Annotated in this window: 111 protein-coding genes and 1 other RNA gene (2 of these 112 cut by a window edge); 50 read left to right on the plus strand and 62 right to left on the minus strand. The window is 62.8% G+C overall.

Features of this window, described 5'->3' with window-relative positions; translation table 11 throughout:
* From HAD_RS08000 to HAD_RS08025, 6 genes are all read right to left on the minus strand, one after another.
* Positions 1-70, minus strand: the start of a protein-coding gene (locus HAD_RS08000) for a class I SAM-dependent methyltransferase (RefSeq protein WP_035570401.1). 758 nt of this gene lie to the left of the window's left edge; 70 of the gene's 828 nt are visible here — the first part of the coding sequence; it begins with the start codon at positions 68-70; its stop codon lies off the left edge, out of view.
* A gap of 5 nt (positions 71-75) precedes the next feature.
* Complete coding sequence (locus tag HAD_RS08005; protein ID WP_035570403.1) at positions 76-1305, minus strand: cytochrome P450; 1230 nt, start codon at positions 1303-1305, stop codon at positions 76-78.
* A 74-nt stretch (positions 1306-1379) separates the two neighbouring features.
* Positions 1380-1811 carry a PaaI family thioesterase gene (locus HAD_RS08010; protein ID WP_035570404.1) on the minus strand — a complete coding sequence of 144 codons (432 nt, stop codon included), beginning with the start codon at positions 1809-1811 and terminating at the stop codon, positions 1380-1382.
* Positions 1808-2266 (minus strand): PaaI family thioesterase, encoded by a 459-nt coding sequence (locus HAD_RS08015; RefSeq protein ID WP_035570406.1) that lies wholly within the window; start codon positions 2264-2266, stop codon positions 1808-1810. Before HAD_RS08015 ends, HAD_RS08010 begins: the two co-directional genes overlap by 4 nt.
* A gap of 9 nt (positions 2267-2275) precedes the next feature.
* Positions 2276-2806 (minus strand): SspB family protein, encoded by a 531-nt coding sequence (locus HAD_RS08020; RefSeq protein WP_241765323.1) that lies wholly within the window; start codon positions 2804-2806, stop codon positions 2276-2278.
* A 129-nt stretch (positions 2807-2935) separates the two neighbouring features.
* Entirely contained in the window at positions 2936-3166 is a 231-nt protein-coding gene (locus HAD_RS08025; RefSeq protein ID WP_035570410.1) for a hypothetical protein, read from the minus strand.
* A gap of 157 nt (positions 3167-3323) precedes the next feature.
* On the opposite strand from HAD_RS08025, the gene HAD_RS08030 reads away from it, so the two are divergent.
* A complete protein-coding gene (locus HAD_RS08030; protein WP_241765324.1) occupies positions 3324-4556 on the plus strand; it encodes a pyridoxal phosphate-dependent decarboxylase family protein in 1233 nt (410 codons plus the stop codon).
* A gap of 23 nt (positions 4557-4579) precedes the next feature.
* Here HAD_RS08030 and cls read toward each other — a convergent pair whose 3' ends face one another.
* A complete protein-coding gene (gene cls, locus HAD_RS08035) occupies positions 4580-6043 on the minus strand; it encodes a cardiolipin synthase (RefSeq protein ID WP_035570413.1) in 1464 nt (487 codons plus the stop codon).
* 62 nt (positions 6044-6105) lie between these two features.
* On the opposite strand from cls, the gene HAD_RS08040 reads away from it, so the two are divergent.
* Both HAD_RS08040 and HAD_RS08045 read left to right on the plus strand, forming a co-directional pair.
* Positions 6106-6837 (plus strand): endonuclease/exonuclease/phosphatase family protein, encoded by a 732-nt coding sequence (locus tag HAD_RS08040; protein ID WP_162177482.1) that lies wholly within the window; start codon positions 6106-6108, stop codon positions 6835-6837.
* 389 nt (positions 6838-7226) lie between these two features.
* A complete protein-coding gene (locus tag HAD_RS08045) occupies positions 7227-7655 on the plus strand; it encodes a hypothetical protein (protein WP_035570414.1) in 429 nt (142 codons plus the stop codon).
* Here HAD_RS08045 and HAD_RS08050 read toward each other — a convergent pair.
* On the minus strand, positions 7652-8662 hold the full coding sequence (locus tag HAD_RS08050) for an LLM class flavin-dependent oxidoreductase (protein WP_035570415.1): 1011 nt from the start codon (positions 8660-8662) through the stop codon (positions 7652-7654). The two genes, HAD_RS08045 and HAD_RS08050, sit on opposite strands and share 4 nt — an antisense overlap.
* Positions 8663-8812: 150 nt before the next feature.
* Here HAD_RS08050 and HAD_RS08055 point away from each other — a divergent pair, with 150 nt between their 5' ends.
* Positions 8813-9484, plus strand: coding sequence for a glutathione S-transferase family protein (locus tag HAD_RS08055; protein ID WP_035570416.1), 672 nt, complete (start codon positions 8813-8815; stop codon positions 9482-9484).
* A gap of 5 nt (positions 9485-9489) precedes the next feature.
* Here HAD_RS08055 and HAD_RS08060 read toward each other — a convergent pair whose 3' ends face one another.
* From HAD_RS08060 to dapB, 7 genes are all read right to left on the minus strand, one after another.
* Positions 9490-9987, minus strand: coding sequence for a hypothetical protein (locus HAD_RS08060; RefSeq protein ID WP_035570417.1), 498 nt, complete (start codon positions 9985-9987; stop codon positions 9490-9492).
* Entirely contained in the window at positions 9977-10621 is a 645-nt protein-coding gene (locus HAD_RS08065; protein ID WP_035570418.1) for a DUF5671 domain-containing protein, read from the minus strand. The genes HAD_RS08060 and HAD_RS08065 overlap by 11 nt, the downstream gene beginning before the upstream one ends.
* Positions 10622-10714: 93 nt before the next feature.
* Positions 10715-11076, minus strand: a transfer-messenger RNA (tmRNA) gene (gene ssrA / locus HAD_RS18370).
* A 34-nt stretch (positions 11077-11110) separates the two neighbouring features.
* Positions 11111-12829, minus strand: a complete 1719-nt coding sequence (locus HAD_RS08070; RefSeq protein WP_084331828.1) for a M20/M25/M40 family metallo-hydrolase — start codon at positions 12827-12829, stop codon at positions 11111-11113.
* A gap of 55 nt (positions 12830-12884) precedes the next feature.
* The gene (locus tag HAD_RS08075; RefSeq protein ID WP_035571886.1) at positions 12885-13178 is read right to left on the minus strand and encodes an HPr family phosphocarrier protein; all 294 of its coding nucleotides are present in this window, start codon (positions 13176-13178) and stop codon (positions 12885-12887) included.
* A gap of 23 nt (positions 13179-13201) precedes the next feature.
* Positions 13202-13606, minus strand: coding sequence for a PTS sugar transporter subunit IIA (locus HAD_RS08080; RefSeq protein WP_035570419.1), 405 nt, complete (start codon positions 13604-13606; stop codon positions 13202-13204).
* A 92-nt stretch (positions 13607-13698) separates the two neighbouring features.
* On the minus strand, positions 13699-14535 hold the full coding sequence (gene dapB / locus HAD_RS08085; RefSeq protein WP_035570420.1) for a 4-hydroxy-tetrahydrodipicolinate reductase: 837 nt from the start codon (positions 14533-14535) through the stop codon (positions 13699-13701).
* A 180-nt stretch (positions 14536-14715) separates the two neighbouring features.
* On the opposite strand from dapB, the gene HAD_RS08090 reads away from it, so the two are divergent.
* The 6 genes from HAD_RS08090 (at position 14716) to HAD_RS08115 (ending at position 18206) form a co-directional block, all read left to right on the plus strand.
* Complete coding sequence (locus HAD_RS08090) at positions 14716-15825, plus strand: S-(hydroxymethyl)glutathione dehydrogenase/class III alcohol dehydrogenase (RefSeq protein WP_035570421.1); 1110 nt, start codon at positions 14716-14718, stop codon at positions 15823-15825.
* A 38-nt stretch (positions 15826-15863) separates the two neighbouring features.
* Positions 15864-16394, plus strand: a complete 531-nt coding sequence (locus HAD_RS08095) for a DUF1993 domain-containing protein (protein ID WP_035570422.1) — start codon at positions 15864-15866, stop codon at positions 16392-16394.
* A gap of 115 nt (positions 16395-16509) precedes the next feature.
* Positions 16510-16887 (plus strand): VOC family protein, encoded by a 378-nt coding sequence (locus HAD_RS08100; RefSeq protein ID WP_035570423.1) that lies wholly within the window; start codon positions 16510-16512, stop codon positions 16885-16887.
* Positions 16888-17028: 141 nt separating this feature from the next.
* Positions 17029-17346, plus strand: a complete 318-nt coding sequence (locus HAD_RS17905) for a hypothetical protein (RefSeq protein ID WP_156942203.1) — start codon at positions 17029-17031, stop codon at positions 17344-17346.
* A gap of 16 nt (positions 17347-17362) precedes the next feature.
* A complete protein-coding gene (locus tag HAD_RS08110) occupies positions 17363-17854 on the plus strand; it encodes a RidA family protein (RefSeq protein WP_051596032.1) in 492 nt (163 codons plus the stop codon).
* Positions 17855-17882: 28 nt separating this feature from the next.
* Entirely contained in the window at positions 17883-18206 is a 324-nt protein-coding gene (locus HAD_RS08115) for a hypothetical protein (protein ID WP_035570424.1), read from the plus strand.
* Here HAD_RS08115 and HAD_RS08120 read toward each other — a convergent pair whose 3' ends face one another.
* The 3 genes from HAD_RS08120 to HAD_RS08130 form a co-directional block, all read right to left on the minus strand.
* A complete protein-coding gene (locus tag HAD_RS08120; RefSeq protein ID WP_051596033.1) occupies positions 18207-18581 on the minus strand; it encodes a rhodanese-like domain-containing protein in 375 nt (124 codons plus the stop codon).
* A 122-nt stretch (positions 18582-18703) separates the two neighbouring features.
* The gene (locus HAD_RS08125; RefSeq protein ID WP_035570425.1) at positions 18704-19795 is read right to left on the minus strand and encodes a glutathione S-transferase family protein; all 1092 of its coding nucleotides are present in this window, start codon (positions 19793-19795) and stop codon (positions 18704-18706) included.
* A 61-nt stretch (positions 19796-19856) separates the two neighbouring features.
* Positions 19857-21476 carry a hypothetical protein gene (locus HAD_RS08130; RefSeq protein WP_035570427.1) on the minus strand — a complete coding sequence of 540 codons (1620 nt, stop codon included), beginning with the start codon at positions 21474-21476 and terminating at the stop codon, positions 19857-19859.
* Positions 21477-21771: 295 nt separating this feature from the next.
* On the opposite strand from HAD_RS08130, the gene fghA reads away from it, so the two are divergent.
* The gene (fghA, locus tag HAD_RS08135) at positions 21772-22614 is read left to right on the plus strand and encodes an S-formylglutathione hydrolase (RefSeq protein ID WP_035570428.1); all 843 of its coding nucleotides are present in this window, start codon (positions 21772-21774) and stop codon (positions 22612-22614) included.
* Between the two features lie 137 nt (positions 22615-22751).
* Here fghA and hemN read toward each other — a convergent pair whose 3' ends face one another.
* Positions 22752-24101, minus strand: a complete 1350-nt coding sequence (hemN, locus tag HAD_RS08140; protein ID WP_035570429.1) for an oxygen-independent coproporphyrinogen III oxidase — start codon at positions 24099-24101, stop codon at positions 22752-22754.
* A gap of 118 nt (positions 24102-24219) precedes the next feature.
* Between hemN and HAD_RS08145 the strand changes: the two genes are divergently transcribed.
* Positions 24220-24744: a DsrE family protein gene (locus HAD_RS08145; RefSeq protein ID WP_035570430.1), complete on the plus strand. Its 525-nt coding sequence runs from the start codon at positions 24220-24222 to the stop codon at positions 24742-24744.
* Between the two features lie 3 nt (positions 24745-24747).
* On the opposite strand, the gene HAD_RS08150 is transcribed toward HAD_RS08145, so the two are convergent.
* Together HAD_RS08150 and HAD_RS18780 are read right to left on the minus strand one after the other, a co-directional pair.
* On the minus strand, positions 24748-25107 hold the full coding sequence (locus HAD_RS08150; protein ID WP_035570434.1) for a RusA family crossover junction endodeoxyribonuclease: 360 nt from the start codon (positions 25105-25107) through the stop codon (positions 24748-24750).
* On the minus strand, positions 25104-25448 hold the full coding sequence (locus HAD_RS18780) for a ribosomal protein L7/L12 (RefSeq protein ID WP_035570435.1): 345 nt from the start codon (positions 25446-25448) through the stop codon (positions 25104-25106). The genes HAD_RS08150 and HAD_RS18780 overlap by 4 nt, the downstream gene beginning before the upstream one ends.
* 159 nt (positions 25449-25607) lie before the next feature.
* On the opposite strand from HAD_RS18780, the gene fumC reads away from it, so the two are divergent.
* The 8 genes from fumC to HAD_RS18825 all read left to right on the plus strand — a co-directional run bounded on the left by fumC (position 25608) and on the right by HAD_RS18825 (position 31789).
* A complete protein-coding gene (gene fumC / locus HAD_RS08160) occupies positions 25608-27002 on the plus strand; it encodes a class II fumarate hydratase (protein ID WP_035570436.1) in 1395 nt (464 codons plus the stop codon).
* 10 nt (positions 27003-27012) lie between these two features.
* The gene (locus tag HAD_RS08165; RefSeq protein ID WP_035570437.1) at positions 27013-27759 is read left to right on the plus strand and encodes a hypothetical protein; all 747 of its coding nucleotides are present in this window, start codon (positions 27013-27015) and stop codon (positions 27757-27759) included.
* 76 nt (positions 27760-27835) lie between these two features.
* Complete coding sequence (locus HAD_RS08170) at positions 27836-28645, plus strand: SDR family oxidoreductase (protein ID WP_199285845.1); 810 nt, start codon at positions 27836-27838, stop codon at positions 28643-28645.
* 115 nt (positions 28646-28760) lie between these two features.
* Complete coding sequence (locus HAD_RS08175) at positions 28761-30398, plus strand: SulP family inorganic anion transporter (protein ID WP_035570438.1); 1638 nt, start codon at positions 28761-28763, stop codon at positions 30396-30398.
* A gap of 99 nt (positions 30399-30497) precedes the next feature.
* Positions 30498-30794: a hypothetical protein gene (locus tag HAD_RS08180; RefSeq protein ID WP_035571894.1), complete on the plus strand. Its 297-nt coding sequence runs from the start codon at positions 30498-30500 to the stop codon at positions 30792-30794.
* 3 nt (positions 30795-30797) lie between these two features.
* Positions 30798-31388: a GNAT family N-acetyltransferase gene (locus tag HAD_RS08185; RefSeq protein WP_035570439.1), complete on the plus strand. Its 591-nt coding sequence runs from the start codon at positions 30798-30800 to the stop codon at positions 31386-31388.
* A 10-nt stretch (positions 31389-31398) separates the two neighbouring features.
* Positions 31399-31593: a DUF4169 family protein gene (locus HAD_RS08190; RefSeq protein ID WP_035570441.1), complete on the plus strand. Its 195-nt coding sequence runs from the start codon at positions 31399-31401 to the stop codon at positions 31591-31593.
* Positions 31594-31663: 70 nt separating this feature from the next.
* Positions 31664-31789, plus strand: a complete 126-nt coding sequence (locus HAD_RS18825) for a hypothetical protein (protein ID WP_272987743.1) — start codon at positions 31664-31666, stop codon at positions 31787-31789.
* Between the two features lie 3 nt (positions 31790-31792).
* Here the strand turns inward: HAD_RS18825 and HAD_RS08195 are convergent, their stop codons facing one another.
* Positions 31793-32839 carry a hypothetical protein gene (locus tag HAD_RS08195; RefSeq protein WP_035570442.1) on the minus strand — a complete coding sequence of 349 codons (1047 nt, stop codon included), beginning with the start codon at positions 32837-32839 and terminating at the stop codon, positions 31793-31795.
* A 161-nt stretch (positions 32840-33000) separates the two neighbouring features.
* On the opposite strand from HAD_RS08195, the gene HAD_RS08200 reads away from it, so the two are divergent.
* From HAD_RS08200 to HAD_RS08210, 3 genes are all read left to right on the plus strand, one after another.
* Positions 33001-33489, plus strand: coding sequence for a DUF3291 domain-containing protein (locus tag HAD_RS08200; protein WP_035570443.1), 489 nt, complete (start codon positions 33001-33003; stop codon positions 33487-33489).
* 127 nt (positions 33490-33616) lie between these two features.
* Positions 33617-34723 (plus strand): NADH:flavin oxidoreductase, encoded by a 1107-nt coding sequence (locus HAD_RS08205; protein ID WP_035570444.1) that lies wholly within the window; start codon positions 33617-33619, stop codon positions 34721-34723.
* Positions 34724-35106: 383 nt separating this feature from the next.
* Positions 35107-37449, plus strand: coding sequence for a UvrD-helicase domain-containing protein (locus HAD_RS08210; protein ID WP_035571896.1), 2343 nt, complete (start codon positions 35107-35109; stop codon positions 37447-37449).
* Positions 37450-37626: 177 nt separating this feature from the next.
* Here HAD_RS08210 and HAD_RS08215 read toward each other — a convergent pair whose 3' ends face one another.
* The 4 genes from HAD_RS08215 to HAD_RS08230 form a co-directional block, all read right to left on the minus strand.
* Positions 37627-40944, minus strand: a complete 3318-nt coding sequence (locus HAD_RS08215) for an efflux RND transporter permease subunit (protein ID WP_084331831.1) — start codon at positions 40942-40944, stop codon at positions 37627-37629.
* Entirely contained in the window at positions 40941-42017 is a 1077-nt protein-coding gene (locus tag HAD_RS08220; protein ID WP_035570446.1) for an efflux RND transporter periplasmic adaptor subunit, read from the minus strand. The genes HAD_RS08215 and HAD_RS08220 overlap by 4 nt, the downstream gene beginning before the upstream one ends.
* 185 nt (positions 42018-42202) lie before the next feature.
* On the minus strand, positions 42203-43192 hold the full coding sequence (locus HAD_RS08225) for a zinc transporter ZntB (protein WP_162177483.1): 990 nt from the start codon (positions 43190-43192) through the stop codon (positions 42203-42205).
* Between the two features lie 12 nt (positions 43193-43204).
* On the minus strand, positions 43205-44743 hold the full coding sequence (locus HAD_RS08230) for an amidase family protein (RefSeq protein ID WP_035570447.1): 1539 nt from the start codon (positions 44741-44743) through the stop codon (positions 43205-43207).
* 82 nt (positions 44744-44825) lie between these two features.
* On the opposite strand from HAD_RS08230, the gene HAD_RS08235 reads away from it, so the two are divergent.
* Complete coding sequence (locus tag HAD_RS08235) at positions 44826-45713, plus strand: aminoglycoside phosphotransferase family protein (protein ID WP_035570448.1); 888 nt, start codon at positions 44826-44828, stop codon at positions 45711-45713.
* Here HAD_RS08235 and HAD_RS08240 read toward each other — a convergent pair.
* Positions 45706-46353: a superoxide dismutase family protein gene (locus tag HAD_RS08240; protein ID WP_156942204.1), complete on the minus strand. Its 648-nt coding sequence runs from the start codon at positions 46351-46353 to the stop codon at positions 45706-45708. The two genes, HAD_RS08235 and HAD_RS08240, sit on opposite strands and share 8 nt — an antisense overlap.
* A 67-nt stretch (positions 46354-46420) precedes the next feature.
* On the opposite strand from HAD_RS08240, the gene HAD_RS08245 reads away from it, so the two are divergent.
* Entirely contained in the window at positions 46421-47149 is a 729-nt protein-coding gene (locus HAD_RS08245; protein ID WP_035570449.1) for a TlyA family RNA methyltransferase, read from the plus strand.
* On the opposite strand, the gene HAD_RS08250 is transcribed toward HAD_RS08245, so the two are convergent.
* Complete coding sequence (locus HAD_RS08250) at positions 47146-47913, minus strand: glycine zipper domain-containing protein (protein ID WP_035570451.1); 768 nt, start codon at positions 47911-47913, stop codon at positions 47146-47148. The genes HAD_RS08245 and HAD_RS08250 overlap by 4 nt on opposite strands.
* A gap of 130 nt (positions 47914-48043) precedes the next feature.
* Here HAD_RS08250 and HAD_RS08255 point away from each other — a divergent pair, with 130 nt between their 5' ends.
* Both HAD_RS08255 and HAD_RS08260 read left to right on the plus strand, forming a co-directional pair.
* On the plus strand, positions 48044-49117 hold the full coding sequence (locus HAD_RS08255) for a class I SAM-dependent methyltransferase (RefSeq protein WP_035570452.1): 1074 nt from the start codon (positions 48044-48046) through the stop codon (positions 49115-49117).
* A 240-nt stretch (positions 49118-49357) separates the two neighbouring features.
* A complete protein-coding gene (locus HAD_RS08260; protein ID WP_035570454.1) occupies positions 49358-49855 on the plus strand; it encodes a porin family protein in 498 nt (165 codons plus the stop codon).
* A gap of 72 nt (positions 49856-49927) precedes the next feature.
* Here the strand turns inward: HAD_RS08260 and aroC are convergent, their stop codons facing one another.
* Together aroC and HAD_RS08270 are read right to left on the minus strand one after the other, a co-directional pair.
* Positions 49928-51019, minus strand: coding sequence for a chorismate synthase (gene aroC / locus HAD_RS08265; protein WP_035570456.1), 1092 nt, complete (start codon positions 51017-51019; stop codon positions 49928-49930).
* Positions 51020-51052: 33 nt separating this feature from the next.
* A complete protein-coding gene (locus HAD_RS08270) occupies positions 51053-52033 on the minus strand; it encodes a malate dehydrogenase (protein WP_035570458.1) in 981 nt (326 codons plus the stop codon).
* A 210-nt stretch (positions 52034-52243) separates the two neighbouring features.
* Between HAD_RS08270 and pdxH the strand changes: the two genes are divergently transcribed.
* Positions 52244-52915 carry a pyridoxamine 5'-phosphate oxidase gene (gene pdxH, locus HAD_RS08275; RefSeq protein ID WP_035570460.1) on the plus strand — a complete coding sequence of 224 codons (672 nt, stop codon included), beginning with the start codon at positions 52244-52246 and terminating at the stop codon, positions 52913-52915.
* A 122-nt stretch (positions 52916-53037) separates the two neighbouring features.
* Here pdxH and HAD_RS08280 read toward each other — a convergent pair whose 3' ends face one another.
* Positions 53038-53487 (minus strand): glyoxalase superfamily protein, encoded by a 450-nt coding sequence (locus HAD_RS08280; protein ID WP_035571901.1) that lies wholly within the window; start codon positions 53485-53487, stop codon positions 53038-53040.
* A 287-nt stretch (positions 53488-53774) separates the two neighbouring features.
* Here HAD_RS08280 and HAD_RS08285 point away from each other — a divergent pair, with 287 nt between their 5' ends.
* Entirely contained in the window at positions 53775-54152 is a 378-nt protein-coding gene (locus tag HAD_RS08285) for a DUF4345 domain-containing protein (RefSeq protein WP_035570461.1), read from the plus strand.
* On the opposite strand, the gene HAD_RS08290 is transcribed toward HAD_RS08285, so the two are convergent.
* Positions 54149-55090 (minus strand): glycerophosphodiester phosphodiesterase family protein, encoded by a 942-nt coding sequence (locus tag HAD_RS08290; RefSeq protein WP_241765326.1) that lies wholly within the window; start codon positions 55088-55090, stop codon positions 54149-54151. The genes HAD_RS08285 and HAD_RS08290 overlap by 4 nt on opposite strands.
* A gap of 101 nt (positions 55091-55191) precedes the next feature.
* On the opposite strand from HAD_RS08290, the gene HAD_RS08295 reads away from it, so the two are divergent.
* Positions 55192-56817 carry a long-chain-fatty-acid--CoA ligase gene (locus HAD_RS08295; RefSeq protein ID WP_035570463.1) on the plus strand — a complete coding sequence of 542 codons (1626 nt, stop codon included), beginning with the start codon at positions 55192-55194 and terminating at the stop codon, positions 56815-56817.
* Between the two features lie 5 nt (positions 56818-56822).
* Positions 56823-57596, plus strand: a complete 774-nt coding sequence (locus HAD_RS08300; RefSeq protein ID WP_035570465.1) for an SDR family NAD(P)-dependent oxidoreductase — start codon at positions 56823-56825, stop codon at positions 57594-57596.
* Positions 57597-57615: 19 nt separating this feature from the next.
* On the opposite strand, the gene HAD_RS17910 is transcribed toward HAD_RS08300, so the two are convergent.
* Both HAD_RS17910 and HAD_RS17915 read right to left on the minus strand, forming a co-directional pair.
* Positions 57616-58038, minus strand: coding sequence for a c-type cytochrome (locus HAD_RS17910; RefSeq protein ID WP_051596035.1), 423 nt, complete (start codon positions 58036-58038; stop codon positions 57616-57618).
* Positions 58039-58148: 110 nt separating this feature from the next.
* Positions 58149-58505 carry a c-type cytochrome gene (locus tag HAD_RS17915; protein ID WP_051596036.1) on the minus strand — a complete coding sequence of 119 codons (357 nt, stop codon included), beginning with the start codon at positions 58503-58505 and terminating at the stop codon, positions 58149-58151.
* Positions 58506-58859: 354 nt separating this feature from the next.
* Between HAD_RS17915 and HAD_RS08315 the strand changes: the two genes are divergently transcribed.
* The 3 genes from HAD_RS08315 (at position 58860) to HAD_RS08325 (ending at position 61017) form a co-directional block, all read left to right on the plus strand.
* Entirely contained in the window at positions 58860-59255 is a 396-nt protein-coding gene (locus HAD_RS08315; protein WP_084331832.1) for an Imm39 family immunity protein, read from the plus strand.
* Between the two features lie 137 nt (positions 59256-59392).
* Positions 59393-59989, plus strand: a complete 597-nt coding sequence (locus HAD_RS18670; protein ID WP_035570467.1) for a hypothetical protein — start codon at positions 59393-59395, stop codon at positions 59987-59989.
* A 161-nt stretch (positions 59990-60150) separates the two neighbouring features.
* A complete protein-coding gene (locus HAD_RS08325) occupies positions 60151-61017 on the plus strand; it encodes a DUF1499 domain-containing protein (RefSeq protein WP_051596037.1) in 867 nt (288 codons plus the stop codon).
* 12 nt (positions 61018-61029) lie between these two features.
* Here HAD_RS08325 and HAD_RS08330 read toward each other — a convergent pair whose 3' ends face one another.
* From HAD_RS08330 to HAD_RS08340, 3 genes are read right to left on the minus strand one after another with little or no spacing between them, the layout of a single operon-like run.
* Positions 61030-61887, minus strand: coding sequence for an alpha/beta fold hydrolase (locus tag HAD_RS08330; RefSeq protein ID WP_051596038.1), 858 nt, complete (start codon positions 61885-61887; stop codon positions 61030-61032).
* Positions 61888-61943: 56 nt separating this feature from the next.
* Positions 61944-62855, minus strand: a complete 912-nt coding sequence (locus HAD_RS08335; RefSeq protein WP_035570468.1) for an ABC transporter permease subunit — start codon at positions 62853-62855, stop codon at positions 61944-61946.
* Positions 62855-63826 (minus strand): ABC transporter permease, encoded by a 972-nt coding sequence (locus tag HAD_RS08340; RefSeq protein ID WP_241765327.1) that lies wholly within the window; start codon positions 63824-63826, stop codon positions 62855-62857. Before HAD_RS08340 ends, HAD_RS08335 begins: the two co-directional genes overlap by 1 nt.
* 132 nt (positions 63827-63958) lie before the next feature.
* On the opposite strand from HAD_RS08340, the gene HAD_RS08345 reads away from it, so the two are divergent.
* The 3 genes from HAD_RS08345 to HAD_RS08355 all read left to right on the plus strand — a co-directional run bounded on the left by HAD_RS08345 (position 63959) and on the right by HAD_RS08355 (position 66390).
* Positions 63959-64369, plus strand: coding sequence for a protein tyrosine phosphatase family protein (locus tag HAD_RS08345; protein WP_035570469.1), 411 nt, complete (start codon positions 63959-63961; stop codon positions 64367-64369).
* Positions 64370-64503: 134 nt separating this feature from the next.
* Positions 64504-65442 carry an ATP-grasp domain-containing protein gene (locus HAD_RS08350; RefSeq protein WP_035570470.1) on the plus strand — a complete coding sequence of 313 codons (939 nt, stop codon included), beginning with the start codon at positions 64504-64506 and terminating at the stop codon, positions 65440-65442.
* A 36-nt stretch (positions 65443-65478) separates the two neighbouring features.
* Positions 65479-66390 (plus strand): MBL fold metallo-hydrolase, encoded by a 912-nt coding sequence (locus tag HAD_RS08355; RefSeq protein ID WP_035570471.1) that lies wholly within the window; start codon positions 65479-65481, stop codon positions 66388-66390.
* Positions 66391-66396: 6 nt separating this feature from the next.
* Here HAD_RS08355 and HAD_RS08360 read toward each other — a convergent pair whose 3' ends face one another.
* The gene (locus HAD_RS08360; RefSeq protein WP_035570472.1) at positions 66397-68784 is read right to left on the minus strand and encodes a hypothetical protein; all 2388 of its coding nucleotides are present in this window, start codon (positions 68782-68784) and stop codon (positions 66397-66399) included.
* 164 nt (positions 68785-68948) lie between these two features.
* On the opposite strand from HAD_RS08360, the gene HAD_RS08365 reads away from it, so the two are divergent.
* The gene (locus HAD_RS08365) at positions 68949-69455 is read left to right on the plus strand and encodes an Lrp/AsnC family transcriptional regulator (RefSeq protein WP_051596039.1); all 507 of its coding nucleotides are present in this window, start codon (positions 68949-68951) and stop codon (positions 69453-69455) included.
* Positions 69456-69466: 11 nt separating this feature from the next.
* Here the strand turns inward: HAD_RS08365 and HAD_RS08370 are convergent, their stop codons facing one another.
* The 7 genes from HAD_RS08370 to cysD form a co-directional block, all read right to left on the minus strand.
* Complete coding sequence (locus HAD_RS08370) at positions 69467-70303, minus strand: enoyl-CoA hydratase-related protein (RefSeq protein WP_035570473.1); 837 nt, start codon at positions 70301-70303, stop codon at positions 69467-69469.
* 79 nt (positions 70304-70382) lie between these two features.
* On the minus strand, positions 70383-71393 hold the full coding sequence (locus tag HAD_RS08375; protein ID WP_035570474.1) for an NAD(P)H-dependent glycerol-3-phosphate dehydrogenase: 1011 nt from the start codon (positions 71391-71393) through the stop codon (positions 70383-70385).
* Between the two features lie 57 nt (positions 71394-71450).
* A complete protein-coding gene (locus tag HAD_RS08380) occupies positions 71451-72965 on the minus strand; it encodes an acetyl-CoA acetyltransferase (protein WP_035570475.1) in 1515 nt (504 codons plus the stop codon).
* Between the two features lie 107 nt (positions 72966-73072).
* A complete protein-coding gene (locus tag HAD_RS08385) occupies positions 73073-74728 on the minus strand; it encodes a flavin-containing monooxygenase (RefSeq protein ID WP_035570476.1) in 1656 nt (551 codons plus the stop codon).
* 84 nt (positions 74729-74812) lie between these two features.
* Positions 74813-75871, minus strand: a complete 1059-nt coding sequence (locus tag HAD_RS08390; protein WP_051596040.1) for a mannose-1-phosphate guanylyltransferase — start codon at positions 75869-75871, stop codon at positions 74813-74815.
* A gap of 53 nt (positions 75872-75924) precedes the next feature.
* Positions 75925-77832 carry a sulfate adenylyltransferase subunit CysN gene (gene cysN / locus HAD_RS08395; protein ID WP_035570477.1) on the minus strand — a complete coding sequence of 636 codons (1908 nt, stop codon included), beginning with the start codon at positions 77830-77832 and terminating at the stop codon, positions 75925-75927.
* A complete protein-coding gene (cysD, locus tag HAD_RS08400) occupies positions 77832-78734 on the minus strand; it encodes a sulfate adenylyltransferase subunit CysD (RefSeq protein WP_241765328.1) in 903 nt (300 codons plus the stop codon). Before cysD ends, cysN begins: the two co-directional genes overlap by 1 nt.
* Positions 78735-79045: 311 nt before the next feature.
* Here cysD and glmS point away from each other — a divergent pair, with 311 nt between their 5' ends.
* The 4 genes from glmS to HAD_RS08420 all read left to right on the plus strand — a co-directional run bounded on the left by glmS (position 79046) and on the right by HAD_RS08420 (position 84914).
* Complete coding sequence (gene glmS, locus HAD_RS08405) at positions 79046-80872, plus strand: glutamine--fructose-6-phosphate transaminase (isomerizing) (RefSeq protein WP_035570478.1); 1827 nt, start codon at positions 79046-79048, stop codon at positions 80870-80872.
* A 99-nt stretch (positions 80873-80971) separates the two neighbouring features.
* The gene (locus HAD_RS08410; protein WP_035570479.1) at positions 80972-81898 is read left to right on the plus strand and encodes a hypothetical protein; all 927 of its coding nucleotides are present in this window, start codon (positions 80972-80974) and stop codon (positions 81896-81898) included.
* A 110-nt stretch (positions 81899-82008) separates the two neighbouring features.
* Positions 82009-84495 carry a S8 family peptidase gene (locus HAD_RS08415; RefSeq protein WP_156942205.1) on the plus strand — a complete coding sequence of 829 codons (2487 nt, stop codon included), beginning with the start codon at positions 82009-82011 and terminating at the stop codon, positions 84493-84495.
* Positions 84468-84914, plus strand: coding sequence for a hypothetical protein (locus tag HAD_RS08420; protein WP_156942206.1), 447 nt, complete (start codon positions 84468-84470; stop codon positions 84912-84914). The genes HAD_RS08415 and HAD_RS08420 overlap by 28 nt, the downstream gene beginning before the upstream one ends.
* Positions 84915-84920: 6 nt before the next feature.
* Here HAD_RS08420 and metK read toward each other — a convergent pair whose 3' ends face one another.
* The 8 genes from metK to HAD_RS08460 all read right to left on the minus strand — a co-directional run bounded on the left by metK (position 84921) and on the right by HAD_RS08460 (position 93506).
* Complete coding sequence (gene metK, locus HAD_RS08425; protein ID WP_035570482.1) at positions 84921-86102, minus strand: methionine adenosyltransferase; 1182 nt, start codon at positions 86100-86102, stop codon at positions 84921-84923.
* A gap of 19 nt (positions 86103-86121) precedes the next feature.
* Entirely contained in the window at positions 86122-86982 is an 861-nt protein-coding gene (locus HAD_RS08430) for a formyltetrahydrofolate deformylase (protein ID WP_035570483.1), read from the minus strand.
* Positions 86983-87003: 21 nt separating this feature from the next.
* Entirely contained in the window at positions 87004-88398 is a 1395-nt protein-coding gene (ahcY, locus tag HAD_RS08435; RefSeq protein WP_035570484.1) for an adenosylhomocysteinase, read from the minus strand.
* A 223-nt stretch (positions 88399-88621) separates the two neighbouring features.
* Positions 88622-89026 carry a GtrA family protein gene (locus HAD_RS08440; protein WP_084331939.1) on the minus strand — a complete coding sequence of 135 codons (405 nt, stop codon included), beginning with the start codon at positions 89024-89026 and terminating at the stop codon, positions 88622-88624.
* A gap of 19 nt (positions 89027-89045) precedes the next feature.
* A complete protein-coding gene (locus HAD_RS08445; RefSeq protein ID WP_035570487.1) occupies positions 89046-89810 on the minus strand; it encodes an SDR family NAD(P)-dependent oxidoreductase in 765 nt (254 codons plus the stop codon).
* Positions 89811-89824: 14 nt separating this feature from the next.
* Positions 89825-91129 (minus strand): FAD-binding oxidoreductase, encoded by a 1305-nt coding sequence (locus HAD_RS08450; protein ID WP_035570488.1) that lies wholly within the window; start codon positions 91127-91129, stop codon positions 89825-89827.
* A complete protein-coding gene (locus HAD_RS08455) occupies positions 91111-92559 on the minus strand; it encodes a UbiA family prenyltransferase (RefSeq protein ID WP_051596041.1) in 1449 nt (482 codons plus the stop codon). The genes HAD_RS08450 and HAD_RS08455 overlap by 19 nt, the downstream gene beginning before the upstream one ends.
* Before the next feature lie 203 nt (positions 92560-92762).
* On the minus strand, positions 92763-93506 hold the full coding sequence (locus tag HAD_RS08460) for a DUF4386 domain-containing protein (protein ID WP_084331836.1): 744 nt from the start codon (positions 93504-93506) through the stop codon (positions 92763-92765).
* Positions 93507-93618: 112 nt separating this feature from the next.
* Here HAD_RS08460 and HAD_RS08465 point away from each other — a divergent pair, with 112 nt between their 5' ends.
* Positions 93619-94509: a LysR family transcriptional regulator gene (locus HAD_RS08465; RefSeq protein ID WP_035570492.1), complete on the plus strand. Its 891-nt coding sequence runs from the start codon at positions 93619-93621 to the stop codon at positions 94507-94509.
* Positions 94510-94512: 3 nt separating this feature from the next.
* Here the strand turns inward: HAD_RS08465 and HAD_RS08470 are convergent, their stop codons facing one another.
* The 3 genes from HAD_RS08470 to HAD_RS17920 form a co-directional block, all read right to left on the minus strand.
* Entirely contained in the window at positions 94513-95673 is a 1161-nt protein-coding gene (locus HAD_RS08470; RefSeq protein WP_035570493.1) for a DegT/DnrJ/EryC1/StrS family aminotransferase, read from the minus strand.
* A 103-nt stretch (positions 95674-95776) separates the two neighbouring features.
* Positions 95777-96763: a glycosyltransferase family 2 protein gene (locus HAD_RS08475; protein ID WP_035570494.1), complete on the minus strand. Its 987-nt coding sequence runs from the start codon at positions 96761-96763 to the stop codon at positions 95777-95779.
* 26 nt (positions 96764-96789) lie between these two features.
* Positions 96790-98007, minus strand: coding sequence for a glycosyltransferase (locus tag HAD_RS17920; RefSeq protein ID WP_051596042.1), 1218 nt, complete (start codon positions 98005-98007; stop codon positions 96790-96792).
* A gap of 162 nt (positions 98008-98169) precedes the next feature.
* Here HAD_RS17920 and rfbC point away from each other — a divergent pair, with 162 nt between their 5' ends.
* From rfbC to HAD_RS08510, 6 genes are all read left to right on the plus strand, one after another.
* Positions 98170-98736, plus strand: a complete 567-nt coding sequence (rfbC, locus tag HAD_RS08485; protein WP_422119984.1) for a dTDP-4-dehydrorhamnose 3,5-epimerase — start codon at positions 98170-98172, stop codon at positions 98734-98736.
* 153 nt (positions 98737-98889) lie between these two features.
* Positions 98890-99948, plus strand: coding sequence for a dTDP-glucose 4,6-dehydratase (gene rfbB, locus HAD_RS08490; RefSeq protein WP_035570495.1), 1059 nt, complete (start codon positions 98890-98892; stop codon positions 99946-99948).
* Positions 99949-99953: 5 nt separating this feature from the next.
* Entirely contained in the window at positions 99954-100826 is an 873-nt protein-coding gene (rfbD, locus tag HAD_RS08495; RefSeq protein ID WP_035570496.1) for a dTDP-4-dehydrorhamnose reductase, read from the plus strand.
* 11 nt (positions 100827-100837) lie between these two features.
* Positions 100838-101710 (plus strand): glucose-1-phosphate thymidylyltransferase RfbA, encoded by an 873-nt coding sequence (rfbA, locus tag HAD_RS08500; RefSeq protein WP_035570498.1) that lies wholly within the window; start codon positions 100838-100840, stop codon positions 101708-101710.
* Positions 101711-101820: 110 nt separating this feature from the next.
* Positions 101821-103077, plus strand: a complete 1257-nt coding sequence (locus HAD_RS17925; protein ID WP_051596043.1) for a DUF2793 domain-containing protein — start codon at positions 101821-101823, stop codon at positions 103075-103077.
* A gap of 80 nt (positions 103078-103157) precedes the next feature.
* Positions 103158-103781 carry a class I SAM-dependent methyltransferase gene (locus tag HAD_RS08510; protein WP_035570500.1) on the plus strand — a complete coding sequence of 208 codons (624 nt, stop codon included), beginning with the start codon at positions 103158-103160 and terminating at the stop codon, positions 103779-103781.
* A gap of 44 nt (positions 103782-103825) precedes the next feature.
* Here the strand turns inward: HAD_RS08510 and HAD_RS08515 are convergent, their stop codons facing one another.
* From HAD_RS08515 to HAD_RS08540, 6 genes are all read right to left on the minus strand, one after another.
* The gene (locus HAD_RS08515) at positions 103826-104506 is read right to left on the minus strand and encodes a hypothetical protein (protein WP_035570503.1); all 681 of its coding nucleotides are present in this window, start codon (positions 104504-104506) and stop codon (positions 103826-103828) included.
* Positions 104503-105207, minus strand: coding sequence for a hypothetical protein (locus HAD_RS08520; protein WP_035570505.1), 705 nt, complete (start codon positions 105205-105207; stop codon positions 104503-104505). The genes HAD_RS08515 and HAD_RS08520 overlap by 4 nt, the downstream gene beginning before the upstream one ends.
* The gene (locus HAD_RS08525) at positions 105204-106607 is read right to left on the minus strand and encodes an ABC transporter ATP-binding protein (protein ID WP_035570506.1); all 1404 of its coding nucleotides are present in this window, start codon (positions 106605-106607) and stop codon (positions 105204-105206) included. Before HAD_RS08525 ends, HAD_RS08520 begins: the two co-directional genes overlap by 4 nt.
* Entirely contained in the window at positions 106597-107427 is an 831-nt protein-coding gene (locus HAD_RS08530) for an ABC transporter permease (protein ID WP_035570508.1), read from the minus strand. Before HAD_RS08530 ends, HAD_RS08525 begins: the two co-directional genes overlap by 11 nt.
* 135 nt (positions 107428-107562) lie before the next feature.
* Entirely contained in the window at positions 107563-108807 is a 1245-nt protein-coding gene (locus tag HAD_RS17930; RefSeq protein WP_051596044.1) for a hypothetical protein, read from the minus strand.
* A gap of 55 nt (positions 108808-108862) precedes the next feature.
* Positions 108863-109330 carry a hypothetical protein gene (locus HAD_RS08540; RefSeq protein WP_156942207.1) on the minus strand — a complete coding sequence of 156 codons (468 nt, stop codon included), beginning with the start codon at positions 109328-109330 and terminating at the stop codon, positions 108863-108865.
* A gap of 265 nt (positions 109331-109595) precedes the next feature.
* Between HAD_RS08540 and HAD_RS17935 the strand changes: the two genes are divergently transcribed.
* On the plus strand, positions 109596-111927 hold the 5' portion of the coding sequence (locus tag HAD_RS17935; protein WP_051596045.1) for a glycosyltransferase. Its footprint extends 2252 nt past the window's final position; only the first 2332 of its 4584 coding nucleotides appear in the window; its start codon is at positions 109596-109598; its stop codon lies off the right edge, out of view.

A 111927-nucleotide genomic window follows, 5' to 3' on the forward strand; every position in this document is an offset into this window, starting at 1 on the left:
CTGACAAAGCGGCTTCGATGCGGGCGATCAGGTCTGGCGCATCATAATGGGTGCTGACGGTCCCGCTCATATGGATCAGACTTCGACCAACAAGGTCTCTATGCCGCGGAAGAAGGGCAGGGCGCGCCAGGCGATGTCCTGTTCCGGCAGTTTCATGTCCGGATAGCGTTCGAACAGTTTTTGATAGACACGCCGGGCTTCCATACGGGCAAGCGGTGCGCCGATGCAGATGTGCGGGCCGCCGCCGAAGGCGACATGGCTGGCGCGTTTCTGCGTAATGTCGAACGTGTCCGGCGCCTCGAACGTCTCTGCGTCGCGATTGGCCGACGCGAGCGAGCAGAACACGACCTGGTGTTCCTTCACCGGGCAGCCGGCCACTGGCTTGTCGGCTTCGGCGATCCGCGAGGTCGCCGAGACAGGCGCTTCAAAGCGCAGCACTTCCTCGACTGCCTGGGAGGCGAGGCCAGGATCGGCCTTCAGCGCGGCGAGCTGTTCCGGATGGGTCAGGAACAGCCAGACGCCGTTTCCGATCAGGTCTGTCGTGGTCAGGTTCCCGCCGACCAGCAGGGCCTGAAGATTGATGCGGACTTCATCGTCTGACAGCGGAGCATCCCCGGAGGCCTGCAGCTGGACCATATCGGTGATGAGGTCGTCGGCAGGGGCCTCGCGGCGGCGTTCCATCAATTCGGCGAAATAGGCTTCCAGCGCGGCGCCGCCTGCCATCATGCGCTCGGTCTCTTCCGGGGTGCGGACCGGGTTCAGGCCAAGGATCACCGCTTCGGACCAGTCGCGGAAATCGGCGAGGCGTTCTTCGTCGACCCCAAGAATGCGGGCGATGACTGTCACCGGAATGGGCACGGCGATCTCTTCCATCAGATCGAACACGCCGCTGGCGGGCGCGGCTTCGATGGTTTCATCGACGATGGCTTCGATCTGGTCCTTCATCTTGTTGATGCGGGCATAGAACGCCTTGGCCAGCGGGGGGCGGACGCGGGCATGATCCGGATTGTCCATGAACAGGATGGACGTACGGCGCGGATTTTCCTCATCGACCAGCTGGCGCGAGATCGAGCCTTCCTCGGCGTTCAGCGGATGACGGATGAAGCTGCGGTCGTTGACCGTGGTGCGTACGTCGCCATAGCGGGTGAGGAACCAGGCCTTCGCCATCTCGTCGCGCATGACCGGACAGTTCTCGCGGAGCGCCTTCAGGGGCGGGTGCGGATCGCGCCGCGCCTCTGGCATGAAGGCCGTCACCTCGATAACGGACTTGGGGACTGAAGGTGCGGAGCCCTGATCGTCGGCCATTAATTCCTCCCGGATTTTTTTATATTTCGGGGAAGATAGCACAGACCGGCGTTCTCGCGCAGCCTGTCGCAGCGTCAGGCCATGGAGCGCGGGATACAGCTGGCGGTTGCCTGAGCCAGCAGCTTGCCGTCTTCGCTGCGCAGGAAACCTTGTGTGAAGATGGCCTGGCGGCCTTTGCGGACGACTTCGCCGCGGCCGAGAAGACGGACGCCAACTGGCACGGGACGGATGAAACTGACCGTCATCTGCAGCGTCGGCGCCATGGCCGGGCCATCCTGCACGATCGAGCCGGCGATGCTCATGATTTCGTCCAGCGCGGCAGTCACGAAGCCGCCTTGCGCCGTGCCGCCGGGATTGGTGGCCTGGGCTGGCAGGCAGAAAGCCGCCTCGGCCCAGCCTTCCGTCTCGTCGAAGGAAATCAGGTCCAAACCGACAAAGTCTGTCGCGGGCGGGCGTTTGCCCTCACCGAGCATGCCTTCCCAATAGGCGCGTTTGTCGAAACTCATTTGGCGAGGCGTTTGAACGGCATCGGGATGGCCGTGGCGGACGCCTTGGCGACCATCTTCCCGTCCGGGTCAAAACATTCCGCTTCCATGAACGCGGCGGACTTTCCCAGACGCACGATGCGGGCATCGACATACGCCTTGCCGGGCATCAGGCGGGTCAGGAAGCTTGTCTTCATTTCCAGTGTCGGCGCTGTCATGGTGACATTGGAGGCGATGATGACACAGGTGCTCATCGCTTCATCCAGCATGGCGGAGATGAAGCCGCCCTGCACGGCGCCGGTCGGATTGGCGAAGGACGGACTGACGTCGAACTCCATCCGTATGCGCATCGCATCCTGTTCGACCTCGATGAGCGTCATGCCCAGCGTGTCGGAACAGGGCGGACGCTTCTTCGAGCCCTGAAAGCGGGCCAGCATGTCAGCGTCGCTGATGCGGGGTTTTTCAGTATCTGCCAATCGTCCGGCCTATTTGCGGCGGAATGCGTCGAGGTTCACGACGGTGCCGGCCTCGCTAGCAGCAGCCTCGCCTTCGCTCTCGTCGTCATTCGTCTCGGCCAGATCGGAAGCCGGGGAGATGACGGTCGCGTCCTTGTCCTGTGCCTCGAAGGTCAGGCCGAAATTCACGGACGGATCGACGAAGCGCGTGATCGCGGCATAGGGCACGAACAGGTGCTGCGGCACGCCGGAGAATTTCAGGATGATCTCGAAATGCCCGTCATGCACTTCCAGATCCCAGAACTGGTGCTGGACCACGATGGTCATGTCGACCGGGAATCGCTCGGTCAGGTAGTCGGCCATGCGCACGCCCGGCGCCTTGGACCGGAACGTGATGTAGAAATGGTGGTCGCCGGGCAGGCCGCCGTTTGCTTTTGCACGCTTCAGCGCCTCGCGGACCACGCCGCGCATGGCGGCCTGAGTGAGCGCTTCGTAACCGATATAATCCGTCATGGCCCGGTGCTGATCCCCATTAAATTTCTGGCTTGTTCTTTCGTTCACAATATTCCTCCCGCCGCGTGCGGGCAACGGGCTTCGCACAATGCGCGAGCAAAAAGCTGCACTTCGCGCGCAGGCGCACACGGCGGCTGGAATGCCTCGGGATTGCAACGCTCTAGCGGGGGCAGCCGGTCAGTAATTGGCGGGTGGATCGCTCGCCGGGAAGGATTCGTCGCTCTCTTCGTCGACCTTGTCCCAGTTTTCGGGCGGGCTTTCCATGCTTTCAGGCCCGGCCGGGCGAATCTTCCGGTCGTCCGTTTCGGTGTCGTGATTCTTGCCGGATTGGGGGCCGGATTGGGGGCCGGATTGGGGGGATGTTCCGCCTTTTTGGCCAGCTTCTTGGATCGTCTTCTGGTCAGTCATTTGAATCTCCTCCTTTCTTGGGGAGTAAGGACTCAACGTGCCAGGCGGTGAAAAGTTGCAAGGGGGGCGGGTGGCAGGGGCCAGCTATGGTCAAGCGGCGAAGGCCCGCTTAGGTTTCAAACCAGACAAGAGATCGAGGGAAGGAACAGCCATGCAGATGCCGGAGAAGGGACGCGACTGGGCCGATGTGCGCCAGGAAATGATCAGCCGCGGCGGAGGCGATGCGCAATGGCGCGACGGGCGCACAGCCGTTTACGTCTTCAATGCCGGCCATGAGGTCGAACAGGTCCAGCAGGAAGCCTATCAGCTCTATATGGCGGAGAACGGGCTCGGCCCGCTGGCCTTTCCGAGCCTCGCCCAGATGGAGAAGGAAGTGATCGGCATGGGCCTCGGCCTGTTGCACGGGCCGGAGGGGGCGACCGGTGCGATGACGTCCGGCGGCACGGACTCCATAACCATGGCGATGAAGACCGCGCGCGACTATGCCCGCGCGCAGGGCAAGCCGCGTGAGGGGCAGAATGTCGTGCTGGCGCAATCGGCGCACCTCGCCTTCGACAAGGCCGCCCACCTGATGGATATAGAGATCCGCCGCGTCCCGCTGAAGACAGATGGCAGCTATGAAGCTGACCCGGCTGCGATGGGCGAGGCAGTGAATGAAGCGACGGTGATGATGGTCGGCTCGGCGCCGAACTTTCCGCACGGCATCATCGACCCGATCGCTGAACTGGGCGAGGTCGCCGCGAGGAAAGGCGTGTGGCTGCATGTCGATGCCTGCGTCGGCGGATACTTTGCGCCCTTCGCGCGGATGAATGGTGTGCCGGTGCCGGCGTTCGATTTCGAAGTTCCCGCTGTCCATTCGATGAGCGCGGACCTGCACAAATATGGCTATTGCGCCAAGGGTGCCTCGACCGTGCTGTTCCGCTCCGAAGAGCTCTACAATTACATGCCGTTCGATCTGGCCGGCTGGAGCGGCGCGCCGATGAAGACTCCGACACTGGCGGGCACGCGGCCGGGCGGCGCGATCTCTGCCGCCTGGGGTGTGATGAACACGCTGGGCGTCGAAGGCTACAAGCGCCTGCAGGGGCAGGTCTGCGCCACGCGGGAAAAGATCGAAGAGGGCGTGAAGCGCCTCGGCTTTGACATCGTCGGCAATCCGATGCTGGGCCTGATGGCGTTTTCCCATCCGGACGCCCATGCCTTTGCGATCTATGGCGAGATCTTTCGGCGCGGCTGGTTTACGTCTGTGACGAAGGAACCGCCGAGCCTGCACCTGATGCTGTCGCCGAAGCACGCCGATGTGGCCGATGCCTACCTCGCCGATCTCGAGGCGAGCCTTGCGACGGTCAAAGCGGGCGCCGATGGCCCGAAAGTGGAAGCGCGTTACAGCTAGGGACAGTCCGGCGAGGCCCGCGCCTAAAGGATCGGGCTGGCGAGGCGCAGGATGTTTTCGAGGAATTTGTGCCACTCCGGGCGCTGTTCCCATCGCGCCGGGTCCAGCGGTGTGCTTTCCGGCAGGTAGGTGTCCGAGTGCTTCCACAGCGTGGCACTGGTGGCCGCATCATAGATGACCATGGTCAGCTCAAGGTTCAGGTAGAAGCTGCGCATGTCGATGTTCACCGTCCCGAACAGGGCGATCTCGTCGTCCACCAGGATCAGCTTTGTGTGCAACAGGCCGCTGCGATACCGGATCAGGCGCACGCCGGCGCGCAGCAATTCCTTGTAGGACGACTGGCTGGCAAACTGGGCGAGGCGGGAATCGATGCGTTCCGGCACGATGATCTCGACTTCGATCCCGCGCTTGGCAGCCGAGACAAGGGCAAGCTGGACCGAAGGATCCGGAATGAAATAGGGCGAGACGATGCGTAGCCGCCTCTGCGCGCTGAAGATCGCCGAGACGAGGACTTCATAGATCGTGGAGTTGCGCATTTCCGGGCCGGACGGCAGCACCTGCATGGACACAGGCGTGCCTTCGCCTCCGCCCACACGGGGCACGATGGGCAGGGCATTCAGGTCGGCCCGGCCAATCTGGTAGCCGACGCTGTCGAACAGGAAGTCCGACAGGCAGACCGATGTGAGGGCATCGACGACGGGGCCTTCGACGCGCATCATCATGTCGACCCATTGGCCAACGCCGCGGTCAGCCTTGAACAGTTTGGGATCTGCGAGGTTGTAGCTGCCGACATATCCGACGCGCTGGTCGCAGACGAGGATCTTGCGGTGATTGCGCAGGTCGGACCGGCGGAAGAAGGACGAGAACAGATTGACTCGCAGGGAACGGACGATCTGTACGCCAGCCTTCTTCAGCCGCGTTGGCCAGTGTGACCGGAAGAAAGGCTTGGAGCCGAAATCGTCCGCCAGGATCTTGCAGTCGACGCCCCGCTGTGCCGCCCGTTCCACCGCGGCCAGCACATCCCCAACGCGGCCCGCCGGGTCGAGGATATAGAATTCGAGGCAGATGCTGTCCGAGGCCGCGTCGATATCGGCCTGCATGGCGGCATAGAGGTCGCCAGCCTCTGCGAAGAATGCCGGAGACAAACCGGTGAGAACGGGAAAGCCGGTATCGGCCTGGATCGAGCGGGACAGTGCCGCGTAGCGGGGAACGCTTGCGATGTCTGGCGGGATGCCGGCGTCTTTCACGCTGAAGACCTGCATGAAAAACGAGCGCAGGCGCTCGCCCATCTTCATCCGCCGCCCGCCCAGCCGGTGGTCCCCGAACAGGACATATAGCACGACACCCACCACCGGCAGGCCGAACAGCAGGAAAAGCCATGCCAGGGTCGTGTTCACGGCCAGCTTGCGGTAAAGCAGGCGCACTGCTGCAAGGACCGACAGGGAGAAGTGCACGAGAAAGGGTATGGAACTGAGAAGAGGAATCATGTGCCCAGCCTGACAATTCGTGAAGCCTTACCCTGTCCTGTCCGAACCGCCAAAGGAAGACCGTGCCCCTGAAACTGCTGACATGGAACATTCAGGCCGCCATCGGGACGGCCCGTTTTACTGATTATCTCATACGCGCGCACCGGCAGGTTTTCCACACGCCGGCAAAGGCCAGCACGCTGGACACCATCGCCGAAACGGTGCGCGGCGCAGATCTTGTCTGCCTGCAGGAGGTCGACCTTGGCGGGCGCCGGGCCGGATATCGCTGTCAGGCAAATGCGATTGCCGAACGCTCGGGCCATGATCATCTGGCGATCCAGGAAAACCGGGTGATCCGCGGCGTTTCGCGCCATGGGAATGCGATCCTCAGCCGGTTCCCGCTGTCGAATGTGCGCGACCTGAAACTGCCGGGCAGGGTGCCGGGGCGCGGCTGCCTGATTGCAACTGTCGGGGCCGAAACCCCGTTTGACGTGGCCTGCGTTCATCTCAGCCTTGGGCGGCGGGATCAGGAACTCCAGCTGGATTTCCTCTCCCGTCACCTGCCGGAAAATGGACGGTGGGTCGTCATGGGGGACTTCAATTGCAGTCTGCATGCGAGCCCGGCCGAGGCCTTCCTTGAAAAGATGCACGCTCATTTCGACCGGCAGCCGGAGCCGACTTATCCCTCCTGGCGGCCACTGCGGGACTATGATCACATCCTGACCGGACCCGCCATGAAGCTTGGCCAGTACCGGCCGGGGCCGGAAATCTGTTCCGATCATCTGAATGTGTCTGCGGAGCTGGACGCGGACTGAGCCCTGAATCCTGAACAGGGCCTCATCCATCATCCGCACCGATATCCCGGAGCAGGTGGGCAGGAAGTTTCGTCTTGAGGGAACGGGCCGCGATACGCCGGTCCCGTTGCGGTGATTTTTCAGATTTTCCAGTCCGGCCGCTGAGCCGGGAAAGGGCGGCCGCCAGTGGCCGCAGGATGCGTCGTGTCATGTGAACCTGTGAGGATGAAGCTGGAGAAGCGGGGGGTGGTCATTGCGGATCTCCTTTCATCGTTCAGGGTTCGTAGGACGCACGTTTCGTGCAGGGTGGCCCACCTATGCCAGCCGGCTGTATCTGGCAAGCCGCCATATTCCTGCCCCGGATTTTGGCCTAAGTGTGTGTTTCTGAAAACACAGTCAGGGGACGAAACATGAGAACGGGATTTTTGACAGCAGCAGGCATCGCAGCGGCGCTGATGCTGACAGGCTGCGGCGGCAAGGACGATGTGCAGGGCAAGACGGGGGAGGACATCACCGCAAAGTCTTCCGCTGGCGATATCGGCGAAGCCTATATCAACGAGATGACGCGCATCGCCGACGCACTGGAAACCGTGGATGACGAGGCAAGTGCCAAGTCCGCCGCGAAGAAGATCAAGGTGGCTGTCGATGGCTTGAACCAGATGTCGGACAAACTCGACGGAGAGATCTCGGGCGTCAAAGGCATGCAGATCTTCGGCGGGCGCTATACCGACCTGATCGAAGTGCAGGGGCGCATTGCGACGTCGATGATCCGTATCCAGTCGGACCACCCGGAACTGATGGACACGCTCAGCGCGGAAATGGACCGGCTGGAGAACTAGCTGGCGGTTGCGCCAGACCGCGCCCCGATCGTCTTCATCGCCTCTGCGGCGATTTCGAAGGAGCGCAGGCGCGCGGCATGATCTTGGATCTGGCCCGTCAGGATGACTTCATCCGGGCGGTGCCGGTCGATCAGGGCCGACAGGTCTTCGGTGACCTTGGCGGGCGCACCCGTCGCGGAGACCCGGAGCGCCCGGTCGACCTGCGCGACCATTTCCGGCGGAGCGATGTCCTGGATGTTGTCGACAGGCTTGGGCAGCGGACCGGGGCGTCCTGTGCGCAGATTGATGAAGGCTTGCTGCATCGATGTTTTCAGCCGCAAGGCTTCGGCATCGCTGTCGGCGCCGAACACATTGACCGCCAGCATGAAGCACGGTTTCTCCGTTGCGCCCGGATTGAACCGTGCACGGTAGATTTCAACGGCCTGTTCCAAAGCGTCCGGCGCAAAGTGCGAGGCAAATGCATAGGGCAGGCCCAGATGGGCGGCGAGCTGGGCGCCAAACAGGCTGGACCCCAGGATCCAGACCGGCACATGCGTTCCGGCGCCGGGCACGGCGCGCACCTTCTGGCCAGGCTGGGCAGGCTCGAAGTATCCCATCAGTTCCACCACGTCCTGCGGGAACATGTCTGCGCTCTGCTCGCCGCGGCGCAGTGCCCGCATGGTGAGCTGATCGGTGCCGGGCGCCCGCCCGAGGCCGAGATCGATCCTGTCGGGATACAGCGTCGCCAGCGTGCCGAACTGTTCGGCGATGACCAGCGGCGCATGGTTCGGCAGCATGATGCCGCCCGCGCCAACGCGGATGGTCGAGGTCGCCCCCGCCACATGGCCGATGAGGATGGACGTGGCCGCCGAGGCGATGCCGGTCATGTTGTGGTGTTCCGCCATCCAGTAGCGGTGATAGCCAAGGGCCTCGGTATGGCGGGCCAGATCCACCGTATTGGCCAGGGCCTGCGCGGGGGTTGAGCCCGCAGGCACAGGTGAAAGATCGAGAACCGAATACGGGATCATCAGCTTGGCTCCTTTGCCCTGTTGAGGGGCATATGGGGGCGATGTCCCTGTATTTCAGCACAAATCCCGGCCCTGACCTCGCGTGAACACATCCGACGGGATAGGCGGATCGTACTAGAAGCGTCCCTGCCTTACCGGAAAGACCCTGCCATGATCACGCTGCACCATCTGGAAAAGTCGCAATCCATTCGAATCCTCTGGCTGCTGGAGGAGCTGGGCGTGCCGTATGAGGTGAAGCTGTATGACCGGGACCCGGAAACCCGGCTCGCCCCGGCAGAGTACAAGGCCATTTCGCCGCTCGGCACGGCCCCGGTGATTACTGTCGATGGCACCGCCATGGCGGAGACCAATGCCATTGTCGACTATATCTGCGACCTGCACGATGACGGGCGCCTGCGCCCCGCGCCGGGCACGCCGGACCGGGCGCGCTACCTGTTCTGGTTCCATACCTCACAGGGCAGTCTTCAACCCTTGTTGACGAACAAATTCGTCATGATGGCGATGACCATGCGCGCGCCGTTCCTGTTCCGCCCGGTTGCGAAAGCGCTGGTCGGTGGGCTGGACAAGGCCTTCTTCACGCCGCGCCTGACGGCGCTGATGACAGAAATCGAAAAACAGCTCGGCCAGACAAAATGGTTCGCGGGCGAGCAGCTGACGGCGGCAGATATCGTAATGGGTTATTCGATGGAACTCGCCGCCCACCGCGCCGGCATGGACGAGGCGAGCTATCCCAATGCGCACCGCTTCCTGAAACAGATGCGCGAGATGCCCTCCTACCAGCGTGCGATGGAAAAGGATGGGAAGGGGACAGTGCTTCTCTAGGCGGTTCAGAATTCCAGCTTCGCAGAGAGATTGAGGTCGAAACACCGCTCGCCCCCTGTCTCGCGTGGCTCTCCCAGATCCGGGATCACGGCGCGAGTGGGACTGTAGCTGTAGCGGTTGTAAGGGCCGCTCGGGGTGCCGGTGGCAAATTCCGCGCAGATCTGGGTCACGACCCCAGCCTGCCGCGTCAGCCGGAAGTCTTCGCCTGAGACCGGATCCTTGCGGATTTCTGCCTGGGTGCAGGCATCCTGCTGATGCGCCTTGGACGTGACGCGCGCCAGTTCAGTCTCGACGAGGGTCAGGTCTTCGGGAATCTCTCCAAACGCCTGATGGTAGCAGGCCAGCGCCAGCGCCGTATCGGAGACGGCCTGCTGGCGGGCGCGGTCCTCCCGTTCTTTCCGGGCCTCGCCCGGTCCACCCGTCACTGCGATCCCCGCCACGCAGGCGGCGATGATGACGGCGACCAGACCGCCTCCGTAGATGGTGTGCTGGCTATATGCCATTGGCTTCGTCCCGTTCGGCATGGGTGATGAAATACCCGAAGATGCTGCCGGCTATGCCCGCAACGACGAGGGATTTCAGCGTGAAGCGCCAGGTCAGCTCGCCATTCAGGAAGCTGTAGACGAGGGAAATGGCATCCCCGACCAGCACGATGCCGGCAATGACGAGGCTGATATAGATCAGCCATTTGCGGATGCGTGACCTCTGCAGCGCCGGGTTTTCGTGCCGTGCCTTCAACAGGATGCGGGCAAGCCACAGGAAAAGCGGCGTGCCGACGACAAGGCCGGAAATTGCGCCGCGGATCTGACGGTCCAGCGCGCTCGCGCGATAGCTCTCCTTCTCCAGAACGTCCGGGATCACTGTGTCGATCAGCGCAAACAGGAGAGAGCCGAGATTGAAGGCGACCACACCGAGCAGGATGAAAAAGAGCAGATAGAAGAATGCCTCACGGGCCGAAAGGTACACGGCCGGTTTTGGCACCGCGATGGGGAAGGCGACATCGGAATAGGCCGCAAGCGCGTCGTCGACTTCCTGCGCCCGCCAGCCCGCATCAACGAGCGCGGTGCGGATGCCGCTCCGATCCTGTCCCTTTTCAAGGGCTTCCTTCACGAATTGGGTCAACGTGCTGTTCGCCATGGGCGGTTTCCTCCCTGCCTGCTCCGAGGCATGTAATGCACGCGCAGAGATTGAAGCGGCTGCGCGGGCATTGCAAGGAATTCAGGGAGGGAAAGTGGAGGCTTCTGTTGCCAGGCGCCTCCGGGCCCCGCCTAGGGAGCTGAATCCCTAGGAGTTAGATCGGTAATCATCCGACTGCTTACGCAGCCATCAGTTCACCTTCAGCAAAGTTGTCGTTTGCAACTATGTTGATTTGGGCTTCTGAGGGGGCCCAATCCGGCGAAGGCCTCGTCTTTACACGTCCGTCGATCCTATTTCGGCCCCGTCAGAAACAGGCCCGGTGAAAGGCCTGAACCTGCTTTTGGTGGAGCCGCCGGGTACCGCCCCCGGGTCCGAGCCGCTTATTACACGCGCGTTTATCGCCATAGTCCGAAGACCCTACCAATATAGGGGCAGAGCGCCGCCGATGAAAGGGGGGCGATGAATGTGGGGCCGATCAGAGTGGGAAGGTTATTCCCGCGCGTCGGCGCTCGCGTCCCGCAATCCCTTGAATTCGGAGGTCGGCTTCAGGTCCGGCCAGGCGGTGGAGTTGGCGAGGTCTTCGGTCATGTCGAGGAACAGTTCCACATCCTGCGCGGCGCCGCGCAAATCCCAGTCCGGGTCCCAGGCGTCGTTCTGGTTGTGGTACCGGTTGGCAATATAGCCCGCGACCCATTCGATCCCGGCTTCCCGGCCGCCGTCCACAAGGTCCGGTCCGCCTGCGATTCCCATGATCAGCAGCACCGGCACGCCGCGGCGGGCGAGCGAGAAATGGTCTGCCCGGTAGAACAGGCCGTTCTCCGGCAAGCCTTCGGGAGACACCGTGCGGCCCTGTTTGGCCGCCGCCGCTGCCATCATCTCTTCCAGCTCGCTCTGGCCCTCGCCGACCTGGATGACGTCTTTTGCCGGACCCGCCGTTTGCAGGATGTCCAGCGTGAAATTAGCGACGGTTGTTTCCAGCGGATAGATCGGATCCTGCGCATAGGCTTCCGAGCCGAGCAGGCCGCTCTCTTCACCCGTCCAGGCAGCGAACACGACCGTTCGTTCCGGCGCGGGGCGGGCCTCCATGTTGCGGGCAATTTCCATGATGCCGGCAAGGCCGAGCGCATCGTCATTTGCACCGGGTCTCACGACGCGGCCCTGCGCATCCGGAATGCCGATACCATACGCATCCCAGTGCCCGGACAGCATGATGGTTTCATCCGGCCGCTCTGTGCCGGTGATCTTGCCGAGCACATTCTGGCTTTCGACCGTTTCCACAGACAGGCCCAGATCTGCATTGAAGTGCAGGTCATCCAGGGTGAAGGCTTCGAAGTCCCGCTTGCGGGCGGCAACTTTCAGTTCATCGAGGTCGTATCCGGCCTGAGTCAGCAGCTGCCGGGCCATGTCTTCATGCAGCCAGCCGCGCAGATCGAGCGCCGGTTTCGCCGGGCCCTTGCTGGCAACGGTGTAATTTTCACCCGGCGAGGAGGCGGCAACGTTCCAGCCATAGCCGGCGGGTTTGGTTTCGTGGATGACGAAGGCGGCAACCGCGCCGCGACGGGCGGCCTCCTCATATTTGTAGGCCCAGCGGCCATAATAGGTCATCCGGCGGCCACCGAAGACGCCGGCAACCGGGTCATCTTCCTCGACACCGAAATCCGGGTCGTTCACGAGGAAGAGGGCGACCTTTCCGGTCAGGTCCATATCGCCATAATCGTCCCAGTCCCGTTCCGGCGCGCTGGCGCCAAAGCCCACGAACACGATCGGCACATCCTTCATCGCAATGTCTTCGCGCGGATTGGGGGAGCTGATGTTGATGTCCAGACCCTGCTTGAGCGGGATCGCGGTCTCGCCCAGGTCGAAACTCAATGTACGAATATCATTCACGACGGAGTGTTTCAGGGTCACCGGATCGGTCCATTTCCCGTCCCGTCCGCCAGGCTCAAGGCCGAGTTCCTTGAAGCGTTCGATCAGGTAAGCGACGGTCTTTGTCTCACCCTCGGTACCTGGCGCACGGCCCATGTATTCGTCGGAGGCGAGCACCTTTACCGTCTCGGACATGTTTTCCGTGTTGATCGGGTTTTCAGTGCTGACCGGGTTTTCAGCGCTGATCGGGGAGGTGTCTGCCGCGCCGTCTGCGCCGGGGGCTGGTGTGCAGGCCACCAGCAACATGCCTGCACTCACGGATGTCAAAATCGCTCTGATCATTTGCGCTACTCTTGGTTTGTGTGGCCGGGGGCGGCCCATGGGGAAGAATGGGGGATTAGTACAACACGTCGGCTTCGCCGCTTTCGCCGAAGCCGTCGGCGATCAGGCTGGCGATGGCGGTCACGGCTTCGGCCGCGTCGGGGCCGTTGGCCGCCAGTTCCACTTCGCAGCCCTGCGCGGCGACCAGCATCAGCAGGTCCATGATCGAGCGGGCGTCGGCTTTCTGGCCTTCATGGCTGACGACGACCGTCGACTGGAACTCGCTGGCCAGCTTTGACAGCTTGGCGGATGCGCGCGCGTGCAGGCCTTTGCGGTTGACGATGGTCACGCTTTGGCGGGCTTCGGTCACGGCGTTTTGCACGGGGCTCCGGGTCAATTGGATTTTGCGAGGAGTTCGGAGGCGATGTTGATGTAGCGCCGGCCCGCATCCGCAGCGGTCTGGGCTGCTTCGCTGAGCGGGAGTTCGTCGCGCACTTCGGCCAGCTTGATCAGCATGGGCAGGTTCACGCCCGAAATCACTTCGATATTGCCGGATCCCATGATCGACATGGCGAGGTTCGAGGGCGTGCCGCCGAACATGTCGGTGAGGATAATGACCCCCAGGCCAACGTCACAGGCCTTGGCCGTGTCGCGGATCTGCTCGCGCCGGGCCTCGATATCATCTTCGGCCTCGATGGAAATCGACTTGAATCGCATCTGTTCGCCCACGACATGCTCCGTGGCGGCGACCAGTTCCTTCGAGAGTTTGCCGTGGCTGACGACGACGATGCCGATCATGCCGCCCCTTTCAGGTTCGATGACGAATTTGTCATGCTGCCATGGCGAGTATGGCCGTCAACCCGGATTCAGCTGTGCGGTGTGTTGCTTTCTCAGGCGCCGTTGCCTGAAAGCCCCAGCACATCGTCCATGCTGTAAAGGCCGGGCGGCTGTTTCAGGGCCCATTTGGCGGCTTTCAGCGCCCCTTCGGCAAACATGGCCCGGTCGAGCGATGTGTGGCTGAGCGTGACGATTTCCGTGTCGGATCCGAAGCTGACCGAATGCTCGCCGATCACGCCGCCCATGCGGCGGACAGAGAAGCCGATCTTGCCGGGTTCGCGGGCGGCATCCGGGCCATCATATGGCCCTGTACGCAGGTCATCCAGCGTGCCGCCACGGCCTTCTGCAGCCGCTTCGCCCAGCATCAGGGCCGTGCCGGACGGCGCATCCACCTTCTTGTTGTGGTGGGTTTCCAGCACTTCGATATCCCAGTCCGGGCCGAGGCTGGCGGCCGCGCGGCGGATCAGGGTTTCGAGCATCTTGATGCCCAGCGCAAAGCTGCCGGACTTCACAATGGAGAGGCCCCCGGCAGCCGCTTCCAGCGCCTTTTCTTCGGCGGGCGAAAAGCCTGTCGTGCCAATGATGGCAACACGTACGGGCGTATGTTTCAGCGCTTCCAGCGCCGCGATCGTGGCGGCGGGGCGGGTGAAATCGAACCAGACATCGGCCTTGGCCGCTGCGGTGACCGGATCGGACGCAGGCTTCACGCCCAGATTCGGAATGCCGGACAGGTCGCCGATGTCGGTGTCGAGATGCGGCGAGCCGGCAATTTCCGTCCCGCCGGCAACGGTCAGGCCGTGGCGGTGGGACACGGCAGCCAGCTGGCGGCCCATGCGGCCGGCGACGCCGGCAATGGCAACGGAGAAGGAATCGGAAGTCTGGTCGGTCATGGCGCCCTTATAACCGGGTTTCGGCACAGGGAAACGGCTATGCGTAATTGACGGGAGTCCACCCTTGCGCCGGGGGGACGAAACTGAAATGTTCCGCGCTCCAGATTCCCCGGTTCCACGATCACAAACACCCTCTATGGACCGTCTATAGACCATCTATACCCCCAGGAGCTTCCCGCCATGAAAACCCGCGCCGCTGTCGCCTTCGAAGCCAAGAAACCGCTCGAAATCGTCGAACTCGATCTGGAGGGCCCGAAGGCCGGCGAAGTGCTGGTCGAGATCATGGCCACCGGCATCTGCCACACCGATGCCTACACGCTGGACGGGCTCGACTCCGAAGGCATCTTCCCGAGCGTCCTCGGCCATGAAGGCGCGGGCATCGTGCGCGAGGTGGGCGCAGGCGTCACCAGCGTGCAGCCGGGCGACCATGTCATCCCGCTCTACACGCCGGAATGCCGCCAGTGCAAAAGCTGCCTGTCAGGCAAGACGAACCTCTGCACCGCGATCCGCGCCACGCAGGGCAAGGGCCTAATGCCGGACGGCACGACGCGCTTCTCCTACAAGGGCCAGCCGATCTATCACTACATGGGCTGCTCGACCTTCTCGAACTTTACCGTCCTGCCGGAGATCGCGGTCGCGAAAATCCGCACCGACGCGCCCTTCGACAAGGCCTGCTATGTCGGCTGCGGCGTGACGACCGGCGTTGGCGCCGTCACCAACACGGCCAAGGTCCAGGTGGGCGACAATGTCGTCGTGTTTGGCCTCGGCGGCATCGGCCTGAACGTGCTGCAAGGCGCGAAGATGGCAGGGGCCGACAAGATCATCGGCGTCGACATCAACGACTCCAAGAAGGAGTGGGGCGAGAAATTCGGCATGACGCATTTCGTCAATCCGAAGAACACCAAGGACGTCGTCGCCCATCTCGTGGAGCTGACCGATGGCGGCGCGGACTATTCCTTCGACTGTACCGGCAATACGGATGTGATGCGCCAGGCGCTGGAATGCTGCCATCGCGGCTGGGGCACCTCGATCATCATCGGCGTGGCCGAGGCCGGCAAGGAAATCAGCACACGGCCGTTCCAGCTGGTGACGGGCCGCAACTGGCGCGGCACGGCCTTCGGCGGCGCCAAGGGCCGCACCGACGTGCCGAAGATCGTCGACTGGTACATGAACGGCAAGATCCAGATCGACCCGATGATCACGCACGTCATGAAGCTCGACAAGATCAACGACGCCTTCGACCTGATGCATTCGGGCGAGAGCATCCGGTCTGTGGTGGTGTACGACTAAGGCCGGCCTATTCAGAGTCACCCGGAAGGAAAGATCCAATGAGCCTCGTTAAACGCAATCTCGACATCTATCGCACGCGCCTGGTTACCCTGCAGAACATCCTTGGCCGGGCGGAGGCGGAGCTGTTTCCGGATGATCCGGAGAAGAAAGCGCTGCTGACGGCGCGGCTGGCCGACGACATGCTGCCGCTGCCGAACCAGGTCTGGTTCACCTGCCGTCAGGCGGAGCTGCTGCTGAGCAAGCTGAACGGTACGCCGATGAAGGAGTTCGAAAGCGACAAGGCGAGCTTTGCCGACCTGAAAGCCGTGGTCGCCGAAACGATCTCGCGGATCGAGGCGCAGACCGACACGAAAGAGGATTTCGCCGCCGGTCAGACGCCGCTGGAAATTCCCGGCTTCCCGACGGTGTCGATGTCCGGGCAGGCCTATATCGACGAGTGGCTGACGCCGAACTTCTATTTCCACTTCGTCACGGCCTACGACATCCTGCGGGCAGAGGGGCTGGCGATCGGCAAGGCGGACTATATGAGCCATCTTGTGCCGCTGCTGTCGGGGGCCGCCGCCAGCTGATGGCAAAAGCCTGATCATAAATGCCGGGGCTGACGCAGCGGGAAGCCGGAATTCCTCTGGCGCCGTCCCGGCAGCTGGGGCACTAATTCCCAATCCATCAGGAGGAAAATCACTTATGTTCAGTCACGTCATGGTCGGCACGAACGACCTGGAGAAATCGAAGGCATTCTACGATGCCCTGTTCACCGCCATCGGCGGCCGGGAAGCGATCACCGACCCGAAAGGCCGCCTGATCTACCTGCACAATGGCGGCACGTTCCTGGTGACCCCGCCGATCGACGGCCAGCCGGCCACGCACGCCAATGGCGGCACGATCGGCTTTGCGGCCGAAAACCCGGAGCAGGCCGACGCCTGGCACGCAGCCGGCGTTGCCGCTGGCGGCACCCCGATCGAAGACCCGCCGGGCTGGCGCGAAGGCGGCGGCATGAAGCTGTACCTCGCTTACCTGCGCGATCCGGCCGGCAACAAGATCTGCGCCATGTGCCGCGGATAAAGGCAAACACCCGGACCGCCCCTCCCAAATCAGGAGGGGCGGTTTCGCATTGGGGCCTGCCCGTGTAGTCTGGTGGGCAGCCCGGCGCCACACGGCGCACCGGAAGATGCCCTGCCGAAAAGCCCTGAGAGGGCGAATGCCATGACCGAATTTACCCATTACACATTGCTGGCCGACGGAGAGGTGTTCGCACCCAACGTGGATTTCGACACCGAATGCGGCCGCTACATCATGGCCATGAAAGTCTGGGCGAAGGATGCGGACCAGGCCGCCGACATGATTGTCGCCATCGGCGAGCGGCTTGGCTTCAAGCCGGATGGCGAGCTGCAGGTCTTCATGACCGAGCCGGACGAACCGGCCGACGACCAGCCTTTCGGCTACGATATTCAGTTCACGTCCTATTCTGAGGACGAGGAAAACGAAGCGGGTGAAGAAGAGCGCCCGAAATGGATCCACTGACAACAGGATGATTTGCATGAAACCCATGTTCAGGACGGGCGGCGTTGCCGCGATGGCTGCTGGTATGATGGCCCTTGGCGGCTGCGTCATTACCGATGCGGAAAGCTTTAAGGCGGCGCATACGCCGGACATCGAATATTATTCCGCCCCGACCGTGGCCGGGATGGACCTGCCATTCTCCAAGGCCGTGCGTGTGAACGACACGATCTACCTGTCCGGCGAACTGGGGATTGATCCGGAAACGAATGACTTCGCGCCGGGCGGCACCGGGCCGCAGACGACCCAGATTTTCAAGAATATCGAGCGCACGCTGGACGAGTTCGATGCAGACCTGACGGACGTGGTGAAGTGCAGCGTCTTCCTCGGCGACATGCAGAATTACGGCGAGATGAACGCGGCCTATGATGCGGCGCTGCCGGATCCGAAACCGGCCCGCTCCACTTTCGGGGCAGGCGGGCTTGCGTTGGGCGCGGAACTCGAAATCGAGTGCCTCGCCATCGCACCGTAAAGGGCTGACCTTTAGAGGACTGGCCATAATGGAATGGCGCGACCCGGATGCCCCGGTGGACCTGTCACCTGTCGGTTCGGAAACGATCCGCTGGGTGATCGACCAGGCCATCGCAGACGGCAACCGGGTCGTCTCTCTTGCCGAATGGACCAGGGCGCTGGTGGCCCATATGGAGCAGGGACTGACGGATGCGCTGAAAGCGGACGTGCAGGCCCGCTACCCTGCGCTCATTTATTACGAAGAGGCGGGCTCGCCCCATAACCCGCCGGACGAGGGGTTCATCGAAGGCGGCTTCGCGGTCTCGTTTCCCCGGCCGAGGTCGAGGCCGAGGCCGGGGCAAGGGCCGGCCTGATCATTTGCGGTAAGGCTTCACCGGCAGGTTTGCCGACCTCCACGCCATCATGCCGCCGCGCACATTGCTGACATCGGTGAACCCGGCCCCGGCCAGCAGTTTCGCAGCCCGGCCGGACCGCATGCCTGACCGGCAGATGACGGCCACCGGTTTGGAGGCGTCTTCCTTCATATAGCCATAGATCTTGTCGGCCATGCGCGGGTCGCCCAGCGTAACCATGTGGGCGCCTTTTGGCACGCCGTCCTGCCATTCGCTTTCCGTGCGCACGTCGATCAGGACCAGTTGCTTCTTGCGCAGGCGGTCATTCGCCGTGGCCGGATCAATCTGGGGGATGGCAGGCTTGCCACCGCCGAAAAGCCTGTCGAACAAACCCATGGAATGCGCCTCGCTGCCGTTACGGGCAGAGGTCTAGCACCGTGCCCGCACCGGCCAAAGATGCGGCGCCTGCGACAGAAGCGGCGGCGCGGTCAGGCCAGCCTGTTTTAGGCCAGCCCGTTTCAGGCCAGGACGAGCCGGCAATCCTTGCGGGCAAGCCGGGCAGGGAGCTGGAAGGTCCGCAGCGCGCTGCCGCCAATCGAGGACAGAAGCTTGTCGGCGCGGGCCTTGGCATCGGCGTCCATGGCCTCATACGCATCCAGCGCGGCCTGTAGCCGCCAGAGCGGGAAGCTGCGCGCCGCCGCCGGGCCGGCATGGTCTTCGATGGTGACGATGATCTCGCCAAAGGCCCGCGGCACCGGCGTGCCGGACGATACGTCGGCGGCCCAGCCTGCGAATAGCTCGTTCGTTTCCATCAGCGCCGGAAGCTGTTCGCGCATCTGGCGCCGCAGGATCGGCAGCAGGGTTTCCGGGATTGTATCGTCGGCGGCGAGCTCGCCCGTGCCGGCTTCCCCGGCATGGGTCCGCTCCACCCATTCGGCCACGGCCGGGGCGAGCAGCTTCATCAGCTCACCGGATTTCGGATCGCGGTAGAGGTGGGCATAGAGCGGGCCGATCAGGGAGAAGTCCGCGAGGCAAGGCCGCTCGCCGAGCAGGAAGGGGTGCGCATCAAGGTGGCGGGAGAATTCGCCGAGAAAGGCTTCATAGCTCCGCTCGATGCCGGGAATGGTTTCCGGATGGACACCCAGGACGGGCAGGGCGCCCTTGAAGCGCTGGCCGTTCTTCTTGCCGATCTCATACTGTTCCGGCCGGCTGAGCTGGGGCGCGGAGAGGGCGCCGAACTCGGAATAGGCCCAGTCCTCATTATAGGTCCAGCGATAGTGCATGGCCGGCAGGGTGAGCCATTCATCGCCATAGAGCTGCAGCAGCAGGGCAACGAAACGCTGCAGCGGCGTCGCGGGCAGGACGGGCGGCAGGCGGTGCTCTGCGGCCTCGACCTGTTCGATGATGTCGGCGGTGTCCTGCACGATGGTGCCGTCCGGCATCTTCATGACCGGGATCACGGGCCAGCCGACATTCGGCAGGATGATGTCGCGGTAGACCTGCTGCGTGGCGATCTGTTCCTCGAAGTCCGCCCCCCGCCAGCGCAGATAGGCGCGGGCCTTGCCGGTGAAATAGCTGACCTCGGCGCCGTAGAGCGTGTAAGCTGGCATGATGCGTTTCCCTGTCCCTTTATGACGACCCTTGTGACGTACGCTGAATTGCGGTCACACCCTAGTCGCTGAAGCACCTTTGCCGTGTGCCGTATTTCGTCTCTTCGACATTATAGCAGCGCAATTCGGACTGCTTCTGATAGGGCGGCTTCCAGTTGAACAGCTCATCATAGGCGGCGTCGATCTCGGCCCGGCGGGCGGCTTCCCGGCGATTGGCGGCATCCCACTCGGCCTGTTGCCGGGCTTTCTCACGCATCACCTGATTGTAATTCCGCTCCCATGTCTTGCGGGCCAGAGGCAGCACATCCGGCGGGATCGCCGCGCACAAGGCTTTGTCAGGGGCGCCCCAGCGCCCAAAGACGCGGGCGAGGCCGACGAAATCCAGTTCGGCCTGATTGAAGGCGTTCCAGTCATGGGCAATGTTGCGCGAATACCAGATCGCCGCCTGGCAATTCCCGCCCTGAACATATGTCTCGGCGAAGGTCTGGTCGCGCCACATCCAGCGCTCGACAAAGGCCTTCCAGTCGTTTTCGTTCCAGATATTCGGCTTGTTGTTCCGGAATTCCTCGGTTGCGCCATAGGCCTCGAACAGTTTCGGATCCTGTTTGGCGATCCAGTCACCGAGATCCTGCGGCATGGCCGGGCATTCCTGTCCGGCGGCCTGTGTCTTCTCGAATTTCAGGGCCCAGCTGATGCCGCTGTCCGGCACCGGGTCCACGATGAAGCTCATCTTGTCCCGATTGATTCCGTTGAAGACGTAAGAGTAAGCGATCTGGCAGCCGTCCAGCGTGCCGAAGCGCTGATAATCGTTCCTGGCAAGAAGGCGTTCTTTCTTGGACTTGCGATTATATTCATCCTCGCGGGCCTGCTTCTCGGCAGCAGCTTGCGCCGCTGCCGCTGCTTCAGCTTCCTGCGCAGCAATATATTCCGCGTCCTCCAGCAGGCCATAACCATTGTCATCATAGAACTGCATGAAGGACGGCATCAGCTCTGCTGGCGCGACGCCGCACACCGTGACCTCTTCATCAGGCTTGTTGAATCTCTGATCGATAAGATTTTTGGCGAGAATACCCCAGTCGCGATATTTTGCGATCTGGGCATCGGTCATCGTCGGCGCTTCGCTGCGGTACTTGCTACTGCTGCGATAGAACATCGCGTTGCCGGCGCGATAACAGATATCAATCGGCAATTCGGCTTCCGTCAGCCCGACCTCGTCGAGATAGATACCCTCACCCGCCGAGCCGAAACAGTCGCCGACAGCCGCCATGGCATAGCGCACGGCGCTTTCGGGGGGCGGGTTCCTGAAATAGGCGGTCGACGCGCCATTTTCCGGCCGGTCGAACAGCTTCAACTCGTTGGCGATGTCGTAATTCAGCGGCAGCCCGCACTCCAGACGCCCATCAAAACACTGCGCCAGCCGCCCCAGTGCTGGCGATTCCATTTCATCGAAAAACCTGTCGCCACTGACATGCCATTTCAGGATCGTCGTCGCGATTGAGGCATCCACGATAAACCATTTCTTCGACCCATCCATTTGCAGGGACGGATTGAAATAGTTCTCCGAGATCATGCATTGCTTGTTCTGCTCATAGGGCGTCCAGTCTCGCTGAACGGTCTGCGCCTGTGCACTCGCGGCAAACGCCGTCACAAGCCCCAAAAGAGTCAGAAAAATCCGGATCATACGCGTCCCCTTATGCTTAGGCGTTTGATTTAATCGCATCCGTTTTTCTTTTCCAGCATCAGAATGGCTTGCGGATTGATGCAATCTGTCCCTTGTCCCAGCGGCAGGGTTGAGGTGAATCCCGTGTTTCGAGGTTTCAGCGTCTGGCATCTGCTGTTTCCGATTGTCTTCTTTCTGCCCGGGATGTTCTTTGCGACATTGTCGTCAGGAAAAATGTCGTGACCGGGGGCTAAAAGGGGGCTGACGTCCAAGAGTCAGCGGCTTCGCCGGGGCAAAAACCAAAAAGGGTCATAGCGTGAAAACAACTGAAGTCTCTTCCTGGAAATCCTTTGGCGGAAATCTTTCCGTGTACGATCATGAGTCGGAGGTGCTGGATTGCACGATGCGGTTTGCGGTCTATACGCCGCCGCAGGCGGCCGACGGCCCGGTGCCGGTGCTGTGGTATCTGTCGGGCCTGACCTGCAGCTGGGCGAACGTGATGGAGAAGTCCGGCCTGCAGCGCGCCGCGGCCGAGCATGGCATCATGATCATCGCGCCGGACACCAGCCCGCGCGGCGAAGGCGTGCCGGACGACGAGGCCTATGACCTTGGCCAGGGCGCGGGCTTTTACCTCACCGCCACGCAGGCACCCTGGGCGAAGCATTTCAAGATGGACCAGTACATCACGGATGAGCTGCCGAAACTGGTCGCGGCAGAGATCAAGAATGCCGACATGGGAAAACAGGGGATTTTCGGCCACTCCATGGGCGGGCACGGGGCGATCACCCTGCACCTGAAGCATCCGGAAACCTACAAGACCTGTTCGGCCTTCAGCCCGATCACCAGCCCGGCGCGCGTGCCGTGGGGCCAGAAGGCGTTCAAGGCCTATCTCGGACCGGTCTCGGTCGCGTGGGAACAGTACGACTCAACCGAACTGGTGAAGGAACGCCAGAGCCGGGCGCGCATTCTGGTCGACACCGGCACAGCAGACACGTTCCTGGAAAAGGAGCTGAAGCCGGAAATCTTCATCGACGCCTGCATGGCCAACGGCCAGGCACTCGATTACCGGATGCGCGAGGGCTACGGCCACGACTATTACTTCATCGCGACCTTCATGGCGGAGCACATTGCCCACCATGCGGCTGGCCTGAAAGAATAGTCCCGGGGCAAAGCGTCCGCAGGCCCCGCCGGGTAGACGGGGATCATGCCCGGCCGCTTCCCGGTGCCCTGCAAGCACACGGCCTGGCATGACTGCCTGAGCGGGGACGCTCTGGCACCTGCGAATTTCTTTATGCGCTACACCGCCTTGGCGTGGCGCGCCTCAACCGGCTTGTACCGGCCGTCGAAACACTGGGCGACCGTGCGCAGGAGGAGCCGGGATTCCTTCGGCACACTGACGACGCTGCCATCAATGCGGCAAAGGCCGGCAGACTCCAGGAACCGGGCCGTTTCCAGCGCGTCGTCCAGTGCGCCGGGCGCGGCGCCCATCTCGCGGCAAGTTACGTCCACATCCACCCAGAGCTGACACATAAGCTTTTCGATTGCGCGGCCGCGCAGACGGTCGTCTTCCGTCAGTTCGATGCCGCGCTCTGACGGCAGGCGTCCGTCTTCGACCGCCGCCGCCCATGCCGTGCGCGACTTGAAGTTCTGCACATAGCCCTGACGGAATTGCGAAATCGAGGTCGAGCCAATGCCGATCAGCGTATCGCACGGATCGTCCGTATAGCCCTGAAAGTTCCGGCGCAGCGTGCCGCCCCGGGCGGCGCGGGTCAGCGGGTCTGTCTGCGCGGCGAAATGGTCCAGCCCGATGGCGTGGAACCCGGCGCCGGTCAGCGCCGCGGCGCCGGCCTCTGCCTGCCGGAAGCGTTCTTCCAGGCCGGGCAGGGCGGATTCGTCGATGGCGGACTGGTGCTTGGCGAACCACGGCACATGCGCATAGCCGAAGAAGGAGACGCGCGCGGCGCCCATCTCGGCAGCGAAGCGGGCCGCTTCGACCACGTCTTCCACCGTCTGGAACGGCAGGCCGTACATCAGGTCCATATTGATGGCGTGGATGCCGACGGCGCGCAGGCGCTCTATGCCATCGACCAGCAATTCTTTCGGCTGGATACGGCCGACGGCTTCCTGCACTTTCGGGGCAAGGGTCTGCACGCCGAAGCTGACGCGGCTGACGCCTGCCTCCGCCATGGCCTCGATGAAGTCCGGCGTCAGGGTGCGCGGGTCGACCTCGACGGCGACTTCCATACCGGGCTGCGTGCCGAAGGCCTCTTCTGCGTGCGCCACGAGCGCCTTGAAGTCTTCCGCGGAAAGCGCGTTCGGTGACCCGCCGCCAAAGTGCAGGTGCGCCATGCCGGCATGCGGGCCCAGCGCCTTCGCCCAGACGTCGATCTCCTGGTGCAGCGTTTCCAGATAGGTGCCGATCCGGCGGTAACCGTTCGGCACGCTGGTGGCACAGCCGCAATAGAAGCAGAGCTTCTCGCAGAAGGGCACATGCATATAGACGGAGATCGGGGCGTCCGGCGTCACGGATGCCGCCCAGGCGCGCGCCTCGTCCCCGGCCACACGGGGGCTGAAATCCGCCGCCGTGGGGTAACTCGTATAGCGCGGAACCGGCCGCGTCGCGAAGGTCTTCCATGCCTGTTTCATGGCTCGCCTCTTAGCAGCCTCTGCAGGCATCCGGAGTACGCAGAATCCCGTACGCTTTCGCCGCCTCGACGGCGCCGCCGGGCAGGCGTAGGGTCAGCTTATCAAGAGGAGAGTTTCCATGACCCGTATCGCCGTTTGCGCCGCCGCCCTGTTTACCCTTGCCATGCCCGCGCTGGCAGGGCCGGAGGCGTTCCAGCCGGGCACGGTGGTGCCGGACTATGGCAAGGTCGCCATGATCGAGGGGGCGGAGCTGCCGGCCGATACGGTGATGAAAGTGGCGTTCGACATCGGCAAGGCCGGGCCGGAAGATACCATCAGCCGCAGCCTGGAAACGCCGGCCCGGTTCCTGAACATGCATGCCGCTGCAGGCGTCGACCCGGAGAATCTGCATGTCGCGCTGATCGTGCATGGCGCGGCGAGTGCAGACCTGCTGACGGACGAGGCCCGCGGCGCGCCCAATCCGAATGCCGGCCTGATTGCCGAACTGCTGGCGGCGGGGGCGACGATCGAGCTGTGCGGGCAGACGTCCGCCATGCGGGACATCGCCCAGGAAGACCTGCTGCCGGGCGTGACCATCGGCCTGTCGGCCATGTCGACGCACGCCCTGCTGCAACAGCAAGGCTACACGCTGAACCCGTTCTGAGCCTCAGCCCATCGCTTCGGCGAGCAGCCAGATGCCTTCGCGTTCCGCCTGCCGGCGTTCGACCAGCAGGCGGGCGACCTGATGGTCGTCGTCGAAGACATTGCCGGTGAGGCTGTCGAGCAAGGCCTTGGCGAGATTGTCGAGGTCCATCCAGGGCGGGTCGCCGGTATATTCCATCATGATGTGGACGGAATAATCGCCATAGCCGGGCCGTAGCGGCGGAAATTCCTTGCGGAAGAACTCCTTCAGCAGCGTCTTGTAGTATTTCGTCTGCGTGGTGAGGCCCGTGCAACGCACTTCCAGCGCGCCATCCTCGGTGATGCGCGCCTGAACCTTCCCTGATTTGACCCAGTCCGCGCTCAATGCAGCCTCAGGTCGCGTTTGCGCTCGCGTTCCTCGATGGCGTGCTTGGAATCCTTCAGGCCGAGGCCGGTCGCGTTGCGCAGCAGCTTGATGGCGCGGATCTTCTTGCGCGCATCGAGTTCGGCATCGATTTCGAGCCATTTCGACATGGTCACGCGGTCCAGCGCGGCCTTGATCTCTTTCGGCGTTGGCGGGGTGGGCGAGAGGCCGTTGTCCCGCGCGCGCCGGCCTGCGGTCATCCGGCCCAGAATGTATGCCGCAAACAGGGTGAACAGGACCTCTGGCTGAAGGATCTTGTCGAGATAGGCTTCCATGCCGGTCTTTCCGTGCTTGCGGGCCATGGTGGCAGGCGCCTCCCTCCTTAGCCGAAGCCGCAGGGCAGCGCGAGGGGGCAGGGAGGCGGCGATCCGGGCGAAATCCTCCGCTGCGGCGGCGGGAACAGTTGATCGCGGCCCGGCTTGGGGCTAGTCCGCTGCCAGCAGATCAAGGAGCTGAGCCCCATGGCCAATACCCGCACCGAAACCGATACGATGGGCCCCATCGAGGTCGCCGATGATGTCTACTGGGGCGCCCAGGCCCAGCGCAGCCTCGGAAACTTCAAGATCGGCTGGGAAAAGCAGCCGGAACCGGTGATCCGCGCCCTCGGCATCGTCAAGAAGGCGGCCGCGCAGGCGAACATGGATCTCGGCAAGATGGACCCGGAAATCGGCAAGGTGATCGTGCAGGTCGCCGATGAGGTGATCGGCGGCAAGCTGAACGATCATTTCCCGCTGGTCGTGTGGCAGACGGGCTCGGGCACCCAGTCCAACATGAACACGAACGAGGTCATCTCGAATCGTGCGATCGAGATCATGGGCGGCGAAAAGGGCTCGAAAAAGCCGGTCCACCCGAACGACCATGTGAACATGTCCCAGTCGTCGAACGATTGTTTCCCGACTGGCATGCATATCGCCGCCGCAGAAGAGACCGTGCACCGCCTGATCCCGGCGCTGAAGCACCTACACGCCGCGCTGGATGCCAAGGCGAAAGCCTGGGCGGACATCATCAAGATCGGCCGTACCCATACGCAGGACGCAACCCCGGTCACGCTCGGCCAGGAATTCTCCGGCTATGCCAAGCAGATCGAAAACGGCATTGCCCGCATCGAGATGACGCTGCCCATGCTGATGGAACTGGCGCAGGGCGGCACGGCCGTCGGCACGGGTCTCGCCTCACCGGAAGGCTTTGCCGATCTCGTCGCGTCGAAAATCGCCGAGATCACCGGCCTGCCGTTCACATCCGCCCCGAACAAGTTCGAGGCGCTGGCCGCGCATGACGCGCTGGTGATGACGCATGGTGCGATCAACACGGTTGCCATGTCCTGCTTCAAGATCGCCAACGACATCCGCTTCCTCGGCTCCGGTCCGCGTTCGGGCCTTGGCGAGCTGGCCCTGCCGGAGAACGAACCCGGTTCGTCCATCATGCCGGGCAAGGTGAACCCGACGCAGTGCGAAGCGCTGACCCAGGTCTGCGCGCACATCCACGGCAACAATGCCGCCATCGGCTTCGCCGGCAGCCAGGGCCATTTCGAGCTGAACGTGTTCAACCCGATGATGTCCTACAACTTCCTGCAGTCCGTGCGCCTGCTGGCGGATGCCGCGATCAGCTTCACCGACAATTGCGTTGTCGGCATCGAGCCGCGCCTCGAGAACATCGAGAAGGGCCTCAAGAACTCGCTGATGCTGGTGACGCCGCTGAAAGAGAAGTTCGGCTATGACCGCGCCGCGAAGATCGCCAAGACCGCCCACAAGAACGGCACCACGCTGCGTGAGGAAGCCATCAAGGACGGCATCCCGGCCGAAGACTTCGACGCCATCGTGCGCCCGGAGAAAATGATCGGGCCGGATCCGAAGTAGGGGGCGGCGGATGGGCGTTGACCTCTACTGCGGATCTCTCGAGCGGTATTTTAGCGGTAAATGGGAAACGCCTGCTGCCCGATTCGCCCGAGAGCAAAATATCGGTTTTCAGACCGTCTACTCTGGAGCCGGCCCGAGATGGTTGAATGCAAGTGATGTTGCCCATGAATGTGCTTCATTTCGTCACCGGGTTGAAGCAAATGCGGGGGCATTGAAGGAATGGCTCACGGGTATAGATGCGCCTTACGAGGTCTGGCAGATTACAGCGCAGGGAATCTCGAGTTTGGTGTTGTGTGCCGCTTGCGCACATCGTCCCGAATTTGAACGTCCGAAGAAACTGGTCCGAAATATCGAAACGCACCCTGCAGTGAGCGAGGCTGCTGCACAGAACTACTATCTTGGCCCGATGGCGATTTTTGAATCCCATATGATCGTGCCCGGACTTGAAGCGAGAATCTGTGCTGATCGAGATCCAATTGATCGGGACTTGATCATCACGACGACTGCTGCGCTCACGTTCGCCCTAGATGCAATGCGCGATTATCTGGAAGTCGGTGCCGAGGACCTTGAGACGTTGATAAAAAACGGTCCGCCGTCTTGGGACACACAAGAGATCACGATAAATGGTGATGCACTGCCTGAAGTCCCACCGCCCGACGATGAAGTCCGTGATTATGCGATCTGGGCCATGGCTTGCCTTGAGATCGCAGCTAAGACCTCGGCGCTGAACGGCAGTGTTCTTGTGCGAGACGAGTAGTCATTATCAGTTTTCCCTTGCCCATGACCGGCCCCTCCTGCACGGAGGGGCCGGTTGTTTTTAGGAGGAGACCCATATGAGCATCGATTTCAGCAATTTGTATTCGGTCAAAGGCAAGACGGTCGTTATCACCGGTGGGTCGCGCGGGATTGGCGAAATGCTGGCCGCCGGGTTCCTGGCCAATGGCGCGAAAGTCATCATTTCCTCCCGCAAGGAAAAGGCCTGCGAAGAAACCGTTGAGCGCCTGAAAGGCGAGTATGGCGGCGAGATCTATGCGATCCCGTCCGATGTCGGCCAGATGGTGGGCATTGAGCACCTCGCCGGCGAAATCGCCAAGCGCGAAGAGAAGGTCGACGTGCTGATCAATAATGCAGGCGTCGCCTGGGGCGCCTCGCTGGACGATTTCCCGGAGCATGGCTGGGACAAGGTGATGGACGTCAACGTCAAGGGCGTCTTCTTCCTGACCCAGAAACTGATGCCGCTGCTGCGCAAGTCGGCCAGCGCCGACAGTCCGGCCCGCGTCATCAACATCGCCTCCATCGACGGAATGCATACCAGCCCGATGAGCGGCTATGTCTACGGCACGTCCAAGGCCGCCGTGATCCACCTGACGCGCTTCATCGGGTCTCAGCTGGCGGCGGAGAACATCCTCGTCAACGGCATCGCGCCGGGTCCGTTCCCGACCTACATGCTGTCCACCGGTGTCGGCTATAAAGGCGAAACCGAGGGCGTGGACTGGGATGCCATCGGCTCGCGCAGCCCGTCGGGCCGCGTCGGCAAGCCGGAAGACATTGCCGGCCTCGCCATGTTCCTGTCGTCCCAGGCGTCGGCCTATATCAACGGCCACACCATCCCGTGCGACGGCGGCATCGTCTCCGCCAGCTGATCCGGCAGGGCCATAAAGTCAGCCATTTTGGCCGCGTTTGTGTTGCCCCGCAGCATGAACGCGGCCATAGGGGCGCCTGAAGCCAGCTCCCTCAAACAGAACTGACGATATTCCCGTGGTTAGATCGACTTTTGCAGCGTTCGCCGACCGGCTTGGCGCGCAGGGCCTCTCGCAGCCCGATTTCAAAGCCTACACGCCCGCCCAGATAAAGACCGACCTTCTGGCCGGCCTGACCGTGGCACTGGCGCTTGTGCCGGAAGCCGTGGCCTTCGCGTTCGTGGCCCATGTGCACCCGCTGGTGGGCCTCTATGCAGCCTTCATTGTCGGGCTTGTGACGGCCCTGATCGGTGGCCGCCCGGGCATGATTTCCGGCGCGACGGGCGCTTTGGCCGTGGTCATGGTCTCCCTCGTGGCGGTACATGGCGTGGAATACCTGTTCGCGACAGTCGTGCTGATGGGCATCCTTCAGCTGCTGGCGGGCATCTTCCGGCTGGGCAAGTTTATCCGCCTTGTGCCGCACCCGGTGATGCTGGGCTTCGTCAACGGCCTCGCCATCGTGATCTTCCTGGCGCAGCTGACACAGTTCCAGGTGCCGGGGAGCGGGGAAGCCGCCGGGCATGGCATGTCAGGCGGGCAATGGCTGAGCGGCATGCCGCTTGTCTGGATGCTGGCACTGGTCGGCCTGACCATGGTGATCATCTGGGGCCTGCCGAAAATCACGAAAATCATTCCGGCCCCGCTCGCCGGCATCGGCATCGTCGCGGCGGTGGTGATCGGCTTCGGGCTCGATGTGCCGCGCGTCGGCGACCTTGCCTCCATCAAGGGCGGCCTGCCGGAATTCCATGTGCCGAGCGTACCGCTGACGGCCGAAACGCTGAAAATCATCCTGCCTTACGCGCTGATCCTCGCGGCCATCGGCCTGATCGAGAGCCTGCTGACGCTGAACCTTGTTGGCGAGATGACCAACAAGCGGGGCGGGGCGAGCCAGGAATGCGTCGCGCAGGGCACAGCCAACCTGATCACCGGATTCTTCGGCGGCATGGGCGGCTGCGCCATGATCGGGCAGTCCATGATCAACGTGAAGTCCGGCGGGCGTACGCGCGTGTCCGGCATCTCAGCGGCCTTGTTCCTGCTGGCCTTCATCCTGGTCGGCTCCAGCCTGATCGAGCAGATCCCGCTCGCCGCGCTGGTCGGCGTCATGTTCATGGTCGTGATCGGCACCTTTGCCTGGAACAGCCTGCGCATCATGACCCGCATCCCGCTGACCGATGCGGTGGTGATCGTGCTGGTGACCGGCGTGACCGTGGCCTACGACCTGGCGACGGCCGTTGTGGTCGGAGTCATCGTCTCGGCGCTGGCCTATGCGTGGAACAATGCCCGCCGCATTCATGTGATCGAGCGCGACAGTGTCCGCACGCCCGGCGCGCATGTGTATGAGATCGAGGGCCCGCTCTTCTTCGGGTCGACCGACAAGTTCGCCGAACTGTTCCACCCGGAAAGCGATCCGGACGTCGTGATCGTGGACTTCATGCGCTCCCGCGTGGTCGACCAGTCGGCCCTGCAGGCCATCGAGGACCTGGCGGCGAAGTATCAGGCGCTCGGCAAGACGCTGCGCCTGCGCCACCTGTCCCGCGACTGCCACAAGCTGCTGGCGAAAGCCGGCCAGCTGATGGTCGATTCCGATGACGACCCGGATTACGAACTCGCTGTGGACTATTCCGTCCGCACCGGCGCTTTCGGCAGCGGGCACTGACAAGTCCACAGGCGTCTCAGTTCGGGGACTGACGCAAGCCACCGTAAGGCTGTATCCTTGCGCGAGAGAATCACTCCCGCCAAGAAAGGCCTGATCATCATGGCAAATCCTCCCGTCGGCTCGAAGGCCAACCCGTCCCAGTTCGACGTGATCGACAAGCTGGGGGCGGATGAGCCTTATTTCGTGATCCGCGCGCATGACCCGCTGTCGTCGGCGCTTGTGGAACTGCACGCCTATATCGGCGCAGGCCAGTCCGGCGCAGCGCACAACAAGCTGGCCGAGATCATGGCGATGACCGCCGCCAAGCCGCCGCGCCCGGCCTCCAGCCCGAAATACCGCGAGACCTTTGCGATCTCGCTCGCCATGGAGCAGTGGCGCGAAACTCACAAGGAGTAGGGGATGGACGTTCGGGCCGATGAGTTATCGGACCGGTACGTCACCCTCGTACCGTTCGATGTGGCCCGCGACGGGGACGATCTGCGGGCCATGGCCGACGCGCTGGGGCCCCGGATCGAGACGTGGCCCTACTATAATCCGCCATCGGACTGGGTCGGCGCCTGGCTCGCCAATATCGAGGCGCGGACGGCTGAGGGAACACTGATCCCGTTCCGCATTTCGCGCCCGGACGGGCAGTTCGCAGGCCTATCCACCTATATCAATCCGGACGCCCTTTCACGGAATGTCGAAATCGGCATGACGATGTATACGGCGGATGCTCAGGGTACGGAGGTCAATGCCGCGACCAAGCGCCTGCTTCTGGCGCATGCCTTTGCGTGCGGGGCGGTCCGGGTCCAGTTCAATGTGGACCAGCGAAACAAGCGCTCCCAGGCGGCTGTGAAAAAGCTGGGCGGCGTTCAGGAGGGGATCCTGCGCGACAATCGCATCCTGCCAAACGGCGTGTTGCGGTCCACGGTCGTTTTCTCCATTCTTGCCAGTGAGTGGCCCGCGGTGAAAGCCGGGCTCGATGCGCGCTTGGCAGCGTTCGAATAGGGGACAAAGGATGAGCGATCCCGTTAATCTCAACAAGTTCCGCAAGGCTAAGGCGAAGGTTGAGAAGGAACAGACGGCGAAGGAAAACCGGGCGAAGTTCGGCCGCACAAAGGCCGAGAAACAGCGGGACAAGGCGCGCAAGGACAAGCTGTCCAGACTGGCCGAGGGCCACCGCCTGAAAGACGCGCCCGAACAGGAAGGTTAATCCGGCCTGAGCCTGCGGCCCGCACTTTGCAGCACTCCTGGAAACGCTGTTCCAATCCGGGAGGACCCACATGGCCGGAATTGCAAAGAAACTCGTCTTTTGTGCCGCATCGTTCGGTGCAGGCATCGCATGGGGCCTGATCGCGGAAGCCGCGGAATACCAGGGCTCCCTGTCCCACCTCCTGCTCGGCCAGTAGGGCTCAGCTACCTGTTTCGTCTTCTTCCGGCATGGGCCAGTCAGGCTCGTGGGTGACATTGTCCAGGAATGTGTCATCCATCCGCCGGCCGGAGACGCGCTTCAACGCATCGAAAATCGGACGCGCCTTCTTGTCTTTGAGTAGGGGAATGCGGCTCGCCAGTTCGGCTGCGCGGGCATAGCGCAGCTGGGCGGTTTCCATGTCGCCGCGCGCTTCGGCGCAGGCGCCGAGATTGTGCAGCACGGCCGGGGCGTCCGGCCATTGGCGGCCCAGCTCATCCCATTGCGCACAGGCGCCCAGCATCTCGCCCCGCTTGGTGGCCTTCACGGCCGCCTCAAAGCGCGGATCGTTCTGCTCCTCCGGGATCAGGCCTTCCGTCATGATCTCGGCACGGATTGTCGCGTCATACGGGGCGATATCGGTGCGGAAGCGGCGGACGGCTTCCACGGTGGCATCGACGATCATGCCATAGGGGGCATCGCGCGGATCGTAGCTTGATTGGACCGGATCCCGCCAGACGCCGAGCTCCCGGCCGTCATCCTCGTATTCGCGAATGTCGACACAGGATTCCTGATTGGCGCCGCCGCCCTGGTTGTGGGTGAAAATCATGCGGCCTGTGTCCGTATCGATCAGGCGTGCCGTGACGATCACTTCAACAGTCTCTTCGGTACATTCGGTTTCGACTATGGCGCGGTGTTCGCAGTCGAACGGGGCATCATATTCCACGCATTTGCGTTTGCGCTCGAAGCGGGTTTCGCCTTCCCAGTTGTCGATCTCGACGACGCCTTCGTAAATGCCCTGCGGCCTGCCGGAGCCATCGACGCCAAACCAGTAGGCGCCGTCCAGCACGACATCGCCCAGCATGCGGGCAAACTCTTCTTCTGCGACTTCCCCCGCCGGGCCGCGGAACTGGCCCACCTGCACGTCGCGATAGGCCGCCGCCTCCGGAAAGGTGGGCACCATGCGGGCGCGGTAGTCGTAACCGGGCGTGGTGCAGGCGGCCATCAGGGGCAGGGCGAGCAGCAGGCAGGCAGAGAAGAAACGGCGCATGCGGGGTGATCCTTGAAATATCTGGCTTATTCCTGCGGTTTCGGACTGAACCTCAGATTAACATCCAGGCAGGCAGACGAAAAACCTGTTGCCGGCCGGATTTCTTCTGGCGGTGGAAGAGGGGCGGGCCAATATCAGCGAGCCCGACACAGGAGATCCATATGACCCGCCACCTCGCAGAGCTCAATATCGGCCGGTTGCTCGCCCCAACGGACGATCCACGCGTTGCGGACTTCATGAACGCGCTGGACCTGATCAATGGCATGGGCAAGCAGATGCCGGGGTTTGTCTGGATGATGGAAGGTTCTGGTGAGCCGGGCACCGGGAATACCGAGACCAAGATCGGCGGAGATCCGCAATTCGTATCCAACCTGACGGTGTGGGAGTCGGTGGAAACGCTGGAGAATTTCGTCTGGAACACCGTGCACCGCAAGTTTTACGAGCGGCGTGAGGAATGGTTCGAAGTCATGGACAAGATGCACTTCGTCATGTGGTGGATCGAGCCGGGCCATGAGCCGACGCTGGATGAGGCGCTGGAACGGCTGGACCTGTTGAACCGGATCGGGGATTCGGAAGAGGCGTTCGGCTGGTCCTACCTTAAGGAGGCGCGCCTGTGGCGCTCGCGCGGGTGCCGTGTGGATGCGGCCTGAGCGCCAGCACGTACGCCGTTAACATTCCTCAAGCGACCCTTTACCGGTGTCCCCTATCTGCGCTTCTTGACGGGGGCGTCATCCGCCTCCAACTGTCCCGCAGTCCTGCTGAGGAGGCGTATGCCCAATGACTAGTCCGCTGTTCACCCCGTTCAAACTGAAAAACATGGAATTGCCCAACCGGATCGTGATGGCGCCGATGACCCGGTCCAAATCGCCGGGCGGTGTCCCGGGTGAGGATGTGGCGGACTATTATGCGCGCCGCGCGGCATCCGACGTGGGCCTGATCGTCACCGAAGGCACGACGGTCCGCCGGGGCGGGGCCTCCAACGATCCGAACGTGCCGAACCTCCACAAAGCCGACGCCCTGGCCGGCTGGAAGAACGTTGTCGACAAAGTGCACGCCAATCACGGCAAGATCGCGCCGCAGATCTGGCACCAGGGCCTGACCCGCAAGGTCGGAACCGGGCCTGACCCGGATGCACCGACCGACAGCCCCTCCGGCATGACCCATACCGGCAAGCAGGTGCTGCCGGAACCGACGTCGGCGGAAGTCGACGACATGGTCATGGCCTTTGCCGATGCGGCGGCGGACGCGCAGAAAGTCGGCTTCGACTGTGTCGAGCTGCACGGCGCGCATGGCTACCTGATTGATGAATTCTTCTGGGACGTGATGAACAAGCGCTCCGACCGTTATGGCGGCTCGCTGAAGGATCGGGCCACGTTCGGCGCCGACATCATCCGCGAAGTGCGCAAGAAGGTCGGCCCGGACATGGCGATCATCCTGCGCTATTCGCAGTGGAAGCAGCAGGAATACACCGCGCGCCTCGCGACCACGCCGCAGGCACTGGAAGAATTCCTGAAGACCTTCGTCGATGCAGGCGTCGACTGCCTGCACGTCTCCCAGCGCCGCTACTGGGAACCGGAATTCCCGGAAGTTGACGGCGAGAACGGCCTGAACGGCGCCGGCTGGGCCAAGAAACTGACCGGCCTGCCGACCATCACCGTCGGTTCTGTCGGCCTGTCGGGCGATTTCATCGCGGCGTTCCAGGGGCAGGGCTCCGGCCAGCGCTCTCTGGAAGACCTGGAAGAACGCCTGGAACGCGGCGAGTTCGATCTCGTTGCTGTTGGCCGGGCCCTGCTGCAGGACCCCCACTGGGCGACCAAGGTGAAGGAAGGCCGCATCGGCGAAATCAGCGACTATGACGCCGCTGCGCTGGCAACTCTCTACTAAAGAGGGAATACGGCCTTGCCGTAAACGGGAAAGTATGGCTTCTTGAAGGCTGTAGCGTTCGGACGCTCAGGCCTTCAAGCGGCCATTTCTTCCGGATGTGGCGAAGAAGGCTGGGTGGGGCACCCTGCGTTTTTGAGCGAGCCCGCCGGGCTATGCCACGTTTTCCGGAAGGGATGCCAGGTTGCTGGACCGAGGCGCCCGGCGTCCTCCCTTGGGATGCCCCCTTATACCCGCGTCCCTCAACTCTGGCCCTGTCACCGGCGTTTTTCTCACTCTCGCGCCGTGGCGGGGTCATTTTTCACGAACCGGGCATGCCGCGCTCGCACAGCATGCCTGACATTTCGGCACGGCTGGCGCATAGCAACAGGGCCAATCCCTGCTATATGTTCCTGATGAGTTCCAATCCGAATCGTCTCTCGATCAGCCAGATGGCTGCGCCGCGTCCGCCAGCCGCGAAGGGCGATGCGCCGTACCTGGATGGCCTGAACCCGGAACAGCGTGACGCCGTGATGACCACGGAAGGCCCGCTTCTGGTGCTCGCCGGGGCCGGCACGGGCAAGACCCGTGTGCTGACAGCGCGCCTCGCCCATATCATCGGCTCGCGTCTCGCCTGGCCGTCGCAGACGCTGACTGTGACCTTCACTAACAAGGCCGCCCGGGAAATGCGCGAACGGGCCCTGCGCCTGATTGGCGATGCGGGGGAGGGGCTGCGCTGGCTCGGCACGTTCCACTCGATCAGCGCGCAGATCCTGCGCCAGCATGCAGAGCTTGTCGGGCTCAAGTCCAGTTTTACCATTCTCGATACCGACGACCAGGTGCGCCTGTGCAAGCAGATCATTGTCGCCGAGAATATCGACCCCAAGCGCTGGACGCCGCGTTACCTGGCTGGCCTGATCGATGGCTGGAAAAACCGCGCCCTGACACCGGATCGCGTGCCCGCCGACGAGGCTTTCAATTTCGGCGACGGCAAGGGCATCAAGTGCTACGAGATCTATCAGGCGCGCCTGAAAGTGCTGAACGCCTGCGATTTCGGCGACCTGCTGATCCACAATATCACGATCTTCCAGCAGAACCCGGACCTGCTGAAGGATTTCCAGTCCAAGTTCCGCTACATCCTGGTAGACGAATATCAGGACACGAACGTTGCCCAGTATCTGTGGCTGCGCCTGCTGGCGCAGGGCTCGCAGAACATCTGTTGCGTCGGCGACGACGACCAGTCCATCTATGGCTGGCGCGGCGCGGAAGTGGATAACATCCTGCGCTTCGAGAAGGACTTTCCCGGCGCGAAGGTGATCCGGCTGGAGCGCAATTACCGCTCCACGAAACACATTCTTGCGGCCGCCTCATCCGTCATCGCGCACAATCGCGGGCGCCTCGGCAAGACACTTTATGTCGGCGACGACAATGCGATCGAGAATGTCGATGCGGCCAAGGTGAAGGTACGCGGCCTGTGGGATGGCGAAGCCGAAAGCCGTCTGATCGCAGACGATATCGAAAGCTGGGTCCGCAGTGGCGGCAAGCACGACGAGTGCGCCGTTCTGGTTCGGGCCTCGTGGCAGATGCGGGCGTTCGAGGAACGCTTCATCCTGCTGGGCATTCCGTATCGCGTGATCGGCGGCCCGCGCTTTTTCGAGCGCGCCGAGATCCGCGATGCGATGGCCTATCTGCGCCTGATCCGCTCGCCGGATGATGACCTTGCCTTTGAGCGTGTGGTGAACCAGCCGAAGCGCGGCGTCGGCAACACGACGCTGGCCAAGCTGCAGGCCTATGCGCGGGCAGACGGGCGCAGCCTGTTCGTTCTGACGCCCATGGTGCTGCAGACAGACGAGATCAAAGGCGCGGCCAAGCGGGGCCTGACCCAATTCATCGACCAGATCAGCATGTGGCGGGACCGTCTCGCCAATGGCATGCCGCATACGGAGCTTGCCGAGGTGATCCTCGAAGAGTCCGGCTATACCGACATGCTGCAGAAGGACCGCAGCCCGCAGGCGCAGACGCGGCTGGACAACCTCAAGGAACTGGTCCGCGCCATGGGCGAATTCGACACGCTGCCCGGCTTCCTGGAGCATGTCGAACTGGTCATGGATGCCTCCACAGGCGGGGCGGACGAGGATCAGGTGCAGATCCTGACACTTCACGGCGCCAAGGGCCTGGAATGGCCGGTCGTCTTCCTGCCCGGCTGGGAGGAGGAAGTGTTTCCCTCAAAGCGCAGCCTGGACGAAAGCGGCCTGAAAGGCCTCGAAGAGGAGCGCCGGCTGGCCTATGTCGGCATCACCCGTGCGCGCGAGCGGGCCTATATTTCGTTCGTGGCCAACCGGCAGATCTATGGCCGCTGGCAGAGCGTGATGCCGTCCCGCTTTGTGGACGAGCTGCCGCATGAGAATGTCGAAGTTGTTTCGGAAACCGGCTATTCCGGCATGCCCGGCGGGGATGACGCGTTCACAGGGTCCATCGAGGATCTCGGCGAGCGCAGCAATTACCAGAGTCCCGGCTGGAAGCGGCTGAAGGAAAATTCGGCGAAATACCGCAGCACGGGCGCCCCGCGCGATGCCTCAGACCTGACCGCGACCAGCGGCGGGCCGGAGGCCTTCAGGAAGGGCCAGCGGGTTTTCCATGACAAGTTCGGTTATGGCCGCGTCGCCTTCAGCGAAGGCAACAAGCTGACGGTCGATTTCGAGAAATCCGGCCGCAAGAAAGTCATCGCGACCTTCGTCACGCTGGCCTGATCCAGGACTTGATCCTGAACAGGAGGGCAGCACCGGGCGGGCCTGTCAGGGGAGAGCCTGGCGGGGCGTCAGGGAGGGAACGCGTGGCGTGCCCGGCGCTGCAGACCCGTTCTGCCATGCCCGCGTCGAACGCATGCCGAATGCCGCGTTCATTTTCCGCTCAGTTTGAGCGCCTGACTATTCCGCTGCGGGCAGGGTCGTTTCCGACTTGCCTGTATCGGTCTTGTCGTTGGCCGGTTCACGGCTATCGAGCAGGCGGACTTCGTCGTTCCGCCGGGTGCGATTGCGCAAACCCGGAATGAACTTTGCCACGAACCGCCAGCCGCGGACGATGAGACGCCACAGCGCGATCAGTGCCGGTATCAGCACGCGCCTGCTCCACAGGCCCGTCCGGTGCGGCACCAGCAGCCAGACCGGCGTCACCAGCAGGATCATGATTGTGGAGAAGGCGAGGCCGAACACGACGGCCGTGGCCAGCTGCACCCACCATTCCGCTTCAGACCCGCCGAAATTGATGGCGCCCTGACCGAAATTCACGCTCATCTCGAAGACCATCGGCAACAGGCCGCAAATCGTCGTGCCTGTGGTCAGGAGGATCGGACGGATCCGCTGGGCGGCGGTCGCAATCGCGGCCTCTTCCGGGGTGCGGCCGTCCTTCCGAAGCCTGTTATAGGTGTCGATCAGAACGATGTTGTTGTTCACCACGATCCCCGCCAGGGCAACGATCCCGGTACCGATCATCAGGATCGACACATAAGGCAGCACCAGCTGAATGCCGACCAGCACGCCGGAGGTCGAGATGATCACGGCCGACAGGGTCAGAATGACCTGCCAGAAATTGTTGAATTCCCACAGGAGGATCACGGCCATCATGAACAGCGCGGCCAGGGCGGCGCTGCGGAAGAATTCGTTTGCCTCCTGCGTATCCTCGTCGGCACCTTCGAAGCGGACTTCCACATCCGAGCCAATGCCGGCCTGGTCGACCCAGTCGCGGACATCCTGCACGATGGCTGCACCGGCGCCCTGTTCCTTGGCGTTGCCGCGGACATAGTAGACGCGCTTGCCGTCGAGGCGTTCGATCTGGCTGACGCGCGGGGCGGGCACACGATCGACAAACAGGTTCAGCGGCACATTGCCGGCCGGTGTGGAGACACGCAGCGTGTCGATGGCCGAGGCGCTGCGGCTGTCTTTAGGGAAGCGCACGCGGATGTCGACTTCATCATCGGCATCGTCCGGCCGGTAGCGGCCGACGAGGATACCGTTTGTCACCAGCTGCACGGCGGCGCCGATCTGGGCCACGTCGAGGCCGTACTTGCCGGCTTCGGCCCGGTCCACTTCGAGGCGGTATTCGATGCCCGGCAGGGGACGCGTATCGTCGATCTCGCGCACGTCTCCGCGGTTTTCGACATAGGCACGCAGGCGAGCCGTGGCATCGGTGAGCGCTGCCTGGTTGTCGGACAGGAGCGCGACCTGCAGGTCCTTGCCGGCGGGCGGCCCCTGTTCGCGGGCCTGAATCTGGAAGCGCAGACCTGGCACCTGCTGGAGCCGTGTCCGGACGGCTTCCAGCGTCTTGCGGCCGTCATGTGTGCCGTCTGCTGTTGCAAGGTCCAGCAGCAGACGTCCGATCGTATCGAGCGGCTGGTCGTTGGCGCCGTCGAAGCTGACGCCGCCGCTGCCGCCGGAAGAGCCGGAGCGGGAAGAGATGGATTCGATGCCATCGATATCGGCAATGGCGAGTTCGGCGCGCTTGACCAGTTGCTGCTCTTCCTCGGCCGACAGGGCGCCTTGCGCCTGGACGAAGACGAACGCCTGTTCGGGTTCGATATCGAGGAAGAATTCGGACCGGTGAGCGGTGGAGCCGAACCACATGAAAATGAGGATCACGGAGCCGATGGCGACGCCGGTCACCATCCACGGGCGGGCGATCAGGGATTTGACCAGCCGTACATAGTTACCGAGCCAGCCGGTGGCTTTTCCCGGGTCCGCGTCTGCGGCGAGGGCTGCGAGGTCTGCGTCGGTGCCTGCCGGGCGCGCGCCGATGACCGAACCGAGGACCGGCAGGAAGATCAGCGCCATGACGAGCGATGCGGTCAGAACACAGATCAGCGTCAGAGGCAGGTAGGCCATGAACTTGCCGGGCATCGAGTTCCAGAAAAGGAATGGCACGAAGGCGGCCAGAGTGGTGAGCGTGGACGACACGACCGGCCAGAACATCCGCTTGCCGGCCATGGCATAGGCGTCTTTCCGTTCCAGCCCTTCGGCCATTTTCCGGTCAGCATATTCGGTGACCACGATGGCACCATCGACCAGGATACCGACCGCGATAACCATGCCGAACATGACCATCATGTTGATCGTGAATCCGAACGTGCCGAGCAGCAGGAAGGCCATGACGAAAGAGGCCGGGATCGAAATTCCGACCAGCAGGGCAGAGCGCCAGCCGAGGGCCGCAACCACGATGATCATCACCAGAAGAACGGCTGTGACGATGGAGCTTTGCAGCTGTCCAAGCTGGTTGCCGATCTCTTCAGATGTATCGGACGTGATTGTCGCCCGCACCGTCGAAGGCCAGGTTTTCTGTTCCTCGGCGATTGTCTCGCGGACGAAATTGGCCGTGTCGAGAACGTTCGCGCCGGACCGTTTGACGACTTCGATCAGCATGGCCGGCTTGCCGTTGAAGGTCGCAAAGCCGGTCGCGTCCTTGTAGGTGCGGCGGATTTCGGCAACGTCCTGCAGTCTGACGACCGCATTTTCCGTGCGTTTGATCGGCAGGTTCAGGGCGTCGGTGGCGGTGCGGATCAGGCCCGGCACCTTGACGGCGAAGCTGCCGTCGCCGGTGTCGATTTCCCCGGCCGGGACCAGCTGGTTGTTCGACGAAACAATATTGTAAATCTCCTGATAGGAGATGTTGTAGGTTTCCAGCATGGCCGGATCGATGACGATCTCCAGCACATCCTCGCGCTGGCCCTGGATGCGGGCTTCAAGGATGCCGGCGTTCCGCTCCAGCTTGTCCTGCAGCTTTTCGGCAATGTCGTTGAAGCCGCGCACAGGCGCTTCCCCGTAAAGGTTCACGACCATGACGGGGAATTGTGAGGCGTTGAATTCCTGGATCACGGGTTCGCGCGCATCCTGCGGGAAGAAGCGCTTGGCGAGGTCTACCTTGTCTTTCACGTCAAGGACGGCCTGATCGACATCGACGTCGATCTCGAATTCCAGCAGCAGCGTGCCGGCGCCTTCGGAGCCGTAGCCGTTGAAGGTTTTCAGGCCTTCGATGGACTGGATTTCCTGTTCGATCGGGCGCACCAGCAGGCGTTCGGCGTCTTCCGGTGTCACACCCGCCAGCGGCACAGTGATGACAACGAACGGGATCGGAATGTCCGGGTCGGCCTCTTTTGGCAGTTTGGCATAGGTTACAGCGCCTGCGATGATCGCGCAGATCAGGATGGCGAGCACCATACGTGCCCGGCCGATGGCGCCGTCGACGATACTGGTCATGGCTGTGCCCCGCCAGCGGGTACCGGTTTCACATTGGCACCTTCCGACAGATAGTCCTGGCCAAGCGCGATGACGTCAGCCTGGTCCGGCAGGCCGGTGATCCAGGCGCCGTTCGGCGTTTCGTCGATCACGGTGACCTCGGCGAAGCGGACCGTATCGGTCGCGTCGACATAGCGAATGCCCATTTGTCCGGCATCTGACAGGGTGAGCAGGCCGGCAGAAATCTTCATGGCCTGAACATTGCCGACCGGCAGTACCAGCTGCGACGTGACCCCGGCCGCGACGATGGCGTCGCCGGTGTCGAGGGCCGCTTCAACCAGGAAAGTCCGCGTCGTTTCAGAGGCTGTACGGGCCACATAGCGCAGCGTTGCGGGGAAGCTGCGGCCGTCGGCCAGCAGCGCGTCACCGGTCATGCCGACTTTCAGTTTCCCGGCGACCGCTTCGGAGACCTGTACCGAGATGATCACCGGATCCATGTCCACCAGCACGCCGCAGGCTTGGCCGGGCGAAAGGAAATCGCCGGCCTCGGCGAGGCGGGTTTCGAAAATCCCGTCAAACGGCGCGCGGATCTGCGTCTTGCCCAGTTCGACTTTCGCTGCGTTGACGGCGGCTTCGGCCGCGTCGAGTTGTGCTTTCGCGGCCGTGGCCTGGTTGACCGGGCCCAGCCCTTTTTCAGCGAGGCTGGCGGCGGCCTGGTAACTGACTTCGGCGGATGCGCGTTGCGCTTCAGCTTCCTTCACGCGGGCCGAACGGGCCTCCACGTCGAGGCCGCAAAGCAGTGTGCCGGCCCTCACAAAGCTGCCTTCCTTGGCCGGAGTCGACACGACGGTGCCGGTGGTGCCGGCTTTGACCGTCACGATCTTGTCCGGCTCAGTCCGGCCCTTGGCCTTGACCCGCATCATGTGCGGTTCGGCATTGAGTGTTTCAATCACGGCGGATGGCACGTCGGCGACGCTTTCCGCCACGGGTTCTTCCTTGTGAGAAGAGATGCTGCCACGCATGACGCTACGCAGCCCGAAATAGGCTACGATGACAAAGAGGATCGTTGCGGCGATGATAGTCGAGCGGTTCACGTCAGGATGTCCTTCCCACGGACGAATGGCAAATATAGGGCGGCAGGTCGCATGAAGAACCACCGCGCGCAAATTTCCTTAACACCCTCCATCTTGCTATACGGCAAACAGACGGGATCAGTTTACCAACAAGCCGCAAGCGTTGGTTAATCTCTAACGTGTGGGGAATGGAAACCCGTCGCGGGTTAAATCCAGCGTTGCCAACGCAATAGGGCCAGCGTTCCAGCAACGGAAAGGGCCAGGGCGATCACCAGCGTAATGAAGGCAACGGGATTTCCAGCCCCCGGAATTCCGCCAAGATTGACGCCAAAAAGTCCGGTCACAAAACTGATCGGGAGGAAGACGGCCGACAGGATCGCCAGCACAAACAGGCGTTGATTGGTTTCTTCCGTGCTGCTCTGGATCGCTTCTTCATACAGGACACTGGAGCGTTCCCGGATGTTTTCCACCAGTTCCGTGAGCCGCGTGATCCGGTCTGCGGATTCGCGCAGGAAGAGCAGGTCCTGGTCGCTGAACAGGCCGGACTGTGCGCCATCCCGGACAAGCGTATTCAACGCTTCGCGTTGTGGCGTGATGTGGCGGCGCACCTGCAGGACCCGCCGCCGGAATTCCGGCAGCACGGACCGGTCGATACGTGCTTTCGGGTCCAGCAATTCGTCTTCATACCGGTCGGCTTCGTCGTCGAAATCGTCCAGTACGATTTCCATACGGTCGGTCAGCCGGTCGGCAAGGCCGGCGACCAGCGCACCGGTGGAGGTGTCGATTTCGCCGTCCTCCACCAGCTTGCGGACATCGGTGGCCGAGCGCACCGGGCGGGCGCGCAGGGTGATCAGAAGGTCCTCACCGGCCCACATGCGGAGTGTGACGAGGTCTTCGACATCGGCTCCTTCATTGAGGTTGGGGCCGCGCAAATTGATCAGGTAGCCGTGCCCGTGACGGGCGGCGCGCGGACGGGTCTCCTCCTGCAGCAGGGCCTGCACGGTCAGGCGGTCCAGGCCACTCTTGCGGTACAGCCAGCCCTGCGCCTGTGCGGACTGGCGGTCGAGGTGGAGCCAGACGCGCTTGTACTTCGCATGCCCGCCTTCCAGAACCTCATCCCAGGTCAGGGGCGTGTGGAGCCCGGCCTCGTCGAAGCCGAAGCCGAAAAGCAACGGCTCATTGTTTCCGGGCTCCACAGCTGTCTCCATCTAGAAAGCGGAAACCGGAGGTACTTTTCCGGCCCACGGACGGGCCTGTTCCAGTTCCAGCGCCAGTTCGAACAGGAGCGGGTCATCGCCGCGCTTGCCCGAGAACATCGCACCGACCGGCAGGCCGCCATCTGTCCATGCCAGCGGCACGCTCATCGAGGCCGCACCAGCCACGTTCATCGGCGCGGTGAATGCCGCAAAGGTGATGACGCGGTCATACAGGATTTCATAATCGACCGTCGGGGCCTGTTCGCCGAGTTTGACGGCCGGGCTGCCGGTCGTCGGCGTCAGCAGCACGTCGATGTCGGAGAACCCGGTATCGTATACGGACTCGAAATTCTTCAGCCAGGCGACGGTCGCGTCCATCTCGTCCTGTCGGGACAGGAACATGTTGGTCAGGCCCAGGGTCCAGGGCTCGATAATGTCCGGGCCGACCGGCTTGCCGGAATAGTCGCTCGCCTGTTGGGCGAATTCAGCCGCCCCGGCCGCCCAGTAGAGCAGGAAGTGATCGATGAATTCCTGACCGGAGAAGGGCGGCTTCCACGCAACGACTTCGTGACCGAGATCGGTGCAGAGTTTGGCAACGTCTTCCAACGCGGCCTTCGTCTCTGGCGCGACCGGCGTGCCAGCCGGGGCATCGGTCGTGAAACCGATCTTCAGGCGGCGGCCAACCGGTTTCAGGTCCGGCGCCAGCGGGGCAAAGGTGCCGTCATTGGTCTGCGTGTCGCGGAACAGGTTGATCGAGTCGCGCACGGAAATGGTGACGGCATGCTGGACCGAAATGTCCACCGGCGGGGCTTCGGGGCCGTGTGCCGGGAGCTGTCCGCGGGACGGCTTCAGGCCGAAGACGCCGCAGGTCGACGCAGGAATACGGATCGAGCCGCCGCCGTCGCTGGCATGCGCGAACGGCACCACGCGGGCAGCGACCAGCGCAGCAGAGCCGCCGGAGGAGCCGCCAACGATGCGCGTCGTATCCCATGGGTTGCAGGTCTCGCCGGTCACCAGGGCTTCCGTGGATGCCATCAGGCCCATTTCCGGAGAGGTCGACTTGCCCAGGACGACGACGCCTTCGGCGCGCCATTTGGCTGGCAGCGGATCGTCCTTGCCGGGGTCAAAGCCCTTGAAGGCACGGCTGCCATACCAGGTTTGCGCACCGTTCCAGTTGTGCAGGTCCTTGATGAAGGTCGGGACGCCCTGGTACGGGCCGGCAGGTGTGTGGCCGGCTTCGGCGCGGGCGGTGTCGAAGATTTCTGTGGCAAGCGCGTTGAGCTGGCCGTTGACGGCCTTGGTACGGGCGATGGCAGCGTTCACTTCCGCGAGCGATGTCGTTTCTCCGCTTGCGATCCGGGCGGCCATTTCGGTGCCGTCAATCCAGCCGGCGGGTGCGGAAGAGGTGGGTGCAACAGGTGCCGCGGCCGGTGTTGCCGAGGTGCCGACGGCCGCCTCAGGCGCTGTTTGGGTGCCGGTCTGGCCGCAGGCGGCCAGTGCGCCCATTGCGGCTCCGCCAAGCAAGACGCCCCGTCTCGTAATCCGTGCCATGTGTTTCGCTCCGATTCTATTTTTTTGGCTTTCAGGCGCGCAAGGTGTATCGGAGCGCTCCGCAGCGCAAGGGGAGACGCAGATGACCGCAGGAACACCACCCGCCGAAATCGACATCACCGTTGCGCTGGTCCGGAAGCTGCTGCAGGCGCAGCACCCGGACCTCGCCGGTCTGCCCCTCGAAATCGCCGGGGAGGGGTGGGATAATGTGATGGTGCGCCTGGGCGAAGATCTTGTCCTGCGCCTGCCGCGCCGGAACGTGGCGGACCAGCTGCTGCGCAATGAGCAACGCTGGCTGCCGGAGCTGGCCCCGCGTTTGCCGCTGCCTGTGCCGGTCCCGCTGCGGACCGGCGTGCCGGGAGAGGGCTACCCTTATGTCTGGAGCGTGTTGCGCTGGATCGAAGGGGAGACAGCCGATCTTGCCCCGCCAGATGCGTCAGAGGCGCCGGTCCTCGCAGGTTTCCTGAAAGCCTTGCACCAGACAGCTCCTGACGGGGCCCCTTCCAGCGAGGTGCGTGGCTGCCCGCTCGGGAACAGGCTTGAGAACATAGAGCGGCGCATGGCTGTGCTGGCCGAGGAGACGGACGCGATTACATCGGCGATCCGGCAGGCATGGCGCGCGGGGCTTGCCGCGCCGATTGACCTGCCACGCCTGTGGGTAGCGGGCGATGTGCACGCCCGAAACGTCCTTGTGCGGAATGGGAAGTTCGCCGCGTTCATCGATTGGGGGGATATCTGCGCAGGCGATCCGGCGAGTGACCTCGCTTCGATCTGGGGCCTGTTCGAATCTGCCGATGCCCGGCGCGCGGCAATCGACGCCTATGGCATGAGCGAGGCCACACTCGCCCGAGCGCGTGGCTGGGCCGTTATGTATGGGGTCCTCCTGCTGGAGACGGGCCGGCACGACCATCCCCGTCATGCGAAGATGGGCGCCGACACGCTCCGCAGGTTGACCGAAGACCTTACTTGATCACGCCGCAGGCGACGCGGGCGCCGGCCCCGCCGATCGGCTGGGTCATGTGATCGTCTTCGCCTTCGTGGATGATGATCGCAGAGCCGTCTCCCTCGACGAGGGCACCCAGCGTGTCGAGCGTGGTGAAGGCTTCATATCCGGCCGAGCCATCGGCAGCGGCCCAGATGTTCGGCAGGTCGCCATTTTCCGGTCCCTTGGGATTCAGCAGGCCGTGGCCGCCTTCCATCTTGCCGACATGGCCGCCGGACATCTTGTACATGCCGATATCCGAACAGTCGCCGGTGGCGTGGAGGTGAATGCCGTGCCAGCCGGGTTCGAGGCTGCCGGGGGCCAGTTCGAGGCGGATGAGCATCCCGTTCGGGCCGTCGATCAGGTTGGCAGACCCGATGCTTTCGCCTTCAAGGCCGATCATGTCGGCGGTGCCGTGGCCCATGCTCGGGAAAACGCCTTCGTCCGGGCCGGGCATGTCTTCCGTCATGCCTTCGTGGTCCATCATGTCCATCGGCATGGCGGGGGCGGCGTCTTCAGTGGTGGCAGGCGGTGTCTCGTTTCCTGCGTCCTGCGGCGTTGCCTGAGCGACGCTCGCGCAGGCGCCGAGGGCGATGGCGGATCCGAGTAGGGCAATGCGGCTGATCATGGGGAGTCTCCTGTTTGCGGGTCTTTGCTATAGCATGCTTCAAACGTGTGTCAGGAAGACCAGTTCCATGAAAGATCGTGCAGATCGCCTGCTTGTGACACTTGGCCTCTTCGAAAGCCGCGCCGGTGCACGGGCGGCCATCGAAGCGGGCCTTGTGCGCGTGGATGGCGCGCGGGTCGCCAAGCCCGCGCAGGAGATTTCAGCCGAGTCCGTGATCGAGGCCGATCCGGCGCACCCTTATGTCTCCCGGGGCGGGCTGAAGCTGGCCCATGGCCTTGAGGCGTTCGGCGTCGATCCGGCGGGCCGCCCATGCCTCGATATCGGCGCCTCGACCGGCGGTTTTACCGAGGTGCTCCTGCTGAACGGGGCAGCGCATGTCACCGCCGTCGATGTCGGGCGCGGCCAGCTGCATCCGCGTATCGCGGGGGAGCCCCGCGTCACCAACTACGAGGCGACCGATGCGCGCCGCCTGACTGCGCACATGTTCCCGGACCCGCCCACGCTGCTGGTCTGCGATGCGAGTTTCATCTCTTTGGAAAAGCTGTTGGACGTGCCGCTGTCGCTCGCCGCGCCGGGGGCGGACTTTGTTGGCCTGTTCAAGCCGCAATTCGAAGTCGGCCGCGATCATGTCGGCAAGGGCGGCATCGTGACGGACCTGGCCGCCGCCGATGCGGCCGCCGGGCGCTTCAGTGACTGGATGACCGAAAAAGGCTGGCCCATCCATGCCTGGACGGCCAGCCCGATATCTGGCGGCGACGGCAATGCCGAACGCCTGTTCCACGCGGTGAAGGCCTAGTAGCCGCCGTAAAGCTCGTCGTCATTCTCGCCGACGATTTCCCATTCGCCATTATAGCCTTCACGACAGGCCGTGGCGGGGTCGCGGATCACCTGGCCGTCCGGCAGGGTCACTTCGCGCCACACTGTGCGGCATTCCTCAACCTGTGGGGCAGGGGCAGGCGCGGGGGCGGCAGCGCGCGGGGGCGGCGTGTTCGGATAAGCCGGATAGCTGGCCGGAGCGGGCGTCGATGCGCCCGGATGGGTGCGCAGATCCTGCGGTCCGCCATAGAGGCCTTGCGTCGTCTGCGGGATCGAGCCGCCGGAATATTCCTGTGCGATATACGGGTAAGCGCCATAATCGGCCCGGAAGCTGCCGCCGTTGGGCGTCGCGACCTGGCACGGCGTTGAGCTGTTCGAGGCCATGGCATTGCCGGCCATGCCGCCGACAATCGCGCCGAGCAGCGCACCGGCGACGACTTCGCCGTCATTATTGCCCTTGTCCCAATAACCGCGGCGGCCATACCGGCCGTAGCGGCCACGCCGATCATAGCGGTTATAGTGCCAGCGGCTGTCATTATCGCCGACATTGTTGCCGATCGCGCCGCCTGCGGCTGCGCCGACAATGGCCCCGATTACGGTGCCAGCGGTCTTGTTGTCCTTGTTCTGGCGCTCGCACGCGGAATTGTACGGCGTGCCATAGCCATAAGACTGCGCCGAAGCTGCGAGGGGGGCGGCAACCATGGCCGTCAGGGCCATTCCGCCGATCAGAAGAGACTTCACCATCTCGTATTCTCCTTATCCGGTGGCCGCAGGACCACCAGTCTGACCTGCACACTGGCAAAGCCAACCTGAACCGGACCTGAAGGCTGCCCAAAAGCTGGACGGCGGCCCGCACCCACCACATATTCAGCCTATGGGATTGTTCGACCGTGCCGCTCTTGCTGCAGGACGTGCCCGCTACGCGGCGGCGCAGGGCCTGCGTTCGGCCTGGTACGGGGCCCAGATGCGGGCCGCAAAATCCCGCACGACCGGCTTTTACCGGCCGGACGATCCGGAGTTTTCGCCGACGCGCGGCAAGCCCGACATGGCCCGCTTGCGCAAGGCCTATTTCGACCTTTTCCTGCAGGACCGGCGGAATGTGGAGGCGGGGCTCTATCCGGCGCCGCGCGATGTCAGCATCGCTCACCTTCCCGACGCCCTGAAATCCGCCCGGGCGTTTCAGGCCGATGTCGAAGCCGTCGAGCGAAGACGGCAGGCCCGCGACGGCACCGAAGTGCAGGCGGAATTGCCGGAAGGGTCCAACCGCTACCCGGAATACTACCGCCAGAATTTCCATTACCAGTCCGGCGGCTGGTTCAGCGATGACAGTGCAGAGCTTTACGACACGCAGGTCGAGGCCCTGTTCACCGGCACGGCGGACGCGATGCGCCGGGCGGCGCTGGCGGAGATTGCACGCGAACTGAAAGGCCGGGACCAGCGCGGCGTGTCCCTTCTGGATGTCGCCTGCGGCAATGGCCGGTTCCTGAAGACGGTGATGAATGTCTGGCCGCGCCTGAAGGCCGCGGGACTTGATCTGTCCCCGAACTATACAGACGCGGCGCGGGGGCGCCTTGCGCCCTGGCCACAGGTTGAGGTTTTTCACGAGGCGGCAGAGGCGATGCCGCTGCCGGATGCGTCACGCGACATCGTGGTCTCGATTTTTCTGTTCCACGAATTGCCGCCGGAGGTGCGCGCGCCTGTCCTGGCAGAGGTGTTCCGTATACTGAAACCAGGCGGCCTGTTCGTGCTGGCCGACAGCGTTCAGTTCGGCGACCATGACGGCATTGACGGCGTGCTGGAATATTTCCCGCATGGCTTCCATGAGCCTTATTATGACTCCTATCTCGCCTGGGATGTGGACGCGGCTGCCATCGGGCAGGGCTTTGTCAAAGAGCGCGAAACCCTGGCTTTCCTGACAAAAGTCACCACCTGGCGGCGGCCTGCCTGACAAGCCCTTCCAGTTAAGCCCTGTGATTGATGCGTGACCGGATTGTGGCGGCCATGAGGCATAGGCGTGCGCGGCGCTTCTGCCACTCAAATTTCAGTAAATTACCTAGGTTTCACAAAGTGTTGTGGCGCTGCCACAGGGGGATCACACTGTACGTAGATTGTGTTTTCGTAAGCTTCTTTCCGGTCGCGGAAGGCCTAGTTGAAGGCCACGCAATCTTGCGGACAAAGGAGTTAGAAAATGAAACTTGCACTCGCTTCGCTCGCCGCTCTCGCTGTCGCGACCCCGGCCTTCGCCCAAGGCGATATCGAACTCGGCGCAGCCTATTCGCACTTCGACGCTGATGGCGCCAACCTCGACGCTCTCACCGCACGTGGCACCTATTTCTTCACCCCGCATGTCGGTGTGGAAGGCGAAGCCTCGATCGGTGTCGGCGATGACAATGTCGGCGCGGCAAAAGTCGAACTCGACAATTCGCTCGCCGCATTCGGTGTGGTCCAGATGCCGGTTGCCGAGCGCGTCGACCTGTTCGCCCGCGCCGGTTACGCCACCAATGACTACAATGTTGACGTCCCGGGTCTGGGCAGCGCGTCAGGCGAAGATGACGGCCTGGCTTATGGCGTTGGCGGCAAGGTCTTCCTGACCGACCGTTTTGGCCTGCGCGCCGATGTCACCCGCTATGAAGGCGACGACACCGATGCCGACGTCATCTCTGTCGGCGGCGTCATGAAATTCTAAGCTTCCCACCTCTCCAACGGGAATACACTGCCCCCGGTGCTTCGGTGCCGGGGGCTTTTTTTGTTTTGGAGTTCAGTTTCCAGTCTGGCCGCGGTGGCGCAGTTTCTGGTCCGCCAGCACGCAGGCCATCATGGCCTCGGCCACGGGCACGGCGCGGATGCCGACGCAGGGGTCGTGGCGGCCCTTGGTGCGCACGTCCACATTCTCGCCGTCGCGGGTGACGGACTGGACTTCGTTCAGGATCGAAGAGGTCGGCTTGATGGCAATGCGAACGATCAGGTCCTGCCCGGTGGAGATGCCCCCGGCCACACCGCCATTATTGTTCGACAGGAAGAGGGGGCCGTCATTGCCCGCGCGCATCTGGTCGGCATTCTCTTCGCCGGAGAGGCTGGCAGCGCCAAAGCCTGCGCCCACTTCAACGCCTTTGACGGCATTGATGCTCATCATCGCGCCGGCGAGCTCTCCGTCCAGTTTGCCATAGATGGGCGCACCCCAGCCGGCAGGCACGCCGCTGGCCTGCACTTCCACGATGGCGCCGGTGGAGCTGCCCGCCTTGCGGGTGGCGTCCAGGAATTCTTCCCATTTGGGCACCATGTCGGCGTCCGGGCACCAGAACGGGTTGTCCTCGACAATATCCCAGTTCCAGCCCGCGCGATTGATGGCATGCGGGCCGATCTGCACCACGGCGCCGCGGATCACGATGCCGTCTCCCAGCGTGCGCCGGGCCACAGCGCCGGCGGCGACCCGGGCTGCGGTCTCACGGGCAGAGGACCGGCCCCCGCCGCGATAGTCCCGCACGCCATATTTGGCGTCATAGGGATAATCGGCATGGCCGGGACGGTAGCGGTCGCGGATTTCGCCATAGTCTTTTGAGCGCTGGTCGGTGTTCTCGATCATCAGCGAGATCGGCGTGCCGGTGGTGACGGGGCCACCTGTGCGGTCATCCTCGAACACGCCGGAGAGGATTTTCACCGCATCCGGCTCCTGGCGCTGCGTGACGAAGCGCGAGGTGCCGGGGCGGCGTTTGTCCAGGAATTGCTGGATGAAGGCTTCATCCAGCGGCAGGCCGGGCGGGCAGCCATCGACCACGCACCCCAGCGCCGGCCCGTGGCTTTCGCCCCAGGTCGTTACGCGGAAGAGGTGGCCGAACGTGTTGTGCGACATGACTGCCCTGTAGTTACGGCCTGTGTGCCGGGCTTAGCCCAGCAGGTCGGCCACGGCTTCGCGTTCTTCACGCAGTTCTTTCTCGGTGGCGTCCATGCGGGCGCGCGAGAACTCGTTGATGTCGAGGCCCTGGACGATCTCGTACTTGCCGTCCTTGCAGGTCACCGGATAGCCGTAGATGACGCCCGGTTCGATGCCGTAGGAGCCGTCGGCCGGGATGCCCATGGACACCCATTCGCCTTCCGGCGTGCCGAGGGCCCAGTCGCGCATGTGGTCGATAGCAGCCGAGGCAGCCGATGCGGCCGACGAAGCGCCGCGGGCCTTGATGATCGCCGCGCCGCGCTGCTGCACGTCCGGAATGAAGGTGTCAGAATACCAGGCCTGATCGACTTTCGAGAGCGCCGGGGCGCCAGCGACGGTCGTGTGGTGCAGGTCCGGATACTGGGTGGCCGAGTGGTTGCCCCAGATGATGACCTTCTTCACGTCGGTGTTGTGCGTGCCGGTCTTCTCGGCCAGCTGGCTCATGGCGCGGTTGTGGTCCAGGCGCACCATGGCGGTGAAGCATTTCGGGTCGAGGTCCGGCGCGGCGCTCTGGGCGATCAGGGCGTTGGTGTTGGCCGGGTTGCCGACGACCAGCACTTTGACGTCGCGCTTGGCGTTGTCGTTGATGGCCTTGCCCTGCGGTCCGAAGATGCCGCCATTGGCGGACAGGAGGTCCTTGCGTTCCATGCCCTGTTTCCGCGGCATGGCGCCGACGAGGTAGGCGAAGTCGACATCCTTGAAGGCCTCATCGGCATTGTCGGTGGCGACGATGTTGTTCAGCAGCGGGAAGGCGCAGTCGTTCAGCTCCATCACGACACCTTTCAGGGCGTCGAGGGCCGGCGTGATTTCCAGCAGGTGAAGGTCGACCGGCTGGTCCGGTCCGAGCATGTCGCCAGCGGCGATACGGAAGAGGAGGGCGTAGCCAATCTGGCCAGCGGCACCAGTTACGGCAATCTTCACGGGCTGTTTCACGGGAGGAGTCCTTCCTTGCAAGGGTACGATTTATGGCCTCCACATGGCGAATTTGTCGCCCGAGGGCAAGCCGTGCTGCGCGGATGCCGCAGATTCCGGCCTGCTCCTGTTTCTTATACGTAGGTGTCACAGTGGGCATTCCGCCCCCGATGGCCTATATCGGCGACAAATTCAGACCGTAAAACGCCGCTACAAAGGGATATTCCCGGCATGACCAGCAACACCGACAAGGCCATCATTCCCCCGAGCCCCAGCGCCGCAGAATATGCGACCGACCCGACCGGCAAGCCGCTGATCCCGAATGTGACGGACCCGTTTGCCCTGTTCAATGACTGGATGGCCGAAGCCCGCGCCAAGGAACTGAACGATTCCAACGCCATGTCGCTCGCCACGGTCGACGCAGACGGCATGCCGGATGTGCGTGTCGTCCTGCTGAAGGAAGTCACGCCCGCGGGCTTTGTCTTCTTCACCAACCTCAAAAGCACCAAGGGCGAGCAGCTCAGCGCAAACCCGGTCGCCGCAATGGGCTTCCACTGGAAGAGCCTGCGCCGTCAGGTCCGTATCCGCGGCACGGTGGCGCGCGTGACCGACGCCGAGGCCGACGAATACTTCTCCACCCGCGCCGCGCAGAGCCGGATCAGCGCGATTGCCTCCGACCAGTCGCGCCCGCTGGCCGACCGCGCCGCCTTCGAACAGCGCATTGCGGAACTGTCCGAGGTTTATGGCGACGGGCCGGACATTCCTCGTCCCGAATTCTGGGGCGGCTTCCGCCTGACCCCCAGCGAGATCGAGTTCTGGCAGGACCAGGCCTTCCGCATGCACGACCGCTTGCACTTCACCCGCAAGGGCGACGGCTGGGAAACCGGGCGGCTTTATCCGTAGGGAGACACGGCACTCTGCCGCGTCATCCTTCGACTTCGCTCAGGATGAGCCCCTCTCGCGCCGCACCTCCGAAGCGCTCATGCTGAGCGAAGTCGAAGCACGAGCGCGGGCTGGATCAGCCATCACACCAGCCCGATCGAGGTGCGCTCCACCGTCAGGTGGGGCACGCCATCGCTCGTTTTCGAGAACGAGACGCCGCCGGAGGAGACCGTCGTCGTGATCCGCTGGCGGAAGTTGGAGAAGCTGTCGAACTCGACCACATCGACCGGTTCATCGAACTCCAGCGTCACTTCGAACGCCGTGCCGCCCGCCATTTCGCGGACCGCCAGCACCCGGCCGTCAAAGGCTTGCTTCAGGTAGCGCCCGGCCACCTGATCGCCGACCTGCAGAACGACTTCCGGCATGTTCGACAGGCGGGCCGAGGCCGTGTTCCAGTCGCGATAGCCGAGTTCCTTCGCCACCCATTCAAGGGCTTCGGAATGAGAGATGGGCGTTCCGGCCTTGGCCAGGTCCGCCCGGATTTCACGCGCACGGGCCTTGGCCTGGTCGCGGGTAGATAATGAGAGAGACATCGGAAACATCCTTGTCCGGGCAGTCGCTTTTCAGCGGGGCTCGCCTTGCCGCGGGACTGCCGGCTGGACCGGTGTTCCGTCTTTTGCGTGTCGCGGCGATTTCGCGCCGGGGGATCTTCACCGTAAGACTTTCGTCTCGCGAGCGGCGGGCGTCCCAGAGCCCGCGCGTCACATAATCCTTCCGGGGCGTAAGGTCAATCATTGCCATGCCCGTCAGGTCCGGGCTAGGAATTGGCAGTTCGCGTGGCAATAACTGGCTGCGCAGTGCATCATTCAGGGGGTTATCCATGAAACGCGGCCTGCAGGTTTTTCTCGGCGTCTTCTCGCTCATCCCGGTGGCGTTCGCGCTTCTCGGCTTTCTCGGCGGGGCAGGGCGGCTGTCGCCCGAAGGCGTCGCCGTCGATCTCGACAATCAGTACCGGTACTTTTCCGGCATGTACCTCGTCGTGGCGTTCCTGCTCTGGTCGATCATTCCGGCCATTGAAAAGCATGGCCGCACATTGTTCCTGATCAGCGCAGCGATCTTCATCGGCGGCCTTGGCCGCGTCGTGTCCTACATGACGATGGGCGCGCCCTCGCAGGACCTGATGGTTGGCATGGGGATCGAACTCGTCGTCCCGGTGCTCTTCATTGTGTGGCAGCGCGCAGTGGCGGCGAAGGCCTAACGCCCGCAGGCCTCCCGGCCGACATCGTCGGCGCGGATCAGGTCCGCCACCCGATAGGGTTCATCGGTTGCCAGCAGGACGAGGCCGTCGGCGGCCAGTGCGTCGTATTCGCTGGCATCGCCATCGGCCAGATAGACATCGTCCAGCCGCTTGCCCTTGCGGCCCAGCGTGCCGAAGGCCGGTTCGACGCCGACCTTCATCAGCCGCTGCCAGGCATAGGGTTTCGGTTCGTCCACACCGGTCCAGCCGATCAGGCGGGTGCGGTCGACGCCTCGTGCTTCAAGCTTGGCGACATCGCGGTCCCCATAGGCGGAGGCCGTCATCATCAGATCCGGGTCGATGGCGGCGATCTCGGCGGCCTGATCGTCATTGTAGGAAATGAAGATCACATTCTCCGCCGCGTCCGCGGCCTTCACGGCAGCGGCAATGTTGCGGAAACTGGTGGTCGGCTTCTTGTCGAGCTCCAGCACGGCGCCGGTCCGCTTTGCCCAGAGGAGGGCGTCGGTCAGTTTCGGCGGGTGGAAGCCGGTCCGCCGCCCGTCATTGTCCTCCAGTTCCAGCCCGCTCATCGTTTCCCAGTCGGTGTCGGAGACATAGCCGCGGCCGGTCGTCGTGCGGTTCAGCCGGTCGTCATGCATCAGGGTCAGTACGCCGTCGCGGGTTTCGGCAATGTCGATCTCGAAGACGCGGATGCCCTTGTCGAAACCGTGCTGGAAGGTCTCGATCGCGTTTTCGGGGAAGCCGGTGTCCGGCCCGCCGCGATGGGCGGCAATAACCATGCCCTTGTTCTCGCGCAGGCAGTCAAAATATTCCGGCAATGGGAGGGCGGCCCGGGAAATATTTGCGGCGTCGCTGCTGGTCTCCATCCCGGACGTTGGCGCCGCCCCGCAGCCCGTGATCAGGGCCAGTGACAACACGGAAAATGCATATCTTTTCATGGTGCGGCCCTCATTTCCTTGCCTCGCGTCACCCGCGCGAATACACACACTTCGGTTAGAGGACAATGACGACGCGGCAAGCGTCCAACGGAGGATATGGCATGAAAGGCCTGATGCAGGACTGGCAGCTCACGACGAACAAGATTCTGGAGCACGCCAAACGGATCAACCCGACCCGCGAGATCGTCACGCGCCGCGTGGAAGGCAATATCGAGCGCACCACCTATGGCGACCTGTTCGACATGTCGAAACAGGTGTCGACCGCGCTGCAGGATGAAGGCATCGGCCTTGGTGACCGCGTCGCGACGCTCGGCTGGAACTCCGAACGCCACATGGCCTCCTGGTATGGGGCCATGGGCATTGGCGCCGTGCTGCACACGGTGAACCCGCGCCTCCACCCGGAGCAGATCGCCTGGATCATCAACCATGCCGAAGACAAGGTTCTGATCTTCGACAAGACCTTCCTGCCTATCGTCGAAGCCATCAAGGACAACATCCCGACGGTGAAGTCCTTCGTCATCTATGCCGGCGCCGACACGATGCCGGAGAACACGCTGGGCGCCGTGCCGTTCGACATCTGGATCGACGGCCGCTCGCAGAATGTGCGCTGGGGTGACTTCCCGGAAGATACCGCCTGCGGCCTCTGCTACACCTCCGGCACGACCGGCGACCCGAAAGGCGTGCTCTACTCGCACCGCTCCAACGTGCTGCACACGATGATCACGATGCAGCGCGATGCCATCGGCATGGGCGCGAACGATGTTGTGCTGCCGGTTGTGCCGATGTTCCACGCCAATGCCTGGGGCCTGACCTTCAGCTGCCCGGCCACCGGCGCCAACATGGTCATGCCCGGCGCGCAAATGGACGGCGCCTCGATCTATGAACTGCTCGATACGGAGAAGGTGACCATCACCGCCGCCGTCCCGACCGTCTGGCTGATGCTGCTGACCTATCTGCAGGAAAACGACCTGAAGCTGCCGCACCTGAACAAGGTGATCATCGGCGGCTCGGCCGTGCCGGAGAAGATCCTGCGGGCCTTCGAGGAAGACTATGAAGTCGACGTCGTCCACGCCTGGGGCATGACGGAAACCTCGCCGCTCGGCACGCTGGGCACGCTGCCGCCGCACATGCTGGATGCCGACATCGACACCCGCATGGCGCAGAAGCTGAAGCAGGGCCGTCCGCCCTTCGGCGTCGAGCTGAAGATTGTCGATGACGAACACAATGATGTGGCCTGGGACGGCGAGACGTCCGGCCGCCTTCTGGTCCGCGGACCAGGCATCGCGGCGGCCTACTTCAAGGGCGCCGGCGGCAAGGTGGTGGACGAAGACAACTGGTTCGACACCGGTGACGTGGCGAACATGGACCAATACGGCACGATGCAGATCACCGACCGCGCCAAGGACGTCATCAAGTCCGGCGGCGAGTGGATCTCTTCCATCGACATCGAGAACATCGCCGTTGGCCATCCGAAGGTCGCCAATGCCGCGGCCATCGGTGTCTACCACCCGAAATGGGATGAGCGCCCGCTGCTGATTATCCAGCCGGTCGAAGGCGAAACTCCGAGCAAGGAGGAAATCTTCGCGGCGCTGGAAGGCAAGATCGCCAAATGGTGGACGCCGGACGACATTACCTTTGTCGACAACATTCCGCTGGGTGCAACGGGCAAGATCAACAAGCTGGCCCTGCGCGACACGTTCAAGGACTACAAGCTGCCGACGGCGTAAGCATCATGGATCTTGGCCTGACGGATAAAGTGGTCTTTGTCGCCGGCGGTAGCCGCGGCATCGGCCTTGGGATTGTCGAGGCCTTGCTGGCCGAAGGTGCAAAGGTCGCCATGGCGGCACGCGGGGAGGAGGCGCTGGAAGCCCAGCGCGCCCGCCTTGCGGCTCAGTATGGCGAACACAAGGTCTGGGCCCGGGCAGGGGATCTGCGCGACTCCCGCACCATCGACGACATGGTCGAGGCGATCGAGCATGAGTTCGATCCGCTCTGGGGCGCGGTCGCCAATGTCGGGCTGCACCCGTGCCCGCCCGGGTATGAGGTCGACGACGAGACCTGGACGGCCGGCCTGCAGCAGAACCTCGACAGTGCCTTCCGTCTCGCCCGGTCCAGCCTGCGCCGGATGGAACCGCGCGGCGAGGGCTCGATCCTGATGATCTCCTCCATTGCGGGCCTCGGCGCGCTCGGCACGCCGGTCACCTATGGCACGTCGAAAGCAGCGATGAACCATCTCGCCAAGGAACTGGCCCGCGTGGCGGGTCCGTCCGGCGTGCGGGTGAATGCGATTGCGCCGGGTAATATCATCTTCCCGGGCGGCGACTGGGAAGAACGCTCCACCGGTCCGCGCGGCGATTCGTGGAACCGCTGGATCCGCCGCGAAGTGCCGCTGCAGCGTTTCGGCAAGCCGGAGGAAATCGGCTCGGCTGCCGCTTACCTGCTCAGCCCGCTGGCGAGCTTCATCACCGGGGCCATCCTGCCGGTGGACGGCGGCCAGACCAAGTAAGCGTCCGTGAAATCAGGCCTCAGCCCTCGTCGGTGACGTGGATTGACGGGTCCGGCTCCTGAATGCTCATCAGGTAGCTCAGCAACAGGTCGGTGCTTTTCGGCCCGAACTGGAATTGCGGCATCTCCGGGTGGCCGACTTTCAGCCCGTCGCGGAAATCTTCGGCCAGTGCGTCGCCGTCATAATCGGCCAGGATATAGCGCAGCGGCGGGGCATCTGTCCGCCGGGCGTCTTCCTTGTCGATGCCGTGGCAGTCGGCACATTGGGAGGCGGCGACCTGGCGGCCAAGCTCGATTTCCTCGGCCACGGGCAGGCCGGTCAGGCCCAGTTCCTGTGCCTCTTGTGCCTGCAACTCGGCAATTTCCGGTTCATAGGGCGAGGTCTGCACGCAGCCCATCAGGGGCAGGGACAGCGGAACGAGGGCATAGATCAGGCGGCGCATGGCGCTCTCCTTTACCAGATAATGGCCCATGATCGCGCGATGCGGCGCCGAACGCAATTCGTGAATGTTACGGATATGGCCCGGCCGCCGCTGAGGCCAGGCCGCCCCGGTCAGCTTTCCGCCGGCATGGGTTCCTGAATGCTCTTCAGATAGGTCAGCAGCACATCTGCGCCCAGCGGTCCGAAATGGAATTGCGGCATGTCCGGGTGGCCAATTTTCAGGCCTTCCTCAAAATTATCGTGCAGCGTGTCGGCATCATAATTGTTGAGCACATGGCGCAGCGCAGGCGTATCGGCACGCAGCGCATCCTGCTGGTCGAGGCCATGGCAATTTGCGCAGACGGCGGAGGCAACGCCGCGGCCTTCGTCGATCTGCTGCGCCAGCGGAGCCTTCTGGGACTCGCGGATTTCCATCGCCTCACACCCGGCCAGGGCGAGCGGAATGAGAATGATACTCAGTTTACGCATAATGTAGCCTCCTGTTTTTTATTGACCGCAGTGTCTCAGAGAAACGCCCTCCCGGCAATTGAGGGGATTTACGGGGCGGGGGCCGGGCGTTCAGCTTCCACCCTGCCGCAAGCCGCTCATGATCCGCCATAGTCCGGTATGATCATGGCAGGTCATGCGGGGCGCATGGTGCGTGCACCACAATCATGTTTTAGGATGGTGGTACACCCGGTGGGTTCCGGCTTCACCTCAACCCACCTTACGCTTGCTGGAAAAGCCGATGCAAGAGCCTATGAAACACGCTTTATCCAGACTTATGAGTGCATTTATCATAAGCGTCCGCCAAGCAAACCACTAGACCGATAAGATACAAAAATGGCCCATAATCGAAAACTTGCTTTATCAGGCATAGCACTCACCGAAGCTCGGATACCGCCCAGGCCAAATGCTACGGCTGCTAATCGTAGTCGGGATGAGCTGGAGCAGGAAATGATTCAATCCGGCTTTCTGGAAGGCGCACCTTTCAAGTGGGTTGGGCTATCGATACGTTATGGCCTGGTAGACGAGGCGGAGCCTCATTATCAGGAGATCGATCCGAAGGACGGGGAGCTTCCGCTAGCAATCGAGATCGATGTTCATCGCTTGCTTGGGGTATCTGAAGACGAGATGGCAGTAGTATACCGCAAGACAGCGCTTATTGCGCTGATCCATGCAGGGGAAAAATATCATCTGAAAGTAAATCGAATGAAGGAGCTGCTTGCCCAAGCTTGAGGTTTCATTGGCACAGCAAGGCAGGGTGGAGTGAACGGAGCGATACCCACCACCCGCATGCCCGGACTTGTTACACAGCACACGGAAGACTGGCACCTCTATCCAACCGGATAACCTCCCATGGCAATCTTCCCGCCATGACAGAGCGCACCGATTTCTTCTCTCAGGCCTTTTACACGATCACCCGCGCCATCGCCGAGGCGGGTGTGAATGTGGACCTGTTCAAGACGCCTGAGACGATTGCGGTCTCGGTGAACCGGCGCGTGCGGGCGGAGCTGAAGCGGCTCGCCGTTCTGCTCCGCCGTCTGATCTTTCTGGCGGCGCTGCAGATGGAGCTGGCGCCGATGATGCCACGCATCGGCAGCAACTATTATGAGCCGAAGCAGGAAGAGGCGGACTACCGCTACATCTTCACCATGGTGCCCGCGCCATCGCGGCCATGCCCGCCCTTTATGAAGGGGCCGGTAACGGTTCCGGGCCGCGGGCCTGTCCCCGCTGCGCCGCTGATCGCGCGGTGGCAGACCATGCTCGACACGCTGAAACATCACAAGCGCCGGGCGAAATGCCTCGCCCGCACGATCCAGCGCTGGCAGGCAGCCGGCGAGGCCCGGCCCCACGTGCCGCCCATCCCCCGCAGGCACCGCATGCCCGCCGCCCTCGGCGTCGTTTCCGGCGGGCTGACCGTGCAGCTGATCGACGCCCTGAAGACCTGGCCAGCCGCCGACACGAGCTGAACCTGCCCCACAATCAGGAGATTTGCCGGAGCGCGCCCCGCGTGTCCGGGCGGCTGTGCTGGCGGGACGCCCGTTCGGATCACGCAGGATTGATCCATCAGGGGCGACAAGATCGTATAGGGGCTGTATGCCTCGGCAGGACAACAGGGAGAGGGCACCTCATGACCAATTCGGACCAGAATGGCGGCTGGCGCGGCCGGTTTTCGGCATTTGCACTGGCTTTCGCGGTTTTCGGCGCGGTGTGGTTCTTCATCGCTGCGGGCGGGACGAAGCTGGGCCTTTGGGACTGGCGCACCGGTTTCGGCACGCTGGCCATGGGCTGGGGCCCGAAAATCGTCATGGCAGCGCTTGCTGTCTCGGCGCTTGCCATCATCGTTTCGCTGGTGATGGCCCCGCGCAAGCGGCCATTCATGCTGGCGCTGGGGGCGCTGCTCGTGTCTGGCCTGTCCATGGGACGGATCTACGCGACCGGCGAGAACGCGAAACGCCTGCCGCCGCTTCACGATATCCAGACCGACTGGGCCAATCCGATCATGCCGACCCCGGCGCTTGTCTCTGCCCGCGCCTCGACCGGCGCGTACAACGAGATCGAAGCCGCCCCGGTGATCGCCGATGGCGCCAAAGGCAACTGGCCGGGCATGGAAGGCAAGCTCGTCTCCGAAGTGCAGGAACAGGCCGAATTCGACCCGGACCGCCAGAAAAAGGAAGTTTCCGCGCCTTATCCGCACATCGAGACGGCCATTCTGCCGGCGGTGCCGTTCGACATGGCCTACCAGGCCGCACTGGAAACGGTGAACGACCGGGGCTGGACCATCGTGACGGCCGAGCCCGAAGAGGGCCGCATCGAAGCGACGGACACGAGCTTCTGGTTCGAGTTCAAGGATGATGTGCTGATCCGGGTGCAGCCGGAAGGCGAGGGCGGCTCCCGCGTGGATGTCCGCTCGGTCAGCCGTGTCGGCCTGTCGGATCTCGGCGCCAATGCCAAGCGTGTGAAACTGTTCCTCGAAGACTTCGAAGCCCGGCTTTAGGCGGGCGGGGCCTCAGCGCCCTTCGTTCAGGAAAGCAATGATCGCTTCGGGCAGGGCCGGATCGCCCACGGCGGAGACGTGGGTGCCGGAAATCTGCTGATACCGGGCGCCGGGGATGAGCCCGGCCAGCGCGTCACCGGACCCATTATCCGTATCCTGATCGCCGGTGATGACCAGGACGGGCAGGTCGAACGTCTCCAGCAGGTCGCGTCCGGTATAAAGCCGGGCAGACAGGGCGCCGAGATAGCCTTCCAGCGTGCCGCCGCTGGCTTTTGCCCGCGCAAGGATGGCATTTGCTGCAGGCGCTTCCTCTCCGCGCATCGCGGCTTCGATGGCCGCGCGGAATCCGTCATTGCGGCTGGCATCGCTTTCGTCGGCCACCGTGTCGCCGACGCCGCCCAGCACCAGCCGCCCGCTGGCGCGCGAGAGCAGCTGGTAGCGCAGCGCACTGATGGCGCCCATGGAATAGCCGACAACGGCAAATGGCTCGGCCTTCAGGTGTTTCATCAAGGCAATCTGGTCGCGGGCAATGGCGTCGCGCGGCCAGTTGGCAGGATCGTTCGGCACCGGCGAAGCGCCATGGCCGCGCAGGTCCGGCGCGACGACGCGATAGCCGGCATCCGCGATCTTCTGCGCAATGCCCGGCCGGACCCAGTTCAGGTCCGCATTCGCGGTAAAGCCGTGAAGAAGCAGGACGACCGGCCCTTCGCCGAGGTCGAGATAGGAAATCGTGGCGCCGTCGAACGATTCGAATGTGCGGGATTGGGCTGCGGGCATGGCGGTCTCCACTGGCGGGGAGGCAAACGCAATCGGTGCACTGGCCAGCGCAAGGCTGAGCATCACAGCGCCGAGGGCTGTTGTCCGGTGCATGGATTGTCCTCCCGATTCCGGGAGTGTGCCCAGCCTGTTGTGAACAGGCAAGCCGCCTAGCGGTCTTTCGGATCCAGCGCGTCGCGCAGGCCGTCGCCGATGAAGTTCAGGCAGAGCAGGGTGACGGCCATCGTTCCGGCCGGGGCGAGCAGCATCCACGGCTTTTCTTCCATGCGGGATGCGCCATCCGAGATCAGCACGCCGAGCGATGTCAGCGGTTCGTTCACGCCGAGGCCGAGGAAGGACAGGAAGCTCTCTGCGAGGATCACGACCGGAATGGTCAGGGTCACATAGACCGCCACCGGGCCGATCACGTTCGGCAGGATGTGACGCAGGATGATGGCGCGGCGGCTCACGCCGGCGGCGCGGGCGGCCTCGATGAACTCCTTGCCCTTGATGGCAAGCGTCTGGCCGCGAACGATCCGCGCCATGGTCAGCCACTCGATCGCGCCGATGGCTGCGAAGATCAGGAAGATGTTCCGTTCGAACACGGTCAGCAGCAGGATAACGAAGAAGATGAAGGGCAGGGCATAGAGCACATCCACGATGCGCATCATCAGATTGTCGACCCGCCCGCCGAGATAGCCGGCCGTCGCGCCCCAGGTCACGCCGATGACGAGGCTGACCGCGGTCGCAACCACGCCGACCATCAGCGAGATGCGCAGGCCGATCATCAGGCGGGCCAGCAGGTCGCGGCCCTGAAGGTCTGTGCCGAGGATGTGCCAGTTGTCCAATGTGGGCGCGATGGCCCGGGCGCCGGAAATCGTGCGGTAATCGTGGACCCAGACCATCGGCCCGATAACGGCGATGATGATCATCACCCCCAGCACCCACATCGAGGCGACAGCGGCCTTGTTGTGGAACAGGCGGGCGCGGGCATCGTCCCAGAGGGAACGGCCGCCGGCGATCGCCTGGTTGACGGGTTCCACGCGGCCGGTGGGATCGAGAAGCGGGTCAGCCTGGCTCATCAGTCGTACTTCACTTTCGGATCGAGCACCGCGTAAAGGATGTCGGCGACAAGGTTCAGGATCACGATCAGGCCGGCGTAAACGATGATCGCGCCCATCACGAGCGTGTAGTCACGGTTCAGCGCGCCATTGACGAAATAGGATCCGAGCCCCGGCAGGCCGAAAACCTTCTCGATCACGACCGAGCCGGTCATGACCCGTGCCATGGCCGGGCCGGCATAGGAGATCAGCGGCAGCAGGGCCGCGGGCAGGGCGTGCCGGGCGATCACCTGACGCTCCGACAGGCCTTTCGAGCGGGCGGTGCGGATATGGTTGGAGCGCATCGTCTCGATGATCGAGGCGCGCATGAGACGCGAGATGATGGCGATCTGCGGCAAGGCCAGCGTGATGACCGGCAGGGTCATGTTGTGCCAGTTCATGCCGATATTGGGGTAGGTGCCGAGGCCGCCAACGGCAAAAATGCCGGCGCCAAGGGCGAAAATCAGAATCAGGATCGGCCCGGTCACAAAGGTCGGGATGGATATGCCGAACATGGCGAGGCCCATGACGCCGTAGTCGGCCGAGGAGTTCTGCCTGAGTCCGGCAAAAACACCGAGCAACGTTCCCATCGTTATGCCGAGGATCATCGCCAGGGATCCGATGGTGAGGGAAATCGGCAGGCCGTCGGCGATCAGGTCGTTCACACTCTTGCCGAGCGTCTTGTAGGAGGGGCCGAAATCGCCGTGGAGCACGCCGCCGACATAGTTGAAATACTGCTCGTGAAGCGGCTTGTCGAAACCGAACTTGGCCGCGATGGCCTGTTCCGTGGCCGCCGGCAGCTTGCGTTCCCCGTCAAATGGCCCGCCAGGGGCCGCGCGCATCATCAGGAAGGCCATGGTGATGATGGCCAGCATGGTTGGGATGGCGATCAGCAGGCGGCGGGCTGTGTAGGCCCATGGGATCCGGCTGAGGGCGCGCTGCAGGGTGGACAAGGGCAAATTTCCGTCGTTGTAGCAGGGCCATAGCGAAAAGGTGTTCCACCAAAACCTTGGCAGAACGGGTATCCTTCCTTAGCTAGGTATCCGAATCGATCAAGACCGTCTCAACAGACAGGACCCTCCCAAATGGCTGATATACGCCGCGTAACAGACGCATTCGCCGTTGCTCCGCAAATTTCAGAAAACGATGTCGAAGAGATCGCCGCAGCCGGTTTCAAGACCATTATCGCCAACCGGCCGGACGGCGAAGGTGGCATCGAACAACCCCGGATGGGGCCGATCCGGGCGAAGGCGGAAGCGCTTGGGCTGACGTTCGTGGCGTTGCCCTTTTCCGGCGCTCCGACGCCCGAAATCGTTGAGCGCATGGGCGGTATCCTCAACGAGGCGCCCCAGCCCGTCCTGGCGTATTGCCGCACGGGGACACGCTGTATCACCGCCTGGGCCCTGACCCATTCCGGCCAGGGGACAGGGCAGGAAATCGTCGACGCCGCAGCAGGTGCGGGCTACGATCTGTCCAGCATCGAATCACTGCTCTAAGGGCCTTTCCGTATGGCCGGTGATCACAATTGCGCCGCATTAAGTGTGTTGTCAGTGAGCTGGCGGCGTGCGAGGCAGGAAACCGGCCGCGAACCCGTCTGCAAGGCAGGGTTCGCCAGTCAGGAGAGTACAGCATGACAGACCGGTTGTGGCTGACCGATTTCAAGTACGACGACGGCGCCATGCTGGTGAAGAAAACCGGCGCGCGTATTCCGCTGACGTTCTCACTGATCAACGACGTTTTCACCTGGCTCACTTTCTACGGTGCAGCGCAGTCCTGGCGCATCTGGCGCCGGATCGAGGGGCACAAGCGCCCAACCATCGCTTTCTACCCGGACAAGCCGCGCCCCTGGTATTTCATCTGGCCGGTGATGCATGTCGCTGGCGCGAAGCTGATCGACGATGTCACCAAGGCCGACATCGTCATGCAGTTCGATGATTGTACTGAAACGAACAACAAGCTGCCGGACGTCAAGGACGGCGCGCGCCTCGTCAATTTCGAGTGCCATGATGTGTCGAAGTCCAAGGTCGGCGTCGCCTTTGAAAAGGCGGCGGGCTATTCGCTCGCAGTCGACCCGACAACCTATACCGGCCGGATGGTAGAAAAGTCCGAACTGAACGCGGCCCATGACGGGCGGGTTCTGGAAGGCCCGCTGGATGAGGCGATTCCCGGCAAATGTTACCAGGTGCTGGTCGATAACGAGATTGAAGGCGGGCTGGTTGAAGACCTCCGCTGCTGCCTCGTGAATGGATCGCCTGTCGTGGTCTTCCGCAAGCGCCGGCCGCTGGAACGTCGTTTCGCGAACGAGAACGCCCAGGTACTGCTCGACGAACCTCGCAATTGTTACACGGCGGATGAAATCACCGTGATCGAGCGCTTTGCGAAGGAAATGAGACTGGACTGGGGCGGCATTGATTGTCTACGTGATCGCAACAGCGGACGACTCTATATCGTCGATGCGAACAAGACCGACATGGGCCCGCCAGTGGCGTTGAAGCTTGGTTCCAAGCTGAGAGCGACGCGCCGCATGGCCCAGGCCTTCGGTACACGGTTTGCGCCGAAGCGGCGATAAGGATAAGTCTGCAGACTGAATTTCGAGAGACTGCACATGGCTATCCCTTATATCAAGGAAATGGAATTCGAGTACGGGGTCGTCCAGGAGATGACGCCCCTGATCCGCCGGGTGATCGCGAACAATCCCGGCCCGTTCACCTATGTCGGCACCGGTGTTTACATCATCGGGCATGGCGAAGTGGCAGTGCTTGATCCGGGGCCTGAGCAGCCGGAACATTTCGAGGCGCTGAAAAAGGCGCTGGAGGGTGAGACCGTCACCCACGTTCTGGTCAGCCATGGCCATTCCGATCATTCGCCATTGGCCCAGCCACTTGCCGAATGGGCAGGCTGCAAGACCTATGCAAAGAATTGCGGTATCCCGACGGCCAAGGGCGAGCTTGGCAGTGCAGACGATCTGGGTTTCATGCCGGATGTCAAAGTTGGCGATGGGGATGTCATCTCCGGCCCTGGCTGGACGCTGGACGTGATCGAAACACCCGGACACACCTGCAACCATCTCTGTTTCGGCTTGCGCGAAGAAAATACCTGCCTGTCGGGCGACCATATCATGGGCTGGTCAACCACGGTTGTGGCGCCGCCGGATGGCGATATGGGCGACTATATGCGCAGCCTGGAAAAGATCCGTGAGAAGAAGTTCGACGCGCTCTACCCGACGCATGGCGACCCGGTGAAAGGACGTGACTTCGTCGAACATTTCATCACCGAATATGCCGAGCACCGCCGTGCACGGGAACGGGCGATCCTGCATCATCTTTCCCTTGGCGAGCATTCGATCCCCGACATGGTGAAAGAGATGTACAAGGACGTGGACAAGCGCCTGCATCCTGCGGCGGCCATGTCTGTGCTGGGCCACATGATCGAACTGGTGAAAACCGGCCGCGTGACCACGCCGGACGAAAAGCCGTCCGTGCGGTCGCATTTCGAACTGGTCCGCTCGGCGGCCTGATCCTGCCTATCTCATGCTGAGGCCAATGCGCCGTCCCGCAGACAGGTAGTTTGCGGCGGCGACGATGGCGTCTGCGTCGATCATGAAGTGGCGGTAGAGATCGCCAATCGTCCCGGTCTGGCCGAAGTGTTCGACGCCAAGCGGTGCCGTCTGGTGTCCCATGACAGAGCCGATCCAGGCAAGCGTGGCGGGATGACCGTCCGTCACGGTGATCAGCGTTGCATCACGCGGAACATCCGCCATCAGACGTTCGATCTGGCTGGTCGCCTCCTGGTGGCCGCGGGCGCGGGCCCGGCGGGCCGCGGTCCAGCCTGAGTTCAGCCGGTCAGCCGAGGTGATGGCCAGCACGCCGATGTCGCGGCGGTCATTGCCGATCCGGCCTGCCGCTTCGATCGCTTCCGGGGCGACACAGCCCTGATAGGCGATGACGACTTCGCAGTTCGGGCCCGGCTCGCGCAGCCAGTAGCCGCCATCGACCACGCCGCGCCGGAAGTCGGCATCGTCGCGCGCCTTGACGCCCAACTGTTCCAGCGGCCGCGTGGTCAGGCGCAGATAGACCGAGCCGCCGGTCTCGTCGCGCAGCCAGGTGCGCTCGTCCGGGTCGTTCTCGCCGCTGCGCTGCAAATAGTCGAAACTCCAGTCCATGATGATGGACAGCTCGTCGAGATAGGCCGGCTCGAAGCTGACAAGGCCATCCTGGCTCATCCCGATCAGCTGCGCGCCGATGGACTGGTGGGCGCCGCCTTCAGGGGCGAGCGTCACGCCGGACGGCGTCCCCACGATCATGAAGCGCGCGTCCTGGTAACAGGCATAGTTCAGCGCATCGAGGCCGCGGGCGACGAACGGATCATACACCGTGCCGATGGGGATCAGGCGTTCGCCGAACAGGGAATGGGACAGGCCTGCCGCGCCGAGCAACAGGAACAGGTTCATCTCCGCAATGCCGAGCTCGATATGCTGACCGGCTGGGGAGAACTGCCATTTCTGCGTCGAGGGGATGCGCTGCTGGCGGAACGTGTCTTCCTTTTCCGTCCGGGCAAAGAGGGAACGGCGGTTCACCCAGGGGCCGAGATTGGTGGACGAGGTAACGTCCGGGGAGGCCGTCAGGATCCGGTCCGCGATCTCGCTGTCGCCCTTGGCCAGCGCATCGAGGATCTTTCCAAAGCCGGCCTGCGTGGAGAGCGAGCGGTCGTCCAGGAAGACCGGGCCGGGGCTTTCTACTTTCGGCGCGGTGAAGCGGCGCGGACCCGCCTCGAAGAAAGGCACTTTGCCGAGGAAGGCGTTCATCCCGTCCTTGTCTTCGACGGTCGCCAGTGTCTCCCATTCCTCACCTTCCGGCACGCCCATATGCTGCTGGAAGTCCGCCATCTGGGCCGGGTTCATCAGGCCGGCATGATTGTCCTTGTGGCCCGCCAGCGGCGTGCCCCAGCCCTTGATCGTGTAGGCGAGGAACACCGTTGGCCGGTCGTCTGTGATGCTGTCGAACGCCTCCGTCAGCGTTTCGAGGCATTGGCCGCCCAGATTGTTCATCAGGGCACTCAGCTGCTCGTCGCTGCGTTTCGAGAGCAGGGCAGTGACATCGCCCTGGTCGCCGAGGTCATCCATCAGGCGCCCCCGCCACGCGGCGCCGCCCTGATAGGTCAGCGCTGAGTAATCCGCATTCGGACAGGACTGGATCCAGCGTTTCAGCGCCTCGCCGCCCGGTTCCTCGAACGCGGCCCGCTGCAGGGCGCCATGGCGCAACACGACGACGCGCCAGCCGAAGGCCTTGAAGATCGACTCGATCTTTTCCCACAGGCCTTCATGGACCACGCCGTCGAGGCTCTGGCGGTTATAGTCGATAATCCACCAGGTGTTGCGCAGCTCGTGCTTCCAGCCTTCCTGCAGGCATTCATAGACATTGCCTTCGTCCAGCTCCGCGTCGCCCACCAGTGCCATCATCCGGCCGAGCGGGCGGTCTGCAGCCCAGTCCTTTGCGGCGAGATAGTCCTGCACAACGGATGCAAAAGCGGTCTCCGCCACGCCAAGGCCGACCGACCCGGTGGAGAAGTCCACATCATCCACATCCTTCGTGCGGCTCGGATAGGATTGTGCGCCGCCATAGCCGCGGAAGCCTTTCAGCTTCTCCAGGCTCTGATTGCCCATCATGTATTGCATGGCGTGGAACACCGGCGAGGCGTGCGGCTTCACGGCCACGCGATCTTCCGGGCGCAGCGTGTGGAAATACAGCGCCGTCATGATCGACACCATCGAGGCGCAGGAGGCCTGGTGCCCGCCCACTTTCACATCGCCTTCGCCCTTGGGGCGCAGGTGATTGGCATTGTGCACCATCCAGGCGGACAGCCAGAGCAGACGTTGTTCCAGGATTTTCAGATGGTCCAGCTCACGCGGCATTGCCTGCTCCCTGCGATGATTTTTGTCACAGGTTACCGGATGGGATGGCCCTGCCTGCTGCCGCCGATAATACCATCGGTGCTTCAGGAAATCCCGCCAATTAGGATTGGCATTCAGCGAAAAACTTGTCTATTTCCCTACCATATTCTGGATTTGAGGTGAAAATGACTGCGTTGGACAAAATCGACATCCGAATTCTGGACTCGCTGACAGAGCATGGGCGGATCAGCATTTCCGAGCTTTCGGCGGTGATCGGCCTGTCGCAAACGCCCACGGTGAACCGGATCCGGAAACTGGAAGAGACCGGCGTGATCAAAGGGTATCAGGCGCATTTGTCCGAGGCGCTGCTGGGCGGGGCGATTTCCGTCTTCATCTGGGTTTCCCTGGTCGATCAGAACAGCAAAACCCTGATTTCATTTGAAGAGGTCATGGAGCAGTCGCCGGAGGTCATGGATTGTTACCTCATGACCGGAGATGCCGATTATCTTCTGCGCGTTGCCGTAGACGGACTTGAGGAGTTCGAGCGGTTTCTGACGGAACGGCTGGCCGGCTTGTCAGAAGTGACGCGGATCCGGTCCAGCGTTGCCCTGCGTCCGGTCGTTCAGAAACGCCGGCCGCCCGAACTCTCAAGGCAGGTGCAGTCAAATCCGCTCAAACAGCGAAGCCAATGAGCGGACCCGGCCTACATCGCCGTGTCACGTAGCTCCGACAGTTCCGGATAGTCCGGATCGCGCTTTTCCATCCGGGCCTTGAAGGCCTCGGCCATGTGCGGCGGCGGGAACATCGCGGCGTTCCAGACGCCGATATAGTCCAGCGTGTCGGCGGTGTTGTGATCGCGGCCGTAATTGATCAGCACCTTGCAGCCGGTGACGGCCAGCGGGCTGTTGGCGGCGATCTCGCGGGCGACGCCCATCACGGCGTCCATCATCTCTTCGTGCGTGTCGAACACGTCGTTGACGAGGCCGATCTCTTTCGCCTTGGCGGCAGGCAGGCGCATGCCGGTATAGGCCATCTGCTTGGCCCAGCCTTCGGGGATGTAGCGTTGCAGGCGCGGGAAAGTGCCGACATCGGCGGTCATGGCGATATTGGTTTCCATGATGGAGAAGAAGGCGTCCTTGGTGCACCAGCGGATGTCCCCGGCGGAGATCATGTCCACCGCCCCGCCAATCACGCCGCCATGCAGGGCGAACAGGACGGGCATGCGCGCCTCTTCCATGCAGCTGAAGCTGTGCTGGATATGCTTGATGTTCGAGCGCAGGGCTTCGGCCATGATGTAGCGGTCATGCTTGGGCGCATCGCGGTCGCCGGTGAAAACGGTCGTGTCCATGCCGCCGGAGAAATGCTTGCCGGTGGACGAGATCACGATCACCCGGGCGCGGGCATTGTTGTCGATGTCGTGGATGATTTCCGGCAGTTCGTTCCAGAACGCCTTGTTCATTGTGTTCAGCGCCTCGGGCCGGTTCATCCGGATGTGGGCGATCTTGTCTTCGATGGTGACTTCAAAGCACTCGTAAGCCATGCGTTCCTCCTGAGTTTGGAAGAACTGTAGCAGCCGGCCCCGGCACTGCCAGAGGTGACGGAAGGTCAGGCCGTAAAGCTCAGGCGGTGACGGCTTCGGCCCGGTTCGGCCGCATCAGCAGGCGGACAATGGCCTCATCGACACTGATCTCGCCTTCGATCACGGCGGCGACCGCATCGCAGATCGGCATTTCCACGCCGTGTTCTGCGGCCAGTTTCCGCAGGACAGGGGCTGTCGCCACGCCTTCGGTCACGGCGTTGCGCGCGTCCAGAATGCTTTGCAGCGACTCACCTTTGCCAAGCGCCATGCCGCAACTCATGTTGCGGCTGGTTTCCGAGGAGCAGGTCAGAACGAGGTCGCCGAGGCCGGACAGGCCCGCCAGGGTTTCCCGCTCTGCGCCGAGCTTCAGGGCCAGCCGGGTCATCTCCGCGCTGCCACGGGCAATCAGGGCGGCATGGGCCGAGCGGCCGAGCCCCTTGCCGAGGGCGATGCCGCAGGCGATGGCCAGTACGTTCTTCACCGCGCCGCCGATTTCGGCGCCCAGCAGGTCATGCGCGAGATAAGGCCGGAAGGTCGGGGTCGAGATGGCGGCGATCAATTCGGTGCCGAGGGCCTCGTCCTCGATGGCGAAGGTGACGGCCGTCGGCAGGCCCCGGGCGACATCAATGGCGAAGCTCGGGCCGGACATGACGGCCGGTACGGCGTCCGGCAGCTCGTCCTTCAGCACCTGCGTCATGAACTCGCCGGTCGCCAGCTCGATCCCCTTGGAACAGAGCACGACCGGCGTGCCGGGCTTCAGCGTGCCTTTCAGCGCCTTCAGCGTGGCGCGGGTGTGCTGGGCCGGGGCGACGGCAAACACCGCGTCCATGCCGGCAAGGTCCGCCAGGTCACTGGTCGCTTTCAGGGCCGGTTTCAGCGCGACGCCGGACAGAAAGGCGGTGTTCTCGTGCGCGGTGTTGATCGCCTCGGCGACGTCCGGCTCACGGCACCAGATCAGCACATCCTGGCCCTCACGGGTCAGCATTTGTGCGATGGCGGTGCCCCAGGCCCCGCCGCCAATCACGCCGAACTTCTTGAAATGCGTTGTCATGCCCGGAATTTGGGCGAAACCGTCATTCTGGGCAAGCCGCGGAAGTCACTGATGCGATCAGGCGAAGTCGAATGTGCCGGTTTCGCCTTCCACCATGATCTTCACGCTGCGGCCGACGGGGCTTGCATCCTCGCGCAGCACGGCGAGGGCCGCCGGGCTGGCATTGGCGAGGGCGCGGCGGCCATCCGGCAGGCGGGCGAAGATGATGCCCTTGTTCGGGCCTTCCTTGCCATGCGTGACCGTGAAGGTTTCGAGCTTGGCGACGCAGTCTTCTGAACACACATCAATTTCTTCGGCCGGGCGGGCATAGCGGGCGACGGGCGTGAACTCTGCCGGCCGGGCGGTCGAGTAGACGCCGACGGCTTCCTTGGTCATCCAGCCGCCATTGGCGAGGACGAGGCCGAAGGCCCCGGCATCGCCGCGCAGCTTTGCAACCATCTCCGCAATTCCGTGCAGGGAGTAATTGTTGCCCGGGCCACCGAAGAAGGGCAGGCCGCCGGTCAGCGTCAGCGGGCGCTTGTCGGTTTTCCAGTCGACGCCCAATGCCTGGGTCGACGAGAACACCGCGCAGGGGAAACAGGAATAGAGATCGAAATGCGCCATGTCGGCGGCCGTCTTGCCGGACTGGTCCAGCGCGCGGGAGATCGCGGCTTCCATGGCGAATGAGCCATCGAGCCGGGGGCGGACGGAGATGAAGTCATCCGAGCCTTCGCCCGCGCCGTGCAGGTAGACGCGCTTGCCTTCTGCAATGCCAAGCTCGTCGGCCTTGGACGAGCTCATCACGATGGCGGCGGCGCCCTGGTTTACAGCGTCTTGCGCAATGAACCATTTCAGGAACGGATCGGCATATTCGTAGTTCGCCTTGGACGGCGTCGACAGGAATTCGACGGAACGTTCCACCGGGAACTGGGAGTAGGGGTTCTTGGCGGCGACGGCCGTGAAGGGCTGGAACAGTTCTGCCATGGCTTTGCGATGCTCGCTGCGCGAGCGGCCTTCGCGGCCTGCGATGGCGTTTTCGAACATGGCGTAGAAATAGGCCGGGGCGACGATGCCGTGCTTGATCTCTTCGCGGCTCAGCATCATCGGGCCGGTGCCGCGATCTTCATACTCGGCGTCCGCCTCGTCCGCCCAGTTGATCTCCACGCCATTGCGGCGCGCGCCCTTGGAGGCGCGGTTGGCCTCAGAGCCGGAAATCAGCGCGCACTCGATTTCGCCTTCGAAGACTTTCGCGGCCATTTCATTGACGAGGGCCTGCGGGCTCTGACCGCCGACGGTTTCGTAGATCAGATTGGCGGGCGCCGCGCCGATGTCACGCGCCAGCGTGCCGGGCAGGTTCGTATTGTGCCCGTGCGGGTGAGGGGCGCCGCGCACCGAATCCTCGAAGATGCGAACCACGGCGAGCGTGTCGATCGCGCCCGCGATGCCCGCCGCGCCAGTGTCGTCCAGCGCCGCCTTGGACGCGTCCACCATCAGCGACAGCGGGGAAGGTGCCCCGGCTGGCCCGGCTGTGCCGTCCCACTGGCTGAGGCTTTGCCCCACGCCGACAAGAACAGGAAGATCCCCTTTGGCCATCGTTCGCTCCCGAATATCATTATGCCTGATCCCTGCTTATCGCGGGATCGGGCAGGATTCGAGACGGGACGCCGGGGAAACCCCTTAGGTCAATCCGGGCGCCGGTTTCAGGAGGCTTCCGCCGGCGCGCGTGACAGTGTGAATCCCTTGTAGCCGTTCGCTGCCACCTCATCGCAGACTTCGCGATAGACGCCGACGCCGCCCACATAGGGCATGAACACGCGCGGCTTGCCGGGAACATTGGCGCCGAGATACCAGGAATTGGCCTGGGGGTAGAGCGTGGTGTCGGCGATCTCGTTGACATGCGCCACCCATTCGGCCTCGGCCTCCGGGGTTGCCTCGACCACGGTCAGCTGGCGTTCGCCCATGTCGTGGATGCAGTCGGCAATCCAGTCCACATGCTGTTCGATGGAGACGATCATGTTGGACAGGACTGACGGGCTGCCAGGCCCGGTGATCATGAACATGTTCGGGAAGCCGGACACGGTGAGGCCCAGATAGGTGAGCGGGCCAGCCGCCCATTTGTCTTTCAGTTTCAGGCCGTCCCGCCCGCGAATGTCGATCCGGTCGAGGGCGCCGGTCATCGCGTCGAAGCCGATGGCGTAGATCAGCGTATCGAATTCATAGTCGCGCTCGCTGGTGCGCAGGCCGGTTTCGGTGATCGTCTCGATCGGTGTCTCGTTGAGGTCGATCAGGTGGACATTGTCCTGATTGTAGACCTCGAAATAGCCCGTATCGACGACCAGGCGCTTCGTGCCGAAGGGGTAGGTCTTCGGGATCAGCAGGTCTGCCGTGTGCGGATCCTTGACGATGCCGCGGATCTTGCCGGCAACGAAATCTGCCAGCAGCTTGTTGGCCGCCGGATCGACGCCCGTATCGGCATAAGGCGCGCCGACGCAGAAGCCGCCCTTCGCCCAGCGGCGCTCGAATTCGCGCTGGCGGTCCTCTTCCGATTGCTCCAGGGCCAGGTCTTCGCCCGCTTCCAGCGCCACGATCCCGATGCCGGATTCCCTCTGCTGCTGGCGGTAGTCTTCCCGGTTGGCCAGCCAGTCTTCCCGCACCGACGGATCCAGCGGGCGGTTGTGCGCCGGTACGCTGTAGTTCGGTGTGCGCTGGAAGACGTAGAGCTCTTCGACCTGAGGCGCGATGGTTGTGATCGTCTGGATGCCGGACGAGCCGGTGCCGATGATGCCGACCCGCTTGCCTGTGAGATCGGTGTCATCGGGCCAGGTGGCCGTGCTCAGCGTCTCGCCCTTGAAATTTCCGGCGCCCGGAATGTCCGGTGTTTTCGCAGCCGAGAGACAGCCCGTCGCCATGACACAGTATCGTGCCTCGATGGTCTCGCCCTGGTCCGTCATGATCCGCCATAGTCCGGACTGGTCATCGTATCGTGCGGACTCAACACGCGTATTGAAGCTGATATCGCGGCGCAGGTCGAACCGGTCTGCGATGTGATTGGCATAGTCCAGAAGCTCGCCCTGCGGCGCATAACGCTCGGTCCACTGCCATTCTTCTTCCAGGTCTTTCGAGAAGGAGAAGGAGTACTCCTGGCTCTCGATGTCCACGCGCGCGCCGGGATACCGGTTCCAGAACCAGGTCCCCCCGACGTCGCTGCCCGCCTCGAAGACGTGCGCGTTCAGTCCCATGCCGCGCAGCCTGTGCAGCATGTACATGCCGGCAAAGCCTGCGCCGACGATCACGGCATCGTATTTCGTTGTTTTTGCAGGTGCTTTTCCTGCATCGGTCCCTTTGGAATCCGACATGTTTTTTCCTCCCGCTGCAGTACAGCAAGACGGAATTTATCACACGATTCAGTTTTGGGAGCCTGTCACGCTGGGGCAGCCTGTTCAGAGCAGGTCGTCACGGCCCGAGTCGCGCAGCGCGGACACCACTTTGCCGACATCCTGCGTCCGGTCCTTCGAGGCCACCAGGATGCGCCCGCCGTCCACGACGACGCAGAGATCCTGCACGCCGACAAGCGCCACCATATGGTCGGCATCCGACAGGACCGTACAGCCCTCGGCATCGATGGAAACCGGCGGATTGGCGCTGTCCTGCTTGCGGATCGCGCCGATCATTCCCCATGTGCCGATATCGTTCCATTGGCAGTCCAGCGGCGCGTAGATCGCGGCCTTGGAGGTCTGCTCCATCACTGCATAGTCCACAGAGGTGGAGCGGACAGCCATGAAGCATTCGGGATCGAGCAGGATGTTGCCGTCCGGATGCGTGGCCGCTTCGAGCGCCGCGGACGCAGCATCCAGGATGTCCGGTGCATGAGTCTCGAGTTCGTCGATCATCACGGACGCCGGGAACAGGAAGATACCGGCATTCCAGCTGAAAGCCGGATCGGCGATATATTTCATCGCGGTTTCAGCGCTCGGCTTTTCCTTGAATTCCGTCACCGTGTAGAGCGCGCCGTCAATCGCCTCGCCGCGCTGGATGTATCCGAAGCCCGTTTCGGGCCGGTCGGGCTTGATTCCGAAAGTGGTGATATGGCCGGACTTGGCCATCCGGGCCGCCTCGGTCACAGCCGAAACGAAGACATCGGGCTGGCCGATGAAATGGTCAGACGGCAGCAGCAGGGCGAGGCCGTCCGGATCCTGTTCGGCGATGTGGCGGGCCGCAACGGCCGCGACGGCCGCCGTATTGCGTGCCATGGGTTCAAGGATCACGGCGCCCGGCTCCACGCCGATTTCGGCCAGTTGCTCCCGGACAAGACCTGCATAACGCTGGTTGGAGATGATGACCGGCGGGGCGAAATCTTCGCCCTTCAGCCGCAGGACGGTGTCCTGGAACACCGTCTTGTCGGTCACCAGCCGGTGGAACTGTTTGGGGTGCGCCTGCACGGACACCGGCCAGAGACGCGTGCCCGCGCCGCCGCACATGATTACGGGATAGATCCGCATGGTCTTCCTTTCGCCGTCGCCGGCTTTGGCCTCACTCCGGCTGACGCCTGTTGTCAGGCGCCGAGGAAGCCGTTCTCCCGGAGGTAGTCCAGAATTTCCTCGGCAGCGTCATCAGGGCTCCGGTCCACCGTGTCAATCCGGAGCTCCGGATTCTCGGGTGCTTCATAGGGGCTCGATATACCGGTGAAATTCTTGATCTCTCCTGAACGCGCCTTCTTATAGAGGCCTTTGACGTCACGCTGCTCGGCGACGTCGAGCGGCGTGTCGACATGGATCTCGATGAACTCGCCGTCTTCCATCAGGTTCCGGGCCATGCGCCGCTCGGCCCGGAAGGGGGAGATGAAGGAGACGAGCGTGATGAGACCGGCGTCGGACATCAGCTTGGCGACATTGGCGACCCGGCGGATATTTTCCACACGGTCCGCATCGGTAAAGCCGAGATCGCGGTTCAGGCCGTGGCGGACATTGTCGCCGTCCAGTGAGAAGGAATGTTTGCCAATGGCGAACAGCCGCTTCTGCAGCGCGTTTGCAATGGTGGATTTCCCCGATCCGGACAGGCCCGTGAACCAGAGCACGGCAGGTTTCTGGCCTTTCTGTTCGGCCAATGCGTTCCGGTCCACATCCATGGCTTGCCAATGGATGTTGGACGCGCGGCGCAGGGCAAAATCAATCAGACCCAGGCCGACTGTGTCATTGCTCATCCGGTCGATCAGGATAAAGCCGCCGAGATTGCGATTGACGTCATAAGGGTCGAACGTGATCGGCTGGTCGAGCGAGATCGTCGTCACACCGATCTGATTCAGTTCGAGCGTTTTTGCAGGAACGTCTGACAAGGTATTGACGTCAATGCCGTATTTCGGAGCGTTCACGGTCGCGGTGACCGTCTTGGCGCCGATCTTCAGCAGGTAACGCCGGCCCGGCAGGAGCGGGGCCTCGTTCATCCAGAGGATACGGACCTGGAACTGGTCGGACACTTCGGTGGGATCATCCGCTGTCACGATGGCGTCGCCGCGCGAGGCGTCGATTTCGTCCGTCAGGGTCAGCGTCACGGACTGGCCGGCGATGGCTTCCTGCAGGTCGCCATCGGCCGTCACGATGCGGTCGATGGTGGATTGTTTGCCGGACGGCATGGATTTGACCCGGTCGCCGGGCTTCACCGTGCCGGATGCGATCTGGCCTGAGAAGCCACGGAAATCGAGGTTCGGACGGTTCACCCATTGCACGGGCATGCGGAAGGCAGCGCTGAGGCGCCGGTCGCCTACCGGAACGTTTTCCAGATATTCCATGAGGGCCGGGCCTTCGTACCAATCCGTTTCATTGGATCGGCTGGTGATGTTAACCCCGGCGAGGGCCGACATCGGAATTGGCTGGATCTCAAGGTCGGTCGCAAGCTCGTCCGCGAAGGCGTAGAAGTCATCGACGATGTCGTTGAAGATCGTCTCGTCATAGCCGACCAGGTCCATCTTGTTCACCGCGAGGACGAGGCGGCGGATGCCGAGCAGCGTCGTGATGAAGGCGTGCCGGCGCGTCTGTGTCAGGATGCCTTTGCGGGCATCGATCATCAGGATGGCAACGTCTGCCGTCGAAGCGCCGGTTGCCATGTTGCGCGTGTACTGTTCGTGGCCGGGCGTGTCGGCGACGATAAATTTGCGTTTGTCCGTGGCGAAGAAACGGTAGGCAACATCGATGGTGATGCCCTGTTCCCGTTCGGCGGCGAGCCCGTCGACCAGCAGGGCGAAATCGATGTTTTCGCCCTGGGTGCCGACTTTCTTTGAATCCGCTTCCAGCGAGGCGAGCTGGTCTTCGAAGATCATCTTCGAATCGTAGAGAAGGCGGCCGATCAGGGTCGACTTGCCGTCATCCACGGATCCGCAGGTGATGAACCGCAGGAGCGACTTGTTCTCGTGCTTTTCGAGATACGCGCCGATATCGGTGGCGATGAGGTCGTCAGTGAGGCGCATCAGAAATAGCCCTCCTGCTTTTTCTTTTCCATCGACGCCGACTGGTCCGCGTCGATCACGCGGCCCTGACGTTCGGAGGTCGTGGTCAGCAGCATTTCCTGGATGATATCTTCAAGTGTGGCCGCCGTGCTTTCGACGGCGCCGGTCAACGGATAGCAGCCAAGTGTCCGGAAGCGGACGGATTTCCTGACGGCCGTCCTGGCCAGGTCTTCCGGCATGCGGTCGTCGTCGACCATGATGTCGACGCCGTTCCAGTTCACGACAGGGCGCTCGGCCGCGAAATAGAGCGGCACGATCTCGATGCCTTCGCGGCGGATATATTGCCAGATGTCGAGCTCGGTCCAGTTCGAGAGCGGGAAGACCCGGATGCTTTCGCCCGGATGGATGCGGGTGTTGAAGACATTCCAGATCTCCGGTCGCTGGCGTTTCGGGTCCCAGCGGTGCTCGGCAGAGCGGAAGGAGAAGATCCGTTCCTTGGCGCGCGATTTCTCTTCGTCACGGCGGGCCCCGCCAAAGGCCGCGCTGAACTTGTATTTGTCGAGCGCCTGTTTCAGCGCCTGGGTCTTCATGATGTCGGTGTGGACGGCAGAGCCGTGGGTGAACGGGCCGATGCCTTCGCGCACGCCTTCTTCATTGATGTGGACGATGAGGTCCATGCCCATCTCGGCAGCCTTGCGGTCGCGAAACTCGATCATTTCGCGGAACTTCCACGTCGTATCCACATGCATCAGCGGGAAGGGCGGACGGGACGGGTAGAATGCCTTCATCGCCAGATGCAACATCACGGCGGAATCCTTCCCGACGGAGTACAGCATCACCGGGTTTTCACATTCGGCGGCGACTTCGCGGATGATGTGGAGGCTTTCGGCTTCCAGCCTGTCGAGGTGGGTTAGTCTGGGCAATAGTCCGGGCTCCGTAATACTTGCAGGGGCTATATGCAAAAGCCGGGTCAAGTTGGAACTTAACCTAGCATTCAGATGCACTTATGGCAGCGCCTGTTTCAGGCGTGCCGGACTGTTGTGACAGGCTCACAACTGCAATTTCAATCTCCCGGAGCATGCGATTCTCCCCTTGCGAATTTGTTGTCATGCCCATGGGTGTTGGGAATCCCGGCGAATCCGGGGCAGGGCGTTGTCACAATTGCTCACAAAGTTTCATTGTTCTGCCGTTTTGGCAGGGTCTAGGTAAAGCTCAGCCAGGAGCGGAGTAGATTATGTGCGGAATTGTTGCGATTTCAGGTAAAGAGCCTGTTGCCGGTCGATTGATCGATGGTCTGAAGCGCCTGGAATATCGCGGCTATGACAGTGCCGGCATCGCCGTAACTGCTGCAGGCGGGCTCGACCGTCGGCGGGCGCCCGGGAAGATCGTCAATCTCGAATCGCTGCTTCGCGAACAGCCGATGAATGCCACCACCGGCATAGCGCACACGCGCTGGGCAACGCACGGCAAGCCAAACGAAAGCAATGCCCACCCGCACATGGCCGGCGGTGTCGCGATCGTCCACAACGGCATCATCGAGAATTTCCGCGAGCTTCGGGACACCTTGCAGGCTGCCGGACGGACGTTTGAATCCGAAACCGACTCCGAAGTGATCGCGCAGCTGCTGGACCAGAAGATCAGCGAGGGTGCCGACCCGGTCGACGCTTTCGAGGCCACGCTGGCCGAACTTGAAGGCGCGTTTGCCCTTGCCGTCATCTTCGATGGACAGGAAGGCCTGATGATGGGCGCCCGGCGCGGTAGCCCGCTGGTGCTCGGCTATGGCGACGGGGAGATGTATCTCGGCTCTGATGCCATTGCGCTGGCGCCGTTCACGCGCGACGTGACCTATCTGGAGGAGGGCGACTGGTGCGTCCTCACGCCGGACAGTTTCGACATCCGCAATGCACGTGGCGAGCGGGTGAACCGCAAGCGTGTGGCGTCCGCCGTCAATGATGCCCTCATTGAGCGCGGCGAATATGACCACTTCATGCTCAAGGAAATCCACGAGCAGCCGGAATCGATCGCGCGGTCGATCATGCCCTATGTCGACCAGGTGGCCGGCACGCTGGACATCGGCACGGTGGCAACCGCATCTTTCACCGCCGCTGACCGCGCTGTCGCGATTGCCTGCGGCACTGCTTACTATGCCGCGTTCACGGCGAAATACTGGTTTGAACAGGCCGCCCGCCTGTCGTTCGAAACGGATATCGCGTCCGAATTCCGCTACCGCCAGCCGGTGCTGCCCCAGTCTGGCCCGGCCCTGTTTGTCAGCCAGTCCGGCGAGACCGCCGACACGCTGGCCGCTCTGCGTTATTGCCGCCAGAACGGAACCACCGCTGTGGCGATCGTCAACGTGCCGGAAAGTTCCATCGCGCGCGAAGCGGGCGCCGTTGTGCCGACCCATGCGGGGCCTGAAATCGGCGTCGCCTCGACCAAAGCCTTTACGGCGCAGCTGTCGGTTCTGGCGGTCATGGCGCTCGCCGCCGCGCGGGCCCGCGGCCATCTGCTGCCGGGCGATGAGGTCAAGGCGGTGAAGAACCTGCTGGCCCTGCCGCGCAAAGTCACCGAAGCGCTGGAATCTCAGGAACAGATCGCCGAGATTGCGAAGACGCTGACCCAGGCGAACGATGTCCTGTTCCTGGGCCGGGGGCGGTACTACCCGCTGGCCCTGGAAGGTGCACTGAAGTTGAAGGAAGTGTCCTACATCCACGCAGAGGGCTATGCCGCCGGCGAGTTGAAACATGGGCCAATTGCCCTGATCGAGAAAGACCTGCCGGTCGTTGTTGTCGCGCCGAAGGACGAGCTGTTCGAAAAAACCATCTCGAACGTCGAGGAGGTCCGCGCCCGCGGCGCGAAAGTGATCCTGATTTCCGACGATGCCGGTATCGCGATGGCCGGCAACCGTGCGGACCATGTGATCCGCCTGCCTGACGGAGACAATTTCACACTGCCCATCCTCGCGGCGATCCCGCTTCAGCTGCTGGCCTATCACGTCGCGGTGGCAAAAGGCACGGATGTTGACCAGCCGCGCAACCTCGCCAAGTCGGTCACGGTCGAGTAGCGCGCCAAAATCCATAGCTGGCCCTTCGGTGACTTCATGTTGGCGCCGACGGGCAGCTGCGGCTAGTCTGCTCCGAATCTCGGAGCAGAGGAGCGCCGCTTGTCCACAACCGACCTAGAAGAAATCGAAAGCCGGGTTGTTCAGCTGATCGCCGCAAAGGGCCCGATGATCGGCAAGGAACTCGCCATGGAAATGCCCGACGTGCCGGCGCTGGCCCTGTGGCAGACCTGCTATCGCAGCCGGACTTTCCACGTCTCCCACTTCGCCAGCTATTATTTGCGCTACGACATCACGCGGAATGACCAGGTGCGTCTTAGCCCCTCGATCCAGCGGGATTTCCTGTCCTTCTCCTTGTTCGGCCTGCCCGGGCAAAGGGACCAGATGATCGAGCGGCAAGGGACGTTGTCCAACATGCACCGTGAGATCAGCCGCGAGAAGATCAGCGTCGCCCAACAGGTGATGAAGCAGCTGTTCGTCAGCCTCGGCCGCGAGGTGCGCAGCCAGCTCTGCGCGTTTATTGCCGGTGACCTTGCGTATTTCCTCGCTCACAATGAGCCACGCGAGCACGTTGCTTCCGGAGAGATGGTGAAGGGGTCGGATATCGACATCGTCATCATCCTCAGCGAGTCCCTGCCTGACGAGATCAAGACGCGTATCGACAATGAGATGACGGCGCTGAAGAGCCTATACCTGCGCCATCCGCAATACCGGCATGAGATTGATTTCATCTGCAAGCGTAAATCGACGATGGAAAAGCAATTCCAGTATACGGATATTCATGACAAGATCGCCAGCAAGATTGCCTATGAATCCATGTTCCTCGGTGGCTCGTTGACCCTGTACATGGAAGTCCGTGACGCGATGGTGCGGACCGGGGTCGACCGGTTGATCGAGGAGGATTTCGAGCACGCCCTCAAGGACCGGAAGAATGCGATGCATCAATTGCTGAAGGTGCCGGGGGATTCCATCGATGAGGAAACCCGGTCCCTGTTCCACTTTTCGCAGGAACGCGTGGAGTTTTCGTAATTTGCCTGCCAACGCGCGTTGGTGTTCCGTTCACGATTTACAGGGCAGGATGACACGGCATCGCGATAGCGAATTCCATGGGGGGCGCCCTTGTTTGGAGGCCGAAGGACATGCAGTTGAGGCAACAGCGGCTACGTCATTTGAAGACGGCCCTTGTCCTGGCAGTTGCCGGACCGTCCCTTGCCATGCTTGGCGCGTGTGCCAGTGGAGGCGGGGGCGGCAGTTCCGCCGTCACGCCCGCGTCGCCGCCTCTACCGCCCCCTCCGGCGCCGCCACCACCTCCACCACCGCCGCCGTTTCCGGCGGAGATCGCGCCGCCTTCGGCATTCGAAACACGCGAATACACCCTGACCGGCGGGTTGCCGGTGATCGGCGCGTCAGCGGCCTACTCGATCGGGGCGACCGGAGCCGGCATCAAGGTCGCGGTGATTGATACGGGCACAATCGATAATCACCCGGACCTGCAGGATGCCTTCGTCCAGACCTTCGATGTCTGTGCCGATACGAATTGCAGCGGATACGATGCGAACGGGGATCCCATCACCACGACCCGCCAGCCGGACGATATCGATACAAGCGGCCATGGGACGCTGGTTTCCGGTGTGATCGCTGCGCGCAGGCAGGACGATTACACGACGGTATCTGACGAAGGAACAGGCGTGCAGGGCGTCGCCTTTGAATCCTCCCTCATATCGGTTCGTGCGGACAGCCCGGGAAGCTGCGCCCGGACAGGGGAGGACGAAGGCTGCAATTACAATGATGCTGCTCTCGTGCGGGCCATTCAGTATGCTGTTGACCAGGGCGCCAGTGTTATCAACATGTCGCTGGGCGGCGAAATCGATGCCAATCCGGCATTGGAAAATGCTGTGCGCAGCGCTGCCTCGGCGGGCGTCCTCGTTGTCATCTCTGCCGGGAACGAAGCAGAGCCAGCCATCGATGACGGGATGGGAAATATCACCCCGGCGGTCGGCGGAACGCCGACGGAGCCAGCCTATATCGCCGGACAGGACCAATCATTTGGGCGGGTCGTGGCTGTCGGCTCAATCGACCTCAACCGCACCATTTCAGATTTCTCCAATCGCGCCGGCAATGACGCGAAGAGTTACTATATCCTGGCCCCGGGTGAAGGCGTCGCGACGACCGGTCTCGATGATGACGTTGTGCATCCGGAGTGGCCGGCATGTTCCGCCACAGTTACCGAGCAATGCCGGGATGCCGATGACACGCCGGATTACTGGTATGCCAGCGGCACGTCTTTCTCGGCCCCCTACATGGCAGGCGCGCTGGCGCTGATGCTGCAGACATTCCCGAACCTCAGGGACAAGCCCGAGGTTGCGCTGCAGATCCTTCTGGATACGGCGGATGACTATGTCGATCCGGATCTCGACCCGATCACCGGAACCGCGGCGGGCGAAGGGATCGATGAGGTGTCTGGCGTCGGCATCCTCAATCTCATCAAGGCCTTTGCGCCCCAGGGGCAGCAGACACTGGATTTCGGTACGGAGAAAGTCTCCATCGATGCGGCGCTGGCGCCAAGCGGCGGCGCGTTCGGAGATTGGGCGTCAAACTCGGGCGCGCTGAACGGACTGGTCTTTCAGGACGGGTACGAACGCGGCTTCGTTCTGGACGCCGACGCCGTTTCCTCTCAATTGCCAGCGGCCATGACCGGTAACCGGATGGTCGACTTCGGGACACGGGCCGATTGGGCCGCGGGTGAAACGCATGCTGTGCGCGCCGGCAATCTGTCCTTCAACTGGACGCAGGCACGTCTTTACGACGATCCGACGGCGCCCTACCAGGAAGACCCGGAATCGACGTTCCAGATGCGCTACAGTTTCGGCGCCAACGAGGTGGAAGTCGGCCGGGGCGGATCGCTCACCCGGCTGGCGCCGGATGTGTCGCTGCTGAACGAGCCGGGCGTCGGCAACGCGTTCTCCACAGGCGGGGCGTGGGCGAAGTTCAGCCACCATCTGAGGCAGGGCCTCGTGATGGACTTCTTCTCTGCCGAACAAAGTGGACGCAGCCAGTCCGGCTTCCGGTTCGGCCGGGACAAGCCGCGCTGGTCTTACCGGTTCGGGGCCACCTTTGTGGAAGATGCGAACACCGCCCTCGGTGGATCGGTACAGGAACGCTTCGGCGCCGAAGACCAGACACGGATGACGGCCTATGCGCTGGAAGGCGCCTGGCTGGCAGGGCGGCGCTGGACGCTGTCGTCCGGCATGGAGATGGCAAGCGTCGAGCTGCCGGGCGTGAATGTGAATGATGTCTGGACCAGCCGCTGGTCCCTTGGCGCGAGCCGTCCGGCCGGGCCGGGGCGTCTCAGCCTGATCGTTGCCCAGCCATGGCGGGCGGAAACGGGCTCGATCGCGCTCAACGCGCCGGTCGGCATCGACGTGTCCGGTGCGCTGATCCATCAAACCATCAATGCCAACCTGACACCCAGCGGGCGGCAGGTGGATTTTGAAACGCGCTACGGCTTCCAGCTGGTGGACGGCTGGACCGGCGAGACGGCGGCCGTGGTGTCGACATCGCCGAACCATATCGCGGGTGCTGAAGAGGAGAGCGCCCTGTGGTTCAGGCTATCGACAGACTGGTGAGGATGCGCGCAGCAGCGGCGCTGGCATCACTCGGGATGCTGGCCGGATGCCAGTGCCACTGGCCACATACTTCGGATGAGCAGATCGAGCCTGACCGGGTTGCCGATGCGGAGGCCGCACCGGCGTGCCCGGCCGTGACGAGCGCCAAGGCTTGGGTCAACCGGATGCCAACCATCGGCAGCGAGCCGACCAGAATGATCGTGATGCTGGACGTAGACAGCAAGGACAGCTGGTTCATGGCGCCGCTGGACATGCCGTCCGCAACCGGGCTCATCCTGGAGCTGAAGCCCGGCGGGGCGGCTGTGCCGGGCACGGTCGCCTACCGCCAGATGGCGCCTGCACCGCTGCCGGACGGCATACGGATCCTGTGCCGGGGCAGCGAAATTGCCACGGTCAGCGATGTGATGATCGTCCAGTAAACCTGCCTAGTTGGCGAGGCGTGCGAGCTCCGACGTCAGGTCCGTTTTTTCCCAGCTGAAGGCCCCATTGTCGCCCGGCTGGCGGCCGAAATGGCCATAGGCGGCGCTTGGGCCATAGATCGGACGGTTCAGCTGAAGGTGCGTGCGGATGCCTTTCGGGGAGAGATCGAACAGTTCCCGAATTGTCTTCGCGATGCGGACTTCATCCGCCTTGCCGGTGCCATGGGTGTCGACATAGATCGACAGGGGCTGCGACACGCCGATGGCGTAGCTGACCTGGATCGTGCAGCGCTCGGCAAGTCCGGCGGCCACGACATTCTTCGCGAGGTAGCGCGTCGCGTAAGCGGCAGAACGGTCCACCTTGGACGGGTCCTTGCCAGAGAATGCGCCGCCGCCATGCGGAGCGGCCCCGCCATAGGTGTCGACGATGATCTTCCGGCCTGTGAGGCCTGCGTCGCCATCCGGGCCGCCGATATAGAAGCTGCCTGTCGGGTTCACATAGAACTTGTCTTCCGGCGGGAACCAGCCTTCCGGCAGCACGTCCGCGACGACCGGGCGGATGATCTCGCGCAGTTCGTCCTGGCTGACATCCTTGCCGTGCTGGTGGGAGACGACGATCGCGTTCACGCCGACGGGCTTGGAGCCTTCATATTGCAGCGTGACCTGGCTCTTGGCGTCCGGCTCCAGCTGCGGGCGCTCACCGGAATGGCGCAGCGCGGCCAGTTTCTGGAGGATCTGGTGGGAATAGACCAGCGTCGCCGGCATCAGTTCCGGCGTCTCATTGGTGGCGTAACCGAACATGATGCCTTGGTCGCCCGCGCCTTCTTCCTTGAACAGGCCCTGGCCCGCTTCCACGCCCTGGGCGATTTCGGCGGACTGGCCGTGAACGAGATTGTCGATCGACAAATTCTTCCAGTGGAAGCCATCCTGTTCGTAGCCGATCCGCTTCACGACGGCCCGGGCGGCCTCGTTCATTTCCTCTTCGGTGACCACCGCGCCGTTATTCGTGCGCACTTCGCCAGCCAGCACGATCTTGTTGGTCGTGGTCAGTGTTTCCACGGCGACCTTGGCCGTCGGATCCTTTGCCAGGAACAGGTCAACAATCGCGTCCGAAACCTGGTCTGCGACCTTGTCCGGATGGCCTTCCGAAACACTTTCGGAGGTGAATTCGTGGGCGGAGAGTTTCATGGCAGTTTCCTCTGAGGGCTTATCTGGCGAAGACGATGGTCCGGCCTGCATGACTGAAAACGCGGTGCTCTGCGTGTGCCTTGACGGCGCGCAGAAGGGCCGTGCCTTCCAGGTGGCGGCCGGTCTCGATCATGTCGGCGGGGGTGTAGGTATGGTCGATGGATTCAGTAACCTGGGTGATGATCGGGCCTTCATCCAGGTTTGCGGTGACGTAATGGGCGGTGGCGCCGATGACCTTCACGCCGCGGGCGTGGGCCTGGTGATAGGGGCGGGCGCCCTTGAAGCTCGGCAGGAAGGAGTGGTGGATATTGATGCACCGTCCCTCCAGTTCCCGGCAGGCATCGTCGCTGAGCACCTGCATGTAACGGGCGAGGACGACCAGGTCCGCGCCGGTTTCCTCAATCACGTGGAAGAGCCGCGCTTCGGCCTCAGGCTTTGTCGATGCCGTCACCGGGATGTGGTACCAGGGCAGGCCGAAATGGGCGAACTGGTCTTTCAGCGTCTCATTGTTCGACACGATTCCGACCACGTCGATCGGCAGCTCCTTGCGGCGGGAGGCGTAGAGCAGCGTGTTGGCACAATGGTCTGACTTCGAGACCAGCAGCAGCGTCCGCATGCGCTGGCCGACCGGGGCGACGCTCCAGTCGGCTTCCAGCTCTTCGCCCGCTTCCTCGATGTCGCCCAGCAGGCTGAGCGGCACTTCTCCGCCTTCCGGCGCGCGGAACACGAGCCGGGCAAAGAATTGCCCGGACTCGGTGTCACCAAAGGTGCGGGAGGACGCAATGAAGCACTCATGCGCTTCCATGAGGTGCGCCAGCGTCGCGACAATCCCGACCCGGTCCGGGCAGGATAAAGTCAGGATGTGATCGCCGGTTGTCATGCTGCGTCCCGCCCTGGGGGCCTAGTACCGGTAGTGTTCCGGCTTGAACGGGCCGACCGTGTTCACACCGATATAATCGGCCTGTTCACGCGACAGTTCGGTCAGCTGAACCCCAAGCTTTTCAAGGTGCAGCATGGCGACCTTCTCATCGAGGTGCTTGGGCAGGGTGTAGACCTTGTTCTCGTATTCGTGCCCGCGCGTCCACAGTTCCATCTGCGCCAGAGTCTGGTTGGTGAACGAGGCGGACATCACGAAGGACGGGTGGCCCGTGGCATTGCCGAGGTTCACAAGGCGGCCTTCCGACAGGAGGATGATGCGCTTGCCATCCGGGAAGGTGATCATGTCCACCTGCGGCTTGATGTTCGTCCATTCGAAATTCTTAAGGCCTTCGACCTGAATCTCATTGTCGAAGTGGCCGATATTGCAGACGATCGCCATGTCTTTCATCGCCCGCATGTGGTCGACGGTGATGATGTCCTTGTTGCCTGTGGAGGTGACAAAGATGTCGAACAGCGGGGCAGCGTTTTCCATGGTGAGGACTTCATAGCCGTCCATCGCAGCCTGCAGGGCGCAGATCGGGTCGACCTCGGAAACGGCCACGCGGGCACCGGAGCCGGAGAGCGAAGCGGCCGAGCCTTTGCCGACATCGCCATAGCCGGCGACGAAAGCCTTCTTGCCGGCCATCATCACGTCGGTGCCGCGGCGGATCGCGTCGACCAGGCTCTCTTTACAGCCATACTTGTTGTCGAATTTCGACTTGGTCACGCTGTCATTGACGTTGATCGCCGGGAAGGGCAGTTCGCCGCGTTTTTCCATTTGATACAAGCGGTTAACGCCTGTGGTCGTCTCTTCGGAGACGCCCTTGATGCCTGCCTTGGTCTTTGCAAACCAGCCCGGGGAGGCTTCCATCCGCTTCTTGATCTGGGCGAACAGGGCGCGCTCCTCATCCGAGGACGGCTTGGAGATCACGGAGGCGTCCGCTTCGGCTTTCTCGCCGAGGACGAGGTAGAGCGTCGCGTCGCCGCCATCGTCGAGGATCAGGTTCGGGGCGGTGCCGTCATGCCAGTGGAACAGGCGGTCGGTGTAGTCCCAGTACTCTTCCAGCGTTTCGCCTTTATAGGCCCAGACCGGCGTGCCACTGGCGGCGATGGCCGCGGCAGCGTGATCCTGTGTGCTGTAGATATTGCAGGAGACCCACTGAACGTCGGCGCCCAGGGCTTCAAGCGTCTGGATCAGGACAGCCGTCTGGATGGTCATGTGCAGCGAGCCGGCAATCTTGGCGCCCTTCAGGGGCTGCTCAGCGCCGAACTCTTCGCGGGCTGACATCAGGCCCGGCATTTCTGTTTCGGCAATCGCGATTTCCTTGCGTCCGAAATCTGCGAGGGTGATGTCCGCGACGTGATACGTCTTCGCCATATCAATGTTCCTTTATACGTTTGTGCGCGGGTAGCATGGAGCCAAAAAAAAGGCAACGTGCCTTCCTGTGACGGAGGTGTAACCCGCCCCGGAACACCATCAGGAACACCATCAGGAACACACTCAATACACCCTCTATGGACCATCAACAGACGGCCCCGGCCCCCGGTCAGGCCGGGCCGTCAGGGGCGGTCTGCGCCAGTTCCAGTCGAGAGGGGGAGGGTCAGGCCGCCTTGCGGAAGACGAAGCGGGAATCCAGCAGGAATTTCAGGATGTAGCCGATAACGAGGCCGATGACGCCGCCGACATAACGCATCAGGTCGGACTCGAAGGCATAGTGGAAGAAGATCTCCGTGCCCCAGAAGACGATCGTCGTGAACACGCCGGTGAACGTGTAGAACGCGAATTGCGAAACCATGGCGCGGCCATGTTCCAGCTTCTCTTCAAAGACGAGGAACTTGTCCAAGAGGTATTTCGAGACGAGTCCGGCGCCGGTGCCGACAAAGATCGAGGCGTAGACCGCCAGCGTGCCGTCGCCGAACAGCTGGACGACGCCGTACTGCGACCCGATGTTCACGATGATCGAGAACACCGCCGCGGCCGCATAGATCGCAATCTTTTTCGACATGGGCATTCGCGGGGCGCCCTTACAGTTTCGTCTTGTGGAAGATGGGCATCGGCACAGCGCGGATGATCAGCAGGATCCAGCGCCAGAACCAGGGCGCATAGATGCGGGCGCGCTTCTTCACGACCGCCTTGCGGATGATTTGCGCCACCGCGTCGGCCGTCGCCCAGAGCGGGCCGCCCTTGGCAATATGATCCGTCATCGGCGTATCCATGAAGCCCGGCTTGACCAGCGTGACGGCAATGTCCTTGTTGGCGGCGAAGCGGTGGCTCATGCCTTCGGAGACGCGCTCCAGTCCGGCCTTCGTCGCGCCATAGAGGTAGTTCGACTGGCGGCCGCGGTCGCCTGCGACAGAGCCGATCACGACCAGCTGGCCGTGTCCCTGCGTTTCGAACACTTTGGCCAGTGTCTCCATCCAGAGCACGGCAGACACAAAGTTCGTGTCCAGCATATCTTTCAGATGGCTGGCATTGTCCTGGAAGTCTTTCTGGTCACCCAGTACGCCATAGGCGAGGAAGCCCTCATCAATATTGCCTGCATGCTGTTTCGCAACGTCTTCCATCACCGGCAGGATCTTGTCCGGGTCTGACAGGTCCGCCGTGATCGTGATCACTTTGGCGCCCGAGCGTGCGGCGATGTCGTCACGCACCGTCGACAGGGTCTCTCCATTCCGCGCGACCAGCACATAGGTGCCGAACGCGCCTTCCGCGCTGACCAGCCGCAGATAGGCCTGCGCGAGGCCGGAGGTCGCCCCCAGAACGAGAAGGGTCTTGTTGGAAGAGGTCATGCTCGCTTGTCCGTTCAATTTGTGACGCGCCGCCAGAATGACGAGCTGATCATGGGATCCCTGGCGTTTTCCAGGGCTTCCCAGTTTGGATAGGTCTTGCGGTAGGTTTCGCCTGTCATCAAGGCATCCTTGGCCGGATACATGCGCCCGCCATGGGCAAGGACGATGGCATCCAGCCGGTGCAGGAAGTCGACGGTTTTCCGGCCGCGATTGGCAAAATCGAGCGCTAGGCTGACCCCTTCATAGGGGAAGGTATTGCGGCCGGGCGAAAGCTCCTTGCCGTGAACTTTCAGCACAGCGAGGAACGAGCCCTGGCCTTCGCGGCGGATCGCTTCCAGCAATTCACGGACGCCGGCCTTGCCGTTTTCCATCGGGATGATGGACTGATGCTGGAAAAAGCCCTTGTGACCATACAGCTTGTTCCAGTCGAGAATGCCGTCGAGCGGGTAGAAGAACGGGTCATAGTCCTGCTGCCCCTTGAAGGTCGCGGCGGGCCGGTGGCGGTAGAGCCAGTTGAAGGCCGAGATCGACATCCGGTTCAACAGGAAGGACGGCATCTCAAGCGGCCATTTGATCGCCTTGTCCGCGGGCTTCACGTTCAGCGGGCCGTGTTCGACATAGCGGGCGCGGGAAAAGACGCCGCGGCCCAGTGCGGCTTCCGGACTGAAACAGTCGAGCCAGGCCACGGTGTAAGGCCAGTCGGCGCTTTCCTCGCTCAATGAGAAGAATTCGTCGAGGTCCGCATAGGGACGGTTTTCAACATGGAGGTTGCTGGACGTGATCCGCTTCAGCTGCAGTTCGACCCATTCGATATAGCCGGTCAGGCCAAGGCCGGAGATCGTCAGCGCGAACATGTCGGCATTTTCGGACGGGCTGCACAGGAGGCGCTCGCCGTTTGAGCGCACCAGCATCAGCGCGGTGACGTGGGCGCCGAAACTGCCCGCCGTGTGGTGGTTTTTCCCGTGCACGTCATTGGCGACGGCGCCGCCAAGAGTCACGAATTTCGTGCCCGGTGTCACCGCGACGATCCAGCCGGCCGGGATGGTGATGCGGTGCAGGTCGGCCAGCGTCAGGCCGGAGCGGGCGCGCAGGATGCCGGTCTCCCGGTCGAAGGCGATGACGCTGTCCGGGCCGGTGGCCTGCACCAGCGTGCCGTTCTCGTTGAGGGCGACATCGCCATAGGAGCGCCCCATGCCACGGAAGGTGACTGGGCCGTCCAGCGGACGGTTGCCGTCAAAGGCCGTTTCGAACCGGCCGAGGGAGACGACCGTCTGATCGTACCGCTGCGCGCGGCCCCAGCTTAGAACAGGCTTGACCATACCGGCCTCGTGATATCGAGCCCCATGATCAGGCCGATCAGGCCCAGCGACAGGAGGCTGACCTTGTCCTTGACGGCAAAGATCACCGGATCGTCATGCAGCTCACCGCGTCCGGCAATCATCCAGAAGCGCAGCACCCAGGCCGCGAGGATGGCGGAGCCGAGCAGGATCGTCGTTTCCGAATGGAAGATCTGCGACTGCGACAGCAGGCCATAGATCAGCAGGGAGATGACGGAGGAGAACCCGGCCGCCGTGCCCATGGCGAGCAGGGGGATCTCGTCGCTGGCCACATAGCCACGGCCGGTGACGCTGCCCTTGTCGCGTGTACGGACCACTTCGACATAGCGTTTCCCGATGGCCAGTGACAGGAAGAAAGTGCCGATGAAGGTGAGCAGCCAGCCCGTGGGCGGCGCGCCGACGACATTGGCGCCCGCGATGACGCGGATCATGAACAGGCCCGCCAGGATGAACACGTCCAGCACCGGCAGGCGTTTCAGGCGGAAGGAATAGGCGCAGGTCATGATGCCATAGACCAGCGTGGTGATCCCGAATGCGGTCGAGATCAGGAAGGAGAGGGCAATCGTCGAAGGGATGACGACCGCCATGAACAGGCCCGCAAGCGGGACGCTGAGGGCGCCGCTGGCAAGCGGACGGGCGTGCTTGGAATGATGCGCGCGGTCGTCCGGCATGTCGAACAGGTCGTTCAGCATGTAGGTCGCGCTGGCGAGCAGCGAGAAGCAGAAGAAAGCGAGCACAAGCTTGATGAAATCGGTCGTGTCCAGCGTCGGCAGGACGAGGCCCGGCACGATGAAGATCAACACGTTCTTCGCCCACTGGTGCAGGCGCATGGCCTTCAGCAGCGGCTTCAGCCGGCCGCGCCGGTCGACGAGGCGTTCCACCTCGACATCCCGGCCGTCATCCTGCTTCAGCTTGTAGGAGCGGGACGGGGCATTGACGCCATAGCCCTTACGCGCCGCGCGCCAGACGGCATAATCGGCGCTCGAATTGCCGACATAGACGAAGCTGTCGCCGTGGCGCTCGCGCAGGAAAGCCGCCTTGCGCGTGGAGGTGAGATTGTTGCCGGGTTCAGAGCCCTTGAAGAAATCCACTTCCAGATGGTCGGCCACCTTCTGGACGAGAATGTGGTCTGACCCCGATACGATCTCGACCGGCACGCCCTTCGCCTTGTGGGCCTCCATCAGGGCGATCACATCCGGATCGTAGGGCAGGCTGGCGGCGTCGTAATGGAGATGCAGCTTCTCGGCGAGGTAGCGCTTGGCTTCGGGCTTGCTGATCAGGAATTTGAAGAGGGCGATCGGCAGCAGGTGCGGCTTCCACCGCGCGCACAGGACCAGCAGCTCATGCGTCAGGTCGTTGCGGATCAGCGTGCCGTCCAGATCAAAGACAAGAACGTCTTCCTTTTGAGCCATGTCCCTGAAACCCTTTGTTTCCGCGCAACTTTAAAGGAAAATGGCGCGGCATGCGCCCCGTTTGGTAAATGCGGATTCCCAACAGCCCGTTTTACAGCAAGGCATGTGCCATTTCTGGCCCATGCCTGACCACCAGCGCCGGATTTATAACCGCAACACCTGAGGATTCCGTAAAGCGCCGGCGGCCCCGCCATTGCGGCCGCTCACCGGACGTGCGGCGTCCTGATCCCGGCCACCAGCAGCCAGAGAAGGAACCCGATTTCGCCAGCCGTGGCGAGGATCGTGACCGCATGGTCGATGTAACCGGAGGCAGCAGAGGCGGTTGGCAACAAGGCCAGGGCAAACGTGTCTGCCGCATAAGCGCCCCCGGCGAGCATCAGCAGGACCGCGAACAGTCTCGGCACGGCGCCGGTCCGGTAGATCATCACCGCCAGAAGCATCAGATGGACCCCGAAAATCAGGAGCGACACCATGAACCCGTTCAAATGCGCTTCGGCCAGACGGAGCACCGTATCGGGCATGCCGGCAGCGGCCCCCTGATCGATGAGCGAAATGATCCCGAACAGGCTGGTCAAGGCTGCGGCGTGGACCGAGACGTAAATGAGCCGGAACACCATCGACATCAGCGCCAGCCGTGGGGAGGCCGGCGCGAAGATCCAGTAGAAGAGATAGGCGATGACGATGTCGATCAGGGCCGTCACCAGCCATGCGGCGACCCCCGCCCGGAACAGGCCTTCGTTCGAGAGGATGTTCTGCGTGGTCGCGGCGTCGTCGCCATGGATGATCAGGGTTTCCGACACGAGGAAATAGGAGGACCCGCCGATGATGGCGAGCAGCAGGTAAAGCGCGCCCGTCAATCGTCCGATCGACTTCATCCGCTCAGGCGACCGGGAACCGGAATTTTCCCGGTGGCGGGACGGCGTTGGAAGACTTGCTGCTAGTGTCATGGCGGCCTCGGCATGTTTTCCGGCAGGGGCCGGTTTCGTGTCAGGGCATCTGTAGCCGGGGATAACCCATACATAAATTGCGCAAATTTCTTGATCTGGTATACGCAGATCAATGAACTGGGATACGGCGGACTTCGACTGGAATCAGGCGCGCGCCTTCCTCGCGACGGCGGAGGAGGGGTCGCTGTCGGCTGCCGCGCGCGCCCTTGGCGTGACCCAGCCGACGCTGAGCCGCCAGGTCAGTGCACTGGAAGAGAAACTGGGGATCACCCTGTTCGAACGCGGCCCGCGCATGACCAGCCTCACCTCGGCCGGGCTGGAGGTTCTGGACCATGTCCGTGCCATGCACGAGGCGGCGGCGAAATTGTCCCTGTCGGCTTCCGGCCAGTCACAAGCGGTTGCCGGCCTTGTCCGCATCGCAACGACAGACACGCTGGCCTGCTATCATTTACCGGACATGCTGCTCCGCCTGCGGAAGATCGCGCCGGACATCGAAGTGGAGATCCGCACGTCCAACAAATTGCGGGACCTCCTCCAGCGCGAGGCGGATATCGCCATCCGCCACGCAAGACCCAGCGAGCCGGAGCTGATCGCGAAAAAGGTGCGCACCACATCGGCCACATTGTATGCGTCGAAAGACTATCTGGACCGGGCCGGGCGGCCGCGCGACGCCGGGGATCTCCAGAAACTGAAATATATCGGGGTCGACACGCGCGACACGCTGATCCAGCCCCTGAAGCAGAAAGGGCTCGCGCTGACCACGTCGAATTTCACTGCGTCAGCCGATAGCGGCCTTGCGGCCATTGAGCTGGCAAGGAAAGGCCTGGGCGTCGGCTTGTTCATCGCGGATGAAGTGGACCAGTTCCCGGACCTGGAAATCGTCTGGCCCGACTTCAAACCGTTCGACGTGCCGATCTGGCTGGTGACCCATCGCGAACTGCACACCAGCAAGCGCATCCGGCTGATGTTTGATCTGATCTCAGACTATTACAGCCTGAAATAGGCCTCAGCCGTTAAACGCGCGGATGGCGTCGATGATGCGGTCCTGATCTTCTTCCGAGAGATAAGGGTGCATGGGCAGGGCAATGACGTAGCGGCTGGCTTCTTCCGTCACCGGCATCGACCCGGCGGGCGGGGCCCAGTCTGCGGCGAAGTCCTGCATGTGGATCGGCACCGGATAATAGACCGCTGTCGGAATGCCCTGTGTGCCGAGATGGGCCTGCAGACCGTCGCGGTTTTCGTGCTCGATGACATATTGCGCCCACACGCTCTTGCCGCCCTCGATGACGGTTGGCACGCGGCGGACATGGCCGTTCAGGCCTTCATTGTAGCGCGCGGCCACTTTCTGGCGCTGCTCGATCTCGTCGGCGAAGATTTTCAGCTTCTCCAGCAGGACGGCCGCCTGGATCGTGTCGAGGCGGGAGTTCATGCCGACGCGCAGCGACAGGTATTTCGGGTCGTGATGGAAGTTGCGCTCGGCCGCATCGGTCGGCGTGACCTTGCCGTAGACGCGCAGCGCCTCGACCAGTTCTGCGAGGCGGTCGTCATTGGTCACCACTGCGCCGCCGTCGCCATAACAGCCAAGCGGCTTGGCCGGGAAGAAACTGGTGGTCGCGATGTCGGCCCAGTCGGTCGTCGCCTTGCCGTTCAGCGTGCAGCCAAAGCCCTGCGCATTGTCGGAGATCAGCTTCATGCCTTCGCGGTCGCAGATCGCCTTGATGGCCGGATAGTCCGCGGGCTGGCCGAACAGGTCGACCGCGATGACAACCTTCGGCGTCAGCTTGCCTTCGGCCTTCACGCGGGCGATGGCGGCCTCAAGGCTGGCCGGGTCCATGTTGTAGGTGTCGGGCAGGATATCGACGAAGACCGGCGAGGCGCCCGTCCACGGCACGACCTGCGCCGTCGCAACGAAGGTGAAGGACGGGCAGAAGACCGCATCGCCGGGGCCCACTTCCCACGCCATCAGCGGCAGGGCGATGGCATCCGTGCCATTGGCGCAGCTGACCGAGTGTTTCGCGCCGCACCAGGCCGCGAGCTGCTTTTCCAGTTCCGTCACTTCCGGGCCGAGCACATAGCGCCCGCTCTCCACGACGGAGAGGATGGCGGCGTTGACTTCGCTTTCGATCCGTTTGCGCTGGGCCTGAAGGTCGATGAAGGGGAGGGACATGGGCTTCTCTTGAGGTCAGTCTATGAGGGATTTGAGGCGGTGTTAGTCGGCGTGCTGCCGGGCCGCCAATCACCTTTGGTTTCAACTTGTTTTGCCCGAAGTGTCACGGATCCGGACGGACATGGGGCAGGCGGCGGCTCATCCGGAAGGGGTTCCACGCCATGGCGCGGGCAAGGCGCCAGCTGGACGCGCGCTTGCCGGTCCAGCGCCATTGATTCGAGGCGCGCAGACGCAAGGCGCCCGCAAAACCGTCCCGCATACCGCGCCAGATCGGCCCGCCGGTGCCGGTCATCGCCGCCCGCATCAGCAGATAGGCCGAGAGCACCAGATGGCCGGGAAGGGTGAGGACCAGCAGTCCGGCCGGCATGTTCTTGAAATAGGTCCACACCCGGTTGCGCGTGCCATGATAGAGCGTGCGCTCCGATGTGCGGCCTGAAATGCCGGAGGCCGCGTGCTGCACACTGGCCTGCGGCACGAACCGGCAGGTTTCGCCGGCCAGCCGCAGACGGAAGCCGAAATCGACATCCTCGCAATACATGAAGAAGCGCTCGTCGAAGCCGCCATGTGCCAGGTAGACCGACCGCCGGATCATCGCGGCCGCCCCGCAGGCGCTGAACACTTCGCCCGGGCCCGGCAGCGCGCTGACCGGGTGGCCGAAGCCGCCCCGCCAGGGAAAGCCGAAAATGCAATAGGCATCGCCGACGCCGTCCAGCTTGCCGGGTTCCTGCATCAGGTACTGGCATCCGGCAAAGGCGTTCACATCCGGATGGGCTGTGCTGGCGGCAACGAACTGTTCGAGGAAGTCCGGCGCGGCCTGCGTATCGGGGTTGAGCAGGACCAGCCATTCGCCGGTGGCCTGCTTTACAGCGAGGTTGTTTCCACGAGCGTAGCCGTGATTGTCGGTTTCGCGGATGAGCCGGGCCGCCGGAAGGCCGGTCAGGTCCGGCGCGTCAGCCGAACCGTCGCTCGACGCATTGTCGAGCAGGATGAGCTCAAAGTCCCGGAAGGTCTGCGCCCGCAGCGCGTCCAGCATCCGGGGCAGGTAATCCCGGCCGTTATAATTCACGACGATAATGGAAATCAGCGGCATGTCCGGTCGAATCCTGCGCGAACCGGTCAGGCGGCCGGAGCCGGCGTGCCGGCCGCGAGACGGCCCAGCGCCTGGGAATAAACCGATTGCGGAAGCGTTTGCGCAATCGTGTCGCGTGCCGCATGTCCCATGCGCGCCCGCAGCTCCGGCTGTTCACGCAGGGCCCGCAGCATCTGCACGGCTTCGCCGATGTCCGGCTCCGCCCATTTGGCATGGCCATAATCGATATAGGCGCCGGCCGGGTCGTCCACAGGCACCAGCTTGTAGGGCACCAGCATGGCACTTTCCGAAGTCATGAAGTCGATATTGCCGGACCAGCCGGTCGCCACCACGGCCCGTCCGGCCGCCATGGACTCGGCCAGGGTGAGGCCAAAGCCTTCGGCCCGGTGCGCGGAAAGCAGGATGTCATTGTCGAACAGGAAAGACTGCTGGTCGGCCTCGCTGAGGTCGCCCTCGATCAGCTGGATGCGGGGGTCCTCGGCGGCCATTGCCCGCAGCATCTGGTGGTATTCCGGGAACATCGACAGGTTCCGGCACTTCACGTTGAAGCGCACGTCCGGATCGTCGGGGAAGGCGCGCCGGAAGATTTCCGCCGCGCCCAGCACGTTCTTGCGCTTGAAGGAGGAGCGTCCATCGGCAAGCGCGGCGATCTGGACGATATGTTCCGGATTGTGGAACCGGCCCTGGCGGCGCTGGATGTCGTCGGCGAGGGCCACATGGTGCGGCACGCGGTAAACCGGCTTGTGCGGACCGGGCGTGATGGCTGTGCGGACAAATTCGCTGGGGGCCCAGATGGCCGAAAGATGATTGGCGGCCCGGGCCCAGTCATTCGGCGCAACGCCCAGTTCCCAGGCCCAGCTGCCGATCACGGTCCAGTTATGCCAGCGGCGCAGGCCAAGGGCGATCAGCGCGCGCTGCGTTTCAGGGCCGTTGGCGTAGAGAATCAGCGTGCCGTTGCGGGTCCGCGGCATGGCGGAAAGGGGTACGCTCGGCGGTTGTTCGGCCTGGAAGAAGGTTTCGCTGAGATCGACGGCGAGCGGGGCATGGCCATCTGCCACCAGTGCCTCGTAGCAGAGCTTGGCCGCCCGGCCGATGCCGTTATAGGTGCGGAACATGCCGGCGACGACCAGCGGGGCGTCCGGCGAGATGTTCCTGAGGCCGCGTGCGCCGGGAACAGCCGGTTTTGGCAGGATCGCCTGCCGTGCCCGCGCCTTGCCTATCTGCACCGCTTTTTTGAGGAACACCCTGGAAGCCTGCCTGTCACCTGTCAGTTGCCGGATTTATGAAACCATCCGGCAAACATTACAATGTTTGCGCACCTGCGCCCTGCCATTTGGGCTGGCTGGCCAAATCACCGTTTATGTGCAAACCCACGCGCTTCCTATTTCCGATCTGTTTATGGTGCAATTGTGACCCTGTCAGTAGAAGCTCTTGGTATTCCAGAAGTTAAACTCATTACGCCGCCGCGCTTCGCCGATGCGCGTGGTTATTTTTCAGAAACCTTCAACAGCGCCAATTTTGCTGCCGCCGGGATCGACTGCAATTTCATCCAGGACAACCAGTCCGGGTCTGTTCTGGTTGGTACAATTCGCGGTCTTCACTACCAGGCCCCGCCTTTTGCCCAGTCCAAGCTGGTCCGCGTGCTGGCTGGCGCGATCATTGATGTGGCTGTGGATGTGCGCCGCGGTTCGCCGACCTACGGCCAGTGGGTCAAGGCGACGCTGACGGCGGAAAGCGGCACGCAGATCTTCGTTCCGAAGGGTTTCCTGCACGGTTTCGTGACGCTCGCGCCTGACACGGTGGTCGCCTACAAGGTGGATGCGCCCTATTCGCGAGAGCATGACGGCAGCGTCCGGTGGAACGACCCGGACCTTGCCATCGACTGGGAGCTGGACGGGCGATTGCCCGTCTTGTCCGAGAAAGACGAGGCAGCGCCGCTGATGACGGATTTCGACACACCTTTCACCGTGTAAACAGCACGTTGCGGGTGACGCCGGCGTCATGATTCTGTTCGCAGAGGTAGCAGCAGGTGCGACTTTACTTCGGCAGTGCATCCGATAAACAGGCCGGGACGCGACCGGCTTGCGTCGACCTGATCAATCAGACCAAGCGGAGCTCTTTCTGATATGCGGTTACTGGTGACGGGCGGGGCAGGGTTTATCGGTTCAGCAGTCGTCCGCAAGGCGATTGCCGATGGCCACACTGTAATGAACGTCGACAAGCTGACCTATGCGGCAAACCTCGACAATCTGGCGGAAGTAGACGGCCATCCGGCCTATCAGTTTGTGCAGGCCGACATCTGTGATGGGCCGGCGATGCGCGAGCTGTTCGACAGTTTCCTGCCCGATGCGATCATGCATCTGGCCGCCGAAAGCCATGTCGACCGGTCGATCGACGGCCCGGCGGATTTCATCGAGACCAACATCATCGGCACGTTCCGCCTGCTGGAAGCGGCGCGCGGATACATGGCGGCCGGCAATGCCCCGGACGGTTTCCGCTTCCATCACATTTCGACTGACGAAGTGTTCGGATCGCTGGGCGCCGAAGGGCAATTCACCGAAGAGTCCCGCTACCAGCCGAACTCACCTTACTCCGCCTCAAAGGCCTCGTCGGACATGCTTGTGCGCGCATGGGGCGAGACGTTTCACCTGCCCGTGGTGATTTCCAACTGCTCGAACAATTATGGCCCCTGCCAGTTCCCTGAAAAGCTGATCCCCGTCGTGATCATGGCGGCGCGCGCCGGCAAGCCGATCCCGGTCTATGGCAAGGGCGAGAATGTGCGCGACTGGCTGCATGTGAACGACCATGCCGATGCGCTGCTGCTGGTGGCACAGAAGGGCGTTCCGGGCGAGACGTACAATGTCGGCGGACGTGCAGAGCTGCGCAATATCGACCTTGTGCTGATGATTTGCCGTGAGCTGGACAAGCGGTTCCCGGATGCCGAATGGGGCAAGCACGAATCGCTCATTACTCATGTGACGGACCGGCCGGGCCATGACATGCGCTATGCCGTGGACTGTTCGAAGATCGAGCGCGAGCTGGGCTGGACGCCTGCCTATGACGTCCAGCGCGGCATCAGCGAAACGGTGGACTGGTACCTGAACAATCAGGACTGGATCGACCGCATCCATAATCGCGGCTTCGACGGGTCGCGTATCGGCCTCGGACAACGCAAGGCGGGCTGAATCCGATGCGTATCCTTTTGTTCGGGGCATCCGGCCAGGTCGGGTACGAAGCGCAGCGCTTGGCGGCAGGCGAGGGCATCACGCTCGTCGCGCTCGACCGTGCCGCTGCAGACCTGACGAATCCGGGCGAAGCTGCCCGCCTCATCGCAGAAACCGAATGCGACGCCGTGATCAATGCGGCCGCCTACACCGCCGTCGACAAGGCAGAGTCCGAAACGGATCTCGCCATGGCCGTGAATGGTGTGGCGCCGGGCGAGATGGCAGCGGCCTGCGCGGCCAAGGGTGTGCCGTTCATTCACTTTTCCACGGACTATGTGTTCCCGGGCGATGCAGTCGAGCCGTATACGGAGCTTGATGCGACCGGGCCGCAAGGTGCCTATGGGCGGACCAAGCTGGCCGGGGAAGAGGCCGTGCTGGGCGCGGGCGGCGCGGCTGCCGTGCTGCGGCTCTCCTGGGTGTTCTCCGGGCATGGCAACAATTTTGTGAAGACGATGCTGCGCGTCGGGCAGGAGCGGGGCAGCGTTCGTGTGGTGGACGACCAGATCGGCAAGCCGACACCGGCCTCCGGCGCGGCGCAGGCGGCCTTTGCCGTGGCAAAACGGTTGGTGGCAGATCCTTCCGTGGGCGGGCTTTATCATTTTGCGGGTGACCGCGCCGTGAGCTGGGCCGGTTTCGCCCGCGAGATATTCGAGGTTGCCGGGCTGGAAGTGCCGGTCGAGCCGATCACGACCGACGAGTTTCCGACCCCCGCGCAGCGGCCACCCTGGTCGGTGCTCGATACAAGCCGGTTCGAAGCCGTATTCGGCCGTCCGGCACCCGATTGGCGCGCCGAACTGGTGCGTATCATTCCGGCGCTGACCGCGCCGGCGGAAAACTAGAAGAGGTTCCGATGAAGGGTATTGTTCTGGCAGGCGGATCGGGTACGCGATTGTTCCCGGTGACGCGTGGTGTCTCGAAGCAGATGCTGCCCGTGTTTGACAAGCCGATGATCTATTATCCCATCAGCGCGCTGATGCTGGCCGGGATCCGGGACATCCTGATCATCACCACGCCGCATGACCAGGAGGCTTTCAAAAGGCTGCTGGGCGACGGCAGCGATATCGGCATGAACTTTCAGTATGCCGCCCAACCCTCGCCGGACGGCCTGGCACAGGCCTTTATCATCGGTGAGTCCTTCATCGACGGCGACAAGTGCGCGCTGGTGCTGGGCGACAACATCTTCTACGGCCACGGCCTGCAGGAAATGCTGGCCCAGGCTGCCAGCCTTGAGACCGGTGCGGAGATCTTCGCTTATCAGGTGGCCGATCCCGAGCGTTATGGCGTGGTCGAGATTGCGGACGACGGCACGATCCTCTCCATCGAGGAGAAGCCGCAGAAGCCGAAATCCAACTTCGCCGCGACGGGCCTCTATTTCTACGACGAGACCGTGTGCGAGCGCGCGCACCAGGTGAAGCCGTCGGCGCGAGGCGAGTTGGAAATCACGACGCTGAACGAGATGTATATGCAGGACGGGCAGTTGCGCGCTCATGTGCTGGGCCGCGGCTTTGCGTGGCTGGACACGGGCACGCACAATTCGCTTCTGGAAGCGGCCCATTTTGTGCAGACGATCGAAGCGCGCCAGGGCCTGAAGGTCGCCTGCCTCGAAGAGATCGCCTACCGCCGGGGCTTCATCGACAGTGCACGCGTGCTGGATCTGGCGAAAGATCTCGGCAAGACCGGGTATGGCGAATACCTGCTCCGGCTGGTTCAGGCGGACAAGTAGGCGCCAATCCACCAGGGTTTGCCCGCCATCATTGACATCCCCGCAGGTGAATTCCCCGCATAGACGGCGGCGTTACTTTCCGTGTCCTGAATGACACGGAGGAGCGCTTGATGTCGCAAACCAATCGGATCGGCCTTGGCTACCTGCTGCCCAATCAGGCGCAGAAGCATGTGACGGTGAACGAGGCCTTTGCCCGGCTGGACGGACTGGTGCAGGCGGCCGTCATGGATGCGGTCACGTCCGGCCAGCCGGAGACTCCGGAAGAGGGGCAGGCCTGGCTGGTGCCGGAAGGCGCAACCGGCGCCGTGTGGAGCGCAGCGCCAAGCGGTACGTTGGCCGTGTTCCGCGACGGGGCCTGGGACATGATCACGCCGCAGGCCGGCTGGCGCGTGTTCGATCTCGGTGCCGGTGCGCTGAAGGTTTTTGATGGCACGGCGTGGCAGTCCCTTGCCGGGAGCGGCGGCACGGATTGGCCGCTCCTGGGCATCAACACCGCGGCGGACGAGACGCAGCGGCTGGCGGTGAAGTCCGACGCTGTTCTGCTGTCGCACGACGATGTGACCCCCGGCAGCGGCGACATGCGGCTGTTTCTGAACCGCGCCGATTCGGGCAGGACAGCCTCGATCCTGTTCGAGGATGACTATACGGCGCGGGCGGAGTTCGGCCTGACGGGCGGCCCGTCGGTGAACCTGAAAGTGAACCTGCCCGTTACCGGCTGGGCGGACGCGCTGAGCGTGGACATGGCCAGCGGTGCTATCGGCCTTGGCACCACGGCGCCGGAGGCACGGCTGGACGTGGCGCCGGGCGCCGGGCCGCTGCCGCCCATTCCCGGTGCGGTCGTGCTGCGCCTGCTGAACGATGCGGGCCAGCAGACGACGTTCATTGCCGATGCGATTGCCAATAATGGCGACCTGTCCATGCGCCGTGCGAACGGCGCGTTTGGCGCGCTGACGCCGGTGCAGGCGGGCGACAATATCGGCCAGATCAGCTGGCTGGGTTATGACGGCAGCGCCTACAGCGTGAGCCAGGCGCGGATCGAGGCGGACGCGGCGGAGACCTGGACCCCCGCCGGCCACGGCGTGCACCTGGACTTTGCCGTGACGCCCGCAGGCTCGACCGCGCGGACGAAGCGGATGCGGCTTGATTCGGTGGGGAATATTGCCCTCCGGGACGACCTGACGGCGGCCTGCAAGCTGGATGTGGGCGGCCCGGTGCGGGTGGGCAGCTATGCGAAGGCCGCGCTGCCGCCCGCCAGTGCCGGGGCGGGGCAGGTGATCTTCGTGCCGGACGAGGCCGACGGGGCCGTGCTGGCCTTCTCGGACGGGTCCGCCTGGCGCCGGGTGACCGACCGGGCGGTGGTGTCATAGGCCATCGCAATGACACATTTGAGGTTGACGCACCAAGGCCCGGATCGGCAAATGGTGCCGCGTAGCCTGAGAGGATTTGCATGTCTGCCCATCAACCGTCTCCCCGTTATTTCGAACTTCTGGAACAGTATCGGGATGCGCATGAAAATGGACTGCTGGTGCAGGGCGAACGCCAGCCCAACGTCTTTACCGGCAAGAGCCTGAAGCCCCATATCCGGGTCATTTCCGATCTCCTTCACGCGTGCGACGCGCGGACTTTGCTCGACTATGGATGCGGCAAGGCCGTGTTTCACAAGGCAGAGCAATTCGACCTCGACGGCGAGACCATTTCGAGCCTCAAGGAGTTCTGGGGGCTTGAGAAAGTAACGCTATTCGATCCGGGCGTGGAAGCGCATTCGCAGCTGGCGGATGGCCCGTTCGACGCAGTCATTTCGACAGACGTCCTGGAACATGTGGATGAGCAGGATGTCGATTTTGTCCTGGACCAGATTTTTTCGCGGGCGCTCAAGGTCGTCTACATGAACATTTCCACCCGCCCGGCAGCGAAGTGCCTGCCCAATGGCGAGAATGCGCATGTCACGGTACGGCCGCCGGAATGGTGGAAGGCGCGAATCGAAGCAATCGCAGCAGGCCGGGGCGTCGCATTCTACTGCGCGCTTGAAGATGGCGGTCAGACGATCGAGGTTTTCCGGAACGGTTGCTGAGCCCCTTCTTTGCCGAAGGCGGAGAGGCAACAGTCCTCCGGAATCTACCAGAGTGTATCGGGATAGGTGTGGCAGCTGCGGAAGCGACTGATCGCTGTATCGTATTGGTAGGACAGCCGGTTGAACACTTCCTGGCTGACGACTGAGGCGGGGGTCGTTTCGGCCGTAAGCCGGGCAAGCCTGTCGCGGAAGTTGATCATCACATCGCCGAAGCCGATATTGAACGTGTGCATGCCGTCGAACATGTCCTTTGGGACATAGTTTTCCGCGGCAACCGGGCGTTTGTACCCATCGCCGAGATAGATCTCTGTCTCGTAGAGCTTTACGGTTTTGATCATGATTGCGCCAATGCCGGCGAGAGCCCGTTCCTTCTCGGAGGGGCTGCAATCCATGATCGTATCGCAGGCCGAAGCCAGCCACTTCGCGTTTACCACTTCCCGCATGTATGCCGACTGTTCCGTCCAGAGACGTTCGAAAATGGACCAGTAGTGTTCCGTCTGGAAGCCGCGGCGGAGGATCACGTTGCAAGCAACATGCAGGAAAAGCAGGGCGGGTTGGCCGAGAAACGACTTACGCCACTCATATAATTCGCGGTCCAGCGGACGACGCTGGCCAACCGGAACGCCGGGATTATGGCGCACAAATTCGTCTTCGCTGCGTTCGGGAAGCGGGGCTTTGGCGCCTTCCATATCGGCGGCGAAGGATTGAAGTTCCTCGAATATCATGTGTTGTGAAGCTGGTCCTGACGCACAGCGTCGAATTCCTTGAGCCAGAGGTCGCCATAGTCGACATTCTGCCAATTCTCGAACCACGGGCCGCCGCGCGTATAGTGGACCACTTTCGGCGGGCCGGAAGCGGGCTTCTCGTTCCAGCCTTCCAGCCAGTTCCATTCCGTCGGCAGGCTGCCGATGTCGTCATCCTTCAGCCACTGCATGCGGTGCAGATAAGCCGGGGTCTGCGTGTTCACCACATCCGGCGTCAGCGTCTGGACGTCAGGGTGGGCACAATTGAACAGCATCAGGGATGACCAGTTCTTGCGCGGATACTGGGTCTGCACCGCGCCATCCATCTTGGTCGTCTCGGTCGGCACATGATTATGCTGGACACACCAGAGTGCGCGGTCGCCCGTCGCGAGCTTCAGCATGTCTGCCACATCGCCGAGCCACAGGAAGTCGCAGTCGAAGAACAGAGCGAGCCCGTCCTTGCCGGCGAGATGCGGCGTCAGGAAACGCGTATAGGTGAACTCGGTTGAGGCGAGGGGATCGGCCGGGCGCGAATAGAGCCCTGCCTCACGAAGCTCCGGCTGTTTCAGTGCCTGGACTTCGACGGGGATGGACGCATTGCGCTCAATGGAGCGCTTCGCCACGTCATACGCTTCCGGTTCACGCGAATCCCATCCGATGAAGACTTTCAGTGGCTGGTTCATGCGGCAGACCTTTCGATCCTGGAGACTAGGGGAGTGATACCGGCATCCACGAAGCCTGTGGCAACAAGGTCAGGGCGGAACTTGACCCGGAAAGCCAGGGCGTCCTGGATGCGGTGGTGATGTTCGGCGCCGGCGCCGAGCGCCTTGCCGACGGCGACCGTGAAGAAATAGACACCGGGCGTAAGCGGGCAATTGAAGGAAAAGCGGACATCCCATACATCGCCGGCATCGGCGGAGCTCGGATGATCCGGCAAGACGAGCCGGGTAGAGGCCCCGAACAGTTTGAGGCCGGCGATCGTGCGGATCGCCATGGCAGCAAACGTATTGTCGACCTTGTCATTGAAGCGTGCCTGGAAGCGCAGGACCATGCGTTGGCCCATCTCGACCAGATTGACCGGAGTGCCCTGCTCGGTTTCGAGCGAAACGTCGAAGATTTCGACGATTCCGGTATTTTCGATGTCCTTCGGATGAGCGACCAGGCTCGGATCGATCGGGTCGGCCCGTTCTTCCGCTTCCGGTTCGGCTTCGCTCGGTGCAATTTTCACGTCCGCGGCGGGCGGTGCAGGCTCTTCAGGAGGCACACCCTGGCAGGTAATGATCTCCTCCCGGATGGTTTTCTGCCGGACCGGGTCCGCATTCACGAGGCGTTGGTATTGCTGGACCACGGGCTTTGGCTCTCCGTCCAGCAGCTTCGAGCCACCATCCATCAGGATGGCGCGGTCGCAGAGCTGGACGATGGTCTGGGCGCTGTGGCTGACGAAGAGGATGGTGGCGCCGCTCTCGCGGATCTGCTCGATCCGGGCAAAGCATTTGCGCTGGAATGCCTCGTCGCCCACGGACAGGGCCTCGTCCACGACCAGGATGTCCGGGTCCACATTGATCGCCACCGCAAAGGCAAGGCGCACATACATGCCCGAGGAATAGGTCTTCACCGGCTGGTCTATGAAGATGCCAATGTCGGCAAAGCGGGCGATCGAGTCGAAACGCGCCTCCGTCTCCTCCCGCGTGAGGCCGAGGATCGCGGCGTTGAGAAACACGTTCTCCCGGCCCGTAAAGTCTGCATTGAAGCCGGCGCCAAGCTCGAGCAGCGCAGCGATGCGCCCGTTCACCTCGACCGAGCCGCTGCTCGGCTGCAGGATGCCGCAGATCATCTGCAGCAGCGTCGACTTGCCTGAGCCGTTGCGCCCGATGATGCCGACCGTCTCGCCCCGTTCCACCGTGAAGTCGACATCGTGGACGGCGGCGAAATCGGTGAAATACTTGCGCGGCTTCATGCCGGTCACGCGCCGCAGCTTCGGCATGATCATCTGCTTCAGCCGGTCTTCCGGCCGTTTGTAGATGAGGTAATGCTTTGAAACGCCTTGCAGGTGGATGGCGTGATCCGGGAGGTCAGAGGACATCGGCAAAACCTTTCCGTGTCCGTTCGAACCATTGATAGCCAAGCACCAGGATGACCAGCGCCACGGCGGTATAGCTGGCCAGGGCCGAGAAATCCGGTAGCTCGCCGAAGATCATGATCCGGCGCAATTGCTCGATCGGGACGGTCATCGGGTTGAAAGCCAGGATGGGCTGGACCCATTCGGGCAGCGCGCTCAGCGGGAAGAAGATGGGCGCGAGGAAAAGGAGGGCGGTCACGATGGTGCCGACGATCTGCCCGATGTCGCGGATGTAGGTGCCCAGGGAGGCGAGGAACCAGCCGAGCCCCGTGATCATGAGGGCGAGGGGAATGATGATCAGCGGCAGGAGCAGCAGCGTCACGTGGACCGTTCCAAAGACGATATAGATGAACGGAACAAGGATCAGAAGGCTCACCCCAGCATGGAACATGGACGAGAGCAGGGCGGACGGCACCAGCAGTTCCAGCGGGAACACCACCCGTTTCACCAGCGACGCGTTCATGGTGATGATCGTGGGCGCGCGCAGCATCACGTCGCTGAAAAACTGGAACAGGATGAGGCCCGAAAACAGGATCACGGCGAATTCCATCGGGGAGGCCGTGTCGGACGATCCTGCCCATCTGGACTTGAAGACCGTTCCGAAAACCAGCGTGTAGACGCCCAGCATCAGCAGCGGTGTCGCGATCGTCCAGACGAGGCCAAGGCCTGAGCCGCGATACCGGCTTTCAATGTCGCGCCGGGTTAGCTGGAGCAGGAGGGAAAGCTTGCGTGCCGAGGTTTTGGCATGTCTGCCAACCGCTGCGCGCGAGGTAGAAGAAATCATCTTTTGTCTCACCCTTGGCCACCCGCTGCCGCACTTTGGATAGTCCTATTGAACGGCAGGTGCAACATTGCTTGCGCATCCTGTTTGTTCGCTCGGATTTCGTAAAATCCTTTAAAAACATCAAACTAAGCGTGGTTACCGCTTGCCGTTCCGCAGGCGTGAGGCAGTGCGACGCATGGCGGCTGTTATCTGGCTTTGCCGGGAGGAGCCAGCGGGCATCATTTCGTCCGTCAGCCGCTGTTCGCGGCCGGCATGGGTAATGAACCAGGCATGGAAGCCTTTGCGCCCGGACTCGCTGGTCAGCGGAAAGGTTTCCTGCAGGTCGGTTCGCATGGCATGGACTGCCAGCATCAGCCGGGTGACCGGCGCGCCGTCGCTCTGCTCCACATCCGGGCTGAGCGCGTTCCAGTAGGTTGAATCATAGGCTTTCAGCGTTGTGGCGAGATCTCCGCCCGTGAGCGGGCCCCGGCGGACAGGTGGCGGGATGGGCGTGCCATCTTCGTAACAGGCATAGGCATAGGGCGTGGAGGCCCAGCTGGCCTGACCCTTGGCGTCCAGCTGGTCGAGATAGGCGCGGACCAGGTCTGCGGCAGGGCCTGCCGTGTCCATCGTGATCCGGTCCTGGTGTTTGGAAAATACGGTCCGGTCTCCGGGTACGACGCCGCTGAAATGGAAAAAGACAAGCGGCGCGCCACCAGCTGTCAGGCCGTCCGGGCCCGCTTCGACGGGCCGGCCCGACAGGTTCCAGTAGGCGACATTGTAGCCCGGATCGCGCAGCACATGCAGGTCGGCGAGGAAGGAGGGGGCAAAATCCACCCATTTCTGGTCCACGAACTTGCCGCGCGGGAGGTCCACATAACAGTCCGTCCGGGTCTTGCGGCCCCACCAGGTGATGAAGTCCCGCGCCTCTGGCACTTTGGCAAACGCACCGAAGCCCAGATTGAAGGTGCCGGATGACAGGATATCAAGGTCGCCGGGCGTCTTATTGTCCTGATAAGGCTGGAGAATATGCGGCGTCAGGACTGCTGAGGCGCCGGCATCGAAGGCTTGCCGGACGGCATCGAGTGGCCGGAAGACTTCGATATCAGGGTCGAGATAGACTGCCCGGGCGGCGCCCATCTGATCGAAGACATGATCGAAGCAATAGGGTTTGATCGCGGTCGACAGCTCCATCAGCGTATAGCGGAAGCACATGTCCGCGAAGCCGGGAATATTCAATGCCTGCGCCGGAACCGTAAAGGCGGCCACTTCGGCATCATCGACCTGATCGTCCGCCAGGAAGATCGTGAAGCGTGCCCCGGGTTCTGCCCGCAGGACGCTATCGCGAAGGGTCAGCGCATAGCCGAGATAGTTGCGTGCGCAGATGGTGAAATAATGCATTGCCGAGCCTTGCTTCGGTTCCGGATCCTGTCGTCGGCGCTTTTGGAACGGCGCGTCAGTTTGAGTCGAGGCGGCAATATGTGTCGTCTGAATTGTCGAACCCGTAAACCACAAGACCCTCCGGCGGCGCATCTGCGAAGGCAATGAAGCCGACGCGGTCTTCGGTGACGACAGCAGGCATGGCGGCTGACACGTCCTTGCGGACGACCTGTGTTGTGCCGGCGCCGCGTATCGATCCGTCGGAATCCGTGACGATCACCGAGGGAAAGGGCGCAGAAGCCGCCACGTTCCATGCCCAACCCTCAAGACGGGCGCCGGTGCCATCGTCTGAGGGGGCCACGAGGTCCACATAGCCATGGCAGGGCACAGCGCCGGCCTGGCCCACCATTTCGCCCATCTGGGTGCCGGACCAGGCCGGATCCCAGCGGGGGACATCGGCAAGCCCGTTCACCGGATTGAGATCCGCGTCCGTGACCGGGGGCACCTTGCCGCAGGCGGCCAGACATGCCGCTGCAACGGCCATCGAAAGGCACATGGGAAGGACCGGTCCGGCAACTTTTTTTCTAATATTCAGGACGCTCAAATTAAACTTTCCTCATATGCGGCCCTTGATTACGGGGCTTTATGTTGTTCGTTGCTGACCACGCCGGATATTTACAGTCAAGTTTACCACAAATTGCATATTGGATAGGTATGACCGTGGCATTGATTTAAGCCGCGTGACGTGTTCGGAGCTTCGGTTCCTGATGTAGCAGCGTCTCCAGGCCGGCGCAGAGTGTTGAGTGGATATGTCAAACCTGAAAGAAGTCAAAACCCCCGATCAAGCTGAAGGCCTGCATTCGGTTGCAACGGAAAGAAAGCGGGACCGGCTTGTCGTACTCGTTCTTGGCATGCACCGGAGTGGAACGTCTGCGGTAACGGGCCTTGTCAGCAAGCTGGGGGTCGGATTGCCCGAGCACCTGCTGGCGCCTCAGGCGGACAATGAGCGCGGCTTCTTTGAATCCGAAGACATCGTGATGGCGCATGAGCGCCTGTTCGCTGCAATCGGCACGACCTGGAGCGGGCTGGACGATCTGGACGGCGTGGAAAACACGCCAGCCGGCAAAGCCTTCATCAAGGAAATGCGCGTCCTGCTGGAGCGCCAGTTTGAGCATAGTTCAAACCTCGTCCTGAAGGATCCGCGGATCTGCCGGCTTGCCCCTCTGTGGTTGAAGCTGATCGAGTCCCTGGATTCGGATGTCATTTGCCTTCACGTGTCACGGCATCCGCTCGCCGTTGCGGCATCCCTGTCCAAGCGGAACAAGTTCGCCCCGGGACGGTCGATCCTGATGTGGCTGGATCATGCCCTGAGGGCAGAACGGGAGACGCGGGGGCTGCCGCGGATTTTCGTGGATTTCGACCAGGTCATGAACGATTGGCGGCCACTCGCCGAGCGGCTGGCAGAGATGCTTGGCAATCGCCGCAAGCTGAGTGCCGCTGCGAAGGTGGATATCGAAACCTTCCTGTCGCAGGAATTGCGGCACCACGAGTTTCTTCCTTCGGACATCATGTCCGATGACGCGCTACCGAGCTGGGTGCAGACGGCTTACCAGAACTTCGAACTGACGTTCGATGGGCAGGGGGCGGCGGAACCTGATCCGGTCCAGCTGGACAGGGCCTGGGACGATTTCGATCGTGCTCGCAGCCTGTTCAACGAGACGATCAGCGATCATGTGAAAGAAGCCGCAGGCCTGCGCGCTGAACTTGAACAGACCGCACGTACGCTGCAGGAACGTGAAGCCGATCTATCGCGTTTGCGGGAAGAGAAGGAAAAAGCCGCCGCTGAACTCCATGCGTCCTATGCTGCGATCGAGGCTGAGTTCAGTAAGGCCCGGGAACACCTGCAGGCCTCCCGGAAGGAAACCGATTTGCTGAAAGCCCAGCTTTCGGAAGCGAACGACAGGGCGGACCGCGTGGAGGCTGCCCGCGCAGAGCTGGAAGCCCTGCTGGTTGAGGCAGAAAACGTCAAGGCGCGCCTCCGCCAGGCGGAGAATGATCTGTCGACTGAACGGGAAACTGGACTGCGCCTGCGTCGCCAATATGACGAGAATGCCTCCTACAGCCGTTACCTGGAATCCCATGCGAAGGCGCTGGAAAAAACTGTCCGGGAGATCCGCGAATCCACCAGCTGGAAGATCACCGCACCGCTGCGGCGGGTCCGGGGCATTCGTACCCCGCGGACACCTGAGGCGCGGCATGCTGAAAAGCCATCTTCCCCCGAACCCGGAGAACCGGGACGAACGGGCGCTGCAGCCGCGGCGGCCCGGCCATCTAAAACCGCCCCGGCGCCTGTTCGCCGGAATGCACCTGTCGACATTATCGTGCCGGTCTATCGCGGACTGGAGACCACACGCGCCTGCATCGAAAGTGTTTATGCTTCCGATCCGGGGGTGCCGTATGAATTGATCATCATTGATGATTGCAGCCCGGAGCCTGACGTCAGCGCCTATGTGGCGAGCCTTGCCGGCCGTCCGCATACGACCGTTCTGAAGAACGAGCAGAACAAGGGATTTGTCGGCACGGTCAATCGCGGCATGTCGCTCAATCCAGGCCATGATGTGGTGCTCCTGAACAGCGATACGGAAGTGGCCAATGACTGGCTGCGCCGGATGGTCGAGGCGGCCTATTCCGCGCCGAAGATCAGTTCTGTCACGCCATTCTCCAACAATGCCACGATCTGTTCCTATCCGCGGTATTGCGACGAAAACACGCTTCCCGAGGGCCTGTCGCTTGCTGAACTGGACAAACTGTTCGCCGAGGCCAACCCGGCCGGGACGGTGGATATTCCGACGGCGGTCGGGTTCTGCATGTTCATCACGCGCGACAGTCTGGATGCCCTCGGCCTGTTCGACGAAGACGCGTTCGGCAAGGGATATGGCGAGGAGAACGATTTCTGCCTGCGCGGCGCGCATCATGGCTGGCGCCATCTTCTCGCGGCCGACACATTCGTCTTCCACAAGGGCGGCGTGAGTTTTGCCGAAACCGCGCTAAAGCAGCAGGAAAAGGCGTCCGTCGTTATTCGCGACCGCTGGCCGTCCTATTTCAACGATGTCGCGCAGCATGTTTCGAAAGATCCCGAGC

Source organism: Hyphomonas adhaerens MHS-3 (assembly GCF_000685235.1).
Classification (GTDB): Bacteria; Pseudomonadota; Alphaproteobacteria; order Caulobacterales; family Hyphomonadaceae; genus Hyphomonas; species Hyphomonas adhaerens.

Excerpts from the sequence above, each read along its gene's own strand:
- HAD_RS08005 (WP_035570403.1), bottom strand. The coding sequence starts at position 1,305 with ATGGCCGACGATCAGGGCTCCGCACCTTCAGTCCCCAAGTCCGTTATC.
- HAD_RS08010 (WP_035570404.1), bottom strand. The coding sequence starts at position 1,811 with ATGAGTTTCGACAAACGCGCCTATTGGGAAGGCATGCTCGGTGAGGGC.
- HAD_RS08025 (WP_035570410.1), bottom strand. The coding sequence starts at position 3,166 with ATGACTGACCAGAAGACGATCCAAGAAGCTGGCCAAAAAGGCGGAACA.
- HAD_RS08030 (WP_241765324.1), top strand. The coding sequence starts at position 3,324 with ATGCCGGAGAAGGGACGCGACTGGGCCGATGTGCGCCAGGAAATGATC.
- cls (WP_035570413.1), bottom strand. The coding sequence starts at position 6,043 with ATGATTCCTCTTCTCAGTTCCATACCCTTTCTCGTGCACTTCTCCCTG.
- HAD_RS08045 (WP_035570414.1), top strand. The coding sequence starts at position 7,227 with ATGAGAACGGGATTTTTGACAGCAGCAGGCATCGCAGCGGCGCTGATG.
- HAD_RS08050 (WP_035570415.1), bottom strand. The coding sequence starts at position 8,662 with ATGATCCCGTATTCGGTTCTCGATCTTTCACCTGTGCCTGCGGGCTCA.
- HAD_RS08055 (WP_035570416.1), top strand. The coding sequence starts at position 8,813 with ATGATCACGCTGCACCATCTGGAAAAGTCGCAATCCATTCGAATCCTC.
- HAD_RS08060 (WP_035570417.1), bottom strand. The coding sequence starts at position 9,987 with ATGGCATATAGCCAGCACACCATCTACGGAGGCGGTCTGGTCGCCGTC.
- HAD_RS08065 (WP_035570418.1), bottom strand. The coding sequence starts at position 10,621 with ATGGCGAACAGCACGTTGACCCAATTCGTGAAGGAAGCCCTTGAAAAG.
- HAD_RS08070 (WP_084331828.1), bottom strand. The coding sequence starts at position 12,829 with ATGATCAGAGCGATTTTGACATCCGTGAGTGCAGGCATGTTGCTGGTG.
- HAD_RS08080 (WP_035570419.1), bottom strand. The coding sequence starts at position 13,606 with ATGATCGGCATCGTCGTCGTCAGCCACGGCAAACTCTCGAAGGAACTG.
- dapB (WP_035570420.1), bottom strand. The coding sequence starts at position 14,535 with ATGACCGACCAGACTTCCGATTCCTTCTCCGTTGCCATTGCCGGCGTC.
- HAD_RS08090 (WP_035570421.1), top strand. The coding sequence starts at position 14,716 with ATGAAAACCCGCGCCGCTGTCGCCTTCGAAGCCAAGAAACCGCTCGAA.
- HAD_RS08095 (WP_035570422.1), top strand. The coding sequence starts at position 15,864 with ATGAGCCTCGTTAAACGCAATCTCGACATCTATCGCACGCGCCTGGTT.
- HAD_RS08100 (WP_035570423.1), top strand. The coding sequence starts at position 16,510 with ATGTTCAGTCACGTCATGGTCGGCACGAACGACCTGGAGAAATCGAAG.
- HAD_RS17905 (WP_156942203.1), top strand. The coding sequence starts at position 17,029 with ATGACCGAATTTACCCATTACACATTGCTGGCCGACGGAGAGGTGTTC.
- HAD_RS08110 (WP_051596032.1), top strand. The coding sequence starts at position 17,363 with ATGAAACCCATGTTCAGGACGGGCGGCGTTGCCGCGATGGCTGCTGGT.
- HAD_RS08115 (WP_035570424.1), top strand. The coding sequence starts at position 17,883 with ATGGAATGGCGCGACCCGGATGCCCCGGTGGACCTGTCACCTGTCGGT.
- HAD_RS08120 (WP_051596033.1), bottom strand. The coding sequence starts at position 18,581 with ATGGGTTTGTTCGACAGGCTTTTCGGCGGTGGCAAGCCTGCCATCCCC.
- HAD_RS08125 (WP_035570425.1), bottom strand. The coding sequence starts at position 19,795 with ATGCCAGCTTACACGCTCTACGGCGCCGAGGTCAGCTATTTCACCGGC.
- HAD_RS08130 (WP_035570427.1), bottom strand. The coding sequence starts at position 21,476 with ATGATCCGGATTTTTCTGACTCTTTTGGGGCTTGTGACGGCGTTTGCC.
- hemN (WP_035570429.1), bottom strand. The coding sequence starts at position 24,101 with ATGAAACAGGCATGGAAGACCTTCGCGACGCGGCCGGTTCCGCGCTAT.
- HAD_RS08145 (WP_035570430.1), top strand. The coding sequence starts at position 24,220 with ATGACCCGTATCGCCGTTTGCGCCGCCGCCCTGTTTACCCTTGCCATG.
- HAD_RS18780 (WP_035570435.1), bottom strand. The coding sequence starts at position 25,448 with ATGGCCCGCAAGCACGGAAAGACCGGCATGGAAGCCTATCTCGACAAG.
- fumC (WP_035570436.1), top strand. The coding sequence starts at position 25,608 with ATGGCCAATACCCGCACCGAAACCGATACGATGGGCCCCATCGAGGTC.
- HAD_RS08165 (WP_035570437.1), top strand. The coding sequence starts at position 27,013 with ATGGGCGTTGACCTCTACTGCGGATCTCTCGAGCGGTATTTTAGCGGT.
- HAD_RS08170 (WP_199285845.1), top strand. The coding sequence starts at position 27,836 with ATGAGCATCGATTTCAGCAATTTGTATTCGGTCAAAGGCAAGACGGTC.
- HAD_RS08180 (WP_035571894.1), top strand. The coding sequence starts at position 30,498 with ATGGCAAATCCTCCCGTCGGCTCGAAGGCCAACCCGTCCCAGTTCGAC.
- HAD_RS08185 (WP_035570439.1), top strand. The coding sequence starts at position 30,798 with ATGGACGTTCGGGCCGATGAGTTATCGGACCGGTACGTCACCCTCGTA.
- HAD_RS08190 (WP_035570441.1), top strand. The coding sequence starts at position 31,399 with ATGAGCGATCCCGTTAATCTCAACAAGTTCCGCAAGGCTAAGGCGAAG.
- HAD_RS18825 (WP_272987743.1), top strand. The coding sequence starts at position 31,664 with ATGGCCGGAATTGCAAAGAAACTCGTCTTTTGTGCCGCATCGTTCGGT.
- HAD_RS08195 (WP_035570442.1), bottom strand. The coding sequence starts at position 32,839 with ATGCGCCGTTTCTTCTCTGCCTGCCTGCTGCTCGCCCTGCCCCTGATG.
- HAD_RS08200 (WP_035570443.1), top strand. The coding sequence starts at position 33,001 with ATGACCCGCCACCTCGCAGAGCTCAATATCGGCCGGTTGCTCGCCCCA.
- HAD_RS08205 (WP_035570444.1), top strand. The coding sequence starts at position 33,617 with ATGACTAGTCCGCTGTTCACCCCGTTCAAACTGAAAAACATGGAATTG.
- HAD_RS08210 (WP_035571896.1), top strand. The coding sequence starts at position 35,107 with ATGTTCCTGATGAGTTCCAATCCGAATCGTCTCTCGATCAGCCAGATG.
- HAD_RS08215 (WP_084331831.1), bottom strand. The coding sequence starts at position 40,944 with ATGACCAGTATCGTCGACGGCGCCATCGGCCGGGCACGTATGGTGCTC.
- HAD_RS08230 (WP_035570447.1), bottom strand. The coding sequence starts at position 44,743 with ATGGCACGGATTACGAGACGGGGCGTCTTGCTTGGCGGAGCCGCAATG.
- HAD_RS08235 (WP_035570448.1), top strand. The coding sequence starts at position 44,826 with ATGACCGCAGGAACACCACCCGCCGAAATCGACATCACCGTTGCGCTG.
- HAD_RS08240 (WP_156942204.1), bottom strand. The coding sequence starts at position 46,353 with ATGATCAGCCGCATTGCCCTACTCGGATCCGCCATCGCCCTCGGCGCC.
- HAD_RS08245 (WP_035570449.1), top strand. The coding sequence starts at position 46,421 with ATGAAAGATCGTGCAGATCGCCTGCTTGTGACACTTGGCCTCTTCGAA.
- HAD_RS08250 (WP_035570451.1), bottom strand. The coding sequence starts at position 47,913 with ATGGTGAAGTCTCTTCTGATCGGCGGAATGGCCCTGACGGCCATGGTT.
- HAD_RS08255 (WP_035570452.1), top strand. The coding sequence starts at position 48,044 with ATGGGATTGTTCGACCGTGCCGCTCTTGCTGCAGGACGTGCCCGCTAC.
- HAD_RS08260 (WP_035570454.1), top strand. The coding sequence starts at position 49,358 with ATGAAACTTGCACTCGCTTCGCTCGCCGCTCTCGCTGTCGCGACCCCG.
- aroC (WP_035570456.1), bottom strand. The coding sequence starts at position 51,019 with ATGTCGCACAACACGTTCGGCCACCTCTTCCGCGTAACGACCTGGGGC.
- pdxH (WP_035570460.1), top strand. The coding sequence starts at position 52,244 with ATGACCAGCAACACCGACAAGGCCATCATTCCCCCGAGCCCCAGCGCC.
- HAD_RS08280 (WP_035571901.1), bottom strand. The coding sequence starts at position 53,487 with ATGTCTCTCTCATTATCTACCCGCGACCAGGCCAAGGCCCGTGCGCGT.
- HAD_RS08285 (WP_035570461.1), top strand. The coding sequence starts at position 53,775 with ATGAAACGCGGCCTGCAGGTTTTTCTCGGCGTCTTCTCGCTCATCCCG.
- HAD_RS08290 (WP_241765326.1), bottom strand. The coding sequence starts at position 55,090 with ATGAAAAGATATGCATTTTCCGTGTTGTCACTGGCCCTGATCACGGGC.
- HAD_RS08295 (WP_035570463.1), top strand. The coding sequence starts at position 55,192 with ATGAAAGGCCTGATGCAGGACTGGCAGCTCACGACGAACAAGATTCTG.
- HAD_RS08300 (WP_035570465.1), top strand. The coding sequence starts at position 56,823 with ATGGATCTTGGCCTGACGGATAAAGTGGTCTTTGTCGCCGGCGGTAGC.
- HAD_RS17910 (WP_051596035.1), bottom strand. The coding sequence starts at position 58,038 with ATGCGCCGCCTGATCTATGCCCTCGTTCCGCTGTCCCTGCCCCTGATG.
- HAD_RS17915 (WP_051596036.1), bottom strand. The coding sequence starts at position 58,505 with ATGCGTAAACTGAGTATCATTCTCATTCCGCTCGCCCTGGCCGGGTGT.
- HAD_RS08315 (WP_084331832.1), top strand. The coding sequence starts at position 58,860 with ATGGCCCATAATCGAAAACTTGCTTTATCAGGCATAGCACTCACCGAA.
- HAD_RS18670 (WP_035570467.1), top strand. The coding sequence starts at position 59,393 with ATGACAGAGCGCACCGATTTCTTCTCTCAGGCCTTTTACACGATCACC.
- HAD_RS08325 (WP_051596037.1), top strand. The coding sequence starts at position 60,151 with ATGACCAATTCGGACCAGAATGGCGGCTGGCGCGGCCGGTTTTCGGCA.
- HAD_RS08330 (WP_051596038.1), bottom strand. The coding sequence starts at position 61,887 with ATGCACCGGACAACAGCCCTCGGCGCTGTGATGCTCAGCCTTGCGCTG.
- HAD_RS08335 (WP_035570468.1), bottom strand. The coding sequence starts at position 62,855 with ATGAGCCAGGCTGACCCGCTTCTCGATCCCACCGGCCGCGTGGAACCC.
- HAD_RS08345 (WP_035570469.1), top strand. The coding sequence starts at position 63,959 with ATGGCTGATATACGCCGCGTAACAGACGCATTCGCCGTTGCTCCGCAA.
- HAD_RS08350 (WP_035570470.1), top strand. The coding sequence starts at position 64,504 with ATGACAGACCGGTTGTGGCTGACCGATTTCAAGTACGACGACGGCGCC.
- HAD_RS08355 (WP_035570471.1), top strand. The coding sequence starts at position 65,479 with ATGGCTATCCCTTATATCAAGGAAATGGAATTCGAGTACGGGGTCGTC.
- HAD_RS08360 (WP_035570472.1), bottom strand. The coding sequence starts at position 68,784 with ATGCCGCGTGAGCTGGACCATCTGAAAATCCTGGAACAACGTCTGCTC.
- HAD_RS08365 (WP_051596039.1), top strand. The coding sequence starts at position 68,949 with ATGACTGCGTTGGACAAAATCGACATCCGAATTCTGGACTCGCTGACA.
- HAD_RS08370 (WP_035570473.1), bottom strand. The coding sequence starts at position 70,303 with ATGGCTTACGAGTGCTTTGAAGTCACCATCGAAGACAAGATCGCCCAC.
- HAD_RS08375 (WP_035570474.1), bottom strand. The coding sequence starts at position 71,393 with ATGACAACGCATTTCAAGAAGTTCGGCGTGATTGGCGGCGGGGCCTGG.
- HAD_RS08380 (WP_035570475.1), bottom strand. The coding sequence starts at position 72,965 with ATGGCCAAAGGGGATCTTCCTGTTCTTGTCGGCGTGGGGCAAAGCCTC.
- HAD_RS08385 (WP_035570476.1), bottom strand. The coding sequence starts at position 74,728 with ATGTCGGATTCCAAAGGGACCGATGCAGGAAAAGCACCTGCAAAAACA.
- HAD_RS08390 (WP_051596040.1), bottom strand. The coding sequence starts at position 75,871 with ATGCGGATCTATCCCGTAATCATGTGCGGCGGCGCGGGCACGCGTCTC.
- cysN (WP_035570477.1), bottom strand. The coding sequence starts at position 77,832 with ATGCGCCTCACTGACGACCTCATCGCCACCGATATCGGCGCGTATCTC.
- glmS (WP_035570478.1), top strand. The coding sequence starts at position 79,046 with ATGTGCGGAATTGTTGCGATTTCAGGTAAAGAGCCTGTTGCCGGTCGA.
- HAD_RS08415 (WP_156942205.1), top strand. The coding sequence starts at position 82,009 with ATGCAGTTGAGGCAACAGCGGCTACGTCATTTGAAGACGGCCCTTGTC.
- metK (WP_035570482.1), bottom strand. The coding sequence starts at position 86,102 with ATGAAACTCTCCGCCCACGAATTCACCTCCGAAAGTGTTTCGGAAGGC.
- HAD_RS08430 (WP_035570483.1), bottom strand. The coding sequence starts at position 86,982 with ATGACAACCGGCGATCACATCCTGACTTTATCCTGCCCGGACCGGGTC.
- ahcY (WP_035570484.1), bottom strand. The coding sequence starts at position 88,398 with ATGGCGAAGACGTATCACGTCGCGGACATCACCCTCGCAGATTTCGGA.
- HAD_RS08440 (WP_084331939.1), bottom strand. The coding sequence starts at position 89,026 with ATGTCGAAAAAGATTGCGATCTATGCGGCCGCGGCGGTGTTCTCGATC.
- HAD_RS08445 (WP_035570487.1), bottom strand. The coding sequence starts at position 89,810 with ATGACCTCTTCCAACAAGACCCTTCTCGTTCTGGGGGCGACCTCCGGC.
- HAD_RS08450 (WP_035570488.1), bottom strand. The coding sequence starts at position 91,129 with ATGGTCAAGCCTGTTCTAAGCTGGGGCCGCGCGCAGCGGTACGATCAG.
- HAD_RS08455 (WP_051596041.1), bottom strand. The coding sequence starts at position 92,559 with ATGGCTCAAAAGGAAGACGTTCTTGTCTTTGATCTGGACGGCACGCTG.
- HAD_RS08460 (WP_084331836.1), bottom strand. The coding sequence starts at position 93,506 with ATGACACTAGCAGCAAGTCTTCCAACGCCGTCCCGCCACCGGGAAAAT.
- HAD_RS08465 (WP_035570492.1), top strand. The coding sequence starts at position 93,619 with ATGAACTGGGATACGGCGGACTTCGACTGGAATCAGGCGCGCGCCTTC.
- HAD_RS08470 (WP_035570493.1), bottom strand. The coding sequence starts at position 95,673 with ATGTCCCTCCCCTTCATCGACCTTCAGGCCCAGCGCAAACGGATCGAA.
- HAD_RS08475 (WP_035570494.1), bottom strand. The coding sequence starts at position 96,763 with ATGCCGCTGATTTCCATTATCGTCGTGAATTATAACGGCCGGGATTAC.
- rfbB (WP_035570495.1), top strand. The coding sequence starts at position 98,890 with ATGCGGTTACTGGTGACGGGCGGGGCAGGGTTTATCGGTTCAGCAGTC.
- rfbD (WP_035570496.1), top strand. The coding sequence starts at position 99,954 with ATGCGTATCCTTTTGTTCGGGGCATCCGGCCAGGTCGGGTACGAAGCG.
- rfbA (WP_035570498.1), top strand. The coding sequence starts at position 100,838 with ATGAAGGGTATTGTTCTGGCAGGCGGATCGGGTACGCGATTGTTCCCG.
- HAD_RS17925 (WP_051596043.1), top strand. The coding sequence starts at position 101,821 with ATGTCGCAAACCAATCGGATCGGCCTTGGCTACCTGCTGCCCAATCAG.
- HAD_RS08510 (WP_035570500.1), top strand. The coding sequence starts at position 103,158 with ATGTCTGCCCATCAACCGTCTCCCCGTTATTTCGAACTTCTGGAACAG.
- HAD_RS08515 (WP_035570503.1), bottom strand. The coding sequence starts at position 104,506 with ATGATATTCGAGGAACTTCAATCCTTCGCCGCCGATATGGAAGGCGCC.
- HAD_RS08520 (WP_035570505.1), bottom strand. The coding sequence starts at position 105,207 with ATGAACCAGCCACTGAAAGTCTTCATCGGATGGGATTCGCGTGAACCG.
- HAD_RS08525 (WP_035570506.1), bottom strand. The coding sequence starts at position 106,607 with ATGTCCTCTGACCTCCCGGATCACGCCATCCACCTGCAAGGCGTTTCA.
- HAD_RS08530 (WP_035570508.1), bottom strand. The coding sequence starts at position 107,427 with ATGATTTCTTCTACCTCGCGCGCAGCGGTTGGCAGACATGCCAAAACC.
- HAD_RS17930 (WP_051596044.1), bottom strand. The coding sequence starts at position 108,807 with ATGCATTATTTCACCATCTGCGCACGCAACTATCTCGGCTATGCGCTG.
- HAD_RS08540 (WP_156942207.1), bottom strand. The coding sequence starts at position 109,330 with ATGGCCGTTGCAGCGGCATGTCTGGCCGCCTGCGGCAAGGTGCCCCCG.